The organism is Snuella sedimenti (assembly GCF_016428595.1).
GTDB lineage: Bacteria > Bacteroidota > Bacteroidia > Flavobacteriales > Flavobacteriaceae > Snuella > Snuella sedimenti.
This window is the reverse complement of record NZ_JAELVQ010000015.1, coordinates 1-108,130: the sequence shown is the minus strand read 5'-3', so window position 1 is coordinate 108,130 and position 108,130 is coordinate 1. Positions and strand designations below refer to the sequence as shown.

Genomic DNA, 108,130 nt, shown 5'->3' with positions numbered 1-108,130 from the left:
ATATCCACTTTTGACAAAACACCTATAAATGAGTTGTTTATGGAAAATAAAATCAATCAAAAATTCAAAGAACAACCTAATTTATTCAATAACAATGAATTATAAACGCATCACTACTAAGCAACACTAATAATTTGCTACATTAAAATTAAGCATTTGCCTTACCTTCATGTAAATTTCAGGAAATTGAGCTTTAAAATCATGAGGGGTTTCCATAAAATTCTCGATAGCTACCGCTAAAAACTCAAATTGATTTGTATAGGCATAGTTTCTAAAATAAGTCGACACCTTTATGGCATCTCGTAACTCATCATTGGCATTTAAGAGCATGGATAATTCTTTAAAAGAATCACTAAATATAGTGGAACTTACATCACGCTCCTTCATGCTATTTATATGTATGGCATGTGTAAGTTCGTGAATTCCCAAGTTTAAATTGTCTTTACCGTTTTTAAATCCTTGTTTAAAATCTTCCCAAGATAAAACGAGAGCCTTTAACTTAGGGTTAAACTCTCCCTTATGATAAGCTTTGTTAGTATGGGAATAAAACTTCTTTGGATATATTACAATCTTAGAAATTAACCCTATATAGTAATCTCGAAAACCAAAAGTTAGCATAACGGCTGTAGCTCCTATCAAAATTTTCATCTCATCGGTTATCTCCAACCCATCCCTACCTATAAAATCTTTATCGTTTATAAAAGATACCAAACGGTGTTCAAAGTACTTCTTTTCCTTTTTAGTTAATTTTTTATAAAATGAAAATTGTTCTCTTAGAATAACCAACTGTGAATCGGACAAACGCCTTAAATACAGATAAAAATGAACATAAAGCGGCTTTTTATATTTCAATACGTACACCATCTCTATTAGCTTAATAGCATAGCGTAAAAACATATAACCCAATACAGTAAATACGATTCCTAGAATTATTTTACTTCCTGTACTGTAACGCTCTAATATTAAAATAGAAGTCATACAATCTTAACGATACATTATAATTAAAATTACAAGATAAGCATTAGACTTTTACAAAAAGTAAAAATCACACCTTCTAAGAAGGTGGCTTTGAATTGCCCCTAAAAGGGGCTTCGAGGGCCTGGTTCAAAAATCAAATTTCTGTTGATTCTCTTCAACTATTCTCTCTTCCTTTTCCTGATGTTTCACATATTTTCTTATCATTTCTTCATCTAAGCCTACAGTACTTACAAAGTAACCTCTCGCCCAGAAATGATTTCCCCAATATGGCTTCTGCTTTAATTCAGGATAACTCTTAAACAGCTTTATTGCTATTTTTCCTTTTAAAATTCCCATCAGTTTAGAGATGGAAACTTTTGGCGGAACCGATACCAACAAATGTACATGATCCTCTTGAATGTTCAGTTCTTGAACCTCACACCCTTTCCATTCGCACAAAGAGCGTATATCCCTTTCAACCAAGGTCTTTATTGTTCCTTTTAATATTCGCAACCTATACTTTGGGACCCAAACTATGTGATATTCACATTTATATATAACATGACTAAGTTTCTTATATTTGTTCATAGTACAAATATAGGCATAGCCTTCAGAACATGACCACCAGCAAAGCAGGTGGTTTTATAAGATGAAATAAAAATATAAAAAAACCCATCAAATTTTGATGGGTTAATTTCTAAATTATTAACATAATTTATTTTTTCTTATTTTTTTTCTTTTTCTAATGCTTCTTGTCTTTTTTGTTGCAAAGTAAACTCATCTAGAAGTTGTTGTGCCTTTATCATAACATCATTACTACTTTCTTTGGCTGACAGATTTAAACCTGCATTAAATCCAACTGAAATTACAGTTTGATTACCACTAAATCCAGCAATATTATCTTTTCCAAAATTGGTCATATTAATTTGTCCAAAAAAGTTATTCAATTCCAATCTTGCTCCAAAATTTGACCCCGTAAAACCAAGTTTATCCGTTCCAATAAACTCCTTTCTTATTTCTTCATTTTCAGAAAGCCCATAATCTCCTGCTAACTTTCTACTTGAAAGTCCAGCTATCAAATATAAATCAGCCCTTCCATTATCACCTTCAATATCTAAACTCAATAATCTATATGTTAAATGTAAGTCTAGAGATTTTGTTGTAACAGGTGTCATTAGGTCTTCTTTTTTCCATTCAGTATTATGTACTGAAAAATTAATATAACCACCAAATCGCTTAAATGAAAGTAAATCTTCATTTACTTCTACATCATCAGGTTTAGCAAAACTCTTAGTTCCTAACATAAAATTAAAATTACTTATATTACTAGAACTATTAGATGGTATTAATAGATTTGAGCCGAAAATTTTTGAATCATCAGCATTTTCTGAATTAATATTATCATTCTTTGAAAATACCGTAAAACGTATTTTACCGTAGACAAACTTCCTCAAAAACTTAATTCCTAAAGTTCCTGTTCCTGCTTGTGCATCAGGTCTTGAATCCTCGGTTGAAGATGCAAAATCAATGTTAGTTTCCAAATACAATTTCGTTTTAGTGTCTTCAAATGCTGTTTCTGCATCTTGTGAAAAGCTAAACAAAGAAGTAAAAACAAGTAATAAAATAAAAAAATGTCTCTTGCTCATAATGTATGATTTTGGTTATGGTTAGTTTAATGTTGTAAGATAAAACTACAAATAAATTCCTACATATTATCATTTATATAAAATAAATTAAAATGTCGCCCACGATTCTATCACACTAACCCCATTATTTACATTATTAATTTTCAAAACACCCATCCAAATTCACCCCAACCACCCTTCTCTATCCAAGCTTCGGTATTGGATCGCTTCACTAATATGGGTGCCATTAATGGCCTCAACGCCTTCCAAATCGGCTATGGTACGGGCGACTTTTAAAATACGATCGTAAGCTCTTGCAGATAGGTTTAGGCGTTCCATAGCCGCTTTTAACAATTGTTTTGACGCGTCGTCCAAAGTGCAATGGTTTCGAATGTATTTTGTATGCATCTGTGCATTGTAGTGCACGGATTCCGAATCTTTGAAACGCTCCGTTTGTATAGCCCTTGCTTGGGTGACACGCTTTCTAATTTCTACCGAGCTTTCCCCATTTACAGAATTCGATAATTTATCAAAAGGCACTGGAGTCACCTCTATATGAATATCGATTCGATCCAACAACGGCCCTGAAATTTTACCAAGATAACGCTGCATCTCGGCTGGACTCGTAGCTACGGGTGCATCGGGATCATTAAAATAACCACTCGGACTTGGGTTCATGCTCGCTACCAACATAAAGCTACTGGGATAGGTAACAGTAAATTTAGCTCGTGATATAGTAACTTCCCTATCTTCCAAGGGCTGTCGCAATACTTCCAGTACGCCCCTCTTAAACTCTGGCAACTCGTCCAAGAACAATACACCATTGTGGGATAGCGATATTTCACCCGGTTGGGGAAAAGCACCACCACCTACCAAAGCAACATCCGATATGGTATGATGCGGACTCCTAAACGGACGTTGCGACATAAGACCCGTATCTTCTTTTACTCTTCCCACAACGGAATGAATTTTTGTGGTCTCTAGTGCTTCATGTAAGGTCATAGGTGGTAAAATAGAGGGTAATCGTTTTGCCAGCATGGTCTTTCCCGCACCGGGAGGGCCTATTAAAATAATATTATGACCACCAGCAGCTGCAATTTCCATACAGCGCTTTATCCCTTCTTGCCCTTTAACATCACTAAAATCGTATTCTGGAAAGTCTAAACTTTTATAAAACTCATCACGTGTGTTAATAATGGTACGTTCTAAAGCTTCTCCTTTATCAAAATAATCAATCACCTGCTTGATTGTATTGACACCGTACACCTCTAAATCGCCAACAATGGCTGCTTCTTTAACGTTCTGTACAGGTAAAATAAACCCTTTAAAGCCCTCTTCCCTAGCTTTAATAGCTATCGGCAAGGCTCCTTTTATAGGTTGCAAACTGCCATCCAATGACAGTTCTCCCATAATTAAGTAGCGTTCCAAATGTTCTGCCTTTATTTGCTTGGAAGCCGCCAGGATACCTATCGCCAAAGTTAAATCATAGGCCGATCCTTCCTTACGTAAATCGGCAGGCGCCATGTTGATTGTTAGTTTTTTTCCGGGGATCTTATAGCCATTATTCTGAAGAGCAGCCGCAATGCGATAGTTACTTTCCTTAATGGCATTATCGGGAAGTCCCACAAGGTGATACCCTATGCCTGAGTCAACATTAACTTCAACTGTAATCGTGGTCGCCTCAACACCAAAAACAGCACTTCCATAAACCTTTTTGAGCATCTTATTTAATTTAAGTAATAAATCTACTACAAAAATAACATTTATGGAATTTTTTTATCTTAAAATAAGATAACCTCCAATTACCTTATAAAAAGCATGTGCTATCTATATTGTTTACGGTTTAATAAATAATACTTATCTCTAATTTGAGAAAATTTTAAAATCAGCTTCAGTCTTTCAGTTGCATATTTATAAATTTTATTTATATATTTGAAAAAGTTCAATCGTTTGACCGTATTTGCTATAAAACTTTTTCTATTAAGAAAAACACCCCCTATTCTACTAAAATAATGAGTGTATGTTAATTAATCCATAAATGATTACATTCTATGACTGATTTAAAAAAAGAAACCATTGAAGCCTTAAAAGAGGGCAACAAATCTGCTTTTAAAGAAGTAATAGCTTTTTATGAAAAACGGCTCTATGCATTTATTTTTTCCTTAACAAAATCCAAACAAACCACAGAAGACATCCTTCAAGAAGTATTCATAAAGCTTTGGACAATAAAGGAAATATTAAACCCAGAACTAACATTCAATGCGTTTATATACAAAATAGCCAGAAACTTGACTTTTAATCACCTAAGAAAAGTGGCGAATCAAAACGCACTTAGAGAGTCGTTATGGAACGACATTAATGAAATGCACGAAAGCACCGAAAACACTATTATCTTTAATGATTATGAGGTTTTAGTAAACAAACTACTTAAGGATCTTCCTAAACAGAAAAGAAATATCTTTATTTTATCCAAACAACAAGGAAAAAGTAATCAGGAAATTGCTAAGGAACTTGGTATTTCCCAAAAAACCGTTAAAAACCACCTGTGGAAGACCATGCAGATCATTCGGGAAAAGCTTATGCCGTATTTAACCGAATCCCTTTATATCCTAGCCTTTTTAGGTCTGTATTTTATTTAAACCGTGTTGCATGCTATGCAACTTATGAGCATGTCAGTTCTGTAAAGGTCAACTAATTCGAGTACAGGTTTTAAAACAAAGCATTTGATTCTCAATACAAATTTTACGCATAATAACGCGTGAAGTTCACCCCTTTGACAAATTTTTATCAAAATGCATAACGGGTTTTATTTAACAACCCCTGTTTTTTGCCAACATAAAAAAAATTGCTTCCAAACTTGGGACTTTCTTTCTTTTCAAGTGTATTACTAATATAAGGTGACAAAAAAACACCTAAACTAGTATTATATGAGTGAGCAAGAATACATTGATGAACTCTTTAAAAAATTTGTAGATAATTCGATTAGCAAAGATGAATTATATACATTTCTCGATATAGTTAAAGATCCGAAATACAAAGAGCACATCACACTATTAATGGATAAAAGCTGGGAAGACACAACAGCTTACCCAGACGAAAGCAAACTACCTCCAAATAAAATTAACTTTGTTACACTATATAGAAAAGCAATAAAACTCATTGAGCAAAAGGAGTACAAAAACACTTCACAACACAATGCTTTTAAAAAAAAGACATTCCTTAAAAGCTCTTATAAAATAGCAGCGGTTATTGTTATAGCTTTGGGTGTGTTTTCTGTTTTCAAATATGGTTCATTTGAACAAAGCACAAATTTGGAACCTGTGGTAAAAACAGTAATAGCTCCTGATGCCATTACATTAAAACTACAAAACGGGAATATTGAAGTCATTACCGAAGGAGGTGAAAAAACAATATTAGATACAGAGGGAAATGTTGTAAGTGCTCAAAAAGGAAATCAATTACAATACAATAATGACAAACAAGTTAAACTTGCCAAATTGGTATATAATGAATTGACCGTTCCCTATGGTAAACATTTCGACCTGTTACTGTCGGACGGCACACAGGTAAAACTCAATTCTGGGAGTTCCATAAAATATCCTGTGCAATTCATAGACGGAAAAGAACGTAAAGTATTCCTAAAAGGGGAAGCCTTTTTTGACGTTACTAAAAACACAAATAATGCCTTTGTTGTTAATACTAACGATGTGAATGTTGTTGTACATGGTACACAATTTAATGTTTCCTACTATCCCGAAGATCCAACCATAAATACCGTACTCGTAGAAGGATCTGTATCGCTACATAAAGAAGGTGGCAATAAAGACGACCAAGTACTACTTAAACCCGGACATAAAGCTGCTTGGGACAAAACAGAAAAAAAGATGTCGGTAGAAAAAGTGGATGTAGAACTGTACACTGCTTGGATAAAAGGTATGCTGATCTTTAAAAACACACCTTTCAATCATATTCGAAAAAAGCTAGAACGTCATTTTAATGTAAGCATTGAAGACAAATACCATCACTTAGAAAATCAAATATACACGGCTACTTTCAGAGATGAATCGATTACCGATATCTTAAATGCCTTTAAGGAAGATACGCCTTTTGAATACCTCATGGAAGGCAACAAAATAACGATTACTAAACTTAATAATTAACCTTAACCAATACGCCTATGTAAAATTGACTACTAGAACCTCACCGTAAGAAAATCACGAAAAAAAAAGTCCAGAAAATGCAGCCACATTTTCCGGACCAATAAGTGATTTAAAAAAAGTTAAATCATCAAACCTTAGCAAAAATATGAAAAAAACAACTATGAGTATGTTTTTCGATTCCGAAAAACTGCGTAAAATCAATTTAAAAATGAAACTTACGACACTATTTTTGTTAGTTTCGCTTCTGAAAATACAGGCTAACACCTATTCTCAGAATACCAAGATCAGTTTAGATCTGGAGAACACAAGCGTACAAAATGTATTCAATACTATTGAATCTTCATCAGATTTTAGGTTTCTATACAACCACCTAAAAGTCGATCTAGATAGAAAAGTGTCTATTCACGTTAAGAAAGAGCGTATTGCTGATATTTTAAAATCATTATTTGCCGATACGGATGTGTACTTTACCGTAAAGAAAAAATTGATCATTCTAAAAACTGGTAAAAAAAAGGACGATACTAACACTGTAGTTACCGCACCCTTTCAACAAACTGTTAATGGTAAAATAACCGATATAAATGGTGTACCTTTACCCGGTGCCAGTATATTGGTTAAAGGTACTACGAATGGTGTTCAAACCGACTTCGATGGGAACTTCACCCTTAATATAACTACAGAAAATGCGGTTTTAGTTATTTCTTATATAGGATACACTACTAAAGAAATACCTGTAAACAACCAAACTTCAATCACCGTAAGTTTAGAAGAAAATGCAGCCGAACTAGACGAAGTTGTTGTTGTAGGTTACGGTACGCAAAAGAAAGTAAATTTAACAGGCTCTGTTGTAACAGTAACCGAAGAAGAATTTGAGAACAGAAACGTATCCAATGCAGTTCAAGCATTACAAGGTAAAGTAGCAGGGTTGCGCGTAACGCAAACTACAGGAGCTCCCGGTAATGAAGACATTACATTCCAACTACGTGGTGTAAACTCATTCTCTTCAGATCCTGATATTTCTTCGGTAGACAAAAACAAGCCGCTTATACTTATTAATGGTCTAGTGGGAAGTATGGCCGATCTGGATCCAGCCTTTATCGAGTCCGTTACCGTATTAAAAGATGCAGCTTCTGCTTCTATCTATGGAGCAAGGGCAGCCAATGGTGTGATATTGGTTACCACTAAAAAAGGAGCTTCAGATGGTACTAGTATTACTTATACCGGACGTGTAATGAACCAAAGCATGATCAACCAGTTAAAACGCGACTGGAACTCTGTAAACTTTATGGAAAAAGTAAATGCCTGGGTAGCACCTTACACTGGAAGATTCTATTCTGACGAGGTTATTAACAACTTTAGAAACAATCCGAACTCTGATGAGTTTCCTAACTTTAACCATGAAGATTTTTACTTACACGATGTAACCATTCAATCGCACAACTTGCAAATTGGAGGTACAGCTGGTAAAACCAGATATAATGTTGGTGTTGGACATTGGGATCAAGATGGTATTGCAGATGGGTTTACCTTTAAAAAGACCAATGCATTAATTAATGTAGAATCGCAAGTAAACGACTTCTTTAAAGTAGGGGCTTATATAAATGGAACGATTTCCAAAAGAACAGAACCTTATAATGGTGAACGCGATTACCTCATGGGTATTTTATCACAATCACCAACTTATAAGCCTTGGTTATTAGATGGATCTGGAAGATACGCCGGAAGTAATAACGGTACACAAGCAGAATCTGTAGGCTATGCCGATATTTCAAGTAAAAATGCCTATGCCATTTCAAACAACAAAAATGCATTGACATACGACGACCGTTTTGCTATTAACGCAAATGCTTTTCTTGATATAGAACTTTTAGAGGGCTTAAACTGGTACACGAAATTTGGTGCAGACATTACACAGTCCGATTACAAAAACCGTAGACCAATCCTTAGAATGTATAGCTACCGTTCTGGAGAGTTTCAAGGCAACCTGGACAATATTGGTAGTGAGCAACTAATCCACCGTGTTGGTAAACAAGAACATTATACCATCTTTTCGCATTTAAATTACCAAAAGACCATCAACGAAGATCATAACTTCGGGTTAATGATCGGTGCATCTCAGGAAACCGATAAATTTGAATTCATAGAAGGTGTGCGTCGTGGATTTGCTTCTCCTAATTTAGATGTTTTATCTGGTGCTCCGAGCTCAGGACAAACAACTGCCGGTAATATTGAAGAATTTACGTTGCGTTCGCTTTTCGGTAGGTTTACCTATAACTATAAGAGTAAATACTTAATCGAAGCTAACTTTAGAAGAGATGGTAGTTCAAGATTCCACAAAGACAATAGGTATGGTGTCTTCCCATCCTTCTCTGCTGGGTGGAACGCTTCCAAAGAAGATTTCTTAAGTGATGTAGATTGGTTATCCAACTTAAAAATAAGAGTGTCTTACGGGTTAATGGGTAATGACCTGGTAGGGTTGTACCCTTACCAATCTGTTCTTTCTTTAGGTAAAGATTATCCTTTTGCAAACCTACTACAAGGAGGTGCTATTAGAGAAGGGCTTTCTAATCCAGACATTAGATGGGAAGAGACCGAAGTAACCGATATAGGATTCGACCTGGCCATGTTCAACAACCGTTTTACATTGACCTTCGATTACTACGATAAAACCACCGATGGTATCCTCCGTTTAGCTCAATTACCTTTAACATCAGGGTTACAACCGCCTTTTGTTAACGAAGGTGTTGTAAATAATAAAGGATTTGAAATTGTAACTGGCTATCAAAACACAATAAATGATTTTTCGTATGGCGTAAACTTTAACTTATCGGCATACAAAAACAAACTAGTGAAATTTGGAGCTAGAACATTCGATCTTAATGCTATGATAGAAGGCAAAGAGATCAATCGATATTTTATGTACCAAGGTGATGGTATTTACCAAAGTCAGGCAGAAATAGATAACGGGCCAACACCAAGATGGCCAGCTGCTCCTGGAGATGTTAGACTAAAAGATATAGATGGTGATGGTGCCATTACTCCAGACGACCGCGTTGACGTAGACGGTGTTAACCCTGATTTCTTTTACGGTTTTGAATTGACTGCTAAATGGAAAAACTTCGATTTCTCTGCATTCTTCCAAGGAGAACAAGGACGCAAGGTATTGGTTAACAACGAGTGGTCATTAGTTTTACCTTTCTCTGTACATGGTGCTAATCCAATTACCTGGTGGGACGATGCCTGGACACCAGAAAATCCTTCTACAACAAAGCCACGAGCTATTTGGTATGGTGCTCCAGAAGGACAATCCATTAAAGAACCAACAACTTTTTGGTTAAGAGATGCCTCCTACTTAAGATTGAAAAACTTAAACATTGGTTACACACTACCATCAGAATTAATGGATAAAATCTTCTTAGACAAAGTAAGACTGTTCTTTAATGCAGAAAACCTGTTAACATTTTCTAAGTTCGAATTTGGTGATCCTGAAAGACCTGGGGACAACCTATACCCTATGTTTAGAACCCTTACTGTAGGTGCTACAATCAAATTCTAATCATTAACTATTAAGAAAGATTTTTATTATGAAAAAAATAAATTTAATATATAAGTCAATGTTAGCTGTAGCAGTGTTAACACTAGCATCATGTGCTGATATTGACCTAAATCCACACGATCAATTATCTGAAGGCACCTTTTGGCAAGTAGAATCGGATGCCGAATTAGCGCTTACAGGTATGTACGACCAGTTAAAAGCAGGTGAACCCTGGGGACAAAATAGCTTTTTAAATTCATTCTCTTTACCAGCTTTGGATGCGGCTACAGATAATGCCTATACGCAACATAACCGCTTAGGGTTAAAGAATGCCATGATAACGCCTTTTAACTCCCAAACTTCTGGAATTGTTACAGATTTTTACGGCATTGCCTATAAGCAAATTGCCTCTTCTAATTACTTTTTGGATAATGTAGACAACATAGAAGGCGTTGATGCCGCCAAAATGAACCGTTGGAAAGGTGAAGCACGCTTTTTTAGAGGTATGATGTACTTCTTTTTAAGTGAATTTTACGGTGGTGTACCTATCGTAACCACAGCGTACCAGTTAGGATCTGACTTACCTCCTCGTGCTTCGAAAGCAGATGTTGTTGCTCAGGCAACTTCCGATCTTGATTTTGCAATTGCTAATATTGAAGATAAACCTTATGATGGACGCGTTGGAAAAGCAGCTGCACAAGCGCTAAAAGTTAGACTTTTAATGGCTAACCAAAACTGGTCTGAAGCTGCTAGCCTAGCCAATACAATTATTAATAGTAATACATTCGATTTGGCCACTTCGTTCAGTAGTTTATTTACAGCACCCGAACAAGATGGCAACCCAGAAATCATGTTCTCCATTAAGTACTTAGTACCCAACGACGAGCATATAGGTTCCCTAAATTGGGGATGGTGGTTAAGTGTTACCCCACTTGCTAATTTTGTGGACGATTTTGAAATGGACAATGGATTGCCAATTACAGACCCTGCTTCAGGATTCGATCCAGATAACCCATATGCAAACAGAGATCCTCGAATGAGTGAGACAGTAGATCACCTTGGTTCTGTTTTTGGTTTTCCTGGCGAATATGGCGGTGTACCCTATATTTGGGATGAGGGTAACAGAGGACTTCCTGCGCCATTAATGTATAACTTAAGAAAGTATGCAGACCGCACCTTTCAAAACAGTGTAGATGCTGCCAACCATTGTGATACCGATTATGTGATCCTTCGCTTCGGAGAAGTTTTATTGAATTATGCCGAAGCCCAAAATGAAGCTTCAGGCCCCGATGCAAGTGTCTATAATGCTGTTAACAGAATAAGAAACAGAGCTGGCATGCCAGATTTGGCTGCTGGATTATCACAAAGTGAAATGCGTGATGCTATCCGTCATGAGAGACGTGTAGAACTAGCCTTTGAAGGTATACGTTGGTTCGACCTTAAGCGTTGGGGAACATTGGTTGCCCGTGTAAGTACGGTTGATGCAACACAAGTTCCGGTACCGTATATTATTAGCAGCAATAATGATTTATGGCCGATACCTCAATATGAAATAGATTATTATAGTGCTCGCGGACAAGAGCTAGGTCAAAATCCTGGGTACTAATTAGATATATCATATAATTTTTTTAAGTGTTAAGACCGGCATTATAAGTATTGTTAATGTCGGTCTTATAACTACTATTAATTAATACATCTAACGCCATGCAAAATAACAGCCAACCACTAGTTAAATCCAAAACGAACATAGCTTTTATATGTGTTTCTATTCTCCTGTTACTCTCTATTTTATCATGTCAATCAAAAGATAAAAAGAGCCAAGCAAGTATCGAAGCATCAAACATACCCAGTAGCACTATACAAGATGGGGTTATGTTCAACGATATTACCAAAGCTATTGGATTAGGTAATTTTCATTACGATAATGGCAGTTATGGCGAGTTTTTTCTTCCTGAAATCATGGGAGGTGGGGTTGCTTTTATTGATTACAACGGCGATAACTACCAAGACATGTTACTTGTAAACGGCGGTAGCATGAAAGAAGGTGAAGAACAGAGCATAGATGGTCTGTCCCTCTATAAAAATGTAGAAGGCAAGACTTTCAAAGATGTAACAAAAGAAATGGGACTTGACAATATACATGCCTACGGCTTTGGATTTACTGTTGGTGACTATGACAATGATGGCGATGACGATTTTTTCCTAGCAACTTTAACACATAACAGACTGTTTAGAAACGATGGTTCAACTTTTACCGACGTTTCTAAAATATCTGGTATCTACAATAAGAATGTCTGGAGTACATGCGCCTTATTCATCGATGCCGACAGGGATGGTCTCCTCGATATTTTTGTTGGAAACTATGCCAAGTGGTCCAGACGCAAAGACCGTAGCTTATTTTGTACCGAAAATGGAAGAACCGACGATTATTGCTCTCCCGATATGTACATAGGCGAACCCTGTTCCTTTTACCACAATAATGGAGATGGTACCTTTACCGAAGATGCCAAAGAAAGAGGGTTACATATAAATGCACCGACAAAAACATTAGGCGTTGTAGAAGTAGATTACAATAAAGATGGTTGGCCAGATCTGTTTACTGCCAATGATGCCGTGCCTGATTTGGTATTTAAAAATAACGGCGATGGCACCTATACCGAAACCGGTATGGGAATGGGCGTTGGTTTTGGTGTCGATGGGGCTCCAACCGCAGGTATGGGAGCAGCCGTAGGAGACGTTAGGAACGATGGCTCGCATTCGGTTTTCATCGGTAATTTTTCAAAAAAAATGATGACCGTATTCCGTTTTTCAGAACAAGGCGTTTATGTTAACGATTCGGGGCCTTCCCAAATCGGAAGACAAAGCCTGCAAAGCCTTAATTTCGGGCTTTCCCTATTTGATGCAGAACTGGATGGAGATTTGGATCTCTTTGCTGCTAACGGTCACGTATTCCTTTCTGTTGAAGAAAAATCCAAAGACATCACCCTTTTACAAAAACCACATTTCTTTATCAACGATGGATCCGGAAAGTTTAATGACATCATAGCCAAAAACCCACCATTTTTAAAAGCCCCCATGTTGGCACGATCTACAGCTTATGCCGATATAGATCTGGATGGTGATCTGGACTTGGTCATTACCGAAAACCAAGGTCCCATTCACATCATGCAAAATAATTCCAAAACCGGAAACTTCCTTAAAATTTTAGCAAAAGGCAACAACGGTAATAAAAATGCATTCGGTGCCACTATAGATGTTAAGGATTCCAATGGACTAAAACAAACACGATTTGTAAAGTCTTCCGACAGTTACCTATCCCAATCCGAAACACCAGTTACCATAGGTTTGGCCAACGCCAATAAAGTCGTTACCCTTAAAATTACCTGGCCAGACGGAAGCCAATCGTCCTTTAACGACATCCATGCCAACAAATTCATCAAAATAACGCAAGGGCGTCAAGACTTCGAAGAAATACCAATGTCCGTGGCATCTAACATAAACTAATCGCTATGGGCAATGCAAAATCCAAACATAAAAAATCGTTTAACTTAATAGCTAGCTTAACTATCTTACTGGTATTAAGTAGCATTTTATTAATCTATTTTGACAACTTCACACCAACTACCCTATATCTTGGAGTAACTGCACTCCATATAGTAATAGGTGTCATGGTTCTTTTTTTACTGCTCTTCTTTTTGGTATTCCATCTAAAACTAAAACGCGACATCTTTTCAAAAAAGCAATCGCTTACAGGTTTGTTTACCCTATTAGTAGCATTAATTTGTATCCTTTCCGGACTTATACTCACCTTTTTTGATATAAGCAATAATTTAAACTGGATTAAGATCTTACACCCTATTTCTGCAGTTTTAACCTTATTTACATTCTTTCTTCACGACTCCTTTAAAACATCTTTAAGTAAATTAAACAATCGTTTAAAAGAAAAGCAACCATTCCCCAAAAAACAAACCATACTTTCATTAGGTTTTGTTTTAACCATTTATCTTTTTTATACCTACGCCACAAAAGAAAAACCAGCACAATATGTAGCGCTCACACCAGAAATAATGTCTCCAGGAGAAGCATTACCAAAAGACCATAAATCCATAGACCATAGTATGCTAGATGGCTCCGGAAGTTGTGGCACAACCAATTGTCATCCAGACATCTATGCGCAATGGAATGAATCTATGCACCACTTTTCTTCGTTCAACAATCCCTATTACCGTAAATCAATTGATGTATTGAAAAGTTCTGGTGAAGGTGCTTCAACCCGATGGTGTGCTTCCTGTCATGACCCGCTACCCTTGTTAACTGGCAGCATGAAAGATAATTTAGAACATTTCGATCCCGATTCACATATCGCCCAGGCTGGTATTACCTGTCTGTCCTGTCATGCCATTCAGGAAGAACCACACGTTAAAGGCAACGGAAAATACCTTATGGATCAAGTAGCTGCTTTCAATAAATTGGGAGATCCCATGCCTTCAGAAATTCATAAAACACTATTAAGTTCAAACCCCGAGCCCCATGCCAAATCATTGATGAATGCAAACTTGCAATCAGAAAAATTCTGTTTAAGTTGCCATAAAGTATCCATTCCACCCGCAGTTAACAACTACCGATGGAAACGTGGACAAAACCAATACGACAGCTGGCAACGCAGCGGGGTTTCCGGAAATAATGTTAGATCATTCTATTTCCCCGATCAACCCAAGAATTGTATTGGATGCCACATGCCCAACGTCCCTTCAAACGACAAAGGCAATGATAATGGCTATGTAAAGAGTCATCGCTTTGCAGCAGCAAATACAGCTGTTCCTTTTAAAAATGGACACCACGGACAATTAAAAGCTGTTAAAGATAATCTTACCAATGGTATTGCCGAACTAGATATCATTAAAGTTAAGATTAACGGTAAAGAATACAATCCCACCGAGCCGATCCCTACTATGAATGGTGGCGACGAGGTAGCTATTGCACTTTTGGTTAACAATCGCAAAGTAGGACACCGTCTACCGGCTGGTACAAACGATACTAATGAATGGTGGCTGGAGGTACAGGCTAAAGATAAAAAAGGGAATACCATACTCGCATCCGGAACTATGGATGCGATGGGACAAATTGATAGTACGGCCCATTACCTTAGAGCCATACTCATTGACAAAAAAGGAAATATTATTAACAAACGCAATGTAAACCACATGTATGCCGCTGCCTATAATAATACCATCAATCCAGGATCTGCCCATCTCGTAAGGTATAAATTTAAGGTACCTGAGGGCACGACCGTTTCCGATATTAAAGCCAGCTTAAAACAACGAAAATTTAACTGGTACTACGAGAACCTAACCTTTGGCGGTATTCAGGAAGGTCAAAATTTAGGAGATCCCGTAAAAGTTGGTAAAAAATGGTTGCTTTCCAATCCAAAAAAACCAGATATTCCAATTACAACCGTAGCAACAACTACCAGAAGTGCCGATAAAGAATATACAACAGCAGTTCCCTTATGGAAACGCTGGAACGATTATGGTATTGGGCTTTTCTTTGAAGGGGACGACAAAACGGCTTTTATGGCCTTTTCAAAAGTAGATAAATTAAGACCCAATACAGAAGATGGCGCCGTTAACATGGCCAGAGTACTTGTAAACGAAGGCTCAATCAATGAAGCTTTAGACGTTTTAAACAAAAGTCTAGTTAAATATCCCAATAATAAGAGAATCCATTATTTTTTAGGCAAGGCATACCAATCCTTAGGAAACTATGAAAAAGCTATCGAACATTGGATGCTGGTCTATGCAAAATTCAAGACCGATTTTAAGTTGCTTCTTGAAATTAGTAATGCTTATTATTTGCTTGGCGAATACGAAATTGCCGACACCTTTTCATCACAAGCTTTAGATATTGATCCAGAAGACTTCGGCGCTATCTACCAACAACTGTTGATATACCAGGCACAAGGCAAAACCGAATTAGCCGAAACATGGAAAAAGAAATACCAGTACTACAAACGAAATGAAAAGGAAGAATTTGTTATCGCCGATTTTCTAGAAGCCAATCCGCAAATTAAGATCGAAAACAACCACACGCATTATCATGATTTACACAATCAGTTAAAAACAAACTTTAACGAACCATTAATACAATAAATTCTATTTAATGAACAGAAAAAAACGATGGTTTATAATACCACTTAATCTTTTAATAGCTGGACTTTGCTATACCCAAGAAGCATTGACCAGCCCCGACAACCAACTAACATTCCATATCGCCCTCTTAGAGAAACCAGAAGCGGGAGCTAATATTGCCTCTTATGCCGATGGGTCCCATCTGTATTACAGCCTGTCGTCAAACGGACGGGACATCATCGATCATTCACCCTTAGGGCTTACTTTAAATTACACCGATTTTTTCAATGATCTGCAATTTAAGTCCAATAGTCAAGTAGAACTCAATAAAGATTCCTACAATGTAATACACGGCAAGCATACCAAAATAAACAGTATCTATAATGAACGTGACTATGAATTTATAAATTCAGATAATCAATTATTGATCATTAAAGTAAGAGCATACAACGAAGGCATAGCGTTTCGTTACATTTTACCCGACAACTACACTAAAAAAAGACGTTTACTGGTTGAGCACACCGGATTTAGAATACCTACCGAAGGAAAGGCATGGATGGCTCCTTACAGCGGCCCTACCAAATGGAAACCAGCTTACGAACTCTACTATACAAATGGCAGTAAGGTAGCACAACCCGCTCCCGAAAAACCGGGATGGGTCTTCCCGGCGTTATTTCAAGTTAACAACGAAAAAGATTGGGTATTAATACATGAAGCTGGTTTAGAGAGGAACTATCCAGGTACGCACCTTGGCAACGATTGTCTGGATGGTATTTACCGGATCGCTTTTCCAGACCCGGGAGAAGCTTTAGGGATGTATAGAGCCATCCCTTCATTTACCGGCCCTTGGGAAATGCCTTGGCGCGTTATAGTTACAAGCAAGACGCTTTCAAAAATAATAGAAAACAATATGGTTTTAGACCTAAACAAACCAGTTAGGCCATTACAAGACATATCCTGGATCAAACCCGGACGGGTAAGCTGGGAATGGTGGAGTACCCAGGTTAGGGAACGCGACTTTAACCTCAACAAAACCTTTATAGATCTGGCTTCCGATATGGGTTGGGAATACTGTCTTATCGATGCCAATTGGAACGAAATGAAAGATGGCACCATAAATCAGCTTATTCAATACGCAACCAATAAAGGTGTTGGCATCTTTCTCTGGTATAATTCCGGTGGTCCCCATAACTATGTTTCCGAACAACCTCGCGGACGCTTGCATGATCCGCGTGTGCGAAAAGAAGAATTCACCAGAATAAAATCCTGGGGCGTAAAAGGCATTAAGATCGATTTCTTTAATTCCGATAAACAGGTAATTATAGAACAATACCTCGATATTTTGGAAGATGCTTTAGACCATGAACTGCTCGTAAACTTTCATGGTTGTACTGTACCCCGTGGCTGGAGCCGTACCTATCCCAACCTTTTAAGTATGGAAGCCGTAAAAGGAGAAGAAACCTACGGTTTTGGAGCTGAATTTCCAGAAAAAGCCCCCTCGTATAATACAATCATACCCTTTACCCGAAATACGGTAGGCTCAATGGATTACACACCTGTTGGCTTTACAAAGCATACCTTCCCCCACCTTACAACCAATGCACATGAATTAGCACTTACCATTGTATTCCAGTCCGCCCTACTCCATTTTGCCGATAGTCCCGAAGCCTATTCAAAGCAACCGAAAGAAATTATACAATTTTTAAAGGATATACCGGCACAATTTGATGAAGTAAAGCTGATCGATGGCTATCCCGGTGCCTATGTAGCCATAGCCAGAAGAAAAGGGAACAAGTGGTACATAGGCGTGATCTCTGGACAATCAAAACCAATTGAATTACAATTAGATCTATCTTTTATAAAGACTAACAACACTAAACTAATGGAAATTAGCGATGCAAAAGATGGTCAGTTTTCATTCAAACAAAACAACATAAAACAACAACTACATACATGCACTCTTCAACCTTATGGAGGCAGTGTAATAATCATCAACGAACAATAAATTAAAAAAATACAGCTATAAAATGATAAGAACAACAATACTCCCTCTTCTATTCTTAATTACCTTTAACATGGTGATCGCCCAAAATAACTTCAACCACGACTATTCGCAAACGGTTGTTATGAAATTATTTCTATCCAAACCAGATGGTAAAGGTGGTAGTATGGTAGCCTGTAACTTCGAAACAGCCCTAGAGCTTATTAAACAAGCAGACCAATTAACACTGCAAGCCCCTAAAATTATCTATTTGGTAGGCTGGCAATACAACGGACACGACGATAAATATCCTGCCTTTTTTGAGGTAAACAAAGCCTTAAAACGACCTCAGGATCCAACGGCTCAAGCCAGTTTGTCCTGGTTAATACGAGAAGCAAAAAAATACCATACCTCCGTAAGTCTCCATATTAACATGACCGATGCCTACGACGACAGTCCGCTTTGGGATACCTATGTAAAACATGATCTAATCTCCAAAAACAAAGACGGTTCCCTCATGGTAATTGGCAATTACAATAACCGTAAAGCTTACCAAATTAATTACCGTAACGAATGGCATTCAGGCTGGACTCAAAAACGTATCGACAGCCTTACAAATCTCATCCCAGAATTAAAAGCATCCGGGACTATTCACATTGATGCCTGGATAGCCCGAGAAAGTAAAGGACATTACGAAAGCCTCGTAACCGAATCCCAATACCAAAAAAGAGCCTTGCAGTATTGGCGTGATAAAGGTTTGGACGTTACCAGTGAGTGGGTCATGGATTACATGACCGGACTGGTGCCCTATGCCTGGCATTTTAATGCCCGCACACAACAGGATTATTTGGACTACCCTGCCAATGTATATACCGGCAGCGGAATAAACCCCGATGTTAAATACAGTGATTTCGATCTGGGTTTTCTTTTTGGCCAGAGTATGTATGGAGAAAGCCTCTGGCCCTATTCTCATAAAAATGATGAAGATAAAAAACATTGGGACAAAGCCTTTGCCCAAAAATTTTATTTAAACTGCCTGCAATATTTCTTTTTAAACAACCTCAAAAGAAAAAGTGTTACAGGAAATGGTGAAAATCGAAAAGCCTTGTTCTCAAAAGAGGTCGTTACCTCTCTAAAAGACAGTACCGTTAGTAAAGGAAATATCTATTACCGACAAAAAAACACAGTGCTGTTTCCCGTAATCTGGAAAGACGAACCTATTTTAGCGGCCTATAGTGATGTTACCATAACCCAAAGCTTCCTACTGGACGACACTTGGAAATATTTTAATACACTGGGCATTTTCGAGGTAAGTACTTCAGGAGTTAAACAAACAGGCAAAGTCAAAGTTAAAAATGATCGCATACAGCTAACACTGAAGGCCGGACAGCCCTATATGATACGTCCAATAAAAAAATAATAAGGAATGTCAGAAATTTTTAGTTTCTTCATCCTTCGAAAATGCTCTGTACATGATAAAAAATATCATGTCACATTGAGCGCAGTCGAAATGCTTTAAAAATTAGTGTTTTAATTGTCTTCGACAGTGCTCTGACTGACATTAATTATTAAATTAATTTTTGTCATGTGCTAAACTAAAAATTATAAAATTTAATCCCATGGAACATAAAGGCAGAAGGCAATTTTTAGGAAACCTATCAACACTGGCTATAGTAGGAGGCACCTTGCCGTTACTCACAGCAGCCACAAATAGACCAAAGGAGGCTATAGCTCCATTTCGTTTTTTATGCCCTCCCTATCTTCAAAATAGCACCCAAAATTCGGTGCATATTTTATTCATTACAAACAATAATGCCCATAGTTGGATTGAATATGGGGAAGCAGATTTGAATCTAAAAGCCGAATCGTATCTGGATGGTTTTGTACAAGCAAACAATACATTAAATAGCATCCAGCTTAACAACCTAAATCCCGGCACAACTTATAAATACAGAATAGTAAGTCGGGAGATCGTTAAGTTTGATCCTTATGATCTGGCCTACGGAGATACCATCACATCCGATACATTTGAATTTAGCACCGTAGCTTCGGATGCCGATAGCGTTACCTGCCTTATTCTTAACGATATTCACGATCGCCCCTATTCCTTTTCCGACTTGTTATCGCTAAACAAGGATAACAACTATGACTTTGTAGCTCTTAATGGCGATATGTTCGACTATCAAACAGACGAACAACAATTAATCGACCATCTAATCACACCTTGCACAACCCTGTTTGCCAGCGAAAAACCATTCATCATGATACGCGGCAACCATGAAACCCGTGGAAAATTTGCAAGGAATATTAAAGACTACTTTAAATTTCCAGAACAAGAATATTATTTCTCCTTTAAGCAAGGTCCGGTACATTGGATCGTTTTGGATTCCGGAGAGGATAAAGAAGATGAAACGCCGGTATATGGCGACATAGTAAAATTTGACGAATTCAGGGAACAACAAGCCAAATGGCTGGATACAGAGCTACAAAAAAGCGAATACAGTGACTGCAAATACAAGGTAGTGTTAATGCACATCCCCCCATTTCATTCCGGAGACTGGCATGGTACCACCCATTGCAGGCAAGTATTTAACCCTGTATTTAAAAAGTACGGTATAGACATGGTTATCTCTGGGCATACCCATCGCTATGGTGTACACCCGCCAACCGACGATCATCCCTATCCTATCATTATAGGCGGTGGCCCTAAAACCGGTTCCCGTACGCTAATCCAATTCTATGCAGACCAGAACAATCTTGAAGTTAAAATGATACGCGATGACGGAGAAATCGTTGGTCAATACAAACTTTAATAACGCCATAATAATGAACAATAAAATTTAGCCTTATGTATGCTATAATACATTCTCGACTTGTAACTAAAATAAGGTTGGTTTTAGCTTTTGGTCTATTATCTGCATTAAATATTCATGCACAAAAGCTGGACACCCTTTATTTTGATACCTCAGGCAATCAGCAACATATTAAATGGCAACACCGTTATGATCAAACGCTGACCTTGAAATTATTCATGTCGCAAGCCGATTACGAGGGTAAACAAAAGCGAAAGGACAATGGCAAGACCAAAGTATATGTCAACTTTGAACAGGCTCTCGACATTATCAAAAAGATCGACAACCTTACTTTAGGTATGCCTAAGATTATTTACCTGGTGGGATGGCAGTATAATGGACACGACTCCAAATACCCGGCGTTTTTTGAAGGCAACGACGCTCTGAAACGCCCACAAGATAAAAATGCCCTGGAAAGCCTGAAATGGCTTATGGAGGCGGCCAAAAAATACCATACCACAGTAAGTATCCATATCAACATGTTTGACGCCTACGAGGACAGTCCGCTCTGGGACACCTATGTAAAACACAATATTATAGCACGCCATGCAAATGGTAAACTTAGAGAAGGTGAATGGGGTTACCCCATTAGTTATGCCCAGGAATGGAAAACGGGTTTCGCTCAAAAACGTATTGACAGTTTATGTAATCTGCTTCCCATTGCCGAAGCAGGAACCATTCATATCGATGCCTTTCATACCTGGCCTCCAATAGGCAAAGATGGTCCCGGAAAAAGACCATTTATAAAAGCCCCTACAAGCCCATTCCTTGATTTTTCAATACAAGATGAAACCCAAGCCCAGAAAAGCATATACAACTATTGGGCTTCAAAAGGCATAGACGTGACCAGCGAAGGAGCCACCTTTTTACGCGAAGATGCTTTTGAAGGCTATCAGCCTATGGTTTGGTGGGTAGACTGGGGACTAAAAGAATACATGAAATGGCCAGCATCATTTTATACAGGAGGTGAAGACAGGAGCATTAACGGTAACCTATTTGGTTCCAGCATGCACGGCGAAGACATCATCATGAAAGACCCCGAAAACCTCTCGGGATTCAAAGCCCAGTTTTGTACGTCAGCAATCATATGGTATTATTTAAATAGATTAGAACGTCAAAAATATGTTGCGAACGATACAGCTAAAAAAGTATTTTTCTCAAACAATGTGCTTACCGCTGTTACAGGCTCAGAATATACCATTACAAAGAACAATAGAATTCTGGTTGAAAATGATGATATATTCATCCCTGCACTATGGATGGATAACAAATCTATTATTGCCTACAGTAAAGCAGGCTATACAAACAAAACATGGCAACTCCCTAAAGAATGGCATCATATCACACAAGTTACTATTAAAGAAATAAGCCCTAACGGTCAAAAAACTATAGGTAATCATAAAACACTAAATGGTCAACTGCATCTGAGCTTAGCACCCAATCAAATGTTGTTAATAACACCTAAAAGATGAGAACACTACAATTTTATAAAATAACAATCACACTACTATTCTTTTTTACAACCGGTTTTCATAATTATGCCCAAAAACCCAAGCAGACTATTAATGTACTTGAATACGGCGCTATTCCCAACGATGGTAAAGACGATACCAACGCTTTACGAAATGCAGTAAAAAAGGCAGTAGCTACCCCAAATGCCACGCTGCTTTTACCTGCAGGGCGTTACCACATTTCTGATTCCTTGGCTTTAAAGATCCAGAATGATGCCATGTCTGGAAAGCTAGGTAAGAACCCCCAAGATCAGCTATTTGTTCCTAATAAGGATTACGCCATTGGTTTAGATTTTAACGGTGCCAAAGATCTGGAAATCCAGGCCAAAGATGCACTACTTATCTGCGACGGCTGGATGGAACCCCTCTCTTTTAGAAACGCCAGAAATATAGTTCTTAACGGTATTACCATCGATTATAAACGACGACCCAATAATCAAGGAGAGATTGTCAATATGGGAGACGATTTTGTAGACGTGACATTTACGGAAGAAGAAACTTTAGCCAAAGATCAAATCGTTTTGCGTATTATGATCTACGATAAAACCAAACAATCCTTTTCAGGTGCTGGTGTGTATTACAAACGGAAAGAACAGATCGCTCCAAACACTATGCGATTTTATGGTAAAGACATTCGCAACCAATCCAAATTGGGCAACATGCTCCTTACCTACTCAGGTTTTCATTACCGTCCCGCCATCCTTATCTATAAAACAAAAGACATGGTTTTAAACAATGTTACCATTCACTCCCAGGCTGGTATGGGCATTGTCGGGCACCTAAGTGAAAACATAACCATGAACCATCTTAAAATAGTACCAAACCAAGGACGTTATGCATCTACAAATACAGACGCTACCCATTTTGCTACCAACAGAGGTTTCATAAAATTTAACGCCTGTGAGTTTGGAGGTCAGGGTGACGATGCCACCAATGTACATACCTATTACACCCATATTGCGAATAACGACCCTAATACAAAAAAATGTGATATTATGGTAGACCGCAAAAACTATACACACTCCTCCTATTTAGATGAACCCCAGGCTGGTGATGTTTTAGCCGTAATTGACAAAAACACACTGGAAGAAAAAAGTTATGTAAGAGTACATCAATTTTGGACTTATCCGCTTCAGGATAAAGTAAGAATCGAATACGATGGAGAAATTCCAAACGATACCGATAATTATTATCTCATCAATATTACAACAACCCCACAATTAGAATTTAAGAATTGTATTGTCCGTTCCCATCGCGCACGGTCGGTTTTGGTTAAAACAAGAAAAGTCCTAATCAAGAACAATACCTTCTCTAACACCACTGGGACCGCAATCCATTTAGGTGCAGAAGGTGACTGGGGAGAAGGCACCGCTTCCGAAGATGTTATTATTACAGATAATATATTTAACAATTGTGGTTTGGGCGGCCCCGATGACGGTACTATTGAGGGAGCATCAGCCGTAGCTTTACATGTTAAAGCTCCTAACAAGGACATGCCGGGATTACACAAACGTATTTTAATTGAAAACAACGTTGTAAACGGTGGTAAACACGCCATCGTTATTAAAGGTTCTGAAGATGTTACCATTCGCAACAATGTATTTAACAACCTTACCGACGCATCTATTTCTGTCGGTGCTACAACCCGCTTGAAAGCTTATAAAAATCATGGAGCCAACGCCATAACCATAGGCGACATGCAACCTGCTTTACCTAACCAATATTAACTTCTGAATATTAAACAAAAACCCCGACAAAAGTTTAAAAAAGCGCAATGTCTATTGATTTTGCGCTTTTTTAGTGCCCTATACCTGTAGATCCCAATCCTTATATTTCTTCACCTTTTATATGGAATACCTATGCATAGGTTTTATCGTTCCATTTGTTTAAAATAGTTTTTGAAATGCTAATGTTTAAACCTTCCTGATTATCAAACCCCTTGTTTGTAATGGTTTTCAAAACTTTCTATTTCATAAATAGTCGCTCCATTGGTTTTTAACCAATTGCCTGTTTCCTGTAAACGCTCCACACTTGGTTCTGGAATAAGACCTTCGGCCGTTGGCCTTGCATTTAAAAGATAATGACCACCTTTGCCACAACATCTATAAGGTTATGGATGAGTGTTATGGGCATATCATCTCTATTTTACAAACCTGTTGTGCATTTTAGATTAAACTAGTTTTAAAATTCTGTCAATTCGAGTGAATTTTACGATTGAAATGAGTAAACTACCTCGGTGCAAGCACACGAGGCATTTATGGGAAATATCTTTTTGAGTTTTAGGCAAGCCTCGGAGCATTTAAATCTCGATTATCGAGTAAAATTTGTATCGAGAATAAGAATTTTGTTAAAATGCACAACAGGTTTTACATTATTTTATCGTTTTATTATTGAACACTGTTAAGCATCCCATCCAACCATAGTTTTTGATTTGCATGCAAGTCGACATCAACCGTCTTCCCTGCGTATTTAATGGTTACCTTCTGATCTTCTCTGGACAACAAGCCTACTTTTTTAAGTACCCCTGCTTCCCATACCATATCGACCTCAACATTACCTCTTGCCTTTAACCCACTTACATTTCCGGTTTTCCAATTGGATGGTAAAGCTGGTAATAACCGTATAAACCCTTCGTGCGACTGTAACAACAATTCTGCTACACCGGCTGTATACCCAAAGTTCCCATCAATCTGAAACGGAGGATGCTCGTCAAACAAGTTATCTGCAATCGAAATTTGGAAAAATTTACGAATATTATCCTCAGCTGCAGCAGGATCTAATAACCGGGCATTAAAATTAATCATCCAGGCGCGACTCCACCCTGTTCCGGCACCACCGTGCTGTAAACGATAATCAATGGTTTTTTGTGCTGCCTCAAAAGCTTCAGGATGCGCTTTGGTTATTTGATTACTTGGATGCAACGCATACAAATGCGACATGTGCCTATGCCCTTTCTCTGGTTCATCGTAATCGTCATTCCATTCCAGGATACGGCCATCTTTTCCAACAACCACTCCTGGGAACAGATTGTCTTTTTTGGCTTTCACCTCTTTAGTAAAATCATCGTCAATATTCAAAACTTCGGCAGCTTTTAGAACATGATCAAAAACTTCATTTATTATCTGATGCCCCATAGCTGCTCCATAGGATATAGCAGCAGGCTTTCCGTCTTTAGCCGTATACGAGTTCTCTGGAGAAGTTTCGGGAGTAGATACCCATTTTTCTGCCGCTTCATCCCATACCAGCCAATTAGTATAAAATTGGGCTATGGCTTTCATATAAGGGTACGCCCGTTCTCTTAAGAAGTCCTCATCTTTTGTAAAACTGTAGTGCTCCCAATAATGCTGTGCTAACCAGCCACCGCCATGAATCCAGGCGCCCCAGTATGGCTGAGCTGCTCGCATCCAGGCAGGTGCCCACAAATCAGTGGCATGGTGCATCATAGCACCATCCATACCGTATTGTTCTTTCGCTGTTATCTTTCCACGTTCCAACAAACGATCGGAAAAGTCGAATAAGGGTTCGTGCATTTCACTTAAATTAGTGACCTCTGCCGGCCAGTAATTCATCTGTAAGTTAATATTCAAATGATAATCGGCATTCCAGGGCGCTTGAATATGGTGATTCCAGATACCCTGTAAGTTCGCCGGATTGGTTCCTTGTCTGGAAGACGAAATCAATAAATACCGCCCATATTTAAACAATTTAGCAGCTAGATCGGCATCGTCATGACCTTCTTTTATACGTACCAAGCGTTTATCGGTAGGGATTGAATCCAATGCACGATCTCCCAGATCCAACTCGACTCTATCGTAATATTGCTTATAGTCCGTTTTATGTCCTTCTAATAAAACCTCAAATGATTTAGCATTCACTTTTTCAAGGGTATTATCGTTTTGAGCGACATAGTCCTCATGATAAAACGATGTGGCTCCTGCTACGATCAAGATGGCTTTCTTTACGCCTTTTAGCATCAACATACCATCTTTAGCTTCTACGGTACCAGAAGTGTTTTTGACTTTTAAGCGTGTTTCAAACTTAACACCATAATCAATGGGAAAGGGTTCGTTCATTTTCTTACCTCCATACTGTGTTACCATGCCTTTCATGCTAATTTCATGCTCTGACGGATTGGATACCGTAACCGTTTTATGTCCGTTATCTTCAGGGCGATCCAAGCGTAAATTAAAATCCATACCCGCATTCGCTTCCGTCTCCAAGGCGATGACCAGCACATCATCGGCGGCCGACGCGAATACTTTTTGGGAATATGCCTTCCCATCAGCTGTGTAATGAGTCGATGCAACCGCGTCATTCAAATTTAAGCTGCGCTTATAATTTTCAACATCTTTGGCATTCGGAAAGTCGATATATAAATCTCCCATCGTTTGATGTGAGCGTAACACAGACTTATACGAAAAACGTTCCACAATTAATTTGTCTACTTCGTGAGCTTCTCCTTTTTTCAATAAGTCCCTAAGAAGTTCTAAATCGTCCTTGTTTCCTTTGGAATCTCCCCAGTCTGGTCCTCCCGGCCACATGGAATCTTCATTCAGCTGAATACGTTCATGCTGCGGATTGCCAAATACCATAGCCCCCAAACGCCCATTACCAACGGGCAATGCCTGCATCCATGTTTCAGCAGGTTGTTCATACCACAAAACATCACTGTATTGTTCTGTTTGTTTTGTCCCCTGTTCTTTACAGGAAACAGATAAAATGATTAAAAGTAGTAGCATAAAGCGATACGGATAGCTTTTTGTTTTCATGAATGTTCTTTTTTTAGTGTTGGTTATTTTCTCAGTCAATAAACTACCTCGGTGCAAGCACGCGAGGTATTTATAAGACATTATTTTTTGATTTCAAGGCAAGCCTCGGAGCATTCAAATCTCGATTATCGAGTGAAACCTAGTAGATATCTACCAGCGATTTTATTTCTATTTTAGAATTATCAAATTCCTTACTTCCCACAACAATGGTTTTGGGTACATTTGGCAACAAATCGAATTAATTGTCCGAAAGCCTCAAATTTATTGTAATCCTTCATAAACAAAAAGAGATATATTGCATTTTCCGTGATAAGAAACCCCAAACATTACCCTTAAATTTTTGATTGGTTTCCCATAACAATTTTTAACGTACTGCCTGCTTTAATATCCTCGTGTTTAAAAACCAAGGTATCTTGTTTAATATCATTGATATAAAACGCCTGTACATATTTATTGTCAGGACTATTCTTCTCTGCTATAATGGTAAAGGTCTTACCAGATTTCAACGGTATCTCGACCTTATCAAATAAGGGGCGTCCAATAGTGTAAACAGGGTTTCCCGGGGTTACCTGGTAAAAGCCCATAGCGTTTAAAACATACCAAGCAGACATTTGTCCGCAATCCTCATTACCAATAATACCTTCAGGAGTTGGTGTATAAAACTCCTTAAGAATTTGATCGACGAGTTGTTGTGTTTTCCAAGGTTGTCCTGCCAAGGTGTAGAAATATGCTATATGATGGCTAGGTTCATTACCATGTGCATATTGCCCTATTAACCCGGTGATATCGCTACTGGCATCTTCGCCTTCAATTTCTGAAGAAGTAGTAAATAAGGTATCTAATTTTTGAGTAAACGCTTCCTTACTTCCGTAAAGGTCAATTAACCCTTTAACATCATGAGGTACAAACCAAGTCCATTGCCAAGCATTACCTTCTACATAGGCTGCTTTCTCATGACTTGAATACTTGGGGTTAAATGGTGTTACCCAAGATCCGTCTTCATTTTTACCACGCATAAATCCTGTTTCTGCATCAAAATAATGTGTGTAGTTTTTGGCTCGCTCCTTAAAAACAGCTACCAAAGAATCGTTATTGTTTTGCCTCGCTATTTCGGCAATACACCAATCGTAATAAGCCATTTCCAATCCAAAAGAAACGGATTTAATAATTTTATCGGCCGGAATATGTTTGTTCTCATTAACGTATTTATTATATAAAGGCATCAAGGCCTTTTTTCTTGGTGTAGTTGTATTTTCTATCAGCCATGGTTTATAAGAAGCACTATTAATAGCTGCTTCTAATGCCAGAGATTTATCTATACCGGGAATGTCTTTTGCCAAGGCATCTGCGATATTGGCGACTGCTGGATAACCAACCATGGTTCCCGTATAATTTGAAGCTAAGGGCCACATAGGCAAGAAGTCGCCTTGCTGGTATTTTAACAACAAATTATTAACCCATTCTGCTGACCTTTGTTCGTCGATAATGGTCATTAACGGGTGTAACGCCCTAAAGGTATCCCATAGAGAATATACGGTATAGTTTGGTGCGTCGGGAGATGCCTGATGGATTTTATGGTCCATACCACGATAGCGTCCGTCCACATCCTGATAGATCATAGGGGCTATCATGCTATGATAGAGCGCGGTATAGAATACCTTAAGATTAGCCGCGTTCTCAGTACTTACTTTAATAGCCTGTAAAGCTTTGTTCCAAATAGCTTCGGAATCTTTACGAACTTTATCAAAATCCCAATCGGGTAACTCGGTTTCCATATTCAAGCGAGCACCATCAGTATCTACCGGAGATATACTAACCTTCACCTGTAAGGGTTCATCTGTCTTTAAGGTATTAAAGCTTAAGTAGGCATATACATTCTTACCACTATAGGTGCCAACTTTCGACACTGTTTTCTGGTCGACAACCACTTCATCAACAGTAAACGGACTGGAAAACTGTGCATAGAAATAGACTTTATGGTCATCTGCCCAACCTTTTGAGTGTTTTAGTCCTTTAATGGTTTTATTATCTATTATTTCAAGTTCATTATAAATATTGCTATGTCCCCAAGTGCGCTGTAAAATATGACCTATATCCAAAAGCAATCGCTTTTCATCACAGCCGTTATACTGGTATCGGTGAATCCCTACCCTATCGGTAGTAGCCAATTCGGCCTTGACCGGATAATTATTAAAAGTCACAGCATAATAGCCCACCTTGGCTACTTCATCTGCTTTATTGAAGGTTGCAATTGGTTTTTCTTTTGTTGTACCCGTAAAAGGGAGTAGCAACACATCACCCATGTCCCCAATCCCTGTGCCGCTCAAATGGGTATGGGAAAACCCGTAAATGGTTGAATCGGCATAATGATATCCACTGGACGCATCCCAACCGTTCAACTTGGTATCGGGGCTTAGTTGCAACATGCCATGGGGTCTGACCGGTCCGGGAAAGGTATGTCCGTGAAATCCCGTACCAATAAACGGATCGACATATCCCAACAGATTATCCTTAATGATTGGTTCGTCATTTTTTTCCGTTTTGCAACCTATTGCAATCGTACATATCACTAACAAGGCAAATGTCCTTGATACAGGTATTTTTTTTCTTATTTGATGCCAGTTATTATACATTACTCTTTAATTATATTATTGTACTTTTCTCTAATAAACTTGCCCCAAGCTACATATCCTTCGGGCAATAGATGAATGCCATCTCCACCATATAGAGATCTATCCAAATTCCCTTCTGGATCTGAAAAAGTTTGCTCCATATTGTAATAGAAAACCGAAGTGTTATCTCCAAGACGGGCAATACGTTTATGTATTGCTCTATACTTTTTTCTTCTATCGGAATCTTTATCCAATCCTGTTGGGAGAGGTCCTAATAGCAGTAATTTAGATTCGGGAAAGGTTGTTTTAGCCAGGACTACCACTTTTTTAATTCCCGCACTAATTTCTTCTGCGGTATTAAAGGGAAAATTATTAACGCCTATGGTTAGCACTACCAGTTTTGGCTTTCCAGTATTGTAATGTCCATGTTCGATACGCCATAGTACATGTTCGGTCCTGTCGCCGGAAATGCCTGATGAAATCCATTTCAGATCTTTAAAGTGGGTATCGGCGGCGACCTGTCCGGGTTTATAGGTAGTTAAGGTGCGATCTCCTCCCCAGCCTTGGGTAATGGAGTTACCTACCAACAATAGATCGATTGATCCTGAATTTTGACATAAGGAATCGATATCCTTCATTTGATACCACCAGCCTTTTCCAGATTTCCATCCTGCCCCTGAGCGGTATTCGGATCCAGGTGCCACAACAGTGGCGAAATTAATTTTACAATCTGTAGCTCTTAGAATAAAATCAACAATGGGCGTGGGATTACTTAAACTATGTGGGTGGTGTCCAATTCCCGGCTTATAGATACTCGTTATATCTCCTCCTACTTCTAAAACCTTTTGTTCGAATGGTTTTGTATTTTCGTTTACTGGTACTACTATATCTGCCTCACCGCATACATGCATCATAGGAAACCCTCCTTTCGCTATGGTTTCGGCTTTATGTATCGGATTACCATTAAACTGTTCCAGTTCGTCCTCGGACGTTATATTATACACCTTTTTAAACCGTTCCCAATCTACCTCGCTTCCTTTGCCTTGCCCTTTTCCGCCTGGCCAGCTGGTTCCGTCCAATACGGGCGCATCGGCATAGAGGCATGCTACTTTTTCAGGGTTCTTAGCTGCCCAATTATAGATAATAAGCCCACCACGGCTCATACCTTCTAACACCACTTTTTCTGATAGTCCAGCCTTAATCATTAATTCATAAAAGGCATCCCAACGCGCAACGGCTTCAGAGCCTCCATATAAATTGGCTACATCACAGTAGGCTATATGAAATCCGCGTTCTAATAACGCAACATCCGTTTGTGGTTCGTGCCCCCAAAAACGTGCTCTTAACACCCAAGGATGCCCCTTGGCTATGTGTTTAGGTCGTACTATTTTACAGTCGACGCCATTCCATTTAAAATTGGTCTGGTTAAATCCATAAAAACTATGGTCTTGCTTATCTTCTAAATGATCTATAGCTATATTAAACTGTTCTGAAGTATCTTGCAATACTGCTTCATAAGCGCGTCTTGCCATACGGGTTGCTCCTAACGAAGAAGGATGAATGGTATCTGGTAAAAGATTGGGGCTATCAATAAACAACTGATACAAATCTATGACCTCACTACCTGTTTCATAGGCCACCTTTTGGGTTAATGGGATAATTTTATTTTTTATAACGGGATTCCAAATACTAGAAGAGTCCTTTAAAAAGGATGGTATTGGGAGTAATAATACCACGCGTACATCTTTGTTCTTTTCTTTAAATGATTGGATGAGTGCTTTATAATCGTTTTCAAAATCGGATTCCAGATGTATTCTATTCTGTTGCTTGGAATCGTTAGTTCCTAATTTAATAAAAACAATATCAGGGTTAAACAATAGTGCTTCTTGGTAAGCATCGGAACTCCAATATGGATGGTCTCCTTTCTTTAAAAGTGTATTCGCACTAACACCAAAATTTTTAACTTGATAGTTTTCACCAAGCATGGCTTGTAATTGTTGGGGATAGGCATTCTTTTCTCGATTTGCAATCCCCGATCCGAAGGTTATACTATCTCCAACACAGGCAATTTTAATGGATTCTTCGGTTTCCTTACAACTAAAAAGGGTTAAAAAAAGTAAGCATAAAATAAAATGTTTGCTCATGGTATATCTGAATTAAATTTTATTCTGTCCAGGTATCGGTTTTAAATGCCGAAGCTGGTAACCCCGAAGCATTGAATAAATTTGGCAGGGCATCATCAGAGAAGGCAAATCGCACTGCTACTGGATGTTTTACTTCTTTAGCAGACACCTCAACTGTGTTTCCTATTATTTTTGCCTTTGCTGGATAAAATTTCTTATCGGCTCCTGCAATATAGAAGGTCTTTAGCTCTCCTTCTTTGGAAACCAGACCTCCTTCGACATAATCGAAATGGATGATCGCTTTATTTCGCTTTACTTCCATTGTCTTATAAACTGGTCCACTATATACAATATCCTTAACTCCATAGGTTTTCGCAAGTGCCCAAAGTGCTAAACGCCTTCCTACTTCCTGTTTGTTGGTTGGGTGTATATTTTTTAAATTTCCAATGTCATTGGTTACTACCATTCCGGTATTGTTGACCGTCTTCATGGTTTGTAACTGGGCATCACGCACCAACGCCACTTCTTCTTTAAAATCGTTATAGGTAAATGGTGCGATTTGCACAAAATAGAATGGAAACTCCTTTTGCCATGCTGCTCTCCAAGATGTGATTAACAGTGGTAACGATTTATAATAAGATTGTGCATTTTGTCTGTTAGATTCACCCTGATACCACAAGCAACCAGCTATGTTATAATTTAGGAATGGATGCACCATACTGCTATAGGTCACCCCAGGATCTCTAGGCCACCACACATAATCTTTAATTTTTGTTGAAGCCTCTTTTAAATCGGAATGTGCTTCTAATTGTTCTTTTTCTATCCAGGTTTCTATGGGTGTTCCGCCCCAACTTGAATTGATCAAACCAATTGGAACCTCCTCCAATTCATTATGCAGTTCACGCCCAAAAAAATAGGCAACAGAACTAAAATCCTTCATGGTTTCAGGTAGGCAAAATTCCCATGTACCTTGTGCATCATCTTGTTTGTATTCTGATTTTTTCTTATTTACGGAAAACAGCCTTATCTTGGGATAATTAGCTGCTTTAATTTCTTGTTCGACATTATCCAATCCTTTTAGAGGCGTCCATTCCATATTGGATTGTCCCGAACAAAACCAAACTTCTCCAATGAGTACATTTTTTAATTCCAACACCTCATGTCCTGTTATGGTAATTGTATAGGGACCTCCAGCTTCTGGGGTTGGTAATTTCAAAGACCACACTCCCTGATAAGCTTTTGTGCTAACAGCTTCATTATTCCAAGAGGTAGTTATTGTAATACTTTCTGCTGCATTGGTAGTCCATCCCCAAATAGTGGCTTCACTTTGTTGCTGTAATACCATGTTGTCCGATAAAATGGAAGGCAACCATATTTTAGCATAACTGGAACTTGTTATAGACAGGAAGCAAATCAATCCTAGAACGATTTTTTTCACACGCTTAACATTTATTAATGTTCGTTGCATTTTTTTTAACTTATGAAGTGGTTTAGAGTTTTGCATATAGTGGCTTTAAATCCAATTGATCGCTCATTTCCTGCTGTAATTTAATTAAGTCACCAAAAAGCGATTTTAGCTTACCTGCATTTTCTTTATTAGAAGCTATATCGTGTAATTCCTTTGGGTCATTTTTAAGATCATATAGCAATATCTGCTCGGATTTAGGATATACTATAAGCTTGTAATTATCTTTTCGAATCATACGCTGAGACCCTTTTTCATAAGTACCATAAACGGCCTGATATTGACTTTTGGTTTTGATACCTTTGGCTAACCCCAAAAGACTGTTAAACGTTATGTAATCAGGTTTGTCTACGCCTGCCAACTCCAATGCCGATGCCATAACATCTTGTAAATATACATCGGTTCCTACTTTATTTCCTTTTGGAATATCGGGACCAACAACCATTAAAGGAACTCGCATACTGTGGTCGTACATGTTTTGTTTTCCCATAAGTCCGTGTTCTCCAACAGCCAATCCGTGATCTGAAGTGAAGAAGATATAAGTATTCTCTTTTAACCCTCGTTTTTCTAATGCTTCTAAAATGTCCCGAATCTGATCGTCCAAATGGGTCGTTAAGGCGTAATATTCTTGCCTGTTTACCTTAACAGCATATTCTGTCCTTGGAAAAGGCGCTAACTTTTCGTCTCTTAAATTGCGCCCGGCTCCCATGGTTTCCGCATAGGGATATAAAGGCATGTAGCTTTCTGGGACAGCTATATTATCCAAATTATATTTGTCTACATATGATTTCGGAGATTGCCTTGGATCATGCGGTGCATTAAAAGCGATATACATAAAGAATGGTGATTGCTTTTGCGCGGCACTGTCTATAAATGACATGGCGTCGTCCTTTACGAGTTCACTCCAATGTTTTCCTCCTTTCCAATAGCCGCCAAACTCTTTTTTCCATGGTTTCCATAGGGTATCATTTTCATTTTGTGGGCGATTATAGCCTTCAGGGGTATCGAAAGGCATACCACGAAGCACATGGCCTACATGGTTAAATATTTTATCGGGTTTGGCTTGTACATGCCATTTCCCAGTCATATAGGTTTCGTATCCTTGGGTTTGCATTAACCTGGGCCAGGTTTTATCTAAATCTTCGTCTTTAGAATAATTATGGGAGATTTGCTGTGCTCTCCATACGGATCGGCCGCTTATCATCATAGCTCTTGATGCCAGACATATAGCTCCATTCCACCCACCCATATTATAGGCATGGGTAAATGTAGTGCCTTCATCAACCAATCGATCCATCGCAGGCGTGATGATCTCACTATTTCCCAAAGCATGTACTGCTTTGAAGCTCTGATCGTCCGTATACAAAAAAATGATATTAGGCTTCTCTACCTTTTTCTTTTCCTGTTGACATGATAGTTGGCACAACCCTGCTAACAGAATAATCAAAATATTTTTTCTCATAATGATTGGTTTAAAGGTCATAGTAAACAATTAATATGCTCACTTTTAAAATGATTTATATATTCATTTTAAACTTTGAAATCTTGGGTACTATAGGATCGTGGGGATGTTGCTTTGACATCCCCAACTCCTCAGGTCCGAGCCCTACAAACTCTGTTTTTCTAGGTTCAATGATTATTTTATTGTTTTTTATAGACATAAAGGTAAATAAGGACTCTTTATATGGAATGGTATATTTAATCCATTGGTGTGTTTTATCCAATTCTTTACTGTAACGTATGGTTTGGTAATCACCTCCTACCCAGCGGTAAGACGCACTGTTAATCTGCACGTAATAGATACCGTTTATTTGAGTCATAAAATCGGTGTGGTGATGACCACTAATACAGCACATCACCTTTTTAAAGCCTGCATTTTTGTTTGCTTCTTCCAGTATTTTTTGAATTTCTTTTAAATTGGCTACACCTCCATCTTCAAGCTCTAGGGTTTGATGGCTAAAGACTACTGTTGGTTGCTTGGTTTTGGTCAAATCGGCTTTTAGCCATTCTTGTTGTGCTTTTCCAATGTATCGATTATATCCCTTCCATGGTTTTGGGTTTTGGTCGTTACCATCCAAAATAACAAAGTGAACACCTTGTTTATCAAACGAATAATAGTTTGCTGGCATTTCCCAAAAGGCTTTTACCTGTTCACGGCTAAAACCGCCGTCCATATCATGGTTACCAATAACATGGTGCTTGTCTCCGTTAAAGCTATTCCAAATATTTAAAAAAGGCTTGTTATGATCATAGGGCCTACAGAAGTCTCCCATCTGAATGATAAAATCGGGATTACGTTTTTTGGCTTCGTTTATAAAAACCTGTAAGCGTTGCTCTCCATCATGCATGATGTCCTGATGTACATCTGCAATAATACCGACCTCAACAGCTTCGCTTCTCATACCCGATGCCAATACATCTATTGGTAATACCAGAGCTGTACCCCCCAATACTGAAAGTTTAACAAAATTACGACGGGAATTAACTAAAGGGGAGGGGGCTTTAAATGATGTATCGTTCATTTTTGAGTTAATTTGTTTAGCTATTTGAGAACTATTTTATTTCCTTTTTATGGAATATATAGTACGTCTCTTTGGTGTTGAAACAAAAGATACGCCATTTTAGCTAAATAAATAAACTATAGCCTGATATGCTAACATTATTTTTGCCCAAACCAATTCTTATTTGACAATAATTGAATTTTATTAAAATCTTAAACGATTCGTTAGACAGTATTTAATATTGTACTAATCGTATGTTACCATCATTAACCCCTACTAACACCCCTTTTTTATTATTAAGTCTAATTGGTTGGAGTGCTTTTACATCATACGGTAAATTTAAACCACTCTTTATCATAGGAACAGCCTCAAAAGTACAATCTCCATTTCCCTTTAAGAACAGTCCTATTCCTGCATCATTTCTGGTTGTTTCTACTTCCGATCCATACATATTACCAGCTAAAATGACATCCTGTTTACCATCGGCATCTACATCGTCTATAACAATACCATTCACACTTGATATTTGTGCCAAATTCGGCAAGCTATGGACTTTAAAGGTTCCTTTCCCTAAGTTTTCCAAACATATACTACTAAACATATAGGCTTCATACTCTAGTGATCTATTTAGAACATCTACTCCATATACATCTATTAAACTTGACTGCGCAAACGAATCATAATCTGGAAAGGTATTTTTAAGATCTGGGATTTGTTGTGATGAACAAGAACGCCCCCTTAATGGATAATGTGTCCCGTAATTGTAATAGCCCAAAACAATGTCGTATTTCCCGTTTTGATCAAAATCACCGTAGTTTACAGTAAATGGTGCTTCTGGGCTTGCTTTGTATTTATAATTTAATCCTAAGTTCCCAATAATGTAGTCTTCATCGCCGTCGTTGTCCAAATCTTTTGCTTGTAAACTATACCACCATCCTGTTGTTTTTTGTAATTCCTTTGGCAACTTTTTCTTAGCCAACTCTCCATTTCTATTTTCAAAAATGGTTAACGGCATCCATTCACCAACAAGCACAATATCCAAATCGCCATCAAGATCATAATCGGACCAAGCAGCGTCCGTTACCATTCCGAGATTAACAAATTCTGGATTGTTTACCTTTTCAAATTGTAGAACTCCTTTCTCTTTAATATTATTTTTTAACAAGTAACTTTCTGCTGGTTCGGGATATCTTCCTGGTACCTGCCTACCACAAATAAAAAGATCCATATCCCCATCAGCATCATAATCGGCATGTATTACCCTTCCACCGCTAGCATTCAGTTTAGGCAAAATATTATCTGTTACAGAAAACTTTCCTCCACCATCGTTCAGGTACAGTCTGTCCTGATAAAGACCTGCTTCTTTATCAAATTCATTACCCCCACTTACAACATATAAATCCAAATCACCATCCAGGTCGGCATCAAATAACAGGGATCCCATATCCTCATGGTATGCATAACCACTGTAATATTCTTTATCTGTGTTTATAAAATTGCCATCTTTACTTTGAAGAAATATAGTTCCTGTATCCCCAACTGCACCACCAATAAAAAAATCGTCTAGGCCATCTCCATTCACATCACCTACAGTTATAGTTGGCCCAAATGCAGACATTTTATGTGGTAACAACACTTCCCTTTCAAAATCATCAAAACTGTTTTCCTTGTACTTGTGATCTATATTTAAAGTAGCCGTAACATCGTTAAAAAGCGTCGCTTCTTTTTCTACTAATTTTTTGTTGTTTTCTTCTACCACCTTAGCCCTGTCGATCACTAAGGTTTGCTGCGTTTTAATATCGTATAGTGTGGATCTGCCACCATCATACCAAGAAATTTCCAAACTATCTATTTTTTTGGTCGCTCCCATTCCAAAATGGATAATATCTTCGCTACACGAATAGAAACCACGGGCACTTGTTAGTTCGCCAACCTGAATTTTTCCATTATAATAGATAGTTGCTCTGGTACCGAAAAAACTGTTTACTTTTCCAGCATTTTTGAAACGTAAATTAAGAAACTTGTTTTTTGATATTTTATCTGCATTGTTTTCGTAAATAAAAGCAAAGTCGTCTACATTGTTCACCACCAAATCCAGATCGCCGTCATTATCGAGGTCGCCATAAGCTGCTCCTGAAGAAAAAGACGGTGTTTCCAATCCCCAGGACGTGACAGCTTTTTCAAAATTAAGGTCTCCATTATTTTTAAAAGCATAATTAGGTAATCTCATGGTTGGAAAAAATGCCAACATACTGTCTAAATTAAGATACTGTTTTAGTGCCTTTATATTTTTAATAGGATCTTTTATATTGTATTTCTTACCAATTTTAAGAAAGTACTTATCAATATTTTTTAATGCGTCCGTATTTCTAATGTCTCTTTTTATACCATTGGAAACGAATAAATCTTGATAACCGTTATTATCGAAATCGGCAAATAAGGGCGACCAACTCCAATCGGTATTGGACATACCTGCTAACTGACCAATTTCACTAAAGCTAATAGCACCTTTAGCATCGGCTCCGTTATTTAATTGTAATGTGTTAAACATATATTGGTAATGCCCACCAAGATTTACAATTTTCCAAAACTCCTTTGGGTTCATCCCGCTCATGTTGGCCTTTATCCTGTAATTGTCTTCGGCTACCATATCGACAACCGACAGATCCAAAAGACCGTCATTGTTTATGTCTCCTGCATCGGCTCCCATACTAAAGAAGGATATATGCTTTAGATACTCATCAATTTTATTGGTAAACGTGCCATCTTGATTGTTGATATAGAAAAAATCGGGTGCCTCATAATCGTTTGCCACATAAAGATCGGGCCATGAATCGTTATTAAAATCGGCTACTATAGAGCTCAGTCCGTAACCAACATTTTCCAATCCAGATGCGACCGTTGCATCTACAAACTGCGATCCGGTATTCCTAAAAAATCGATAGGTTAACTTTGGATCTAACCAATTCGTTCCCTTTAATGGTGATAGAATGGATGGATTAGGGGGCTGATTGATTAAAAACAAATCAAAGTCGCCATCCTTGTCATAATCAAAAAAGTTAGCATGCATCGCTCTAAAAGGATCGTTTATCTTATAAGCGGATGCGGACTCCGTAAACGTTAAATCCCCATTATTGATGTATAATTCATTTTGCCTTAGATCGGGTCTGTCATCATATAAGCTTTTACAAACAAAAATATCTTTAAAACCATCTCCATTGATGTCTACGATATTAACACCGGTAGACCAACCGCCTTTATTCAAAATACCTGCAGGCTTTGTAATATCTTTAAACTTAAAATTACCCAGATTCAGGTATAATTTGTCGCCAACCTGGTTACCTGCAAAATAAATATCTGGTAATCCGTCATTATTAAAATCGCCAATAGCCACACCTGCACCGGAATAGAAGGCTTCATACATTAAGATATTGGCTTTTTCGGTATCCTTAATGGTATTTTTAAAATCTATATTGGTACTTTCAGGTGTATGTAATGAAAATAATGTTTTGCTTTGTGATGTCATTAATTTACAACTAAGTAAGGTAACAAACACCAAGACCTTATAACTGATTTTTCTATTGGTAAATTTCATATTATTTGGCTGTATTATTGATTTTGAAACATTTCGTAAATCCATTGTTTGAAGCTGTAATGATAACGCTTTCATTATTTAATTTTACAGCTATGAGCTTCTTTACATCTTGGGGCAAGAAAACACCACTCTTTTCCATTGGTTGTGGTAAAAAGGCACCACTACCGTTTCCTTTTAAAAACATACCAATTCCCGCATCGTTACGTGTAGTTTCTATTTCAACGGGATACAGGTTTCCTACCATTAAAATATCATTATGGCCATCATTATCAAAATCGTCTAAAAGGATATCGTTACCGTTTGATATCTGCGCCTCATAAGGTAATGGAATAGCCTTAAACTTTCCATTTCCATTATTTTCAATATAAGTATTGGCAAAGGTCTTTGCTTTATAATGCAAGGCCGAAGCCAGATTTGTTTCTCCGTAAACCTCTGTTAGATTCAGGGACGCAAACAAATCGTAAGTTTTAATTTCTTCGGCTATTTTTGGAATCTGTTGCGAAGAACAAGAGCGGCCTCTTAGAGGGAATTGTTCCCCAAAATTATAATAGCTCAGTACAATGTCCTTTTGGCCATTACTATCAAAGTCATCGTAAAATACCTCAAAGGGTTCTCTTTCTGAAGCTTTATATTTATAATTTAATCCCAAATTACCGGCTACCAAATCTATATCGCCGTCATTATCCATATCGGCAGCAGCAATACTATACCACCAACCATTTGAATTTAAAAGCCCATTGTTAGCTGTGTCCTTTTGGAATTTACCTCCCATATTTTTTATAAAAGTGATGGGCATCCATTCTCCTGTAAGGACAAGGTCTGTTAAACCATCTTCGTTATAATCCAACCAAATGGCATCGGTCACCATACCAATATTAATAAGGTCGTTTGCTATTGATTTTGTAACATCTGAAAACTTTCCGTTATCGTTTTTTAAAATTCTACTGGTTACGGGAGAAGGGTAATCCCAGGGGCTATGCCTTCCACCTACAAACAGGTCTAAATAACCATCATCGTCATAATCAAAAGCACGAACGCAAGCGCCACTTTCTGTTAATTTAGGAAGTGTTTTTTTCGATTTAGTAAAGTTTCCTTTACTATCATTCAAATACAAACGATCTTGGTAATTTTCTGAATTTGTTTTCCAATTATTACCTCCACTTACGACGTACAGATCTAAATCGCCATCATTTTCTACATCAAAAAACAAAGCGTCTATGTCTTCAAATTTAGCGTCCTCTAAAAATTCTTTGTTAGGTTTAATGGTAAATTTTCCGTTTTTCTTTTGAAGGTATAATGTTGCTGGTCGTCCTAAAGCAGCCCCTATGAAGATATCTTCCAAACCATCACCATTAACATCTCCTGATGTTAAAGCTGGCCCAAACTGCGATTGTTTATGAGGTAATAACACCTGTTTTTCAAAATCATCAAAATTATTTTCGACATGTCTGTGCTTAAAGTTCTCTATTTCCGTAAACACTGTTATAGGATTCGTCTTATGTTCTGGGTTTACTCTTTTTGAAATATTATAGTCAATAGTTAACAATTGATTTAATGCAACGGATGTAGTTATGCTTTTTTCCTGATCTGGCCAGGTTACAATAACACTGTCTATTTTACTGTTTTTTGAAAACCCAAAATGAGCTACTTGTTCACTGGATGAGTACATCCCCCTTACACTGGTAAACTCATACATTTGGTGTTGTTTATCCTGAACAACCTCTACTCTTGCGCCTTGTAATGTTTTATTTGTTTTCTTATTGGTTAATTTAACCCGTAAATAATTGTAATTTGATTTTTGGTCGCTATTATTCCTATAAATAGATGCTACATCATTAACGTTATTGATTACCAGATCGAGATCACCATCATTATCCAAGTCGCCATAGGCACAACCGGCCGAAAATGTTTTTTCGTCAAGCCCCCACTCATCGGAAACTTTACTAAAGGTTAAACCATCTACATTTTTATAGGCATAATTAGCAAGTTTTACCGATGGAATTAAGCTCAATGCCTTTTCAACATCTAATATATCCCAAATGGATACAGTCCCGCCGTTGGGGTTATTCTTTACAAAATTGTCTGCAACTTTGGTTATATATTTTCCAACTTTTTTATCTGAATCGGTATTCCTAATATCCCGCATCAGCCCATTGGTTACATAAATATCTTTAAGTCCATCATTATCAAAATCGGCTATTACATTAGACCAACTCCAATCGGTACTTGGCACCCCTGCCATTTGAGCAATATCTCCAAATTGTGGTATCCCGTCGTATATTCCATGATTTAACTGTAAGGTGTTAAACATGTACTGATAGTGCCCTCCATTTTGAACTATTTTCCAAAAAGCATTTGGATTCATCCCACTCATATTGGACTTTAATCGGTAATTATCTTCGGCAACCATATCCAAAACCATCAAATCCAGTTTACCGTCGTTATTAATGTCGGCGGCATCTACACCCATACTAAAATAGGATATATGACGTAAAGCCTCATCAGCAATGTTAGTAAATGTTCCGTTACCGTTATTCAGGTAAAAAGCATCCGGTGAAGCATAATCATTTGCCAAGTAAATGTCTTGCCAACCGTCATTATTTGCATCAAATAAAGCAACACTATTCGCGTTTCCAGTTTTTAAAAGTCCTGCCTTTTTGGTAACGTCTGTAAACGTATTGTTGCCATTATTTTCATATAACCTAGGTGCAAATTTTTCTTGTTGACGATCTACATAATACATTTCGGAATAATTCCCGGGATTGGGTGGCTGATTCAATAAAAAGATATCCAAAAGCCCATCTTTATTATAATCTAAAAAGGTTGCATGACGTGTCCTTTCGTCATTGGCAAGTTTATATGACTCCGCCGATTCTTTAAAGCTAATAGTCCCAACGGGAGCATCTTTTGAAGTGTTTATATATAGTTTGTTTTTTCTAAGCTCTGGACTGTTATCATATAACTCTCTTGTAACATAAATGTCCTGCCACCCATCATTATTTACATCGCCAATAACCACTCCTGAAGACCAACCGCCATTATCCTGAATCCCTGCTTCTATTGTAAGGTCTTTAAATTGCATATTACCTTTATTAAGATACAACCTGTCCCCTACCTGGTTTCCGGCAAAAAAGAGATCCTGTAACCCGTCATTGTTAAAATCGGCTATACCTACACCCGCACCACCATAATAATTGGAATAAATAAGAACATTACTTTCCCTAGTGTCCTTTACAGTATTATTAAAGTACACACCTGACTGTGATGGTTTTAATAGTGTAAACTGTTTACTCTGCTGACTATATCCAATAACCGGTAGCATTAAAGTAGCAATAATTCCATACAAAGCACTTAAATAAACAATACTCTTTTTCATTCTTTAACTCCAAAGTAACTTTATTCTTACTATTTTATTTTTAAATAATAAAGGAGAGTTACCTCTCCTTTATTAAATTAAACTTAACTAAAACTAACTACAAAAAACCTCATAGTTTTTTCTTCATTTATTATTTATCCCACCATACTCTTGTAGTATAGTCATTAGGACCTTGATTACTAATTGCAGCATTTACATTTTCTGCATTTACATTAAATTCGACGATAGGATATTTTAATCGTCTCGGAATAGTTCCTCCGGTCGCATTTCCGGGATAGTTTACCGGTGTTAATACCGGGTACTCAATCCTTCTCCAATTGGAATAACTTTCCCATGGATTTAAGAATGTTGCTGCCCAATATTGTTCACCTATCATTTCCAATGCATTTGTTGCATTATATGGGTTTGATGACAAATAGTTATCTACTTCGGCTGTTGACGGTGTACTCACACCATAAAACGACCAGTTTTCCATGGCTGCTCTAACACCATTGTTATAATGGGTTTCTGCATCACCGTTATACCAGCCTCTTACCGCTGCTTCGGCTAACATAAATTCAACTTCAGCATAAGTCATAAACATTGAAGGCGAATCGCGTTGTACCAACGCTTGATTAACCTGTGAGTAATCCAGGATATCGCCTCCAGCTGGCCCTTCTGTTGTCAGTGTAGTAGGATCCAAACCATTTGGCAAACCTTGGTGTGGACCGCCATTTTCTACCCAGGAAAGGATATCCAATCGTGGATCTCCATGATCTTCCATCCAAGATACAAAGGTATCGCTCAGCCTCATAAATTTATCAACATCAAAAGCATCACCAATAGGACTTGTTACTCCTCCTATTTCATGCTCAACTTTCGCCACATCATCCAGGTCGGTCATTACGCCTCCGGCGATGGCTTTTTTAACCCATGATTCTGATGCTGCGGGATCAACTTTTGACAATCTAAGTCCTAATCGTAACATCATAGAATATGATAATTTTCTCCATTTTGTAAGATCACCGCCATACATAACGTCTTGAGTGCCCGGATTCTCAGCAGAACTACTTAATTGCACAGCTGCAGCTTCCAATTCGCTTAGCATGTCGGCATATATGTCTTCTTGACGATCATAAGCAGGAAACCAATTGTTAGTCAAATAGCCCAAACCTGCTTCTGAATATGGGATATCGCCATAAAGATCGGTAACTTTATGAAATGACATAACCTTAAGGATGCGTCCAATAGCGTTGTAATTAACAGCCTCGGGATCTTCAGCTGTACGCGTTACAAAGTCCACTACTTCTTTAGCTTCCTGTAAATAATATCGATCGAACAATGCAAAACTATAATCGATAAAGTCAATATATTTATCTCCAGGCAAAATACTAGTAGCAATACTAACATCAGCTAATTGTTGAACTGCTGCTATCCCCCAACCTAAAGCCGCTCTACGCATTTCATAGCGACCACCGGGCGCATCTAGTTGTACTTCTGTTAGTTGAAGACCGTAAGGTAGATCTTCAATAGCATTTGGGTTTTCATTCAATTCTGCTAATTCATCGGCACAAGATGTGATAGAAAAAGCCATAATTACCACGAAAAAATAAGTGATTATTATGCTAATTTTATTTATTTTCATAATACTATATGTTTATTTTTTTAATTACTAAAAAGTAAGATTCACATTAAATCCAAATGAGCTTGATTGTGGCATAGCAAAGAAATCTAACCCCTGTACATTGGTAGCAGAATAACTTGACTCCGGATCAATATTATCAACATTTGAATGAATTAACCAAAGGTTTCTTCCTACTGCCGAAATGCTCGCTTTACGAATAAAGGTCTTTTCCAGGAATTTTGAGGGCACATTATAGCTAAGTGAAATTTCTCTTAATTTTATAAAGCCTGCATCATAAATAAACTCTTCGGCTATATCATTAAAAATCTTGGTATAATAATTCCTTATCTCACTTGCAGGGTTACCACCAAGACCAGTCTCACGTCCGATCAAGGTATTTTTATGAACCCCTCTTCTATACAACTGGGCATTGGTTCCACTATGGCCTACAGCTCCGTCTCTCATGTCAATCAAGAACCCTAAACTCCAATCTTTATACTTAAAATTATTTTGTAAACCAGCATTAAATGGATGCACTCCCGTACCAAAAGCAACTGTACCGGCTTCCTCATCTACTTGTGGTAATCCATTAGCATCTAAAGCGATCTCTCCATTAGCATCTCTTAGATATTGACTCCCTGTTATTTGTCCAAAAGGCTTCCCTTCAATATGTGTTACCCAAGCGTGTCTAGCTCTGCTTAATCCAAGATTAAAACGTTCTTCATCATTCTCGGGATCAACTAAACTAACCACTTTACTTTTATTATAACTCATATTAAATGAGACATTCCATCTAAAGTTATCGGTTTGAATTGGCGTACCGGTTAACAATAGCTCCACCCCTTTATTGGTAAGCTCACCAACATTTACTATTGAAGAACTATACCCAGAAGTATACGATATTCCAGCATTTAATATATCATCCTCGGTTTTTTTATCATAATACGAAAAATCGACGCCTAATCTATTGTTTAAAAGCTGTACATTAAAACCTAATTCTAATTCTGTTACAAGCAATGGATTAAGATTTGAATTTCTTACAGAGCTACCACTTAACCCTCCACGAGGAACCCCCAATTGTGCTCTTGCTTGGCTATAATTCTGATTCAATGAATAGGCTCCTATATCTCCTACACCACCTACTTGCGCCCACGAGGTTCTAACTTTAACATAATCAAATGCTTCTGGAAGCTCCAGAACATCTGACAAAACCGCACTTAATCCTACCGATGGATAAAAAACATCGCGACCATCCAGTACTGAGAACCAATCATTTCTCGCAGATCCGGTTAAAAACAGCCAGTTATTATATGAAATCTCGGCTTGACCATATACTGAATTTGATCCTAATTTTGAAAACGAACTACCACCACTATTGTTAATACCATTCGATATCGAGTAAAAGAATGGTAAAGCAAAATCACTTCCAGAAGCTGAAGTTCCATCCTCCTGCAATCGCATTTTATTGGCGCCTGCTAAGAAATCATAAGCAATCCCATTATCAAATTCATGACGTGAGCCCACCATAATATCAAAATTAGTTTGTTGGTATTTCGCTTGGCTTTGGCTCATGCCTCCATTTCGCGAATATCCAGTTCCTGTAGGATTAATACCTTGACCTATTCTATCTGATTGGTCAATACCTGCCCTAGCTTTAACATAAACCCAATCGTTAATATCGTATTGTATAGAAGCGCTTGCAATCACACGATCTTTAGAGTCTTTATCTGTCTGTTGATAAGCTGCCCAATAGGGGTTTTGAAACCAAACAGAATTAGTAGGTAATAACTCATAACCTTCTCTCCCCTGGGGGTCACCATATAAATCGGTTGCATCTTCTGGATTTGCCCCTAATCTTTCTGGATCTCCCTTTAAATTGCGTACATCTACATTTACTGGCAGCTGCCAAACTGAATAATGTGCATTTCCTGGAGAATCGGCTAACTGAGACCTATTCCTCACATCTTGTAAAATATACTGCGCGCTTGCTTGAAAAGATAATTTATCGTCCATGCCCTTACCGTGCATGTTCATACTAAAGGTCTGTCTTTTCATTCCAGAGTTAGGCATAATGCTTTCATTTTCCATATTGGAAGCTGAAAATCTATAACCTATATCTGCCGTACCACCACTTAAAGATACCGTATTTGTAAATGTACTTCCTGTTCTGTAGAATTTGTCAAAATTATTTCCAGAGTAAGCATATGGCCTGCTAATGCCATCAGATTGAATCACACTGGAACCATCTAACTTAGTTCCCCAAGAAAACTCTCCAGCATCCCAAGCTTCAGCTTGTGTTGTTGGTTTTTGGCCTAAAAGCCCTGACCCATATTCCGTTTGAGGATCCAAATGATTGATGGCCTCTTCAAATACGTAATTTGAATTTACTTCTACCTGAAGTCCTTGATTGAGTTTTCCTCGTTTAGTTGTAATAAGAATCACTCCATTAGATGCTTGGGATCCGTAAAGTGCCGCAGCTGAATTACCTTTTAGCACAGACATGGTTTCAATATCATCCGGATTAATGTTCCCTATACCATCACCGCCGTCAGATCCTCCCCATTCACCGGCAGATCCTCTATTTGCGTTATCAATTGGAATACCATCAACAACATACAAAGGTTGGTTATTACCAGTTAAAGACGAGTTACCACGAATTAAAACACGTGCGGTTCCAGCCGGTCCTGTAGCGGTTTTTGTAACATTAACACCAGCTACTTTACCTGCTAATCCATTAGCAATGTTAGTTTCTCTTGTTTCTGTAAAGTCGTCTCCATCAACTTTTGTAATTGAATAGGCTAAAGATCTTTTAGATCTTTTGATCCCCAATGCAGTCACTACCACTTCATCGAGTGCTGCTGCATTCTCTGCTAACGCTATGGTAATATTGGATTGACCGGCTACAGCTACCTCCTTTGTTGCATAACCGATATAAGATATTACTAAAACTACATCATCGCTTGACACATTAAGCGTGAAATTACCATCAAAGTCAGATTGCGCTCCGTTTGAGGTCCCTTTTTCAAGAATACTGGCACCTGGTAGAGGCATCCCACTGGCATCTGTAATAGTTCCTTTTACTGTAATTTGTTGTATTTCACTGACCGTTTCTATTCCTTTCTGAACAACAATTGTTTTGTTCTCGGTAAACTCATAAGTACAGTTTATTGGATTTAAAGCTCTTTCCAATAATTTTCTTGCTAAAATCTTGCCCTTTTCTAATTCAATTTTAGGTGCATTAGCAATTAATTCGTCATTATAGACAAACTTATATCCAACTTGTTCTTGGATAAGTTCGAACATTTCGGCAACCGAAATAATTTTATCGGCATCGACTTTAATTTTAGCATTTTGAGAAGACAACTCGTTCGGCACAAAACTAAAGGCCGAAGTAATGCATAAAAAAATAAATGTTCTCATAATAATCTTAAGAAATTTTTCTCTTCTATGGAGAAAAACTTTGGTAAAGTTAATTTTCATAAATTTGCATTGGTTTGGTTAAACAATTAGATTAATCTTACTAGTTAAGGGAATGAAGTCTAAACTGTAGGAGGTGGCGACTTTGTTCCTTTTCTTTTATTCTATAATTATCGTATTTTCTTTTATACTATACTTAAATTCATTTGTTTTTTGGATATAAATTAATACTTGGTCTATACTAACTTCTCGGTCTAAAACACCGGTAAAGCTTTTCTTTTCTGTATCTGGACTATTAAATGTATATGTTATATTGTACCATCTGGACAGTGTTTTCATAATATCTTTCATTGACATACGCTTAAAACTAAAATAGCCTTCTTTCCATGCTATTTCATCAAATACTTTATCGACTTTACGTACCGATATCGTTTGGTTGTCGACATTTACAAGTGATTGTTCGGAAGGGTTAAGCAATTTATGTTCGACACCATTATCAACCTTTACCTTTCCTTCTACTAAGGTCGTAACAATAGTATCTTCGTCCTGATATGCTTTTATATTGAATTCGGTACCTAATACTTCTATTTCTTGATTCTTGGTATTAACAACAAAGGCATCACCACCATGACTTGTACTTTTAGAAACATCAAAATAAGCTTCACCATAAATCAATTCAACCATTCGTGGCTGCCCTTGTACAAAACTTACAGGATATTTAAGTTTAGATTCTGAGTTTAACCATACATTGGTTCCATCTGAGAGCTGTACAAAAAAGCGTCCCCCTTTTGGGATGGTTAAATAATTATATTGTATTGTAGTATTCTTTTCGTTTACTTTAGAGTGGTAGACCAGTTTCTCTTTATCCAAAGTACGTCCATCTAAATTCACCTCTACACCACTCTCTAAAGCTATATTCGAACCATTTTCTAAGGTTAATATGGCTTTATCACTACCTGGTAATATATCTGCTCCCTCATTAGCAGTAATAACTGGTTTACTTTCTTCTTTTACTTTAAAATTTCTAACCATATAGAAAGAACCTACGCCCACAGCTATAACTAAAACTGCTGCATACCTGAAAGCTTTCATTAACCTTCTCTTTCGAATACGCCTTTCTTGTTCCCGTATCTTATATAAAATCTTTTTCTTTTCTAATTCGGTATCAAAATCAATTACATTTACATCTGCTAAATAATTAGTTTTAACAAACTCTTTAAAAATAGTATTGTTTGATGCTTCATTTAACCATTCGGTCAATACCATTAATTCGTCAATTGAAGCTGACTTTGAAAAGTATTTTACTATTATTGTTTCTATATTTTTATCTATCAACAGTCTTTATTTTTATCATAGACGTATTAAAATACATTAACACTTACGCATTTGTTATTTTTTTTTATTTTAACCAAAATTTTTTTTGACACCATAACTTTTGAATCCAGACTTTTCTGACCAAAAAATATTAATACGTGAACTCGAAAAGGGCAACCACTTGGCTTTGGTATATCTAATGGATACCTACCATAAGTCGCTTTGCGTATACATTTATAGTTTGTCCAGTGATTATGAAGGCGCTCAAGATATTGTGCAAAACGTTTTTATAAAAGTTTGGATGGACAGGCATAAATTACATGCTGTTAAATCCATAAGAAACTTTTTATATAAATCTGTTTATAATGGGTTTATAGACCAATGGCGTAAAGACAAAAGAATGTTAGCCATAGAAGCAAAACACCTTGAAAACTTAAACACAATTATTGAAGATAACAGTGACGAATTGTTAGAAAAACAAATAGCCCTGATTAATATTGAGATTGAAAATTTACCTCAAAAATGCAAAGAGACTTTCTTGTTAAGTAAAAGAGAAGGTCTCACGAATATAGAAATTGCTAATTTTATGAATGTATCTATCAGGACTGTGGAATCACAAATGAACAAGGCCTTTAGAATACTTCGAAAAAAGTTGGCCAGCAATGCGAATATTATTGAACTGTTGATTTACATGGGAAACATAATAGCATTGTATTAAAAACATAACTAACTCAACAAGCTATACTGTTACAGTATTAGTTCTGCGTCATATATTCCCATACAACCTTTTTGTTATAACCGTAGGGCTTGCCTTTTTCTGGCTTTAAAATATGTCCTTTAAATTGACCAGACTTGTCCTTTTTTACTTTAATTTCTACTTGAGAAAATTGTCCTTTTTCAAAATCGAAAGATACGCCATCATCATCATATAATGTAAATTGTCCTTCTATGTCTCCATAATGTCGAATGGTCAAATCCATTTTTTCATCGGTTCTCGGCGCCCTGTTTCTTGTTTCTGTCATGGGAATGATACTCCCATTTTTCACAAAAAGCGGTATGTTGTCCAATCCGGGTTCTATAGTAATGATTTCTTCCTCGCCTACAAATGTTCCGGTATAAAAATCGTACCATTTACCTTTGGGGAGTACTACTTCACGGGATGTTTCGCCTATAAACATTGGAGCTACCAAAATAGCATCTCCCATCATGTATTGATAACGCACCTCTTTGGTTTTATGGCCTGCATAAGGGTTATCGGTGCCGTCCAGTTTTCCTTCTATTTTTTTCGATCTAAATGAAAAACCTTCTAACAATTGCATGGCTCGAAACGGCGGTATCCCCTCAAAATGATACTGGGCAAAGGCGGTATACATATACGGCAATAAACGCATGCGTAATTGCGCCACATCGCGCACCTGTGCTTCTACTTCGGGAAATGACCAAGGCTTGGTGCCGTCGGCCCAGGCATTTAACATCGCCATAGGTGAAAAACAAACTGTTTGCATACGTCGTAACCATTCTTCTGCACTTTTCGACGCACGCACTTCGGGCGTCCACAACACGCCTATAAAGCTACTATTGATTAAAGCTGTTATAAAATCTTTATGACTGTAATAATCGTTATAGATCACATAGGGAAAGCTACTGGCTCCTGCATTGGAAGCCCTCACCAAACCATAAGTACGTTGGTTCATTTCCCTAAACCATTTACTGGTCATATTCTGTACCAAAAGTCCATACACTTGTCGCATTTCTTCTGCAGACGTTCCTGATGGGAATGTTGCAATATCAGGCCATAACCACTGATCGAAACCGTCTACCTCATCAATTTTATAGCCACTAACCCCTATTTTTAAATGATTTTCAAAGAAATGTTCTTTAAGCAAATTCCTTGTCTCTTCCAACATTAAGTCTGGAACAATTCCATTCCAAACTGTATGTGATCCAGATAAAGGTTTAACTTTTGAATAGAGGCTTCCTACAGGGGACACATAAGGGTTTATCCATAAATTAGATCGTATCCCTTTATCTAATAAGGTACTTACAAAACCTTGAGGATCTGGAAAACGCGTTTCCTCCCATTCGAACGTACAGGGGTAAGACATGGTTTGCCATCCTGGCTCCACGCCAATAAAATCTAAAGGAAAGTCATGGCTCTCAAAATCGGCTACTTCCTTTAAAATATCATTTGCCGAAAATAAGGTAGGAACCCGTTGTGTAAAGCCCAAGCCCCATTTAGGCGGTAAATAGCCACCTCCTGAAAACAAATTGTATCGCTGTACAACTTCCAACATAGATTTTCCTCCAAAAACATAGACTTCTGTGCCGTCTGTAGGGACTAATATTTCGACTGCATCGGAATAGGGTTGTGCTTCCCATTTGGGGTCTGAATTCCGATCTCTTAACACTGGTTTTTCATCGGCATCTACACGTACACCTGTTCCTGCATATACCGTTAAATAATTAGCAGCATCAATTAAAACGCCATAGCCATCGGTAGACACATAAAAAGGGACGGGTGCATGAGTACGCCCAGAATCGCCATTACCATAATGGTCTACATGTAAATTTAAAATCCTTCCCCGTTGATTATGTGTCTTGAAGTTTAAACCTAATCCGTAAAGTTCTTCTTCCTTTTGTAACGGAAACCGCAGATAGGTCTTACCGTTAATAACCTCAGCACTTATTTTCGTTTTATCCAAAGGAAACGTTACACCCGAAAGGTTATCCAAAGCCTCTGTATCGGGCTTAACCTCGGCCGCTTTTAATAAACTTATAGGTTGTTCATTTCCAATTTTTGCACGCCAAATACCGTTATGGATTTCGTTCCATTTCAGGTTTTGAGCAGTCATTGAACATGAGAACCATGTTACGGCAAAAAGAAAAAAGATTTTTAAATTTTGCATGTACTTAGTAATAATGTTATTGATATATTTTTACCCAATCTATAATCATGTGTACAGGAAGGTCTTCCGGTTTCACATCGCCTACCCAGGAGCCACCTAATTGCTGATCGATCAATATATAGAAAGGTTGATCGAATGGCCATTGCGTAGGGTCTACGCCTTCTAATTTTGGATAGGTATGTGTCGCTTTACCATTAACAGTAAACACCAGTTTATCTGGATACCATTCCAACCCATAGGTGTTAAATTCTTCGGAATTCACCTTAGCTGTTTTGTAGTAAAGGGGATGTTCTTTTTGCTTAAGCTCCAGTGTATAGTAGGAATGTACGGTTTGATAAACCATATCGTCGAAATTGAGATGCTCCATGATATCGATCTCTCCATTTCTTGGGTACTTTCCATATTTCTTTTGCTCGGCCAATAACCAGATGGCTGGCCAAGCGCCTTTGGCACTTTCCAGTTTTGCCCGTATTTCAATTTTACCGTACTGAAAAGCAAACTTTCCTTTGGAATAAATACCTCCTGTTAAAAAGGGACGGGAATCTGCTATGGTATCTGGATTAACTATACCCTTTAAATGCAACTTCCCATTCAGGAAACTATAACAGTTTGCGTTATCGGACATATAATTCCCCCAATCGGCTTTATTCGGGGGAATTTTTGTCCATTTTGTTGTATCAATTTGCGGTTTATCAAAATGATCTTCCCATACCACTTGCCACTTTGTTGTTTGTAGCGTATCCTTTTGAACAAAGATATATTCGTCTACAATGGCCGATCGGGACGCTTTACAGTTTACCAATAATACGGCAAACAATAAAGCTGGATATTTTAACGCTTTAAAGCTTACAATTTTAACCATTGTAAGCTTTGGCTACTTGTTTGGATACTCCTAATCCATCGATACCCAATTCCATTACATCCCCTGGTTTAAGGTATATAGGTGGGTTAAACCCTAAGCCTACACCAAAAGGTGTTCCTGTTGAAATAATGTCTCCTGGTAACAAAGTCATAAATTGTGAAATATAGGACACTACTTCTTCTACATTGAAAATAAAGTCTGAGGTCGATGAGTTTTGTAGCTCTTTACCGTTAACTTTTAGCCATAAATTAAGGTTGTTAGGGTTTGGTATTTCATCTTTAGTGGCGATAAATGGCCCAACTGGCGCAAAGGTATCGCATCCTTTCCCTTTACACCATTGCCCTTCTTTTTCTATTTGATAGGCGCGTTCGGAAATATCGTTATGCAGCACATAACCTGCTATGTGATTATAGGCATCTTCCTTTTCTACATAAGATGCTTTTTTGCCAATAACAATCGCTAATTCTACCTCCCAATCTGTTTTTTCACTTCCTTTTGGTATTACCACATCATCATTTGGCCCAACTAAAGCAGAGGTTGCCTTAAAGAACAATACAGGCTCTTTGGGTATAGCCATTCCTGCTTCTTCTGCATGCTTGGCGTAATTTAAACCTACACAAACAATTTTGGAAGGACGTACTAAGGGCACTGCCAAACGCGCAGTATCGGTAATCTTAGGACAGCCAGAAGCGTTACTTTCCAACCAAGAACTTAATCTTTCTAGGCCATCTCCACCAAAAAAAGCTTCGTCATAATCCTGTCCGAATGCAGATACATCTATTCGTGTTCCATCTTCTAATTGCACGCCAGGTTTTTCATTTCCTACTTCTCCAAATCGTATTAATTTCATTTTTATTGATTATTTATTGTTTTTATTTATTTGTTTTTGTTATTGAACTCATCTTGACTTTTCCCAATTAATTTGTTTCCAGTTTGCTACCGAATCATTTTTCTGAGCTTCACCCGGTGTGCTTCTGCCTTCGAGGATTTGCTTTTGCAATAATGCTTTAAGCTTGGCTACTTTTTCAGGATGCTCATTATAAATATTTTGCGTTTCACCGGGATCGGTAACCAGATTATATAGTTGGATCTCAGGTAAGGACGCGACATCCTTTGAATTGGGCTTGGGAAAACTCCAACCGGCAGAACCCGGTGCCATCACCAATTTATAATCACCTTGCCGAATGGCAAAACTTCCATTAATGGAACTGTGAATGGTAGCCTCCCGCTTAAACATCTTTTCATTATTTGTTAAAAGTGGTAACATTGAAAAACTGTCTTCTGCTTCATTATCGGTCAACTTTGCATTTACAATATCGGCACAGGTAGCGAACAAGTCTGTGGTGCATATTGTTTTACCCGAAACGGATCCAGCTTTCACCATTTCCGGCCATTTTACAATAAACGGCACACGATGTCCCCCTTCAAAAATATCGGCTTTATGTCCCCTGTAAATACTACTCGGATTATGATCAAATGCTGCTAACACCTTATAATCGGCTTGAGGCGAACATCCGTTATCACTTGTAAAAATGACAATTGTATTCTCTTCGATTCCGGCTTCTTTAATGGCTGCCTGTAATTGTCCCATATAACCATCTACTTCCATCACAAAATCGGCATAGGGGTTTAAACCACTTTTACCCAACCACTCCTTAGTAGGTAAAATTGGGGTATGCGGTGAAGGCAAGGCTAAATACAAAAAGAATGGTTTCTCATTTTTAGCTTGCTCTTTTATAAAATTAAAAGACCTTCTAAAAAAGTTAGGGGTTACATCTTCATGAACAAAATCGGGACTTGTCGGTCCTTCGCGCCACCATGTATATTTTCCTTTATCGACCGTTACCGTATCTGGCATGGCGGTTGGCATACCATTTTCGACATATACATAAGGCGCCATGTCCAACGAACCCGAATGTCCGTAAGCATAGTCAAACCCCACATCGTTTGGTCCATTTTTAATAGGCTTTGAAAAATCGATATTCTTAAAGTCTCCAGGGTTCCATCCATTACCCAATAGGCTGTCACTTTGTGTTTTGGCCCAATCCCAACCTAAGTGCCATTTACCTATAAAACCAGTGTAATAACCGTTCTTTTTGAGAAATGAAGCCACTGTAGCCCTATTATTTGGAATTAAAGCTTTGGATGTCCCTGTTAAAACACCGCTTTTAAGCTTACTCCGCCAATTATAACGGCCCGTGAGGATACCATAGCGTGTAGGTGTACAAACAGATGAAGACGTATGTGCATCGGTAAATTTCATTCCGCCTTGAGCTAATTTATCTATATTGGGTGTTTTTATCTTACCATCAGGGTTAAATGCTTTAATATCGCCAATCCCCAGATCGTCTGCCAATACATAAATAATATTAGGTGATGTTACAACTTCTTGTTCTACCTCAATTTTCTGCTTTTTAGCGCAAGACATCTGTAATAAAACGATGCAAAGAATTGCTAAAATTAAGTGCTTCTTCATTTTATTTTGTTATTAAATTAACGGCTTGCTCTTTCTGGTTTCTAAAGATACCCAGTTTCATTTTACCTTTCCAGTTTAACTTCTGAAAGTTATTTATTAAATCTGATACATTTTCAATTTCAGTGCCTTCAACTCGAATGATTACATCACCTTCCTGAATTCCTGATTTTTTAAGTATACTCTTTTCATTAAGTGATACGACCAAAACACCAGCCGTTTTGTTTAATCCCGATGCCGAACGCTCTTCAATAGTTTCTATGTTTTTTATGTTGGCATACTGCCATACAATGACTTTCCCTTTCTTTTTAGAAGTACTTAAGTACACTTCCGGAAAATCAGGATTTTTAGCCAAAGCTTTTAATTTTTGTGTTTTAACCCCAAAGACATCCGTTCTAAAAGGTTTAAAACCAATTTTTGATACTTCTGTTGTATCAACTAAATCGTAGTTTCCTCTAGTTGGGTCTTTAAACTCAATATCTCCAAATATACTATGGGCATCAACGCCTTTTGTCTGTGCTTCTTTTAAACTGGATTCATTAGGAAAGAAATTATAGTCCACTTCTTTTCCCCAAGCTAATAGTCTTATATCTCGATGACTTGTAAAAACAATATTTTTCCTAAATATGTCGCCGCTATTTTTAAACCAAACATGCGGATGAAAACCATTGTTAACCATAATATTATTTTCTACAGTTCTGTAAAACCCTTCACGCAGTTTAATGCCTCCGTTTAAACATAAATTATTGTATATGGTATAATTTGAAGAACCATCATCCAAATCGATGTCCCACCCATGATCGCATCTAAAACGATTATTTCTAATGATAGTGGTATGTATGGCATCCCAATATGGCATCTGCGGATTATTGGTTGTTAACTCGTTCATCACAGATCTGTTTGGATGCCAAAACCGATCGCGCCCCCAGGAGTTAAACGCTCCGTGATCGGAAGTTTCCAATACGGTGTTAAATACATCATTAAATTCTATAACATGGCCTCCCCAAGTTCCTTCGCTAACATTGATTCCTGCGCGTGGTATGTCGTAAATACTATTATTGCTTATGGTTATATCCATTGCCATTGAAAGTTGTACGCCTGCTGTTTGTTTTTCAATGCGTCCAATTCTGTAAATCAAGTTATCGTTGACAACGGATTTACTTGGATAATTATTTGTAGCAGGACCTGGTATGGTATCCATTTCGGCTAAATTGACATATTCCCCATATTGAAATGAGGGCGAACGTACCGCTTTTGGGTCACCAACAAAACTAATAGCAGTAGCCCCACAATCGTGAATGTGGTTTCGTTCTATGGTAATATCGCGATTGTAGTTACTTGCAAAAATGACGTTCCCTCCCAAGTTAACAAACTCACAATCGGTGATGCTTACCTTTTCAGTTCCTTCAATAAACAGAGCTCCTCCTCTATATATGGTCCAATCACTTCGCAACAAAGGCTCATAATCTTCCATAAAGGTTCTTTGCGTATGTGTAAACTTAATTCCCTTGATGTTAATATCTTGTACAGGCTCAGGCTCAGTTCCCTGAATGCTTATCAAATTCTTTAAGATAGCACCTTCAAAAACAGCTGTTTCGACATTTACATTTTCCGAAGGCCAATAATAAAGCTGCTTTGTGTCTTTATCAAAATACCACTCTCCTGGACTGTCCAGTTCTTCCAAAACGTTCTCAACCATTCTAAAACGTTCGTGCATTTTTGAAGGTCGGTTATTTTGATGCCCTCCTGTTAAGTCTACCGTACCATCTTCATTGGCTTTTGATATCCTATAATGAAAATCGCCCCATTCACCACTATGCATGGCGTGTACAATTGCTCCTTTAGGTTGTTTCCATGATTTTACACGTTCTAGCGAAATGGCATCCACTGCATGCCCTTGCCAGTGTCCGCCTTCTTCACTGTAATTAGGGTATCTTGCCAATATTTGTTGCTGCCCATTTACAAAGAATTGATCGAAATTTAAATGTCCTTTTACCTCTGCTATCCATATAGAGTCTGATTGTTTAACCCAATTCAAATCTAACTGTTCAGATCCTTTTATAATTACTTTATCCGATCCTTCTCCAATAATGTTAAGATGGCTTAGCTGAGAGGTTATTACAATTGGTTTTACTAAATGGTATTCTCCCTCTTGTAGATAAATGTTAACGTGTGCTTCTGGATATGTTTCTTTATGGGCTTCTGCTTTTGCTAAAGCTGAAGCTATGGTTGCTAACGGCCCATCTTTAAATCCTGAAGCGGCATTATTACCATTGGGATTAACATAAATATCAAGTACTTGGGGTTTACAGCCAAGTAACATTTGGATACATAGTATGAATGAAATACCAACTATTCTTCTCATTTTATCTTAGCTTGAAACTATTGTTTTTTGAGCATTTTTAATTGTTCAAATAAAAACCCCGATACTATTTTACCCAACTTTTTATATCCATCTTTAGTATAATGGACATCGTGAGATCCTTTCCCATATTTCTTGTGGATGGTTTTCGATGCTTTATAGATATGATTAACACTTACATTATGCTTTTTCATAACGGCTATTGCCGCTTTATTGTATCTTTTAGCATCTGCTTCAAACCTTCCTGCTTCTTCCTTGGGTACGTAGCTAGTTGTTACAAAAACCAATTTTGCATTTGACTTTTCTTTAATCTTTCTAACCAAAGTATCTAAATTAGCTGCATATTCTTCAACGGTATAGGTTACCTTTCCGTTTATTTTATCTCTGTTACCATACTCTTTCGAATCTGGATGTCGATAGCATAGATCCCAAAGTCCCCAATTAAACTGAATGATGTCCCAGTTGGTATCTCCTATCCAAGCTTCAATCTGCTTTAATCCTGTACCCGTATGTTGTGCGTTGCCTGGATTATGCTCTACAATTGCTGTTGCTGCTAAATTTTTCTTTACAAAGGGTGTATATCCAATAGATATGGAGTCTCCTATGATTAGTATTTTTGGTTTTTCGTTATAAAAACCACTCGTAATAAATACTGTTAGCAACAGTATTATGTAAAGTGGTTTATTTGAATACTTTTTATGATTCATTTTAGTTTACATTATAAACACTAAAGCTTTTTATTTGAGGCTCTCTATCTCTCTTTAAAATTCTGAGTCGCAATCGACTTACTTTTATACTTTCGAATTGTTCTATTCGCTTATGTCCAATGCTTTTACCTCTAAATACTTCTTTCCATTTCCCATTTACAAAAGCCTCAACTGCATAGGCTCTAACACGTTCCCCTAGTTTGATATCTTCCTGAATAATTACATGATTGATTTCTGTAGCTGTATCAAGTTTCAATATCAATTTATCTCCTGTTCCTGATACTGTTTTTAATGGTTTAAAAAACCGCCTATTAATCTCATCTCCCCATTCTTTTAATCGTTTGGCATCGGGTTCAGGCAACAGCCCTTCAGGGTCTGGTGTTAAGCCCATGATAAGGGTTGCATTTCTGCCAACAGACTTATAATACATATCCATTAAATTTTCCAAAGGGAAAATATGCGTTTCATCACCGGGTTCCCAAAACCACTCATGACGTCCATTATAGCCTCTTAAGGGTGCATCGGCCATGGCCGGCACCCAAAATTTTCCATTGGGATCGCCTTCTTTTAGTAACTGAAAATTATTGGTTGCTATATTTTTTCTAGCACTTTCACCTGCTCCTGTGGCACTATAAGGAAATGTTGACCAACATGAATCGGCAACTGTTCCTGATTCGGAACCACCCCAACGTGCTTCTGCCAACTGTCCATTATGGTAGAACAGGCAATTAGGCTGATATTTTCTAACGATGGGCAAAACATCTGGAGCTCCATTATCGGGATGGTCGGCACCACCATCAAACCAGATTTCAAAAAGTTCTCCATAATTGGTACATATTTCTTTTACCATACCCTCTATCATTTGGTTATACCACTTCTGACGGTTTTCCTTAAATGCGCCTTCTCCATTAACCTTAAAGTCATGAACACCTAAAAATGAATTCCATCGAATACCTAAATAGATGCCTGGCTTAATGCCATACTTTCTACAAGAGGCCACAAAATCGGCTACAATATCACCTTTACCATCACGCCAATCTACTGCTCTTAAACAATAGGGATTAACTTTAGATTGGTACAGGGCAAAGCCCGTTTCGTGTGTTGCTGTTAAAATCGCAAATTTGGCACCAGCATCCTTAGCTGCCTTAACCCATTGGTCTGTGTCTAATTGTTTCGGATTAAATATCTGATAATTGGAAACAGGATCGATTCTGTTATTTCCTTGTCCGTATTTTATACCATCAAATACATGCAGGTCGTAATGGAATACCACGCCCATTTCGGCTTCTTGCCAAGCCAATTGCCTATGATTCGGCTTTGGGTATGATACCTCTTCGATAGGAATGAAAATACTATAGGATTCATCGCCCTTCTTAGCTGCCAAGCTTAGTACTTTGGGTTTGCCATTTTCATGATAAACAAATGGACGTTCTAATCGGTCGGGGACGAGCATCGATCCATCTGTCATTTTAACTTTCTTAGGCATGAGTACATACTCATTGGCCTTTTTCCAATGGATGCCGTCATGCGATGTGACCATACCTATAAAACCATGTGCATGAAATACACCATAAAAGCGGTTTCTGGTTTCATCATACCACATAGACATGTCTTCGGTATCTATATAATCGATTACCGGCTTTTCTTGAATTTCAAATGGTCCTAAAGGTGACTTTGAAATGGCTATAGCCTGGTTTCTTATAAAGCGTTTTTCATTGGGTTTATCACCTTTAACAATCAAATAATAGTTACCGTCGCCACCTCTATCGATAGCTGGGTTTACCGTAAGTGTTGTTATGGGACCCGAAGGTTCTATTAAGGGTACATCCATACGCTTCCATGGTCCATTGATGGAACTGGAAACGGCAACACCAGTACGTTGATTGGGGCGTAAAATTTTCCAATTTGGATGACTGTATCCTGTATGGGCTGTTTCTATGAGTTCTTCTTCTGTAAAATCTTTATCTCCTAAATTGGTTGCGATGTAATACAAATAATATTTACCATCAAAATATTTTATTTTAGGGTTATGGGCCGTTATCGCATCCCATCGGTTGTTGCGGGCACCTTCAAGTACTACTTCTTTAAATTTCCAGGGGCCGGTAGGTTTTTTGGACGTAGCATGTGCAATCTCGGAATGGGTTAACCATCCTAAAAACCCGTATTCTTTCTTCCACCGGGCATAAAACATATGATATTTACCATCTTCTCCCTTTAATATGGATGTCCCCCAATTGTAATAGCCTTCGGTTTTAAAAACATTATCGGAAGTAATAGGTTTAAAGCTATCGTACAAACGTAAATCATCTGTATTTTGTGCCACTCCCAGACTAACAAAAAAGAATAAAGCTCCAATAAAATTATACTTTACAATTTGCTTCATTTAAACTCAAATTGGTTCATTCAAAAACATCCAACTCTGCAATGGCAGCTGTTTGTTTGCCTCCTGCTATGGTTTTAGACTCGATCCTAATAAACCTACCTTCAGCCGTATTCTTAAAATAATGGTTTCTTCTTACTGGATCGTTAATTAGGTTTCCAAACTCAAAGGTCTCTACGGTTTTCCATTGTTTACCATCCTGACTTACTTTAACAATACCTTGTTCGATCATGCCGTCGACATGTCTGGTTTGCGGTGTATAGGCAAATCCTTTAAGATTATAGGAACGGCCTAAGTCAATGGCTATGTAATGGGTCTTTCCTTTAGCTTCTGATTGCCAATAGGTATTCGGGTTCTCGTCAAAAGCATGCGTTCCTGGGTGTTTATCTGCTCCGCTATCTGTTCCTACAATTTTCCAGTCGGTCTTTAAAATACCGAATACACGGGATGCTACACTTCCTACTTCTTCTTTATCAATAGCAACGGCCTTAACCTCTGTTGAAGCGATAGTTTCGGGGGTTTTAAATAATTTGGATGTTTTTGTAGGTGTGCTGCCATCGATGGTATAGCGTATTTCATATCCAGCATTCAAATTGCTAACGGCATCTTCTCCATGTGGTTTCCAACCAAAATCATGCTTCTTGGGGGCAATGTTAAGCTTTCCTTCGGCATCTCTTGAAATGGTTAATTGTGGCGGACGTGTCTTATAATAATGCGCGGTTACATTGGAAACTGCTGGTGTAAAACGTGAGGCTAGTACACGTATTCTGAATTTATCTGACGTTACCTCCTGAAAACGTAAAATACGTTTGTACCCCACATTGGTGGCCACTGCAACTTCCTGCCATGCATTGTCTATCCATGCATCCAACGCATGTTCTTCAATACGCTCACCGTGCGTTGTTATGGCTTCCTGGAGCACCAATCGGTTGATTGTCACCGGGGCTTTGGTACTAATGATTATTTCATTTGAACCGTCCAACAATTCATAGCTTTCCGTATCTGCATCCAACACTTTGGATGGCCCGCTTGCGCCTTCAAATAAATTAGTGCCATAGGTTGCTTTAATACGTTGCCCTACTTCATTTAGAACCTTGACATCTTCTGGTGAAAACTTACCGTCTCTATTTGGAGGGATGTTCAATAAAAATGTTGAGTTGCCCCCGACAGACCGCTCGTAAATATCGAACACATCATCGGCACTGCGTACTTTTTGCTTGTCCTCGTCCCTGTAAAACCATCCCTCTCGAATTGAGGTATTGGTTTCTGCTTGTTGGTAATGCAAAAATTTGGCATCGTACAGTTTCTCCCTGCTGCCTATGTCTTCTCCTGTTATATCGGCGAAGCTATTCATCTCATGGGGATTGGTTTTATAAGGGATTACGTTCCATTCGGTATCCCTTGTCCCGCCAGCTTCGTTACCACACCATCTGATATCTTGTTTACCAAAGACCACGGCTTCTGGAGCCAATGTGCTTATGAGTTCTTTCCAGGCCAGATAGTTGTACTTTTGTCCGCCCTTGCGCTTGGGGTGCGCACCGTCGAACCACACTTCGTGTATGGGACCATATTCTGTTAATAATTCGAACAACTGATTTAGGAAATACTCGTTATAATCGTCAACATTGAACGTAAAGGTGGTCTTATTGGCAAACGGACGTCCTTCTACGGACCTTGGAATGGTCCGGTCTGAATATTTGCTTAGATTACCGTAAAGCCCTTCTTCATTTTCAATTTGATACAGATCGGCCGGTGATAGATAGACACCCAGTTTTAAACCGTACTTTTGACAGGATTCCGACAATTCTTTTAAAATATCGCCTTTACCATCCTTAAATCCGGTAGACATGATACCGTGCTTGGTATAACGGCTTTGCCAAAGCACAAAACCGTCGTGGTGCTTTACCGTAATTACAACCATTTTCATGCCGGCACTTTTCATGGCCTCGCACCACTGGTCGGTATCTAGCGTCTTTAAATCGAATATTTTGGGGTCTTCCATACCATTTCCCCATTCCATACGGGTAAAGGTATTGGGACCAAAATGGATAAATGCTATAAATTCATTTTTTAACGCCTCGTATTGGTTTTCCGTTGGCACGACATGTGCTGCTTTTAAAACGATAGAATCTTTGGAATCGTTTTCCTTAATTTCAATGGTATTGCTGGTATTTAATACCAATCCTTTTTTTTGGTTACAGGAAACGAAAACCAAAGCAATAATTAATAAACTAGATAGTCTGTACATAATATGGACTCTTTATTTCTTTGTTATTTTAATAGCATAGGCATATACATCCGTTGCTTTCATTTTATTAGGTTGGTAGCTGGGCAATTCGATTATAAAATCTTCACCAGCTTGTTTTCCATTTAATACTTCTCCCGTTGCCAACAATGAAATTTTTGCTTGTTCTGAAGCTTTAAAATTTCTTATTACTACTTCTTCGTTCCATTTTGGCAATATGGCATAATAGGCTTTGTCATTTTGTGTAAAGAACAGCTCTTTAACAGCATAACCTGGTTCGGGATCGATGGTTTGCTTTAAAATGACATCACCTCCCAAATAATGTTGCTTAGGGATATAATTCTTTTCACCTTCTAAAGACCACTGAAAAGAGTTATTCCAAGGACGTGTGCCATAAATAGCTTCTCCGTTTGTTTCCAACCAACTTCCTATTTGCAATAAGCGTTCTTGCATAATTACCGGTATTCTACCCCTAGCATCGGGACCGATATCCAATAATAGATTTCCTCCTGTACTTACAATATTTACCAAGGTTAACACCAATGCTTTTGGGGAATTGTAATCTTGTGCATCTTCATTACGGTTGTACCCAAAGGAGAACCCCATACCGCGACATTCTTCCCAAGGTTTGTTGAATTCGGGAGTAGCTGCTTCATATTCGGTAGTAAAATAACCTCCGTGGTGCTTCCTTATACCTTTTCCCCAACGATCATTAACAACAATAGATTCTTTTACATTAGATTCGTTAAATAACCAGGCTAAAAACGCTTTTGATTTCCATTTCTCGTCTTCCATATCCCACTCACCATCAGCCCATAATATGTCAGGACTGTATTTGGTTACCAAATCTTTTACCTGTGGGATAAAATGCTCATCTACAAAACGTTCTTTGTCTTTTTGCCACCATGGGTGATACCATTCATAAAGTGAATAATACAATCCCATTTTAACGTCGGTTTTCTTTACAGCTTCAGATAATTCACCTACCAAGTCCCGTTTGGCTCCTACTTCCATGCTGTTCCATGCAAAGCCTCTATCATTAGCTTGCTTGTTAGGCCATAGTGTAAACCCATCATGGTGTTTAGAGGTCAATACAATGTATTTGGCTCCTGCTTTTTCAAACAGTTCAGCCCAATCATTGGGATTGAACAGATCGGCTTTAAACATCTCGCCAAAATCGTAATAACTAAAGTCCTCTCCATAGGTTTTATTATGAAAATTAACTATTTCATCTCCTTTAAACTTACCATTACCAAAAAGGGATTTACTCTGTAGCCAATATTGATACCACTCTGAGTAAGTTCCTTTTGGCGACCAAGCTGGAACCGAATAAGGTCCCCAGTGGATAAATACTCCAAACTTAGCATCTTGAAACCAATCGGGTATTGGTCTAGAGTCTAAGGATTCCCAAGTGGGTTTATAGGCTTCCTGAGCATTCACAGTAGAACAAACTGCTAATGCTAAAAGAAAAATTATCAGGTAATGTTTTTTTAATAGGTTCATAATAATTTAGTTTTTATCGATTTCAAAAGTCCATGCATCGTGTGTAGGCATTTCAGCATACTTTATACCGCTAGTATCAACATGCATTTGTCCATTAGTATAAGTCCAGGGTAATTCCCTGTCTAAGCCCAATAATTTAACCGTTGCTTGAGATCCTGGGTCTGGAATTGTTAACTTTAATGTATCATCTGGCCACTCAAAACTAATTGCATAAATCTTATCCTTATTTTGTGTGTAGCACAAGTATGTTTTTAATGAGCTGTACGTTGCATTTAAGCCTTGTACTTTCTTTTCTGCATCCAAAAAGAAAGCGGAAGCTGGTACTAACTGTTTTTCATTCCCCTTCGTTTTCCAAAATAAGGCAATAGAAGCATTTAGATCCTTTTCCCTGTATTTGATTTGAACTGGATAGGCTACTCCTTCCTTTAATTTAATTGTACCTTGTGTTGTAGCACTAGTTTGTGCTCCCATAACTTCGGATTGCGACCCAGCAGCCGTATAATTTTGGTTAATAACTTGTTTTCCGTCTATTAAAACAATGGCCTCATCATCTGCTTTGACTTCAAAAGTATAGTTCCCACTGTGAGGGGCAACTATATAACCTTCCCAATTTGCTGAAAAATTGTCTTCTCTAATTCCTTTCATTGGTGAATTACGCACCCAATTAAAATTAATTTGAGAATCAATACGATTCATAAACACCTCTTTTTCTTCTTCATGACGCGTAAACGGTGTAGCTCCGTAAATGGCAGCTCCATTTATTTTTAACCAATTTCCTAAATCTATTAAGCGTTCTTGCTGAATTAACGGAATCTGTCCGTCTGCTTTTGGCCCCACATTTATAATCATCCCACCTCCATTGGCAACTGTGTGTATAAAGCGTTGGATTAAATCTTGGGAACTTCCATAGGCTTCTAAAGTTTCATTTCTGTTTAAACCAAATGATCGCCCTATTCCTCGAACTTCAGCCCAAGGCCTATCGGTTACCTTAATGCCTGCACTGTACTCTGGTGTTAAAAATCCAGTGTCCAAACCATGTCCCCAACGGTTATTAACAATAGCTTCGTCACCTACTAAGTTATAATACCAGTGAATCAATTCGGCCGAGTGCCATTGCTTGGCAGAGTTGAACCATTCACCATCTGCAAATATTAAAGACGGTTTATAAGTACTTATCAATTCCTTAAATTGAGGTACCATATAAGAGTCTATATAGTTTGTAATGCTATCATGCGGATCGGTATACCATCGGTGTAATGGGTGGTTCCACTCTGGAAGCGAATAATACAGTCCCATTTTTAACCCTGATTTTTTTACTGCATTTGTTAGTTCTCCAACAATATCTCGTTTAGGCCCTACATCCACCGAATTCCAGTTTCTACTATATTTACTAGGCCATAAAGCATATCCATCGTGGTGTTTAGACACCAACACAACATATTTAGCACCCGATTTTTTAAAAAACCCGGCCCATTCTTCTGCATTAAACAGTTCTGCTTTAAACAACGGGGCAAAGTCTTTATAGGTGAAATTTTGACCATAGGTATCTTTCATAAAATTAGTACGCAAAGAATCGCCTAACTGCAACCCTCTTAAGTACCACTCGCCATAAGATTCTTTACTTCCATAGGCTGGTACGGAGTATAATCCCCAATGGATAAAAATTCCTAGCTTAGCACCCTTAAACCACTCTGGATAAGGTCTTTCTGAAATCTCTTTAATATAGTCTATCTTTCCATTTTGTTGTGAAAACGTTATCGTAACGGCACTAAAAAATGCAACAATTAACAAATACTTTTTAATCATTACCCGTTTAGTTTTATGAATCCACCATCTATTGGAAAATCTGTTCCTGTTATAAAGGAAGCTTCATCAGAACAGAGATAAAGTGCTAGGTTGGCTATTTCTTCTGGCTTCCCCATACGGCCAATAGGCTGTGTTTTTGACAAGGCTTCAAACATTTCTTCTTCTTTTCCTGGGTAATTCTTCTTTATAAATCCATCTACAAAAGGCGTGTGCACTCTTGCTGGCGATATACAATTACAACGAATACCATCATTAACATAGTCCTTGGCAACAGAATAGGTCATAGTAAGTGCAGCACCTTTAGACATAGAATACGCAAAGCGGTCTGAAATTCCAACCGATGATGCGATAGAAGCCATATTTAAAATAACGCCTCCACCGTTTGCTTTCATTTTAGGGACAACGGCGTGCATGCAGTTATATACGCCTTTTACATTAACATTATAAATACGGTCTAAATCGGATTCTTCTGTATTCTCTACATTACCTACATGGGCTATCCCAGCATTATTTACTAAAATATCTATAGGCTGTTGGGCAGCTATAGTATTTATAACATCTTTTACTTGTTGGTGATTAGACACGTCGCATTGGTAAAAATACGCCTTACCTCCATTATTATTAATTTCTTCTACTGCTAAATTACCGCTTTCTTCATTAAATTCTAAAATATGTACTTGAGCACCTTGCTTCGCAAATGCTGTTGTAATTGCTTTTCCTATACCACTAGCTCCACCAGTAATGACAGCGGTTTTTCCTTGTAAACTGAATATTGACATTGTTATTTTAATTTTAATATGTTAAGAGATTGTTTAAATTCCACCTTTTGGTTTTGTTATGCCCCTTTTTTCACCACTTTTCGTTATGAAAATCCTCATTTAGCGCTGCTAAACTCCGGTTTTAAAGCCTTAATTGGCAAAAAAATGACCTATAACAAATTTCAAAAACGAATTTTAAACAGTCTCTAAGTAATTTATAAATTTTCAGATTTTAATCCCAAAACCTTATTTACAGATTAATAATTATAATTATTTGAATCTTACTTAATTCTCTAAGAAAACCTTAAAACAGGTAATTTTTAAGTATTCATACAAATTTAGTTAGTCATAATGATTAGCGCTACTATAAATGTCACCACGACCTATACTATTTTTGCCATAACAACCTTATGTCTTAGAATAACGCAACGACAGTTCAAACGATTGAATGTATACAAATATAAATATTTTTTTACCTCGCAGTCAGTATATATATAGTTTTGTAAATCCTCCCCTTATTCGTGACTTAATTTTCTTTCAAAAATTTAAAAAAGGCAAAAAAAGTATCACATCTGGTTTAATAATTAGTAGCCCTAACCCCAGTAGCTTGCTATATTTGTAACATAATATGAGATTATATTAGAGTTAGTTTAGTTTTTTAGTAAAGGGTTGACATTGTATGTCAGCCCTTTATTGTTTTACCAAGCTTCATAACGAAGAATATGGCGCCTTAATAAAATTAAATACCAATCCACTAATAAAAAAATTTCTTGGAACGAAGCATCCTCGAGGCAGAGCCATAGGGGTACACTTAGAATGCTCAGTACAGGTTTAGCTCGTTTCATTTTGACCTTTTCGGTCAAAAATCGAAATTCTGTTATTTAGATTTCCGTTTTAACGGGAATGACAATTTCAATGGAAACCCCGAGGCAGAGCCTCGAGGAATTCTTTTCGATTAAATTTTATACCTTTTATTATAAAAGGGTGTATACTTACTAAACATAATTTAAAATGAGCATGAGTATTATAATTTTACGAGAGCTGGCTATTACTCAAAAATTATGTACAAAAAAAGCCGCTTAAAGCGGCTTTATATATTTGTTGTTTAAGTTATTTACTTAAATACATTTTCCTTCTGGAATACAGATCGTAAAACGCGTCGTCTTTTAAACTGTCTATAAATAAGATGCTTTCTCCTGTACTTTTCATTTCTGGTCCCAATTTCTTATTTACATTAGGGAACTTGTTAAAAGAGAATACAGGTTGTTTTATAGCATAGCCCTCCAATTTCGGATTGAAGTTAAAATCTTTAAGCTTTTTATCGCCCAACATTACTTTAGTAGCATAGTTTACATAAGGTTCTCCATATGCCTTTGCTATAAATGGCACTGTTCTGGATGCTCTTGGGTTTGCTTCAATAATAAAAACTGTATCGTCCTTTATAGCAAACTGAATATTGATTAATCCCACAGTATTTAATGCCAGAGCAATCTTCTTTGTATGGTCTTTTATTTGCTGCATTACCAGGTCACCAAGGTTAAACGGAGGCAATGTAGAGTTACTATCACCTGAATGAATACCACAAGGCTCGATATGCTCCATGATACCAATAATGTAAACATCTTCTCCATCACATATAGCATCGGCTTCAGCCTCAATGGCACCATCTAAATAATGATCTAAAAGCAATTTATTGTCTGGCATTTTACTCAACAAATCAACCACATGCTTTTCAAGTTCAGCTTTATTGATAACGATTTTCATTCCTTGACCTCCTAGAACATAGGACGGACGCACTAAAATTGGAAAATCTAGTACATCGGCTATTGCTAAAGCTTCATCAGCCGTTGTAGCAATATCAAATTTAGGATAAGGTATATTATTTTCTTTTAACAAGTTTGAAAACAAACCTCTGTCCTCAGCTAAATCTAAGGCTTCAAAACTTGTTCCTAATATCTTTATACCATATCGCGATAACTTTTCTGCAAGCTTTAAAGCCGTTTGTCCACCTAGCTGAACAATTACACCTTCTGGCTTTTCATGTTTGATTATATCGTATATATGCTCCCAAAAAACAGGCTCGAAATATAGCTTATCTGCTGTATCGAAATCGGTTGAAACGGTTTCTGGATTACAGTTAATCATAATGGTTTCGTATCCTACTTCTGCTGCTGCCAAAACGCCATGTACACAACAATAATCAAATTCAATACCTTGTCCTATTCTATTGGGCCCTGATCCTAAAACTATTACTTTTTTCTTGTCGGAAACCACACTTTCGTTATCTGCATAACGCTTTCCATCGGCTGTTTCCATATCGCTTTCGAACGTAGAATAATAATAAGGTGTTTGTGCTTTAAATTCTGCGGCACAAGTATCTACTAACTTGTAAACCCTGTTAATACCAAGCGCTTCCCGCTTATTATACACCTGACTTTCTAAACAACCTAGCATATGTGCAATCTGTCTGTCACCATACCCTTTTTGCTTAGCCTCTAACAACAGTTCTTTTTCTATGGAATCGATAGTATATGTAGATATTTCGTTTTGAAGCAAATACAATTCCTCATATTGTTTCAAGAACCACATATCAATTTTGGTAATCTCATGGATTCTACTTAATGGAATACCTTTAGCTATGGCATCATAAATTATAAATACACGATCCCAAGAAGCATAGGTTAACTTCTCTATAATCTGATCGTAATTTTTATTTTCTTTACCATCCGCTCCTAATCCATTACGCTTAATTTCAAGTGACTGCGTAGCCTTGTGTAAAGCTTCTTGGAATGAACGTCCAATTCCCATAACCTCTCCAACAGATTTCATTTGAAGCCCTAAAGTTCGATCGGATCCTTCAAACTTATCAAAATTCCAACGTGGTATTTTTACGATTACATAATCTAAAGTTGGTTCGAATAAGGCCGATGTAGACTTCGTAATTTGGTTACTTAATTCGTCCAAGTTATACCCAATAGCCAATTTAGCCGCTATTTTTGCAATAGGATATCCTGTTGCCTTACTGGCCAAGGCAGATGAGCGTGATACACGTGGGTTTATTTCGATGGCTATTATATCCTCTTTCTCATCTGGACTTACTGCAAACTGCACATTACACCCCCCTGCAAAATCACCAATGCTGCGCATCATATGGATTGCCATGTCCCGCATTCTTTGATAGGTTCTATCGCTTAAGGTCATTGCAGGTGCTACAGTAATTGAATCTCCAGTATGGATCCCCATAGGATCCATATTTTCTATAGAACAGATAATTACCACATTATCGTTAGCATCTCTTAACAACTCTAACTCATACTCCTTCCAACCAATTAATGCTTTATCGATCATTACCTCGTGAATTGGAGAAATTTCCAAACCACGTGTTAGCAACTCATCAAAATCTTCTTCTTTATGTACAAAAGAAGCACCAGCACCTCCAAGTGTATAGGATGCTCTAATAACTAAAGGAAACCCAAATTCTTGCGCAATTTCTTTTCCCTTTAAATAAGAAGTTGCGGTCGCTTGTGGCGCCATAGGAATGCCTATTTTAAGCATTAGCTCCCTAAATTGCTCTCTATCTTCCGTAATGTTTATTGCATCAATATCAACACCAATGATTTCAACACCAAAGTCTTCCCAAATACCTTTTTCATCTGCTTCTATACAGAGGTTCAATGCTGTTTGACCTCCCATAGTTGGTAATACTGCATCTATTTGTGGGTGTTCTTTTAAAATTTTAATTAAGGATTTAGTATTGAGGGGCAACAAATAAACATGATCCGCCATAGAAGGATCTGTCATAATAGTTGCTGGATTCGAGTTTATAAGAATGGTTTCAATTCCATCTTCCCTTAATGATCTTAAGGCTTGAGATCCAGAATAATCAAATTCACAAGCTTGTCCGATAACAATAGGTCCCGAACCAATAATTAAAATAGATTTAAGTTTTGAATTTTTTGGCATTTTTACTGTATTGTTTTGTCTTTATATAATTTTAAAATTGCTAGGTGATGACCAGATATAAAAAAAGGCGTTACACATAAGCAACACCTTTAAATTATTAACAATGAAAAATCATTATTTTTTATGTCTTGTTTCAGAAGATACAGAAAGTTTTTTTCTTCCCTTAGCTCTTCTACGAGCAAGGACTTTTCTACCGTTAGCAGAAGCCATTCGCTCTCTAAAACCATGCTTGTTTCTTCTCTTTCTTTTTGATGGTTGAAACGTTCTTTTACTCATTACCTTGTATCTTTAAATCTGAATGTATTATCTTTAATTTGGTGTTTTTCCAAAACTGAGTGCAAATATACAAAGAGTTTTCACTTTGACAAACCTTATTTAAAAAATATTTTTATAAGCTTATTTTTTTTGATCCAGTACTATAAAACACTAGTTACTGAAGGTGAATTTACTCCCTTATTTATTAAAATCGCATGGGGTAAATTAAATAAAAAATTAGTTTCTTTGCAGTCTAAATTAAAAGGCACTATTTACAAGATATTAAGTGTCTAAAACACCTATTTAAATTACGTCAAAATGTACAATAAAATTATAAAACTAATTATTGCGGCTGGTATCAATGCTTTTGCAGTTTATCAATTCACAGAGGGGTATGTAGGTAATGGTATCATGTTTATATTATTATCCTTGATTTTTGTATTTCTTTATTTTAAGAATGAATTTATTTTATTGGCTTTTTTAAGATTGCGCAAACAAGATTTTGAAGGTGCTAAAAAATGGCTCAACAAAATTAAAAATCCTGAAGCGGCACTAGTTAAAAAACAGCAAGGTTATTATAATTACCTACATGGTATTATGGTTTCACAAACCAATATGAATGAAGCGGAAAAATACTTTAAGAAAGCAATAGCTTTAGGGCTATCGATGGATCACGACCTTGCCATGGCAAAACTTAACCTATCGGGCATTGCCTTTTCTAAACGTAGAAAGCAAGAAGCACAAAGACTCTTATCTGAGGCTCAAAAATTAGATAAGCGTGGTATGCTTACAGACCAAATTAAAATGATGAAAGATAATATGAAGCGTGCACAAATGCCTAATCAACATTATGGAGCGGGTGGTTCACTTAGACAGCAGAAAAGAAGAGGTTAAAACGGCTATACATATAATAATAAAACAAGGCAACCATAAATCGATTTATGGTTGCCTTGTTTTTTCTAGATACTTCGGTCTTTTGATTTCATTTTTTTGAATCTTATAAAGTATAAAATGTTTGAAGACCAATGCTGGGTATGATAGTTACCTATCAATATCTTTTAGAAGCACATCAAAACAAATAAAAAAGCTGCCTAAAATTAGACAGCTTATATTTTTACAGAACTAGTTCAAGCATTTCCAGATTTACTCGATAATCGAGATTTAAATGCTTCGTGTACTTTCATCGAGTTAGTTTACTGTACATCATAATACCCCTCTTTGGGAATATCGATAAAATATTGCTTTCTGGACTTGTTATTAAGGTGGCCTTCTCTTAACCAAGGGTTATGAAGCTTTAGAATTTTATAATTGATCCCAAAGTTTTCGGCAAACTTTGAAAAATTGGTTACAGCAGTATCGACCTCAACTTTATATGTTGGCACATTGCTATACAAATCTTTCTCCCTGAAATTAAAACCATACTTTGTAGGATGTGTTAAAATTTCTTTCAATGCTACTATTCTAAAGAGGTAACGCCCGGTTTCTTCTCCTAATAATAAATCATAATAACTAGCAACATTCTGTTCACTTAAACGTCTTGAGACACCTGCGTTTCCTGCATTATATGCTGCTGCTGCCAGTGTCCAAGACCCCAGTTGTTCTTTCGATTTTAATAGGTATTTGCAAGCGACTTCGGTTGCTTTCTCTAAGTTGTACCTTTCGTCTACATTCGTGTTAATTTCTAAGCCATTTTCTCTTCCAGTAGACTTCATGATTTGCCATACTCCCCTGGCTCCTGCCGGCGATACAGCATTGGTCAAACCGCTTTCTATCACTGCTAAATACTTAAAATCATCGGGCACACCATACTTTGCCAGAATGGGTTCCATAACCGGAAAGTATTTTTTAGCTCTTTTGAACATAAGCAAACCATTAGACTGCCAATAAGTATTAACCAATAACTCCCTATCCATACGTTCCAGAATATCAGGGTTCTTTAAAGGCATAGGCTCACCAGCAAAGTCTAAATTTTCGGGTACCTGTAATGCATAAACGTTATAATCGTTTATGAGTTTTGTTTCAAAATTCTCATCGGTAGGAGCGTCTTGTAATGCATAAATAAACAAGGCAGATAAACTTAATAATCCCACAAACGCCAGTGCTTTTTCTACTATCTTCATCATTAAAAAGTTTTGTATAAAATTAAAAAAAATAATTGAAAGAGCCCATTAAGTATTTAAAATGATTTCCGGCAAATGCTCGTTAAACCACTTATATTTATTGATAATCATTATATGCGAACCATTTTTTACTGTAATACACGTTTCAATATTTTTTATTGGAAATACTGCATCATTATCGCCATGAATATGCACTATATCATCTTGAAAAGACTCTTGCTTCCAACACACCATATTCTTAATGGCCCAACTTAAATACTCTGGATCGTTAACAGATAAGTATTTTTTATATAAATCCATTCGCTTTGCAACGCTACTTCCAAAAGCATATTTTGCTAGTACATCTATATTCGCAGCCAATTGTGTCGGGATTAACTTGTAAGCTTTTGTTTTACATGCCAACAACATTTGCACAGGTAACTCCCTAACAGTTTTCACACTCGAAACTATAATTAGCTTTTTAACCTTGACATGTTTACTAATTTCTTGAACCAAGACACCTCCAAATGACACACCTAATAATACAATATCATCGTGTTTTATGTTTCTAGAAACTCGCAAGGCATAATCATAAAGCGATTCATTATTGCTTAAAGGCATTATCCATTCTAGCCAATGGATTTTAAACCGATCCTCGGGCAATTTAATATGCTCAAAAATAACTGGACTGGCAGCCATGCCCGGCATCAAATAAACATGAATTGTCTCTTGTGGCATTTATTCTAATAAATTTTCACAAACGATAAAAGCTACTTCACTTTAAGCATAAAAATGCACCTAATAGTTTATTTAATAAGGCATTAACTTAAATTCTCCTTTAGAATGATACTTTTTTTTTGTAAATTTGTACCACAAAGCTAATAAAATAGTCCTCACTATTAATATTCCATTGAAATAAAACATATACACACCATGATTGATGCTGCAGAATTAATAGACAATGATTTCTTACGCCAATTTGAAATTAAAGTTGATGATCATTTAGCTAAAATTGAATACTCCTTGCAAGAGCGCAAAATTTTTTTAACAAAGCTTGTTATTCCTGAAGAAATTAATGACGAAGGTTTTAGTAAAGAATTTCTATCTGCTGTTTTTAAACACATCGAAGACCGTAATTTAAGTGTTGTCCCTACAAGCCCTGAAATTGCTAAATTTGTTAGAAGCAATAGAAAATACAAACGAATGCTACCGGTAGGCGTAAGGATTTAAGCTGTTTTACTTAAAATAGTCTAGTACGGAAAAGCCCTCTGCTTATTGGAAGCAAAGGTTGTTTATTGATGCCTAATATATTCCTAAGAGCAGACTAATTCTTATTCAAATTTAAGTTTACGCACATAATATATGCCTTTTGTCAGCATACAAAAAACATCATTTTTTTTTAAATTGGTGTAACGAGAAGCACACAATCTTATCCTTTTGTGAATACATAGGTCACGTCTTGAGAAAGAATAGTTTCTGACGTTTCACTATCCTTAACCACAAACCCGTTAGCAACTTCCATTGTAAGCGTATTATCTTTAAATGTTAAAACCGAGCTACCTCCAACTTTATTAAGTGTAATATCTGCATCGACAACAATAGTATTATCACTTTTGGTATAAGTAAAAGGGAGTGGTGCATTATCTGAATCTGTAACCGAAGTAGACATGAAAGTCAACATTTCACCTTCTGCCACAGCATTAAATGAAACATGTAATGCCGAATAAAAAATACTTCCGTTAAAATTGTCGGTAATGACTAAAGTTGAATTATTTAAATAACCAAACTCTGTTAGTAGGTTAGTACTTTTTACACCATCACTATTTAAATCCATTGGGGTGTTTACCTGCCAAGCGGACAGATTCCAAGTTCCTTCAAGAGCAACATCGACATCATCACTACTACAACTAGAAAAGAATACCAACAAACAGGCTAAGTAACATATTGAAACTAATTTTTTCATACAATTTGGGGATTATATGAAGTAAAAATAAAAGTCAATACGTTATTTGTACAAAAAATCGGGTAAGATGTACAAAATTCGGTTAAACCTGTAAATCAATAGTGTAAACTAGCTGCAATATACATTTGCGAACTCAAATCGAACCAAACCGTCGTCATCAATTTTGGTTAATTCAATATCATGTAACGTATTTACTAATTCTGGATTCCACGGTGTTTTTACCTTTACATAGTTTTCTGTAAAGCCATGGATATATCCTTCCTTATTTTCACTTTCGAAGAGCACTTTACGGAAGCTTCCTAATTGACTTTCATAAAATGCGCGACGCTTTTTAACCGATAAACCGCGTAGCATCTTACTTCGCTTACTCCTGACCTTCATTGGTACTACACCATCCATTCCAACTGCTTCGGTGTTATCGCGTTCAGAATAGGTGAACACATGTAAATAAGAAATATCGAGCGTGTTTAAAAAATTATAGGTTTCAAGAAAATGTGTATCTGTTTCCCCCGGAAATCCAACAATAACATCTACACCAATACAGGCATGTGGCATTACCTCCCTTATTCTCGATACACGATCTACATATAATTCACGCATATAGCGGCGTTTCATTTTTTTAAGAATGGTATTGCTACCACTTTGTAACGGAATGTGAAAATGTGGCACAAAAGACTTACTTGACGAAACAAAGTCTATCGTTTCATTCTTTAACAAATTAGGTTCTATAGACGAAATACGCAAACGTTCAATGCCATCAACCATATCTAAAGCCTGAACAAGTTCAAAAAAGGTGTGCTCGTGTTTTTTATTTCCAAACTCTCCTTTACCATAATCACCAATGTTAACACCTGTTAAAACGATCTCTTTAATGTTTTGTTCAGATATCTCCCTGGCATTTTGCAATACATTCTTCAAGCTGTCACTTCTTGAAATACCTCGTGCCAAAGGAATAGTACAGTAAGTACATTTATAATCACAGCCATCCTGTACCTTTAAAAAGGCTCGGGTACGATCGCCTATTGAATAGGAACCTACATAAAAATCGGCGTCTTCAATATCGCAGGAATGCACCTCTCCTATGCCTCGATTACGGTTCGGCTGATTTAATAAATCGTTTATATAACTTGTTAAATTAAACTTTTCGGTAGCACCAAGAACCAAATCTACACCATTAACATCTGCCAATTCATGTGGCTTAAGTTGCGCATAACAACCAATTGCCGCAACAAAAGCATCTGGATTGCTTTTATGCGCTTGCTTTACTATAGATTTAAAGCGTTTGTCGGCATTTTCGGTTACCGAACAGGTATTAATAACATAAATATCTGCCTTTTCTGAAAAATCTACACGATCAAAACCTTCGTTAGTAAATCCCCTTGCTATCGTTGAAGTTTCAGAAAAATTCAATTTACATCCTAATGTATAAAATGCTACTTTTTTTCTAGTGCCCATCTAATTAATTAAAGGCTACAAAGTTAATAAAAAAGACAAGAATCTTTTAGAGACTGTTTAAATTCCACCTTTTGGTTTTGTTATCCCCCTTTTTTCACCACTTTTCGTTATGAAAATCCTCATTTAGCGCTGCTAAACTCCGGTTTAAAAGCCTTAATTGGCAAAAAAATGACCTATAACTAATTTCAAAAACGAATTTTAAACAGTCTCTTAGAAGTTATATTTCTTTAAGTTGAAGTTGAAAATTGATTTCAATGGCATCTTTCACCACCACTAAACCCAGAAATTTTTTGGGTGGTTCTAGGTTAAAATCACTAATCCTTAAATTCAAGATCCCTTCAACATTCATACTTTTACCTGCATCCAATTTAACAGGAACTGTATACGATCTTGTAACACCTGCTATGTTTAAATCCAAATCTGCTTGAACAATGTTTTTATTTAATGTGCCTTTTTTAATTCCCTTTAGGGTAAGGAATATTTGAGGATACATTTCTGATTTCAACAACTCTTGAAAATCATTGTTCATACCTTTATGACCACAATCGAAATGCACATTGTCTAAAATCAGGGTTGCTTTAGTAAAAACGATTTTACCATCCTTTTTTTCAAAAAAAACAGGAATTGGTTTTACCAATTGATTAATATTATAATAACATGTAAAACTATTAATGTTGGTAGATCCTTTTACAAACAGGGAGCTTTCATGTGTTATAACAACCAAGGTTGTATTCCTCTTTTCCGTAAAAGCCAACAATGTCATAATTATAACTATAAAAACAATCCGCTTCATCTGTTTATTTCTTTTGCTTCTCAATTATCAGACCTGGCTACCGAATGAAATTTATGAATGTTCATTTCACCTTTACCATCAGTTGTTACACTAACAAAGTTACTATTTTCGATCTGATTCTAAAAAATGAGCCCCTGAACATATGCCAAATTACAGTCATATTACCCAGAGGCTTTACTAATTATTAGTTTATTCACTATTACATTTTAAAAACTAATGGCTGCTTCTAAAACTAAACCATTAAACTTACCTTCATAATGAATATCGGAATTAGGATAATCGTTATATTCTTGGTTAACATACTCAGCTTTCATTAAGATATTCTTGGTCATAAACCAACCTGCTGTTAATTGGAATCTGTTTACAGTAACATCATCTCCACTTGCTAACTCACCATTAACGGTATTATAACGTGTTCCTAAGTATAAGTTTTCTTTATTTCCGAATCTGTAAAGCAACTCACCTGATACTTGATTCCAAGTTCTATCGTTGGTTTCACTAACTTTTTTACCTTTGGCTGATTCAATAATTCCGAAGAATTCCAATCCTTTATATTTTAAGAATGGGTTGATCATGAAGGCTGTCATCTCATTTTTTAAGTCTGGATTGATTCTACCTGCTCTAAAACTGTCCCCTACAGCGTCCCCATTAATATCTTTTCCATTCATTACAGTATAATAACGAGATCCTGCTCTATCACCGCTATAAAGGTAGATACCTCTGGCATTATTATGAGCACTGTGGAATAACGATCCTGTTAAACGGAAACGGAAGTCATCATTAACTTGTTTATCATATCCAAACTTTGCTAAAAACGATGGGCTTGTTTGATCTTTATCGGTTACATTTTGATTTAATTTCCCGTTAGTTAATCCGAGCATACCTAACCAACCTTTATTAAGATAATATACCTCTGCTCCTACTTCGGTAGTAAAGGCATCCATAATGTAATTCCCAACAAAAGGATTGTGTAATGCCATGGCGTTATCACTTCTTCTAAAGTGACCATCACCATAGTTATTTTCCATATGTCCAATTTTAATTCTAACGTACTTCATTAGATCTTCTGCAAACCCTTCACTGATAAAGTCTAATTTATCTATTTGGATATACCCGCCTTTAACATAGGCTTCTGTGTGATGTTGTGAAGACAAATAGGTACGCAAATGCATTCTAACACCATCATATAAAGCGACATCTAAATCTAAGTTTGCTGTTGCTAGGTTAAAATTAGATCCTAAATCTGTAAGTGTAATGTCGCTATTTGAATTTTCCTGTGACAAGGCTTGGAATTGTAATGTAGAAGCCCCTCCAAGTCTTACCTTAACCCCATCATATGTAGAAACAGTATCCTTAGCTGGCTCAAAGACATTAACGCCTCGTTGGTCTGGATCCCTATAGTTATCTAAACTTCTGTTTTGCGCATAAAAACTAAATCCGGTTAATATGGCTATCAATAACATTGATCTTTTTAAAATTGATTTCATGATATTTAAATTTAGTATTAAGTTATTCTATTGTTTATCTAAAAATTGTTGTGAATTTTATGGTTAAATCGTTTCCTGTTGTGATCGTTCCAAACAATGCCGTTGGCGGGTCAATATTAAAGTCTGTCATTTTTATATTTTTTTCTCCTGTTAAACTCACTTTTTCATCGGTTATCTCAACTATAAAATCTAAATCTAACCGCTTTTTAACTCCTGTAATTGTTAAATCTCCTATAGTTCTAACCTTAAATTTGCCATTTCCCTTGTCTTCCAACTCTTTTACCTCAACTAACTGAAACAACACATTTGGATAATCATCTGTTTTTAAAGCTTTAAAAGTATTCTTATCCATAGACCTCTTTCCGCTCTTCAAACTCTCTGATACTATTTTAACCCGACAAGCTTTTATCACACAATTGCTCGCATCTCTAAACTCAATACTACCACTTTGTGCCTCTGCTTCTATATGCCAATCGTGCAAACTAGAAGTTCCAAAAACTGTTAAAGAAGATTCACCATTTATTAAACTAAACTCTTGGGCGCTTACTTGTGTTATAAAAAGGAAAGTTACTAGCAAACTCCAAATACCTGAACTTATATTTTTAAACTCCCTCATTGTGATTTACCTTTTAAATTCTTACACAAAGTTCAGCCATACAGGACTATTAAAATATGACTTTTATCATATCAAATTCAATTTTGAAATAACAATGAGCCTTGATGTTATAAGATGTTATTGAAATTTCACCAAAAGCCAATAAACAAGAAAAAACATAAGCCAGTTTTCTTTAAAACATAAAAATAGCCGTAAAAAGTAACGCTTTATCTTTATTTTTTCGATAAAATAACCAACAAACCTATGGTACGAGCGTACTTGTTTAAAAAGCAAAAAAAGTATTAGCAAGAGTTGTTAAATTAGTAGAAACAATCTTAAAGATACCCTAGTTTTGCCATAGACACTTATTAAATAAATTATGAATACACCTATAATAATAACTGAGTTGCTTAGTAAGGACGTAAGGTTCCCTACAAGTGATGCCTTGGATGGTTCTGATGCCATGAATCCAGATCCAGATTATTCTGCTGCATATGTTATTTTAAAGACCAATCACCCAGAGTTTGAAGGACATGGATTAACATTTACCATTGGTCGTGGTAACGAGTTATGTGTAGCGGCCATCAATGCGTTATCGCATTTGGTAGTGGGCAAATCTTTAGAATCATTTACGCAAAACATGGGTGCGTTTTGGAAAATGATTACAAGCGATAGCCAATTGCGCTGGTTAGGCCCAGAAAAAGGCGTTATACATTTGGCTACTGGTGCTGTAGTAAATGCTGTTTGGGATTTATATGCTAAAGTAGCAGGTAAACCACTATGGAGATTAATTGCCGACATGTCTCCAGAGGAATTTGTTTCCTGTATAGATTTCACTTATATAACCGATGCGATTAGACCAAATGAAGCATTGGAGTTATTAAAAAAGCAAGAAACTACTAAACATGAACGCATTGCGAATTTATTGGAAAATGGTTATCCTGCTTACACTACTTCGGCTGGCTGGTTAGGCTATTCTGATGAGAAAATGCGCCGTTTATGCCGTGAAGCTAAAGCTGAAGGTTTTAAACACATGAAAATAAAAGTTGGCTCCGATTTACAAGACGATATGCGTCGTGCTGCCATTATTCGTGAAGAAATTGGTGACGACCTTCAATTAATGATGGATGCCAACCAAAAATGGGATGTAGACGAGGCTATTGAAAATATGGCTTCCTTAAAAAAATTCAATCCGTATTGGATTGAAGAGCCCACTAGTCCAGATGATATTTTGGGACATGCTAAAATAGCAAAGGCCGTGTCTCCCATAAAGGTAGCAACGGGCGAACACTGTCAAAACCGTGTTATTTTTAAGCAACTTATACAAGCAAATGCGCTTCAAATTTGCCAAATAGATAGCTGTCGTGTTGGTGGTGTTAATGAAATATTAGCTATTTTGCTCATCGCTGCCAAATACAATGTACCCGTATGTCCGCATGCCGGAGGTGTAGGTTTATGTGAATACGTACAACACTTATCTATGATTGATTATATTGCTGTAAGCGGAACAACAGAAGGTCGAATTATTGAATTTGTAGACCATTTACATGAGCACTTTTTCGAGCCCGTAGTGATTAAAAACGGGGCTTATATGCCACCTAAACAACCAGGATACAGTATTACCATGAAACCAGAATCGCTAGAAACCTATAGTTACCCTAACGGTGAGGTATGGAGCAAAAAACTAAATGCAACAACGGTCGATTAGATTTAGTTGTTCCATGGAAATAAAGAATTTCTTGAAACGAACTATCCCGAGGCAGAGCCGTAGGGGTATTTCGCTCGTTTCATTTTGACCTCACAAGGTCAAAAACCGAAATTCTGTATTTAGATTCCCGTTTTATTCATATACAATATTTTAAATTTTTTGTATTCATGAATCTTCGATTTCACGGGAATGACAATTTCAACGGAAACCCCGACGCAGAGCAGAGCGTCGAAGAATTCTTTTTGATTAAAAAGGAGTTGTCTAAAAAAGACAGCTCCTTTTTTGCTATTTATAGAAATTTATGCCTATGCAAAAATAACCTAAAAGCTCTACTAGCAAAACCAATTGCCCCCATTCAATCACTGTTATGACTATTTTGTCCCATTAAACTATTCCCAAAAAGCCATCTGAAGCAACATTTTTTGATGCTCCGATTATATATCAATGGCTCTTCAATATTAAAGTTGATTAAAAAAAACCTACAACGCTGGTTATTTTTGATAATTACAATATTTTTCTCACATACTTAATTTTCATTTTAACCGTTAAAACATTTTAGTTTAATAAGACATTAAAAGTTTTTCACAGTACAACAGGGACTAAAATAAAATGCAAATGGAATTAAGAATTGTATTAAAAAAACAAAAAATATAAACGATCTCAATATGAAAAAACAGTTGTTATGTTATGCTATCACCTTTATTTGTATAAACATATTTTCCCAAGAAATTATCGAAAACCCTAAATACAGTAGGATATACAAAAAGAACACTTTAATTAAAAAAATTGAATTAAACGAAACGGAAACCATACTTCATATTACCAGTAGAAATAAAGAAAAAAACTGGATTACCATTCCCAAAACCACATATATTTCAGACGAAGACAGTAATAAAAAAATGTTTGTCTTAAAAAGTGAAGGCATTTCATTAGGATCTAAAACACCTTTAAATGACAAAAACGAAATAAGTTACAAACTATTTTTTCCCGCTTTGCAAAAGACAAGTAATGTTATTGATTTAAAGATTGAAAAAGAAGCTATAGGTTCTTGGAAAGGGCAACCAAGAAATGATATTACATTGGCATATCGAATTGAAGTAAGGCTCCCACAAGAAAACAATATCTTTAATAAATTATCCTTAAAAAAAGCCTTTATAAAAGCTAAAAACGAGAACAAAAAAGTACTTTTATTCTTCACTGCCCCCTGGTGCGGCCCATGCAATTGGATGAAAAAATACATACATACTGATCGAGAAATAATAGACCTAATCAACAAAAATTATATTGCTGTAGAAATTAACAGAGATACACAAAAAGGAGCAAAATCAGCTAAAGAATATAACAACACTGGCATACCATACTATGTGGTATTGACTCCCAAAAATGAATTATTAAAAACCCAAACGGGATCTCGTAAAAAAGGAGATTTCATAGAATTTCTAACATTGAAAGGAACTAATATTCCCATAATCGTTGATAAGCCTAAGCAAAAAACAACACACATTGACCCAGGGTATGGATTACGCCTAGGCATAGTTAGAAATATTATGAACAATGGCGAGTTTGACCACAGAAATGGATTTACCGCAGACTTATTTTATTCTAAAGAAGTTAATGATTTATACTTATTTAGGACCGGATTCGGATTTAATTCCAAGGGAGTTAGGAATTTTTCAATCAACTATTTACGTTTTCCTGTTGAATTTGGAATAAAAATACTAAATGGTTCATTGATACATACACAAGGAGGCATTAGAGCTATGGTTTCTCCTTATTATGCTTTTAGGCTGAATAAAGAGAATAAAAACTTAAGCAGTAATGATTATGGTATACGCTTTGGTTTATCCCACTTTATTGGATCTGACAATGAACTTGAACTAGAACTCTATTATGAATATGGCATGCAAGATATCATTAAAGATTTGAATGGAAAACAAAACAATAAGGGACTAGGGCTTAGCTTATTACTTTCTTTATAATTTAAAAACTGGCAGGGCGTAAATCTGCTACTCACAGCATCTTTACACCTCTAGCAAGTCTATCAATTTTTCCATTTCGAAAAATACTGTGGCTCCCTCATTTTCAAATTCATATTGTTTTTTTCCATTTGCCAAGCCAAAAACATCAAACCCGCCTCTTTTTGCTGCAATTACCCCATAAATACTATCCTCAATAACGGCACATTCGCTAGGCTTGAACCCCATTTCACTTGCTGCATATTCAAAAATTTCGGGACTTGGTTTCCAGCTTCCAATCTCGTATGAGCTAAATATTCTATTTTCAAACTTTCCTATCAAACCAGTTGTTGCTAAATTCAGTTTTATTTTTTCTGTCGGTCCGCTAGAAGCCACACAATACGGAACAGAAATTTTTTCCAATAAAGTATGTATTCCTTTTATTGGCTTTAAATCTGTTTTAAAACGTTTAAAAGTGCGTTCCCTAAACTCCTTTTCAAAATGACTTGGCACTTTTTTGTCAATCAGGCTTTCTATAAATTTTAAAATGCTATTCAGTGATTTCCCAGTAAAATTTTCCATCGCATATTCCATTTCCATTTTTACGCCAATAGCATCCATCATTTCAATCAATACTTCATTTGAAATTTCTTCGCTATCAACGAGTACACCATCACAATCAAATATTATGCATTTATATTTCATAAAATTCACAGGTATTTTATAATTACCACAATACTTTTTCTAATCTAAAAATACACAAATAAAGCACTGTGCACTTGTGTTTTACTTAAACCCTAAAAAGGAGCCTTACTCTGTATGTTAAGTGTTTTCTTGGTTATAGGGTGCGTAAAGCGCAATAACTCGGCATGTAGATGAAGACGGTCTCCTTTTACACCGTATAGGTCATCCCCAACTATAGGCGCTTCTAAACCATCTACATGGGCTGCATGCACCCTTAACTGATGTGTACGTCCGGTTAAAGGATAAAAATAAACACGGGTTTTTCCATTTTCAACAGCTAATACTTCATACATTGTTTTAGCTGGTTTACCGTAATCATAACAAACCAACTGTTGAGGCCTGTTATCTAAATCAACCCGTAAAGGCAGACTAATACTCCCTTTATTTGCTTTAATACGTCCATCTAACAATGCTACATAGCGCTTTTGTATGGTACGTTCTATAAACTGTCTCTGCAACTGCTTATGTACATGCTCATTTTTGGCAACCAATAAGAGTCCTGAAGTAGACATATCTAAACGATGTACTAATAAAGGGCCTGTGGCATTTGGCAAATAACATTGCATTCGGGTAAGCACCGATTCTTTTAATGTTTTTCCTGGCACAGATAAAAACTCATGAGGTTTATTAACGACCAACAAATGATCGTCTTCATAAATAACATCTAAAAATCCATCAAACTTAACAGCCTTTTCAATGGGGTTTTCATCAACTGGCAATCCTTCCATCATATGCCCCAAAATAGGTTCACATTTACTTCTACAGGAAGGATAATAGTGTTTGTGTTTTCGCACTTCAGATTTTGGTGATAAACCCCACCAAAATTCTGCCATACAAATAGGCGTTAAATTATTTCTGTAAGCATACTGAAACAATTTAGGAGCTGCACATTCACCAGATCCAGCCGGAGGAACCGATGCTTTAGTCTTCTTAAAAATAGCAAGTAAATCTTTAGTCTCTATTTTGGCGTTTAAAAATTTATACTGTTCATGTATGCGCTTTTGCAAGGATGCCGATAGCTCACTTCGCTTTTGTTTTAATTCCCTTATAGGCTGCTTTAAAACGTTTAAAACATCTTTATCTTCCTGTATCTTGGCTTCCCAGTATAATTTTAAACGCTTTAAACGCAACTGATAGCTAATACTCTCATGTTTTAACTCTTCTACCAGCTTTTCATATTCCTGTGCCGGCACTATTTCTTTAGCTTTCTCACGCTGCTGCTTACGCTGCTGCTTCTTAACTTTAATTTCAGATTTAAGAGTCTGTAATTCACCTTGGTAAATTTCCTTATCCTCGTTTAATTGTGCTATTGCCTTTTGCAGCTCCGAAGCATTCTCGAAGGCCTCAATAGTAGCGTTCATTTCATTCAGCTTAGCCTCACCCTTTTTATAGAACCCCACTTCATTTAGAGTATTGTATATAGCAGGTACAAACCCATTTATATCATTGCTATCGGTTAACTTTCCAGAAAAGGCTGCCAGAAACCCCAAATCCCCTTTAATATCTTTAACCACCATTACACCAAACATCTTACCAACTGGACTTCCTCCCATTGTGGCATCCAATCCAAAATTATGCTTAAAATCGGTTTGGGATTCTAAATAAGCCTGTAAGGTTTCTGCCGCTTCTATACTTAACGGATGTGGTTCATAATAAAACGGGAAAGTAAATGCTTCGGGTAAAGCATGCTTAGAAGCATTTTGTAAGGGATGAAAAAGGGTGTCACCAAAATTAAGCATAGGTACTTTAAAAAACGCTGCAAAGAAACAAAATTTCACTTAGCTTAGTAATTCTAATTACACAAATCAAAGAAAATTAGAATAAAAAGGGTACAATAAAACTCCTACTAGTACTTATAATTTAGTACTATGCCTTAGCTTAGACAACAAAAACTTTACAAACACCCCTAGAAAAAGTACTATAGCTATTATAGGTAATACCATTATGATGCAAATCATTTCTTCCAATCCTCCAATAAAAATTAAAGTAAAAAAAATTAACATAGAAAAGAAATGCCCAAACAAACTGATTTTTTTTATCTTGTCATTGCCACAAATATACCCTATAACAAAGGGAAGAAATACAAAGAAAGTAATACCGTACTCTGTTTGTTGGTAGTGGATCAATAATAAGCCCAGTGATATAAATATGAAGCTTATTACGACTGAAATAGCCAATTCTGCCTTCATATAATAAGGTCATTTTAGAGTTAGGACTACACAATATAAATCTTTTCTTACTGATAAACAAGAATTTTACTTATAAATAACTTCCTGAAGATATTTTTTGTAAGGATGTTATTGGTCGGTTATAAATATAAACCCAAGTTTGTAATGATAGTCCAGAATCCATATATGCCTTAACCTTCAAGCGTTTGTATAAATCCAATTCTGGGGCATTAACGTCAATACCCTCGTAGGTGTCTAAGGCCTTAAAAACCAAGTCGGCATCTAGCACCTTATAAACACTCCCATAAACTTTATCTGTAGGTTTCTCACTTAAAATAGCCCCTGGATAACCAGCAACTTCATAAAGTTCACCATTAAAAAAGCCCTTTTCAACAAACTGGGAATGTTCCGCTAAAAAGTGCGACATCTCATTATTAAAACCCTTTAACAAAGTACCATAAACAAATAAATAATTCGTCTTATCTTTTTTCAAAGTGGTATAATGTTAAATAAACTTGTTAATATTAACATCTGCAATAGCCCCATGACTCGCGTGTGTTACAGCCAACTCATTTTTTATCACCAAAATTTGAGGTGATTCATGCCATACCTGGAATCTAGAAGCTATTTCATTTGACAAGTCCCTAAAATTAATCAAATCCAAATAATAAATATCCAATGCATCATCAGACATAGCATAAGATTCCTCAAACTGATTAAGAGCCATGCGACTTATTCCACAACGCGTAGAATGTTTAAAAATAACCTGCGGCTTGTTGTTCGACTTTTTAATCAACTCATCAATTTGAGCAAACGCTTCCAACGCAATCCACGGCAATGTTTTTGTTTCTTTTTCTACAGTCGTCCCTCCAAATAGCTTATTTATAAACCCCATAAAATATGTAACTTTAAATTGTGAATTAACAATAGTCTCGGTACAATCCCAAACCTTACAAACTGACTAAAAGTCAGGCATCTCAACTATTTACAAGACATTTTGTCTCACAGAAACACATGGTAAGATTATTGACCAATAGTGAGTGTAAAGAAACTAAAAATACTATTATGAACTTAAATAATTATACTATAAAATCCCAAGAAGCCATCCAGCAAGCACAGCAGATTGCACAAGGCTTCGGGCATCAACAAATTGAAAATGAGCACCTGTTTAAAGGGCTTTTTGAAGTTGATGAGAATGTTTTACCATTTATTCTAAAGAAACTAAATGTAAATGTTGGTATTCTAAAACAAGCATTAGACAAACAACTGGAAAGCTTTTCTAAAGTTTCTGGAGGCGAACTTATGTTGTCCAGGGAAACAGGAAAAACACTCAATGAAGCTGCTAATGTTGCCAAGAAAATGAACGATGATTATGTATCTGTAGAACACTTAATCTTAGCCATTTTTAAATCTAACAGCAAAATAGCACAGATGCTAAAGGACCAAGGGGCTACAGAAAAAACCTTAAGTGCAGCCATACAAGAATTGCGCAAAGGAGAAAATGTAACATCCCAAAGTCAAGAAGACACCTACAACGCACTTAATAAATATGCCAAAAATCTTAATAAACTAGCTAAAGATGGAAAGCTGGACCCTGTTATTGGTCGTGATGAAGAAATACGTAGAATTCTCCAGATCTTATCGCGCCGCACCAAAAACAATCCTATTTTAGTAGGTGAGCCAGGTACAGGTAAAACGGCTATTGCCGAAGGCCTAGCCCACCGTATTATTGATGGGGACATCCCTGAAAACCTTAAAGACAAACAAATTTTTGCTTTAGATATGGGAGCTCTTATCGCTGGTGCTAAATACAAAGGAGAGTTCGAAGAGCGCTTAAAATCTGTTGTAAAAGAAGTAACTAAAAGTGAAGGCGATATTGTTCTGTTTATTGATGAAATCCACACCTTAGTTGGCGCTGGTGGCGGACAAGGTGCTATGGATGCAGCCAATATATTAAAACCAGCCCTAGCGCGTGGTGAATTACGAGCCATAGGCGCTACCACACTAGACGAGTATCAAAAATACTTTGAAAAGGACAAGGCATTAGAGCGTCGTTTTCAAAAAGTAATGGTAGACGAACCCGATACCGAAAGTGCCATATCCATCCTAAGAGGTATTAAGGAAAAATACGAAACACATCACAAGGTGCGCATTAAAGACGAAGCCATAATTGGTGCAGTCGCGTTATCACAACGCTACATTACCAATCGATTTTTACCCGACAAAGCCATTGACTTAATGGATGAAGCTGCTTCTAAACTACGTATGGAAATCAACTCAAAACCAGAAGAATTGGATGTTCTAGACAGAAAGATCATGCAACTGGAAATAGAAATTGAAGCTATTAAAAGAGAAAAAGACGAATCCAAATTAAAAGCACTTCGTACAGACCTAGCCAATTTAAAAGAAGAACGCAATGCCATTAATGCTAAATGGAAAAGCGAAAAAGAAGTAGTTGACAACATTCAAAACACAAAATTGGCTATAGAAAACTTTAAGCTGGACGCCGAAAGAGCCGAGCGTGATGGGGATTACGGCAAAGTAGCCGAACTACGTTATGGAAAAATAAAAGAAGCCCAAGAGCGGTTAGAAATCCTTCAGAAAGAATTACAAGAAAATCAAGCTGAAAGTTCATTGATTAAAGAAGAGGTTACCTATGACGACATTGCTGAAGTCGTTGCCAAATGGACCGGCATACCAGTTACTAAAATGTTACAAAGTGAACGCGAAAAATTATTAAAACTAGAAGACGAACTACACAAACGTGTCGTTGGCCAAGAGGAAGCTATTATAGCCGTAAGTGATGCTGTAAGACGTAGCCGTGCTGGCTTACAAAATCCTAAAAAACCTATTGGTACTTTCTTGTTTTTAGGAACAACGGGTGTTGGCAAGACCGAATTGGCCAAAGCCTTGGCCGAATATCTGTTTGACGACGAAAGCGCTATGACACGTATTGATATGAGCGAATACCAAGAACGCCATGCTGTTAGTAGATTAGTAGGTGCCCCTCCAGGGTATATAGGTTATGATGAAGGCGGACAATTAACAGAAGCTGTTAGACGCAAACCTTACTCGGTAGTGCTACTTGACGAAATTGAAAAAGCACATCCGGATACTTTCAACATCTTGCTTCAAGTACTTGACGAAGGGCATTTAACCGATAATAAAGGACGGGTAGCTGATTTTAAAAATACGATTATTATTATGACATCAAATATTGGTAGCCATCTAATACAAGAACGGTTTGAAGCAACCAAAGATATAGAATCGGCTATCGAAGCATCGAAAATTGATGTTTTAGGTTTATTAAAACAAACGGTGCGTCCTGAATTCTTGAATAGAATTGACGATATCATCATGTTTACCCCGTTAAGCAAAGAAAACATTATAGCCATTGTTGAATTACAACTTAAAAATGTCACGAAAATGATTGCTCAACAAGGCATTACGTTTGATGCAACACGCGAAGCCATAACCTATTTGGCCGATAAAGGTTTTAATCCAGAATATGGAGCACGACCCGTTAAACGCGTGATACAAAAAGAAGTTCTCAATGCGTTGAGTAAAGAAATATTAGCTGGAAACGTTACCACAGACAGTATTATTCTGCTAGACGCCTTTGATGATACTCTGGTATTTAGAAACCAAGCAGATTTAGTAACATAAAAACATGATTAAATTGTAACAAAAAAGCATTAAATAAGTCTAGTAGTTGGTTAGTTGGTGAAAAGCAACGCCCATATTTAAAATCTTAAATGGCGTTGCTTTTTTATGTTTAAAATATACCCGTTGTGTATTTTGAGTCAAACCAGTTTCAAAAATGTTAAGCGAGTGATTTTTTGATAAAAAAAATCGTATCGAGAACTATTTCAAAGACTAAAACTCTTATTCTCGATACAAATTTTACTCGTTTCAATCGTAAAATTCACTCGAATTGACAGAATTTTATAAAAACATACAATAGGTCCACAATATACCAATTGGTATATTTTTATTATATTTGTTCCGTATTGAAAACAAAAGCAGAAATAACATCGCAATATATTCTTGAAATGGTTGCTCCTATCTTCAATAAAAATGGCTATGCTGCCACAAGCTTGCACGATATAACACAGGCTGTAGGCTTAACAAAAGGAGCAATATACGGTAATTTCAAAAACAAGGAAGCACTTGCCATAGCTGCTTTTAAGTTTACTGTAAAGGATTTACTTAAACAAATTTCAATACACCTGGAACAAAGTAATTCACCTATACAAAAACTATATTTAATTGTAGATTTTTATAGAAATTATTACAACTTCAGTCAAGAACTTGGCGGTTGCCCAGTATTGAATATTGGTGTCGATGCCAACAATCAAAATACACTGTTATTGGAAAATGTAAGACAGGTTATTGAAAAAATTCAAGATCAGATTGCTAACATTGTCGAAGACGGCATTGAAGCTGGGGAAATTTCGACCGAGATAAACGCAATGCATTTTTCAAAGCGTTTATATACCTTAATTCAAGGAGCCATCTTTATGACTTACACCATGCAAGATGAGCTTTATATGCATGAAACTCTTGATCAATTAGAGCAGATTATTAGTAATGAACTAAAGATTTAATATTTTTTTAACTAATAATATACCAATCGGTATATTTAAAACAAAACTTTTATGAGTACACTTCCTAAAATACTACAAAGCACAACAAAAATACGTTTTCAAGATTGCGATCCTTTTAATCACTTAAACAACAGTAGTTATATAAACTACTTTATGAATCACCGTGAAGATGCGCTAATAGAAAATTATAATTTCGACATTTATAAAAGAGCAAAAAAAGAAGGAAAAAGTTGGGTATCCAGTAGCAACCAAATAATCTATTTAAAACCAGCTTTGTTAATGGAAACCGTAATTATAGAATCCCAATTGCTATCCTTTAACAATAGTGAACTACATGTTGAAATGCGCATGTACAATAATGACAAGAGCCAATTAAAAGCTTTTATTTGGAGTGGCTTTATACACTTTAATTTATTAACGCAAAAACGTGAATATCACGATCAGGAATTAATGGATCTTTTTAAGGCCGTAATAAATCCCGTTAACTCACAGTCTTTTGAAGACAGGCTTATTGAATTAAAGCCAACTGTCGTGAAAAATGTTTAATCTTACTATGCTCACAATATTCTGAAAATAATGATGTTAATAACTATGTGGATTAAAAGCTAGGTTTAAATTGGGCTGATTTAAATTTAAATTTTTAAATTAGCTACCAATAAGTCCCCAAAACTTATATAAACTTAATTTAATTTTTTAATAGCTAGCTTATCCGTTACACTTAAAGCAATGGGTAAGCGATAAAAACCTACTTATACTTATGAACATATCTGAGTACATAGATCTCTCCCTTTTAAAAGCAACTTCAACAGAACGCGATATTATTGACTTATGTCGCGAAGCTAAAGAAAACCAATTCAATGCGGTAAGCGTAAACAGTTCCTATATTGCACTAACTAAAGAACTACTTGACAAAACCCAAATCAAAGTAGCCGCTGTTGTTGGATTCCCCCTTGGTGCCATGTCGACCGCATCCAAGGTTTATGAAGCTAAAAAAGCGGTTCTCGATGGCGCAAATGAAATTGATATGGTCATCAATCTTGGGTTTCTTAAAAGCAAAAATTACGTCTCAGTACTAAAAGATATTAGTGATGTAAGATTAGCCATTGGCAACACACCACTAAAAGTCACTATTGAAATCTCTGAGCTTAATAAGAATGAAATTATCAAAGCTTGTGAGATATGTTTGGATGCCAATGTAGATTACATTAAAACATCTAGCGGCTTCTCTAAAAGTGGCGCTACTCTAACTGCCGTAAAAATCATGAAAAAGACGATAAAGAACAAAGCTAAAATAATTGCTTCTGGTGGCATTACAGATCTTGAAACAGTTTTAAAATATCTTGACACTGGCGTTTGCAGGGTAGCTACCCCAGACGGCGTAAAAATTGTAAAAGAAAAAATTTCACGCCTAAAAGTAGCTTCTTAAATTTTACACCCCCACAAGAAGTTGTGCCTTTTGTTTAATTTTGGGTTAAGCAAAAGGCTCAACTACACTACATGTTTCTACGGTATTGTCCTCCAACTTCAAATAGCGCAGACGTTATTTGTCCTAAAGAACAAACTTTACATACTTCCATTAAAGTCTCGAATACATTCTCATTTTGGATTGCTTTTTGTTGTAATGTCCCTAACAAGGTTTTAGTATCGTATGTTTGATGCAAATTCTCAAGTGTTTTTATTTGGAGCTTCTTTTCTACTTCTGTTGCCCTAATAACCTCTTTTGGGATTACCGTGGGGGAACCTTTTGAGCTCAAGAAGGTATTAACACCAATAATAGGGAAATCGCCGTTATGCTTTAATGTTTCATAATACAAACTTTCTTCTTGAATCTTACTACGTTGATACATGGTTTCCATAGCTCCCAAAACACCGCCTCGTTCGGTAATTCTATCGAACTCTATTAATACAGCTTCTTCAACTAAATCTGTTAATTCTTCAATTATAAATGACCCCTGGATAGGGTTTTCATTTTTAGCCAACCCTAACTCTTTGTTAATTATCAACTGAATGGCCATAGCACGACGAACAGACTCCTCGGTTGGTGTTGTAATCGCTTCATCGTAAGCATTGGTGTGTAGTGAATTACAATTATCATAAATGGCATATAAGGCCTGTAAAGTAGTACGAATATCATTAAAATCTATTTCTTGGGCATGCAAACTACGCCCAGAGGTTTGGATATGATATTTTAACATTTGGGCTCTTTTATTTGCGCCGTACTTATACTTCATGGCCTTTGCCCATATTTTTCTGGCTACCCGTCCAATTACAGCGTATTCTGGATCAATACCATTAGAGAAAAAGAAAGATAAATTAGGCCCAAATTTGTTGATATCCATTCCCCTACTCAAATAATACTCCACGTAGGTAAATCCGTTTGCCAAAGTAAACGCTAATTGCGAAATAGGATTAGCACCTGCCTCGGCGATATGATACCCTGAAATAGATACCGAATAAAAATTACGTACTTTATTGTTTATAAAGTACTCTTGCACATCCCCCATTAATCGCAAAGCAAACTCGGTTGAAAAGATACAAGTATTCTGAGCCTGATCTTCCTTTAAAATATCTGCTTGAACCGTCCCTCTTACTTGGGTTATAGTGTCTGCTTTAATTTTATTGTAAACAGCTTCTGGCAAAACTTTATCGCCAGTTATCCCGAGCAACATTAAACCAAGTCCGTTGTTTCCTTCGGGTAAATCACCATTATATCTTGGGCGTTCAACACCTCTACCCTTATAATATTTAGTTATTTGGGCTTCAACTTGTTCTTCTAAACCATGTTCTTTAATATACAATTCACATTGTTGGTCGATGGCCGCATTCATAAAAAACCCCAATAGCATTGGTGCTGGTCCATTAATGGTCATACTTACAGAAGTCATCGCATCTGCCAAATTAAAACCTGAATACAATTTTTTAGCATCATCCAGACAACAAACAGAAACTCCCGCATTTCCTATTTTCCCATAAATATCCGGACGTAAATCGGGGTCGTTTCCATAAAGTGTTACACTATCAAAGGCAGTAGACAAACGCTTAGCAGGCATGCCCTTACTTACATAATGAAAACGTCTATTGGTACGCTCTGGACTGCCTTCTCCTGCAAACATCCGTGCCGGATCTTCTTCTGTTCTCTTAAAAGGATATAATCCTGAGGTATAAGGAAAAGTCCCTGGCACATTCTCTTGCAAACACCATTGTAAAACATCACCCCAAGCTTCATATTTAGGTAAGGCTATCTTAGGTAATTTTATGTGTGACAACGATTCGGTATATGTCGCTACCTTTATCTCTTTATCCCGTACTATAAAAGCGTAAAACTCATTCCTATACCGCTGCACTTTATCACGCCATCCAACTACAATATCCCAATTAAGGGGTTCCAAATCAAACTTTACACGATCAAATTCCTTAATTAACAGATTTAAAAAATCTTTAGATTGACTGTCTTGAACCTGATCTAGAATTTTATCTTGATCTAAACCCAAACTTGTTACAATGGACATTTCTAAATCATTTGACAAAATATCAGCTACAGAACAAATGGTCTTAAATATGCCGTATAACTTTTGAGCGACTTGAGATTGTGTTTTTACCTTTTTATCATACGATCGATTATTTTCTGATATTTCAGAAAGATAACGTGTTCGTGACGGCGGAATAACAAATGTCTTTTCGCTCATTTCCCCCGAAACCTCAAAACTAGATTTTAAATCAGCATGTGCCTTGGCTACCAAAGTATCCATAACTACCTTGTAGAGCCTATTCATTCCTGGGTCATTAAATTGCGAAGCAATTGTTCCAAAAACCGGAATGTTTTCTTGTGGTGTATCCCAAAGGTTATGGTTACGCATGTATTGTTTTTTTACATCGCGTAAAGCATCTAGAGCACCTCGTTTATCAAACTTGTTAACAGCTACTATATCTGCAAAATCAAGCATATCTATCTTCTCTAACTGTGTAGCTGCACCAAACTCAGGTGTCATCACATATAGGGATACATTACTATGCTCTACAATCTCGGTATCCGACTGTCCGATTCCAGAAGTTTCTAATACGATTAAGTCGTAGCCAGCAGCTTTTAAAACCGCTATTGCTTCGTTAACGTGCTTAGACAAAGCCAGATTGGATTGTCTGGTCGCCAAACTACGCATATAAACCCTTGGTGAATTAATCGCATTCATGCGAATACGGTCTCCCAACAAAGCTCCTCCTGTCTTGCGTTTTGATGGATCTACAGAAATGATTCCTACTGTTTTTTCAGGAAAATCAATTAAAAACCGGCGAACCAACTCATCTACCAAACTAGATTTTCCTGCACCACCAGTACCGGTAATTCCTAAAACTGGTGTTTTGGAATCTATATTTGATTTGTGAATAACCTCTAAAGTCTCTTTTGCTTTTTCTGGAAAATTTTCAGCAGAAGAAATAATGCGCGCTATCGCCTTGTGGTTGTTTACCGATAAATTTTTAAATTCATTATTAAGTGTATCTCCAATTGCAAAATCCGATTGTTGTACCAAATCATTGATCATACCCTGTAATCCCATATCTCGCCCATCATCTGGGGAATAGATACGGGCTATCCCATAATCCATCAATGCTTTGATCTCTGAAGGTAATATTACACCGCCTCCACCTCCAAATATTTTAATATGTGATGCTCCCCTTTCCTTAAGTAGATCGTACATATACTTAAAATATTCGTTGTGCCCACCTTGATATGAGGTCAAACATATGGCATTAGCATCTTCCTGGATCGCCGTATTAACGACTTCTTCAACACTACGATCATGGCCAAGGTGTATCACCTCAACCCCAGTAGCCTGAATGATACGACGCATAATATTTATAGAGGCATCATGTCCATCAAACAGCGAAGCTGCTGTAACTATTCTTACGTTATGTTTTGGTTTATAAACAGGTGCTTGCTCCATCGACTTTCTAATTTTATCCATAAAACGGTCATCTGTCGTACAACAACATCTAAACTGCTTCTAAATGACTCATTTATAAAAATATATCCTTTTTAATGCTGCAATTTACGGAATATTCAAAAATATACTTTATTTACACAGGATTTTCTAAAACTTTCAACAAACCAAAAACCTGTCTTTTTTTGGGTTAATTTTATCCCTGAAATCATTTCTTACCATGAACAAGATCACAATTTTAATCCACTGCAAAGACAGGCCTAATATCATAGCTTCCGTAACCAACTTTATAGCACAAAGAAGCGGTAACATTGTATATATAGACCAACATGTAGATAGGGAGCAAAATATATTTTTTATGCGTTTAGAAAGTGAATTCACCATTCCTTCATTTTCTACTGATGACTTTAAAGCTGCTTTTAAAAGTGGTTTGGCTGAAACTTTTGAAATGAAGTGGCGTATCTATTCTTCTGAAAGAAAGCCCAAAATGGCCTTGTTTGTTTCAAAATACGATCATTGTCTTTACGATATATTGGGCCGTTACAACTCAGGAGAACTCAATTTAGAAATTCCATTCATAATTAGTAACCATTCCGACTTAAAGCCTATTGCTGATAGTTTCAAAATTCCTTTTTATCACATCCCGGTCACTAAGGAAACAAAAGCTGAAGCAGAAACTAAGCAACTTGAATTGTTAGAAAAATACAAAGTAGATTTTATTGTACTGGCTAGGTATATGCAGATTATATCAGGTAAACTAATTAGTAAGTATCCTAATAAAATTATTAATATCCACCATTCTTTCCTTCCTGCCTTCGTAGGGGCTAAGCCCTATCACTCAGCTTATAAACGTGGGGTTAAGATTATTGGAGCTACCAGCCATTACGTTACGGAAGAGCTAGATGCTGGCCCCATTATAGAACAAGATGTTGCGCACGTTTCCCATTCCTATGCCATTGCAGATCTTATCGCCAAAGGTCGTGATTTGGAAAAAATAGTTTTAGCAAATGCTATTAAGTTACATGCCAATAGAAAGGTGATGGTTTACAATAACAAGACTGTTATCTTTTCATAGTTTCTTTGCTTAATCAATTACTTCTTATTATATGCAAGGATTCCTGTATGAGCCTTCGTGAAACAATCTGACATGCTTTAAGGGAGTTTTCTTCCGAAAATTTGCTTATAAACGGTTCAAGAGCTTCTAGCCATATTTTATTGGAGCCGTTCTCCGCTAGCACTCCCAACCACAGCTCCAACAGCTCATCTATAATGATTGCATTATGTGCATAGTTTAAATTCAATTGATTAAATAAGCTACTTGAATAACTTTTAAACAATAAAGGATTTTTAACAAGGTTTTTAAAAAACAACTGCGTTTCCCGTTCTATTTCAAGTTCTGAGTCTAACGATTTAACTAAATAATGATCAGCCGATTTCCCTTTACTTGTTACCAATAGCAAAAAAGTGTTAAAAACTAAATCTTGATAATTTTGTGCGGCATGGTAATAAACATCCAATCCCAGATTCGTATTTATTAACATCAAATGACCTTTAATTATTCTTTTTAAAAAAGTATGAAGTGTTGAAACGTCTTTAGAGGAAACTATAAGCTCCTTCTTAAACCCTTTACTGGAAATATTTACAATCTTAAGCTTAGACTTTTCCATTGTAACCTTAACATTTCCATAAATTTAATTAAAATTAAACAATCGAAAGAATAATCAAAATTTATTAACTCAATATTTAAATAGAATTTGGCAATACAAATGCATACTGGTGTACTTTTTGTATTTTTGGAAATCTTAAAATCTACATCATGAAAAAACCATTAGTACTATTACTTAGCATATTGTTTTTTAGTTCTTGTGCCGAATTGCAACAAGTGGTAAACCAACTTCCTCAAGGGGGTGGCATTAGCAACACAGAAATTGCTTCGGGATTACGCCAGGCCTTAAATTTTGGTATTGACAAGCAAGTCACGAAACTTACACAAACCGATGGTTTTTACAGAAATGAACTGGTAAAAATCTTGCTACCGGAAGAACTTCAAAAAGTAGATAAAGCCCTTAGGGATATAGGCTTAAGCAAACTTGCTGATGAAGGGCTTAAAGTACTTAACAGCGCTGCTGAAGATGCTGTAAAAGAGGCAACACCTATATTTGTTGATGCTGTAAAAGGCATCACTTTTTCTGATGCCAAAACGATTTTATTAGGTGATAATTCGGCCGCTACGCACTATTTAAAGGCCAAAACAGAAACCGCTTTGTATGCCAAATTTAATCCGGTTATTAAAAACTCTTTTAATAAGGTTGGAGCCGATCAAATATGGAACAACCTAATATCAAAATACAATGCGATTCCATTTACAACGAATGTAAACCCAGACTTAACAGACTATGTAACTGGAGAAGCTCTAAAAGGAGTTTTTACAATGATCGCTGTTGAAGAAAAAGAAATCCGCACAAAATTTTCATCAAGATCAACCGCTCTTTTAAAAAAGGTTTTTGCTTTACAGGATTAATACCATCTGGTAAAAACATGTTTTTACTAGTCGTTATCATTAAACAATAAAGAGAAACCTGCCACATTTATCCTGTACCAAAAAAACACGCACTTCCTTTTCTTATTAAAAATAAAAATGTATATTTAAGTACTTGTTATTCAGTCTAAAATGAGCAGAATAGACGTCATAAAAAATAACCAAAAAAGACTTAATAAACGCTATAAGGAACTTATTGAGCAGGCTTATAATTTCCGCCAAACAGATTCTGCATTAAGCGATATTTCCGAATTTCGTGCTATTAAGCTTCTAAACAAACTTAACAGATTAAAATATTTAGCAAGGGAGCAGTCTAAAGTAACGTCCTGATTATTATCAATTATTTAACTTTTGGATCACATCCAGTTCTTAAGAATACTCGTATTTTATATAAAAAAGAATATGAGTACACACTTTTGTAGAGTTGGCAAGATTAAGCCCAATATTAATAAATTAATAGGCGAAGAGGAATTTCAAAATACAGCGATTAAAGCTGTAGATGTTATATTTAAAACGCATCCTTTTGAAGGCTCTCACGTAAAGTTTTAAAATAATCGAATGCCTTTAAGAGCCTGGTTCCATACCAGGAAAACATTTCACCGTCTACCAAAACAATTTTAGTATCCGGCCAGTACGCTTGCAGTTCGTCTTTATGCTTTTCCTTAAACGGATAGGGCTCACTTGACAAGAATGCGTAGCCAATATTTTGGATTTCTTTCTGCTCATCTGCTAAGTCAATTTCCGGATAACGCACTAAACTACTATATACATTCTCATATTTATTAAGTTGTAGCATATAATTAATAAATGTATTATTTGCTGCAACCATCCACGGCGATTTCCAAATAAAATAGACGACCTTTAAAACAGGCTTATTCTGGATAAAACCTTCAAACGCGCTCTGTTTTTCTTTAATTGCATCTATTAATGACAAAGCTTCATCGGCTTTGTTAAAAATTGTCCCGTATTGACCAATTAGCTCCAAACTATCGGCAATTGTATACACATCCGAAACATGAACCTCACAAATCGATTGGCAGGCTTCAACGATCTCCTTGGTATTTTCTTCTTTATTACAAAGAATGATATCGGGACGTAGCGCTTTAATTCTTTCTATATGCAGTTGTTTGGTTCCACCTACAATGGCTATATCTTTTAACAGGTGATCGGGATGCACACAAAACTTAGTAATCCCAACAATAGCATCTTCCAAGCCCAAATCGCACAACAACTCCGTTTGACTTGGCACTAAAGATATAATACGCTTTGGGGTATCTTTTAAATGAAGTGTTCTTTGAAGTTGGTCTCTCATATTCTTAGTTTCCAGCGCAGTATTCAGTAACACAATAATGCAACTGAGATTGCCCACCGGGACCGTTTACTTATTATTTAGTTTCCAGTCGCAGTCGACTGTACTCAATATTTCAATAAAGCAACCGAAACTGTTCACTGCTTACTGGGACTGATTACCAAGACTGCTTACTTAAAACCTCTGCCATTTGCTCTTGAAGTTCTTTAGATTTTTGAGCCGCCATTAAAGCAAAATCCTCATCATTTGAAGCATAAATAATTCCTCTGGAAGAATTAATTAGCAAGCCTATATTTGCATTCATACCATACTTACATACATCCTGCAAATTGCCTCCTTGTGCTCCCACACCAGGAACTAAAAGGAAACTATCTGGTATAATGTCTCGTATTTCGGCTAAATACTCAGCTTTTGTTGCTCCAACAACATACATTAAGTTTTCTGAATTCTCCCAAGTTCTAGAAGTTTCCAAAACCTGTTTATACAGCTCTTTTCCATGTACTTCTTTAGTTTGAAAATCGAATGCTCCTTGATTGGACGTTAAGGCCAAAAGAATCGTGTGCTTATTTTTAAAAGCCAGAAACGGCTCTACTGAATCTTTGCCCATATATGGTGCCACCGTAACACTATCGAAGGACAAATCCTCAAAAAAGGCTTTAGCATACATCGTACTGGTATTTCCTATATCGCCTCGTTTGGCATCTGCAATTGTAAAAATTTCTGGATGGTTCTCATTAATATAGACAATGGTTTTTTCTAATGCTTTCCAGCCCTTAATGCCATAAGCTTCGTAAAACGCCGTGTTAGGCTTGTATGCAACACACAAGTGATGGGTAGCATCTATAATAGCTTTGTTAAATGCGAAAATAGGATCATCTTCCTTCAATAAGTGCTTTGGTATTTTGTTCAAATCAACATCCAACCCAATGCACAAAAAGGATTGTTTTTTTTTGATTTCTGAAATAAGTTGTTTTGTAGTCATTCAAAAAAATATAGTATATAGTATTCACTTATATCTGCTTCAGTTTCAAAGAAAGCCATAATTGGGTTTTGATAATCTCCATTAATATCTTTTACTTCTTCATCAACTTCAGGAAAAATAGAAATAAAGTTATAATCATTATTATCCCTAACGGTTGCCGTCTTTTTATCATCAAAAATTTTCTGAACTACTTTAAATTCTTTTTTACTTAAAAGCAATTTTGATATCCAGATAAAATCATCAATGACTTCATTTTTATTTTCCCGATAAGGAAAATTTTCCCTAACAACAAAGTTTACCATTCCTAGTTTGAAATCACAGTTTTTATCTGAAGGAAAAATAAATATCTTGAGTTCTTTTAAATTTGATATTTTAACAGAAGCAACTAGGTTTTCCTGATCCCATGTGTAACCCTTTAAACCTTTAACATTGTCTAAAAAAACATTCTCAATCTTAGATATTTCTTTTAAACATTCTGCTCTACTAGAACCTTCAACAAATGTTTTTTTAAGTTCTTCATGAAAACCTAATTTTTTTTCTCCGCTATTCTTTTGTTGGGCTTGACCAGAAACTGAAATTAAAAATGAAAAAACAAAAAGACATATCTTCATCTGTGACAAAAAATTGATTCCTGCCTTCGCAGGAATGACAGAAATATTAAATGGTCTCGTCACTCGCTTTAAGCTTTTCCGTGTTTTCGGCTAACATCAGCTCATCGATAATCTTTTGGATATCACCATTAACAATATTGGACAAATCGTAAAGTGTTAAACCAATTCTATGGTCCGTAACACGCCCTTGTGGATAATTATAGGTCCTGATCTTAGCACTTCTATCTCCCGAGGACACCATCGAACCACGCTTAGCTGCATCTTCTTCATTCTTTTTTGCCAATTCCATCTCATACAAGCGGGAACGTAAAACCTTAAAGGCTTTTTCCTTGTTTTTATGCTGTGACTTTTGATCCTGACACTGTGCCACCAATCCAGTTGGAATATGGGTTAAGCGTACAGCTGAATAGGTCGTGTTTACCGATTGTCCTCCTGGGCCGGATGAACAGAAAAAATCAATACGAACATCTTTTGGATTGATCTCTATATCAAATTCTTCAGCTTCCGGAAACACCATAACTGTGGCCGCACTAGTGTGCACCCTTCCCTGTGTTTCGGTTTGAGGTACACGTTGTACACGGTGTACGCCTGCTTCAAACTTTAAAGTCCCGTATACATCTTCACCGGTAACTTCGAACTGGATTTCTTTAAATCCGCCATTAGTGCCTTCACTAAAGTCTACGGTATCTACTTTCCAACCTCTACTTTCACAGTATTTGGTGTACATCCTAAATAAATCACCTGCAAAAATACTTGCTTCATCACCTCCTGTTCCTGCACGTAACTCAACAACAGCATTTTTAGAATCTTCTGGATCCTTAGGAATTAACAAAAACCTTATTTCCTCTTCTAGTATAGGAATACGTTCTTTAGCTTCATCATACTGCATTTTAGCCATATCGACCATTTCGGGGTCACTACCATCTGCAATAATCTCTTCAGCCTCTGTAATATTGTCTGTTAGCGTTACATACTCCTCACGCTTCTCCATCAATACTTTAAGATCCTTATATTCCTTGTTTAGTTGTACGTAACGTTTTTGATCGGTAATAATATCGGGCTGAATGATTAAATCACTCACCTCATCAAAACGCTGCTTTACTATTTGTAATTTCTCTAACATCTACATTTTTAATTGTGCACCAAAAATACGATAATTTATGAATTTCCAATAGTACAACGGGTAATCTAATTAAGCACCTGACACTATTCTATATTAAAAACAAAATTGGAAGTTGGTTCTTAACCGACTTCCAATTCATCACGTATATCCTTTCTTTATTTTATCCACATTTAGAAGAGCCACAATCCTTACAGGTTAAGCAGCCTTCTTGATAGATCAAATTCTCCGAATTACAATTGGAACAAGTATGTCCCTTCGCCTTCGTACCATCGGCTACGTAACGCTTTAGCGCTCTACCTACACCATTTTTCCATGTGTTAATTGACTCGCTATCCAATTGTAAACTATTAATCAATTCAACGATGTTATCTATTGGCATACCATGGCGAAGTGTACTGGAAATAAGCTTGGCATAATTCCAAAACTCAGGGTTAAACTTATGGGACAAACCTTCTATAGTGGTCTTGTAGCCTCTTTTGTTTTTATATTGAAAATCGTAACGGGAATTTCCTTTTTCATCCCTATTCTTAATAATCACGCCTTTATCTACCCAGCGCGGGATTAAAATACCATCTTCATCATCTGCCAGTCCTGTAAAGATCTCATAGGGCTTCCCTTCAATTAAACCTATAAAAGCAATCCACTTTTCTTTATTATTTTGAAAACGGACAACATCGGCTTCCAATGTTTGTGGCCTTTTTATTGGAAACGCGGTTAACAATTCCTGTTGCTTTTCTTCCTTTTTCTCTTCATTGGAGATCAACACCCCTGATCGTGATCCGTCCCTGTAAACTGTTACGCCTTTACAACCTACTTCCCAAGCCTTTAAATATAATTCTCCCACCAAGTCTTCGTCCACATCACTGGGTAAATTAATCGTTACACTAATGGAATGATCCACCCATTTTTGAATAGCTCCCTGCATGCTCACCTTGCTAAGCCAATCTACATCGTTCGAAGTTGCATTATAATATGGTGATCGCTTAACTAAGTCGTCCAATTCTTCCTGAGAAAAATTCTTAGAAGTATCTATTCCGTTCACTTCCATCCATTGCTTGAATCTGTGATGAAAAACCACATATTCTTCCCATGAATCCCCAACCTCATCTACAAAATCGACACGTACATTTTTATCGTTAGGATTCACTTTACGTCTCCGTTTATAAACGGGAAGAAATACCGGTTCTATTCCTGATGAGGTTTGCGTCATTAAACTCGTTGTTCCTGTCGGGGCAATAGTTAACAATGCTATGTTACGACGTCCATATTCCAACATATCATAATACAATTTCTCATCGGCTTCTTTTATCCTTTGAATGAATGGGTTCTCTTTTTCGCGCTCACTATCGAATATCGCAAAGGCGCCACGCTCTTTTGCCGTATAAACGGATGCTCGATAGGCTTCAAGACACAATGTTTTATGTACCTGTAGGGAAAATGCATTCCCTTCCTCACTACCATATTGAATTCCCAATGCAGCCAGCATATCGCCTTCTGCGGTAATTCCGATACCGGTTCTACGACCTTCTTCTGCCTTCTTCTTAATGTTTAACCATAAATTATGCTCAATTGCTTTTACATCGTCCATTTCTGGATCGGCTTCAATTTTCCCTAAAATCACATCTATTTTCTCAAGTTCTAAATCGATAATGTCATCCATAATGCGCTGCGCTATGCCAACATGTTTTTTAAATAACTCAAAATTAAATTTGGCCTTTTTGGTAAAAGGCTGCTCAACATAGGAAAACAGGTTAATAGCCAATAAACGACACGAGTCGTAAGGACATAACGGAATCTCCCCACAAGGGTTTGTAGACACTGTATTATACCCTAGATCTGCATAACAATCGGGAACAGATTCATTTATAATCGTATCCCAAAATAAGATACCAGGCTCGGCGGACTTCCATGCATTGTGCACTATTTTTTTCCATAATTTCCTAGCCTTAATTGATTTTGTGTATTTAGGTGTACTACTGAATATTGGGTATTTTTGAGTGTATTCCCCATCAGACTTTATAGCTTTCATAAAGGCATCGTCAATGCGCACAGAGACATTCGCACCAGTAACTTTTCCTTGTTCTAATTTTGCATCTATAAAATCTTCAGAATCCGGGTGGTTAATGGACACTGACAACATGAGGGCTCCTCGACGACCATCTTGCGCCACTTCACGGGTAGAATTAGAATAACGCTCCATAAAAGGAACAATACCTGTAGAGGTTAATGCTGAATTCTTTACAGGAGAACCTTTGGGACGTATATGCGATAAGTCGTGCCCAACCCCTCCGCGACGCTTCATTAACTGCACTTGCTCCTGATCAATCTTCATTATGCCTCCATAAGAATCGGATGCACCAGAGTTACCAATAACAAAACAGTTTGACAGTGAAGCGGTTTGGTACGGATTGCCTATACCAGCCATAGGACTGCCTTGTGGCACAATGTATTTAAAGTCCTTAATTAAATTAAAAACCTCATCCTCGGTAAGCGCATTTGGATAACGTTTCTCTACCCTGGCTATTTCCTTAGCGATACGACGATGCATATCGTTTGGTGTTTGCTCATACAAATTACCTTTGGAATCTTTTAAGGCATATTTATTTATCCATACACGGGCAGCGAGGTCATCTCCGTTAAAATAGGAGACAGCAGCTTCAAAGGCTTCATCTTGAGTATACGTTTTTGATTTATTAACGGGTTCGGCTTCTACAGGCATAGTTTTCAGGATTAAAATTTAACGGATTTCTTAATTGCAAAATACGCAAAAATTTAAAACCAAAAACATGACAAAAGTCACAAAGTTTACACAAAAATAAATTAAATTACTAAAAATCAACTTTTTACGATTTTATCAACACTAAAAAGTTAACAAGTTTTTAAAACAATTTAATTATAAAATTTTAAAAATCGAACGCAAAACCAACACCTAAAAACTGCTTCCACTGCACCTTAGCGCCAGCTTCTTCCAATTCTCCTTCTATTTCTGAAGGTTTTGTTGTTTTTACATCATCATCGTATCTAATATGTGAACCTAAGGTAGCCCTTACAAAACTGTTCACTCTAAAATCAAAATCCAGACGCCAATCTATATCCAAATTACCAAAATTATTAATGTAATCGGTATAAAGGCTAAATTGATTTTTCACTATAACATTTTCGGCCATTTGCAATTCGTAGCTATTGGTCATCAAAATCCCAACTTCTTTTCTAACGCGCTCGCCTTCAATTATTATATCCCCGTTAATATCCGTTACCGCAGGTTTCACACCAAAAGCGCCTGCATTCGACAAATCTTCGTCTAACACAAATGTAGCCTTTAAAGTAATTGGTGAGAAATAAAACGATAAGCGCTCTATGTTTCTACCATATTCCATACCACCACCAAAAAACAAGTAACCGGGTGCCATAAATCTGGAAATTGGCTTGTCCCTATTAGGGTACTTGTATCCATTTGCCAACTGTGTTTTAAAATTAAGCTTTGCAGAATAGAACCAATTGGATTCATTATCGGGTTTATATCCTAAATTAGAATTTAACTCAAATAGGTCGTCTGTCTTTCTAAGCTTCTGTCCTTGCTGTTTGTTAAGCCCGTAACGAGACATAACGTTATTGTTCCAAAAGAAATATTTGTCTTTATAATTAGCCTCTGAAGCAACTCCCAACAACATAGAAATGGAGTTAGTTCCCCCAGAATTCCAATTTACAAAAGATACTTCACTTAAATCTATCGAAGCCTTGTTCTTTTGTACCCATTGCGGTTTAACAAAGTTATCTGGCTTAACAACAGGTTTTAAAAATAGCGAGTCAGGTTGAGCACTTATTATTTGTAAACAAAATAAGAAAAGAATTAGCAGAACGTTTTTCATAGTTTTACCAGGTTATTTTAAAATTACATCCTTCATCAACAACCATTCCATTTTGACAAAAGCAAAAACTAATAGCTAAACTCTCCAAACGCACTCTTTATTGTTAGCCTTTTGGTTTTTGAGGGCTCCACTCTTCCAATAACCTTAGCATCAACATTAAACGACTTAGATATATTAATAATATCTTCTGCTATTTCGGGAGCTACATAAAGTTCCATACGATGTCCACAATTAAATACTTGATACATCTCTTTCCAGTCCGTCTTGCTTTGCTCTTGTATTAATTTAAACAAAGGAGGAATATCAAACATATTATCTTTTATAATATGGAACTGGTCTACAAAGTGAAGAATTTTTGTTTGTGCACCACCGGAACAATGTACCATTCCATGCACAGATTCGCTTGTGTATTGCGATAAGATTTTCTTAATAATTGGTGCATAAGTCCGCGTTGGGGACAATACCAACTTACCAGCATCTAATGGTGCTTCTGCAACTGCATCTGTTAACTTCACGTTACCGGAATAAACTAAATCATCTGGAACCGATGCATCGTAACTCTCTGGGTATGCTTTTGCTAAATACTTTTCAAAAACATCGTGTCTTGCTGAGGTTAAGCCATTACTGCCCATTCCGCCATTATACTCCTTTTCGTAAGTTGCTTGCCCAAAGCTCTCCAAGCCAACGATTACGTCACCTGCCTGTATATTAGCATTATCTATAACATCACTGCGCTTCATTCTTGCAGTAACAGTGGAATCCACAATAATAGTACGCACCAAGTCACCAACATCTGCTGTTTCTCCTCCTGTCGAATGAATCGTCACACCAAATGTCTTTAGCTCAGAAATAAGTTCTTCCGTACCATTAATAATTGCTGAAATAACTTCTCCTGGAATTAGATTCTTATTACGTCCGATCGTTGACGACAGCATAATGTTATTGGTTGCCCCAACACATAACAAATCGTCTATATTCATAATTAAGGCATCTTGGGCTATTCCTTTCCAAACCGAAAGATCTCCGGTTTCCTTCCAATACATATACGCCAAAGAAGACTTTGTTCCAGCACCATCTGCATGCATTATAAGACAATAATCATCATCGTTTGTTAAATAATCTGGAACTATTTTACAAAATGCTTTAGGAAAAAGCCCTTTATCTATGTTTTTAATTGCGTTGTGAACATCTTCTTTTGATGCCGACACACCTCTTTGGGCGTAACGTTTGGATACTTCTTGACTCATTACATTGATTTGTTGTGCAAAAGTAAGGATTGTTTCTTTTTTGTTATTCTTTTAACAGAGAATTTATAACAATATTTTTTTAGTACATGACAAAAATATAATTCATTGACTATCAGCAAATTAATCGCTTGAATATTAGGTTAAAGCATTGATTTTCAGTATATTAGAATAATAATTCGACCTATTTATCTAATG

At 36.8% G+C, this 108,130-nt stretch carries 71 protein-coding genes and 1 pseudogene; 23 read left to right on the top strand and 49 right to left on the bottom strand.

Annotated features, from left to right (window positions below):
- Positions 1–126: 126 nt before the first annotated feature.
- The 4 genes from JF259_RS11995 to JF259_RS11980 all read right to left on the bottom strand — a co-directional run bounded on the left by JF259_RS11995 (position 127) and on the right by JF259_RS11980 (position 4,304).
- On the bottom strand, positions 127–978 hold the full coding sequence (locus tag JF259_RS11995; protein ID WP_199115571.1) for a zinc-dependent peptidase: 852 nt from the start codon (positions 976–978) through the stop codon (positions 127–129).
- Positions 979–1,104: 126 nt separating this feature from the next.
- Entirely contained in the window at positions 1,105–1,545 is a 441-nt protein-coding gene (tnpA, locus tag JF259_RS11990; protein ID WP_199115570.1) for an IS200/IS605 family transposase, read from the bottom strand.
- A 137-nt stretch (positions 1,546–1,682) separates the two neighbouring features.
- Complete coding sequence (locus tag JF259_RS11985; RefSeq protein ID WP_199115569.1) at positions 1,683–2,603, bottom strand: hypothetical protein; 921 nt, start codon at positions 2,601–2,603, stop codon at positions 1,683–1,685.
- Positions 2,604–2,765: 162 nt separating this feature from the next.
- On the bottom strand, positions 2,766–4,304 hold the full coding sequence (locus JF259_RS11980) for a YifB family Mg chelatase-like AAA ATPase (RefSeq protein ID WP_199115568.1): 1,539 nt from the start codon (positions 4,302–4,304) through the stop codon (positions 2,766–2,768).
- A gap of 329 nt (positions 4,305–4,633) precedes the next feature.
- On the opposite strand from JF259_RS11980, the gene JF259_RS11975 reads away from it, so the two are divergent.
- The 11 genes from JF259_RS11975 (at position 4,634) to JF259_RS11925 (ending at position 24,476) form a co-directional block, all read left to right on the top strand.
- A complete protein-coding gene (locus JF259_RS11975) occupies positions 4,634–5,221 on the top strand; it encodes an RNA polymerase sigma factor (RefSeq protein WP_199115567.1) in 588 nt (195 codons plus the stop codon).
- Positions 5,222–5,509: 288 nt separating this feature from the next.
- The gene (locus JF259_RS11970; protein ID WP_199115566.1) at positions 5,510–6,742 is read left to right on the top strand and encodes a FecR family protein; all 1,233 of its coding nucleotides are present in this window, start codon (positions 5,510–5,512) and stop codon (positions 6,740–6,742) included.
- 145 nt (positions 6,743–6,887) lie between these two features.
- Positions 6,888–10,298: a TonB-dependent receptor gene (locus JF259_RS11965; RefSeq protein WP_199115565.1), complete on the top strand. Its 3,411-nt coding sequence runs from the start codon at positions 6,888–6,890 to the stop codon at positions 10,296–10,298.
- Positions 10,299–10,326: 28 nt separating this feature from the next.
- Positions 10,327–11,883 carry a RagB/SusD family nutrient uptake outer membrane protein gene (locus tag JF259_RS11960; protein WP_199115564.1) on the top strand — a complete coding sequence of 519 codons (1,557 nt, stop codon included), beginning with the start codon at positions 10,327–10,329 and terminating at the stop codon, positions 11,881–11,883.
- A gap of 98 nt (positions 11,884–11,981) precedes the next feature.
- Positions 11,982–13,781, top strand: coding sequence for a CRTAC1 family protein (locus JF259_RS11955; RefSeq protein ID WP_199115563.1), 1,800 nt, complete (start codon positions 11,982–11,984; stop codon positions 13,779–13,781).
- A 5-nt stretch (positions 13,782–13,786) separates the two neighbouring features.
- Entirely contained in the window at positions 13,787–16,426 is a 2,640-nt protein-coding gene (locus tag JF259_RS11950; RefSeq protein ID WP_199115562.1) for a multiheme c-type cytochrome, read from the top strand.
- A gap of 10 nt (positions 16,427–16,436) precedes the next feature.
- The gene (locus JF259_RS11945; RefSeq protein WP_199115561.1) at positions 16,437–18,410 is read left to right on the top strand and encodes a glycoside hydrolase family 97 protein; all 1,974 of its coding nucleotides are present in this window, start codon (positions 16,437–16,439) and stop codon (positions 18,408–18,410) included.
- Positions 18,411–18,432: 22 nt separating this feature from the next.
- On the top strand, positions 18,433–19,806 hold the full coding sequence (locus JF259_RS11940) for an endo-alpha-N-acetylgalactosaminidase family protein (protein ID WP_199115560.1): 1,374 nt from the start codon (positions 18,433–18,435) through the stop codon (positions 19,804–19,806).
- Between the two features lie 199 nt (positions 19,807–20,005).
- Entirely contained in the window at positions 20,006–21,199 is a 1,194-nt protein-coding gene (locus JF259_RS11935; RefSeq protein WP_199115559.1) for a purple acid phosphatase family protein, read from the top strand.
- 35 nt (positions 21,200–21,234) lie between these two features.
- Positions 21,235–22,710 (top strand): endo-alpha-N-acetylgalactosaminidase family protein, encoded by a 1,476-nt coding sequence (locus JF259_RS11930; RefSeq protein WP_199115558.1) that lies wholly within the window; start codon positions 21,235–21,237, stop codon positions 22,708–22,710.
- Positions 22,707–24,476: a right-handed parallel beta-helix repeat-containing protein gene (locus JF259_RS11925; RefSeq protein ID WP_199115557.1), complete on the top strand. Its 1,770-nt coding sequence runs from the start codon at positions 22,707–22,709 to the stop codon at positions 24,474–24,476. The genes JF259_RS11930 and JF259_RS11925 overlap by 4 nt, the downstream gene beginning before the upstream one ends.
- 203 nt (positions 24,477–24,679) lie before the next feature.
- Here the strand turns inward: JF259_RS11925 and JF259_RS17815 are convergent.
- The 12 genes and pseudogenes from JF259_RS17815 to JF259_RS11865 all read right to left on the bottom strand — a co-directional run.
- Positions 24,680–24,838 (bottom strand): annotated as a pseudogene (locus JF259_RS17815) (alpha-L-fucosidase); the annotation flags it as partial.
- Positions 24,839–25,136: 298 nt separating this feature from the next.
- Positions 25,137–27,518 (bottom strand): glycoside hydrolase family 95 protein, encoded by a 2,382-nt coding sequence (locus JF259_RS11915; RefSeq protein ID WP_233164247.1) that lies wholly within the window; start codon positions 27,516–27,518, stop codon positions 25,137–25,139.
- A 332-nt stretch (positions 27,519–27,850) separates the two neighbouring features.
- Positions 27,851–30,151, bottom strand: coding sequence for a GH92 family glycosyl hydrolase (locus JF259_RS11910; RefSeq protein ID WP_199115556.1), 2,301 nt, complete (start codon positions 30,149–30,151; stop codon positions 27,851–27,853).
- A complete protein-coding gene (locus JF259_RS11905) occupies positions 30,151–32,274 on the bottom strand; it encodes a GDSL-type esterase/lipase family protein (RefSeq protein ID WP_199115555.1) in 2,124 nt (707 codons plus the stop codon). Before JF259_RS11905 ends, JF259_RS11910 begins: the two co-directional genes overlap by 1 nt.
- A gap of 19 nt (positions 32,275–32,293) precedes the next feature.
- Entirely contained in the window at positions 32,294–33,721 is a 1,428-nt protein-coding gene (locus JF259_RS11900; RefSeq protein ID WP_199115554.1) for a sialate O-acetylesterase, read from the bottom strand.
- Between the two features lie 22 nt (positions 33,722–33,743).
- Complete coding sequence (locus JF259_RS11895; RefSeq protein ID WP_199115553.1) at positions 33,744–35,180, bottom strand: sulfatase-like hydrolase/transferase; 1,437 nt, start codon at positions 35,178–35,180, stop codon at positions 33,744–33,746.
- A 55-nt stretch (positions 35,181–35,235) separates the two neighbouring features.
- Positions 35,236–36,240, bottom strand: a complete 1,005-nt coding sequence (locus JF259_RS11890) for a metallophosphoesterase family protein (RefSeq protein WP_199115552.1) — start codon at positions 36,238–36,240, stop codon at positions 35,236–35,238.
- A 214-nt stretch (positions 36,241–36,454) separates the two neighbouring features.
- The gene (locus JF259_RS11885) at positions 36,455–39,889 is read right to left on the bottom strand and encodes an FG-GAP-like repeat-containing protein (protein WP_199115551.1); all 3,435 of its coding nucleotides are present in this window, start codon (positions 39,887–39,889) and stop codon (positions 36,455–36,457) included.
- Complete coding sequence (locus tag JF259_RS11880) at positions 39,816–43,190, bottom strand: VCBS repeat-containing protein (protein ID WP_199115550.1); 3,375 nt, start codon at positions 43,188–43,190, stop codon at positions 39,816–39,818. The genes JF259_RS11885 and JF259_RS11880 overlap by 74 nt, the downstream gene beginning before the upstream one ends.
- Before the next feature lie 130 nt (positions 43,191–43,320).
- Entirely contained in the window at positions 43,321–44,814 is a 1,494-nt protein-coding gene (locus tag JF259_RS11875) for a SusD/RagB family nutrient-binding outer membrane lipoprotein (protein WP_199115549.1), read from the bottom strand.
- Positions 44,815–44,841: 27 nt separating this feature from the next.
- The gene (locus JF259_RS11870) at positions 44,842–48,213 is read right to left on the bottom strand and encodes a SusC/RagA family TonB-linked outer membrane protein (protein ID WP_199115548.1); all 3,372 of its coding nucleotides are present in this window, start codon (positions 48,211–48,213) and stop codon (positions 44,842–44,844) included.
- A 156-nt stretch (positions 48,214–48,369) separates the two neighbouring features.
- The gene (locus JF259_RS11865; protein ID WP_199115547.1) at positions 48,370–49,545 is read right to left on the bottom strand and encodes a FecR family protein; all 1,176 of its coding nucleotides are present in this window, start codon (positions 49,543–49,545) and stop codon (positions 48,370–48,372) included.
- Between the two features lie 100 nt (positions 49,546–49,645).
- Between JF259_RS11865 and JF259_RS11860 the strand changes: the two genes are divergently transcribed.
- Complete coding sequence (locus JF259_RS11860; RefSeq protein ID WP_199115546.1) at positions 49,646–50,242, top strand: RNA polymerase sigma factor; 597 nt, start codon at positions 49,646–49,648, stop codon at positions 50,240–50,242.
- A 37-nt stretch (positions 50,243–50,279) separates the two neighbouring features.
- Here the strand turns inward: JF259_RS11860 and JF259_RS11855 are convergent, their stop codons facing one another.
- The 13 genes from JF259_RS11855 to rpmH form a co-directional block, all read right to left on the bottom strand.
- The gene (locus JF259_RS11855) at positions 50,280–52,376 is read right to left on the bottom strand and encodes a TIM-barrel domain-containing protein (RefSeq protein WP_199115545.1); all 2,097 of its coding nucleotides are present in this window, start codon (positions 52,374–52,376) and stop codon (positions 50,280–50,282) included.
- A gap of 70 nt (positions 52,377–52,446) precedes the next feature.
- The gene (locus tag JF259_RS11850; protein ID WP_199115544.1) at positions 52,447–53,292 is read right to left on the bottom strand and encodes a glycoside hydrolase family 16 protein; all 846 of its coding nucleotides are present in this window, start codon (positions 53,290–53,292) and stop codon (positions 52,447–52,449) included.
- Positions 53,285–54,142, bottom strand: coding sequence for a fumarylacetoacetate hydrolase family protein (locus JF259_RS11845; RefSeq protein ID WP_199115543.1), 858 nt, complete (start codon positions 54,140–54,142; stop codon positions 53,285–53,287). The genes JF259_RS11850 and JF259_RS11845 overlap by 8 nt, the downstream gene beginning before the upstream one ends.
- Positions 54,143–54,190: 48 nt before the next feature.
- Positions 54,191–55,768, bottom strand: coding sequence for a sulfatase family protein (locus tag JF259_RS11840; RefSeq protein WP_199115542.1), 1,578 nt, complete (start codon positions 55,766–55,768; stop codon positions 54,191–54,193).
- Between the two features lies 1 nt (position 55,769).
- Complete coding sequence (locus JF259_RS11835) at positions 55,770–58,130, bottom strand: PDZ domain-containing protein (protein WP_233164246.1); 2,361 nt, start codon at positions 58,128–58,130, stop codon at positions 55,770–55,772.
- Positions 58,131–58,147: 17 nt separating this feature from the next.
- Positions 58,148–58,834: an SGNH/GDSL hydrolase family protein gene (locus JF259_RS11830; RefSeq protein ID WP_199115541.1), complete on the bottom strand. Its 687-nt coding sequence runs from the start codon at positions 58,832–58,834 to the stop codon at positions 58,148–58,150.
- Position 58,835: 1 nt separating this feature from the next.
- Positions 58,836–61,217 (bottom strand): alpha-L-fucosidase, encoded by a 2,382-nt coding sequence (locus JF259_RS11825; RefSeq protein WP_199115540.1) that lies wholly within the window; start codon positions 61,215–61,217, stop codon positions 58,836–58,838.
- Between the two features lie 16 nt (positions 61,218–61,233).
- On the bottom strand, positions 61,234–63,462 hold the full coding sequence (locus JF259_RS11820) for an alpha-L-fucosidase (protein ID WP_199115539.1): 2,229 nt from the start codon (positions 63,460–63,462) through the stop codon (positions 61,234–61,236).
- Between the two features lie 12 nt (positions 63,463–63,474).
- Positions 63,475–64,962 carry an alpha-L-fucosidase gene (locus JF259_RS11815; protein ID WP_199115538.1) on the bottom strand — a complete coding sequence of 496 codons (1,488 nt, stop codon included), beginning with the start codon at positions 64,960–64,962 and terminating at the stop codon, positions 63,475–63,477.
- A 6-nt stretch (positions 64,963–64,968) separates the two neighbouring features.
- Positions 64,969–66,768, bottom strand: a complete 1,800-nt coding sequence (locus JF259_RS11810) for an alpha-L-fucosidase (protein ID WP_199115537.1) — start codon at positions 66,766–66,768, stop codon at positions 64,969–64,971.
- Positions 66,768–67,547 carry an SDR family NAD(P)-dependent oxidoreductase gene (locus JF259_RS11805; protein ID WP_199115536.1) on the bottom strand — a complete coding sequence of 260 codons (780 nt, stop codon included), beginning with the start codon at positions 67,545–67,547 and terminating at the stop codon, positions 66,768–66,770. The genes JF259_RS11810 and JF259_RS11805 overlap by 1 nt, the downstream gene beginning before the upstream one ends.
- Before the next feature lie 1,089 nt (positions 67,548–68,636).
- Positions 68,637–71,489: a carbamoyl-phosphate synthase large subunit gene (gene carB / locus JF259_RS11800; RefSeq protein WP_199115535.1), complete on the bottom strand. Its 2,853-nt coding sequence runs from the start codon at positions 71,487–71,489 to the stop codon at positions 68,637–68,639.
- Between the two features lie 114 nt (positions 71,490–71,603).
- On the bottom strand, positions 71,604–71,765 hold the full coding sequence (rpmH, locus tag JF259_RS11795) for a 50S ribosomal protein L34 (protein ID WP_027878648.1): 162 nt from the start codon (positions 71,763–71,765) through the stop codon (positions 71,604–71,606).
- Positions 71,766–72,062: 297 nt separating this feature from the next.
- Here rpmH and JF259_RS11790 point away from each other — a divergent pair, with 297 nt between their 5' ends.
- Positions 72,063–72,638 (top strand): DUF2892 domain-containing protein, encoded by a 576-nt coding sequence (locus tag JF259_RS11790; RefSeq protein WP_199115534.1) that lies wholly within the window; start codon positions 72,063–72,065, stop codon positions 72,636–72,638.
- Positions 72,639–72,937: 299 nt separating this feature from the next.
- Here JF259_RS11790 and JF259_RS11785 read toward each other — a convergent pair whose 3' ends face one another.
- Positions 72,938–73,864 carry a lytic transglycosylase domain-containing protein gene (locus JF259_RS11785; protein WP_199115573.1) on the bottom strand — a complete coding sequence of 309 codons (927 nt, stop codon included), beginning with the start codon at positions 73,862–73,864 and terminating at the stop codon, positions 72,938–72,940.
- 48 nt (positions 73,865–73,912) lie between these two features.
- The gene (locus JF259_RS11780; protein WP_199115533.1) at positions 73,913–74,581 is read right to left on the bottom strand and encodes an alpha/beta hydrolase; all 669 of its coding nucleotides are present in this window, start codon (positions 74,579–74,581) and stop codon (positions 73,913–73,915) included.
- A gap of 195 nt (positions 74,582–74,776) precedes the next feature.
- On the opposite strand from JF259_RS11780, the gene JF259_RS11775 reads away from it, so the two are divergent.
- A complete protein-coding gene (locus JF259_RS11775; RefSeq protein ID WP_199115532.1) occupies positions 74,777–75,073 on the top strand; it encodes an N-acetyltransferase in 297 nt (98 codons plus the stop codon).
- 199 nt (positions 75,074–75,272) lie between these two features.
- On the opposite strand, the gene JF259_RS11770 is transcribed toward JF259_RS11775, so the two are convergent.
- The 5 genes from JF259_RS11770 to JF259_RS11750 all read right to left on the bottom strand — a co-directional run bounded on the left by JF259_RS11770 (position 75,273) and on the right by JF259_RS11750 (position 80,157).
- Entirely contained in the window at positions 75,273–75,806 is a 534-nt protein-coding gene (locus JF259_RS11770) for a hypothetical protein (protein ID WP_199115531.1), read from the bottom strand.
- A 108-nt stretch (positions 75,807–75,914) separates the two neighbouring features.
- The gene (mtaB, locus tag JF259_RS11765) at positions 75,915–77,261 is read right to left on the bottom strand and encodes a tRNA (N(6)-L-threonylcarbamoyladenosine(37)-C(2))-methylthiotransferase MtaB (RefSeq protein WP_199115530.1); all 1,347 of its coding nucleotides are present in this window, start codon (positions 77,259–77,261) and stop codon (positions 75,915–75,917) included.
- Positions 77,262–77,478: 217 nt separating this feature from the next.
- Entirely contained in the window at positions 77,479–78,054 is a 576-nt protein-coding gene (locus JF259_RS11760; protein WP_199115529.1) for a YceI family protein, read from the bottom strand.
- A 206-nt stretch (positions 78,055–78,260) separates the two neighbouring features.
- Complete coding sequence (locus JF259_RS11755; RefSeq protein WP_199115528.1) at positions 78,261–79,541, bottom strand: hypothetical protein; 1,281 nt, start codon at positions 79,539–79,541, stop codon at positions 78,261–78,263.
- 34 nt (positions 79,542–79,575) lie between these two features.
- Positions 79,576–80,157 carry a YceI family protein gene (locus JF259_RS11750; RefSeq protein WP_199115527.1) on the bottom strand — a complete coding sequence of 194 codons (582 nt, stop codon included), beginning with the start codon at positions 80,155–80,157 and terminating at the stop codon, positions 79,576–79,578.
- Between the two features lie 358 nt (positions 80,158–80,515).
- Between JF259_RS11750 and JF259_RS11745 the strand changes: the two genes are divergently transcribed.
- Entirely contained in the window at positions 80,516–81,844 is a 1,329-nt protein-coding gene (locus tag JF259_RS11745) for an L-fuconate dehydratase (RefSeq protein ID WP_199115526.1), read from the top strand.
- A 665-nt stretch (positions 81,845–82,509) separates the two neighbouring features.
- Complete coding sequence (locus JF259_RS11740; protein ID WP_199115525.1) at positions 82,510–83,823, top strand: thioredoxin family protein; 1,314 nt, start codon at positions 82,510–82,512, stop codon at positions 83,821–83,823.
- Between the two features lie 42 nt (positions 83,824–83,865).
- Here the strand turns inward: JF259_RS11740 and JF259_RS11735 are convergent, their stop codons facing one another.
- From JF259_RS11735 to ytxJ, 4 genes are all read right to left on the bottom strand, one after another.
- On the bottom strand, positions 83,866–84,504 hold the full coding sequence (locus tag JF259_RS11735) for an HAD family hydrolase (RefSeq protein WP_199115524.1): 639 nt from the start codon (positions 84,502–84,504) through the stop codon (positions 83,866–83,868).
- Positions 84,505–84,596: 92 nt separating this feature from the next.
- A complete protein-coding gene (locus JF259_RS11730) occupies positions 84,597–86,282 on the bottom strand; it encodes an RluA family pseudouridine synthase (RefSeq protein WP_199115523.1) in 1,686 nt (561 codons plus the stop codon).
- Between the two features lie 520 nt (positions 86,283–86,802).
- Positions 86,803–87,204 carry a gamma-glutamylcyclotransferase family protein gene (locus tag JF259_RS11725; protein ID WP_199115522.1) on the bottom strand — a complete coding sequence of 134 codons (402 nt, stop codon included), beginning with the start codon at positions 87,202–87,204 and terminating at the stop codon, positions 86,803–86,805.
- Positions 87,205–87,216: 12 nt separating this feature from the next.
- The gene (gene ytxJ, locus JF259_RS11720) at positions 87,217–87,606 is read right to left on the bottom strand and encodes a bacillithiol system redox-active protein YtxJ (protein ID WP_199115521.1); all 390 of its coding nucleotides are present in this window, start codon (positions 87,604–87,606) and stop codon (positions 87,217–87,219) included.
- Between the two features lie 170 nt (positions 87,607–87,776).
- Between ytxJ and clpB the strand changes: the two genes are divergently transcribed.
- The 4 genes from clpB (at position 87,777) to deoC (ending at position 92,744) form a co-directional block, all read left to right on the top strand.
- A complete protein-coding gene (gene clpB, locus JF259_RS11715) occupies positions 87,777–90,377 on the top strand; it encodes an ATP-dependent chaperone ClpB (protein ID WP_199115520.1) in 2,601 nt (866 codons plus the stop codon).
- Positions 90,378–90,721: 344 nt separating this feature from the next.
- On the top strand, positions 90,722–91,318 hold the full coding sequence (locus JF259_RS11710) for a TetR/AcrR family transcriptional regulator (RefSeq protein WP_199115519.1): 597 nt from the start codon (positions 90,722–90,724) through the stop codon (positions 91,316–91,318).
- A 51-nt stretch (positions 91,319–91,369) separates the two neighbouring features.
- Positions 91,370–91,864 (top strand): acyl-CoA thioesterase, encoded by a 495-nt coding sequence (locus JF259_RS11705; RefSeq protein WP_199115518.1) that lies wholly within the window; start codon positions 91,370–91,372, stop codon positions 91,862–91,864.
- A gap of 211 nt (positions 91,865–92,075) precedes the next feature.
- Positions 92,076–92,744: a deoxyribose-phosphate aldolase gene (deoC, locus tag JF259_RS11700; RefSeq protein ID WP_199115517.1), complete on the top strand. Its 669-nt coding sequence runs from the start codon at positions 92,076–92,078 to the stop codon at positions 92,742–92,744.
- 67 nt (positions 92,745–92,811) lie between these two features.
- Here deoC and JF259_RS11695 read toward each other — a convergent pair whose 3' ends face one another.
- A complete protein-coding gene (locus tag JF259_RS11695) occupies positions 92,812–96,258 on the bottom strand; it encodes a methylmalonyl-CoA mutase family protein (RefSeq protein ID WP_199115572.1) in 3,447 nt (1,148 codons plus the stop codon).
- A gap of 217 nt (positions 96,259–96,475) precedes the next feature.
- On the opposite strand from JF259_RS11695, the gene purU reads away from it, so the two are divergent.
- Complete coding sequence (purU, locus tag JF259_RS11690; RefSeq protein WP_199115516.1) at positions 96,476–97,330, top strand: formyltetrahydrofolate deformylase; 855 nt, start codon at positions 96,476–96,478, stop codon at positions 97,328–97,330.
- A 13-nt stretch (positions 97,331–97,343) separates the two neighbouring features.
- Here purU and JF259_RS11685 read toward each other — a convergent pair whose 3' ends face one another.
- Positions 97,344–97,922 carry a hypothetical protein gene (locus JF259_RS11685; protein WP_199115515.1) on the bottom strand — a complete coding sequence of 193 codons (579 nt, stop codon included), beginning with the start codon at positions 97,920–97,922 and terminating at the stop codon, positions 97,344–97,346.
- A gap of 149 nt (positions 97,923–98,071) precedes the next feature.
- Between JF259_RS11685 and JF259_RS11680 the strand changes: the two genes are divergently transcribed.
- Together JF259_RS11680 and JF259_RS11675 are read left to right on the top strand one after the other, a co-directional pair.
- Entirely contained in the window at positions 98,072–98,776 is a 705-nt protein-coding gene (locus JF259_RS11680) for a DUF4197 domain-containing protein (RefSeq protein WP_199115514.1), read from the top strand.
- Between the two features lie 150 nt (positions 98,777–98,926).
- A complete protein-coding gene (locus JF259_RS11675) occupies positions 98,927–99,124 on the top strand; it encodes a Lacal_2735 family protein (RefSeq protein ID WP_199115513.1) in 198 nt (65 codons plus the stop codon).
- Positions 99,125–99,302: 178 nt separating this feature from the next.
- Here JF259_RS11675 and JF259_RS11670 read toward each other — a convergent pair whose 3' ends face one another.
- The 7 genes from JF259_RS11670 to JF259_RS11640 form a co-directional block, all read right to left on the bottom strand.
- Positions 99,303–100,106, bottom strand: coding sequence for an ABC transporter substrate-binding protein (locus tag JF259_RS11670; RefSeq protein WP_199115512.1), 804 nt, complete (start codon positions 100,104–100,106; stop codon positions 99,303–99,305).
- Positions 100,107–100,260: 154 nt separating this feature from the next.
- Positions 100,261–101,085, bottom strand: a complete 825-nt coding sequence (gene pyrF / locus JF259_RS11665; protein WP_199115511.1) for an orotidine-5'-phosphate decarboxylase — start codon at positions 101,083–101,085, stop codon at positions 100,261–100,263.
- The gene (locus JF259_RS11660) at positions 101,082–101,759 is read right to left on the bottom strand and encodes a hypothetical protein (protein ID WP_199115510.1); all 678 of its coding nucleotides are present in this window, start codon (positions 101,757–101,759) and stop codon (positions 101,082–101,084) included. Before JF259_RS11660 ends, pyrF begins: the two co-directional genes overlap by 4 nt.
- Positions 101,743–102,819: a peptide chain release factor 1 gene (prfA, locus tag JF259_RS11655; protein WP_199115509.1), complete on the bottom strand. Its 1,077-nt coding sequence runs from the start codon at positions 102,817–102,819 to the stop codon at positions 101,743–101,745. The genes JF259_RS11660 and prfA overlap by 17 nt, the downstream gene beginning before the upstream one ends.
- 160 nt (positions 102,820–102,979) lie before the next feature.
- A complete protein-coding gene (locus JF259_RS11650) occupies positions 102,980–105,538 on the bottom strand; it encodes an adenosylcobalamin-dependent ribonucleoside-diphosphate reductase (protein WP_199115508.1) in 2,559 nt (852 codons plus the stop codon).
- Positions 105,539–105,722: 184 nt separating this feature from the next.
- A complete protein-coding gene (locus tag JF259_RS11645; protein ID WP_199115507.1) occupies positions 105,723–106,688 on the bottom strand; it encodes a DUF3078 domain-containing protein in 966 nt (321 codons plus the stop codon).
- A 68-nt stretch (positions 106,689–106,756) separates the two neighbouring features.
- Entirely contained in the window at positions 106,757–107,935 is a 1,179-nt protein-coding gene (locus JF259_RS11640) for an AIR synthase related protein (protein WP_199115506.1), read from the bottom strand.
- Between the last annotated feature and the right edge of the window lie 195 nt (positions 107,936–108,130).

What these genes read in the sequence shown, in the direction of transcription:
- JF259_RS11995 (WP_199115571.1), bottom strand. Translation starts at nt 978, where the DNA reads ATGACTTCTATTTTAATATTAGAGCGTTACAGTACAGGAAGTAAAATA.
- tnpA (WP_199115570.1), bottom strand. Translation starts at nt 1,545, where the DNA reads ATGAACAAATATAAGAAACTTAGTCATGTTATATATAAATGTGAATAT.
- JF259_RS11985 (WP_199115569.1), bottom strand. Translation starts at nt 2,603, where the DNA reads ATGAGCAAGAGACATTTTTTTATTTTATTACTTGTTTTTACTTCTTTG.
- JF259_RS11980 (WP_199115568.1), bottom strand. Translation starts at nt 4,304, where the DNA reads ATGCTCAAAAAGGTTTATGGAAGTGCTGTTTTTGGTGTTGAGGCGACC.
- JF259_RS11975 (WP_199115567.1), top strand. Translation starts at nt 4,634, where the DNA reads ATGACTGATTTAAAAAAAGAAACCATTGAAGCCTTAAAAGAGGGCAAC.
- JF259_RS11970 (WP_199115566.1), top strand. Translation starts at nt 5,510, where the DNA reads ATGAGTGAGCAAGAATACATTGATGAACTCTTTAAAAAATTTGTAGAT.
- JF259_RS11965 (WP_199115565.1), top strand. Translation starts at nt 6,888, where the DNA reads ATGAAAAAAACAACTATGAGTATGTTTTTCGATTCCGAAAAACTGCGT.
- JF259_RS11960 (WP_199115564.1), top strand. Translation starts at nt 10,327, where the DNA reads ATGAAAAAAATAAATTTAATATATAAGTCAATGTTAGCTGTAGCAGTG.
- JF259_RS11955 (WP_199115563.1), top strand. Translation starts at nt 11,982, where the DNA reads ATGCAAAATAACAGCCAACCACTAGTTAAATCCAAAACGAACATAGCT.
- JF259_RS11950 (WP_199115562.1), top strand. Translation starts at nt 13,787, where the DNA reads ATGGGCAATGCAAAATCCAAACATAAAAAATCGTTTAACTTAATAGCT.
- JF259_RS11945 (WP_199115561.1), top strand. Translation starts at nt 16,437, where the DNA reads ATGAACAGAAAAAAACGATGGTTTATAATACCACTTAATCTTTTAATA.
- JF259_RS11940 (WP_199115560.1), top strand. Translation starts at nt 18,433, where the DNA reads ATGATAAGAACAACAATACTCCCTCTTCTATTCTTAATTACCTTTAAC.
- JF259_RS11935 (WP_199115559.1), top strand. Translation starts at nt 20,006, where the DNA reads ATGGAACATAAAGGCAGAAGGCAATTTTTAGGAAACCTATCAACACTG.
- JF259_RS11930 (WP_199115558.1), top strand. Translation starts at nt 21,235, where the DNA reads ATGTATGCTATAATACATTCTCGACTTGTAACTAAAATAAGGTTGGTT.
- JF259_RS11925 (WP_199115557.1), top strand. Translation starts at nt 22,707, where the DNA reads ATGAGAACACTACAATTTTATAAAATAACAATCACACTACTATTCTTT.
- JF259_RS11915 (WP_233164247.1), bottom strand. Translation starts at nt 27,518, where the DNA reads ATGAAAACAAAAAGCTATCCGTATCGCTTTATGCTACTACTTTTAATC.
- JF259_RS11910 (WP_199115556.1), bottom strand. Translation starts at nt 30,151, where the DNA reads ATGTATAATAACTGGCATCAAATAAGAAAAAAAATACCTGTATCAAGG.
- JF259_RS11905 (WP_199115555.1), bottom strand. Translation starts at nt 32,274, where the DNA reads ATGAGCAAACATTTTATTTTATGCTTACTTTTTTTAACCCTTTTTAGT.
- JF259_RS11900 (WP_199115554.1), bottom strand. Translation starts at nt 33,721, where the DNA reads ATGCAACGAACATTAATAAATGTTAAGCGTGTGAAAAAAATCGTTCTA.
- JF259_RS11895 (WP_199115553.1), bottom strand. Translation starts at nt 35,180, where the DNA reads ATGAGAAAAAATATTTTGATTATTCTGTTAGCAGGGTTGTGCCAACTA.
- JF259_RS11890 (WP_199115552.1), bottom strand. Translation starts at nt 36,240, where the DNA reads ATGAACGATACATCATTTAAAGCCCCCTCCCCTTTAGTTAATTCCCGT.
- JF259_RS11885 (WP_199115551.1), bottom strand. Translation starts at nt 39,889, where the DNA reads ATGAAAGCGTTATCATTACAGCTTCAAACAATGGATTTACGAAATGTT.
- JF259_RS11880 (WP_199115550.1), bottom strand. Translation starts at nt 43,190, where the DNA reads ATGAAAAAGAGTATTGTTTATTTAAGTGCTTTGTATGGAATTATTGCT.
- JF259_RS11875 (WP_199115549.1), bottom strand. Translation starts at nt 44,814, where the DNA reads ATGAAAATAAATAAAATTAGCATAATAATCACTTATTTTTTCGTGGTA.
- JF259_RS11870 (WP_199115548.1), bottom strand. Translation starts at nt 48,213, where the DNA reads ATGAGAACATTTATTTTTTTATGCATTACTTCGGCCTTTAGTTTTGTG.
- JF259_RS11855 (WP_199115545.1), bottom strand. Translation starts at nt 52,376, where the DNA reads ATGACTGCTCAAAACCTGAAATGGAACGAAATCCATAACGGTATTTGG.
- JF259_RS11850 (WP_199115544.1), bottom strand. Translation starts at nt 53,292, where the DNA reads ATGGTTAAAATTGTAAGCTTTAAAGCGTTAAAATATCCAGCTTTATTG.
- JF259_RS11845 (WP_199115543.1), bottom strand. Translation starts at nt 54,142, where the DNA reads ATGAAATTAATACGATTTGGAGAAGTAGGAAATGAAAAACCTGGCGTG.
- JF259_RS11840 (WP_199115542.1), bottom strand. Translation starts at nt 55,768, where the DNA reads ATGAAGAAGCACTTAATTTTAGCAATTCTTTGCATCGTTTTATTACAG.
- JF259_RS11835 (WP_233164246.1), bottom strand. Translation starts at nt 58,130, where the DNA reads ATGAGAAGAATAGTTGGTATTTCATTCATACTATGTATCCAAATGTTA.
- JF259_RS11830 (WP_199115541.1), bottom strand. Translation starts at nt 58,834, where the DNA reads ATGAATCATAAAAAGTATTCAAATAAACCACTTTACATAATACTGTTG.
- JF259_RS11825 (WP_199115540.1), bottom strand. Translation starts at nt 61,217, where the DNA reads ATGAAGCAAATTGTAAAGTATAATTTTATTGGAGCTTTATTCTTTTTT.
- JF259_RS11820 (WP_199115539.1), bottom strand. Translation starts at nt 63,462, where the DNA reads ATGTACAGACTATCTAGTTTATTAATTATTGCTTTGGTTTTCGTTTCC.
- JF259_RS11815 (WP_199115538.1), bottom strand. Translation starts at nt 64,962, where the DNA reads ATGAACCTATTAAAAAAACATTACCTGATAATTTTTCTTTTAGCATTA.
- JF259_RS11810 (WP_199115537.1), bottom strand. Translation starts at nt 66,768, where the DNA reads ATGATTAAAAAGTATTTGTTAATTGTTGCATTTTTTAGTGCCGTTACG.
- JF259_RS11805 (WP_199115536.1), bottom strand. Translation starts at nt 67,547, where the DNA reads ATGTCAATATTCAGTTTACAAGGAAAAACCGCTGTCATTACTGGTGGA.
- carB (WP_199115535.1), bottom strand. Translation starts at nt 71,489, where the DNA reads ATGCCAAAAAATTCAAAACTTAAATCTATTTTAATTATTGGTTCGGGA.
- rpmH (WP_027878648.1), bottom strand. Translation starts at nt 71,765, where the DNA reads ATGAGTAAAAGAACGTTTCAACCATCAAAAAGAAAGAGAAGAAACAAG.
- JF259_RS11790 (WP_199115534.1), top strand. Translation starts at nt 72,063, where the DNA reads ATGTACAATAAAATTATAAAACTAATTATTGCGGCTGGTATCAATGCT.
- JF259_RS11785 (WP_199115573.1), bottom strand. Translation starts at nt 73,864, where the DNA reads ATGAAGATAGTAGAAAAAGCACTGGCGTTTGTGGGATTATTAAGTTTA.
- JF259_RS11780 (WP_199115533.1), bottom strand. Translation starts at nt 74,581, where the DNA reads ATGCCACAAGAGACAATTCATGTTTATTTGATGCCGGGCATGGCTGCC.
- JF259_RS11775 (WP_199115532.1), top strand. Translation starts at nt 74,777, where the DNA reads ATGATTGATGCTGCAGAATTAATAGACAATGATTTCTTACGCCAATTT.
- JF259_RS11770 (WP_199115531.1), bottom strand. Translation starts at nt 75,806, where the DNA reads ATGAAAAAATTAGTTTCAATATGTTACTTAGCCTGTTTGTTGGTATTC.
- mtaB (WP_199115530.1), bottom strand. Translation starts at nt 77,261, where the DNA reads ATGGGCACTAGAAAAAAAGTAGCATTTTATACATTAGGATGTAAATTG.
- JF259_RS11760 (WP_199115529.1), bottom strand. Translation starts at nt 78,054, where the DNA reads ATGAAGCGGATTGTTTTTATAGTTATAATTATGACATTGTTGGCTTTT.
- JF259_RS11755 (WP_199115528.1), bottom strand. Translation starts at nt 79,541, where the DNA reads ATGAAATCAATTTTAAAAAGATCAATGTTATTGATAGCCATATTAACC.
- JF259_RS11750 (WP_199115527.1), bottom strand. Translation starts at nt 80,157, where the DNA reads ATGAGGGAGTTTAAAAATATAAGTTCAGGTATTTGGAGTTTGCTAGTA.
- JF259_RS11745 (WP_199115526.1), top strand. Translation starts at nt 80,516, where the DNA reads ATGAATACACCTATAATAATAACTGAGTTGCTTAGTAAGGACGTAAGG.
- JF259_RS11740 (WP_199115525.1), top strand. Translation starts at nt 82,510, where the DNA reads ATGAAAAAACAGTTGTTATGTTATGCTATCACCTTTATTTGTATAAAC.
- JF259_RS11735 (WP_199115524.1), bottom strand. Translation starts at nt 84,504, where the DNA reads ATGAAATATAAATGCATAATATTTGATTGTGATGGTGTACTCGTTGAT.
- JF259_RS11730 (WP_199115523.1), bottom strand. Translation starts at nt 86,282, where the DNA reads ATGCTTAATTTTGGTGACACCCTTTTTCATCCCTTACAAAATGCTTCT.
- ytxJ (WP_199115521.1), bottom strand. Translation starts at nt 87,606, where the DNA reads ATGGGGTTTATAAATAAGCTATTTGGAGGGACGACTGTAGAAAAAGAA.
- clpB (WP_199115520.1), top strand. Translation starts at nt 87,777, where the DNA reads ATGAACTTAAATAATTATACTATAAAATCCCAAGAAGCCATCCAGCAA.
- JF259_RS11705 (WP_199115518.1), top strand. Translation starts at nt 91,370, where the DNA reads ATGAGTACACTTCCTAAAATACTACAAAGCACAACAAAAATACGTTTT.
- deoC (WP_199115517.1), top strand. Translation starts at nt 92,076, where the DNA reads ATGAACATATCTGAGTACATAGATCTCTCCCTTTTAAAAGCAACTTCA.
- JF259_RS11695 (WP_199115572.1), bottom strand. Translation starts at nt 96,258, where the DNA reads ATGGAGCAAGCACCTGTTTATAAACCAAAACATAACGTAAGAATAGTT.
- purU (WP_199115516.1), top strand. Translation starts at nt 96,476, where the DNA reads ATGAACAAGATCACAATTTTAATCCACTGCAAAGACAGGCCTAATATC.
- JF259_RS11685 (WP_199115515.1), bottom strand. Translation starts at nt 97,922, where the DNA reads ATGGAAAAGTCTAAGCTTAAGATTGTAAATATTTCCAGTAAAGGGTTT.
- JF259_RS11680 (WP_199115514.1), top strand. Translation starts at nt 98,072, where the DNA reads ATGAAAAAACCATTAGTACTATTACTTAGCATATTGTTTTTTAGTTCT.
- JF259_RS11675 (WP_199115513.1), top strand. Translation starts at nt 98,927, where the DNA reads ATGAGCAGAATAGACGTCATAAAAAATAACCAAAAAAGACTTAATAAA.
- JF259_RS11670 (WP_199115512.1), bottom strand. Translation starts at nt 100,106, where the DNA reads ATGAGAGACCAACTTCAAAGAACACTTCATTTAAAAGATACCCCAAAG.
- pyrF (WP_199115511.1), bottom strand. Translation starts at nt 101,085, where the DNA reads ATGACTACAAAACAACTTATTTCAGAAATCAAAAAAAAACAATCCTTT.
- prfA (WP_199115509.1), bottom strand. Translation starts at nt 102,819, where the DNA reads ATGTTAGAGAAATTACAAATAGTAAAGCAGCGTTTTGATGAGGTGAGT.
- JF259_RS11650 (WP_199115508.1), bottom strand. Translation starts at nt 105,538, where the DNA reads ATGCCTGTAGAAGCCGAACCCGTTAATAAATCAAAAACGTATACTCAA.
- JF259_RS11645 (WP_199115507.1), bottom strand. Translation starts at nt 106,688, where the DNA reads ATGAAAAACGTTCTGCTAATTCTTTTCTTATTTTGTTTACAAATAATA.
- JF259_RS11640 (WP_199115506.1), bottom strand. Translation starts at nt 107,935, where the DNA reads ATGAGTCAAGAAGTATCCAAACGTTACGCCCAAAGAGGTGTGTCGGCA.